Here is a 115,343-nt window from a genome sequence, read left to right on the forward strand (position 1 = left end):
TCCGGGTCCGCCGTGTTACCCAGCGACATCTTCCATACCGCCACTTTCGCAGGGTCGACATTGACCTGTTTACGCGGACGTGAAATGTGGGACTTTGCCAGATTGCACATTTTCTTGAACACGCCATCTCGGCATTGATAGCGAATGTCACCCCCTTCCGAATTCTCGTCGTCGCTGACCTCAGCCTCAGCGTCCTCGATCGCCGGGCTGATCCCCTCCATGAAGTCCTCATAACCGTAGGATTGGTGGAAGGTGACAAAACCGATACGACCATCCTCCTGGAGGCGGCGAAACCGATTCAGCACCTGGTCATGCTCGTCTGGAAGCTGGCCATCGCACAGTCGTACGGCTTCACGGACCGCGTTGTACGTCTTGCCTGTGCCAGGCGGCCCATACAGCACGAGATTGAGGTGGTTGGTCGATGACATAGTAACCCTCTTCGGTTTCCTGCCGATCATGGTCTCTCGAAGCTGTTCCCAGTTGGGGTAGCCACCGGCACCATTTTTGACGATGTAGAACGAAATGTGCACATGCATCAGATCCGTAAACGGCAATGCATGTTTCTCTTTGAGTAGGGCCAAGGCCACTCTGTAAAGGGCGGTTGCATGTTCAATCCGCTCTGCCGGATCGGCTACCACGGCTTCGGGGCCCAGCAATGCCAACGCAGCAGCTCGATAGACCTCGGGCTTGCAGAAAGCGTGCTCCGCTGGATTGCTCATCGCGAGCAGATAACTGACGATGGTGCCATTGAAGCCGATTTTGCGTCCATCGCCCCCTTTCCGAAAACCACCCCAATCAAGGAAATGCCGGATCCGCTCGACGACCGGGTCATCCCCGTGAAGCAAGTCCAAGAGATGTGTGCGCGCTTCGGCCGCATCGACCTGAGCCAGAAATTCGACCGGGTGCAAGTGCTCATATTGTGAGAGCAGATTGGCGCTGGCCTTAATTGCCTCTGTGACATGCCCGACCGCGTCCGCCTCCAAGGCTTCGCGCGTAAGGTGGGGCTGGGCCCGCGGGATCACCTGCTGGTGGTGATAGCCCTCGGCCTTCGTGTCGTCCAGCTTGCGTTTATCAATCAGCCATGGCCGAATCGTTTCCTTCGCCGCACGCGCAAGTAGCCCCTCGTCAAGTTTCACGTTCATATCAACTCCATCGCTCGGCCACCAGGTTTGTTGCAGGTGGTTGCGGATCGCCCCCAGCCGCGAGGGTGCCTGCAGTGTCTCCCAGAACGGCTGTCGAATCGAAATCTGTCGGATACGGCTTCGGAAGCCATCAGCGGAGAGCCCTGTTGAAGTGGTGATGATCTCTGCGCCTTGCTGGTATGACAACAACCAGAACGGTTCGCTCGACAAATGAAACGCCACCATCGCCGCTTGGGTGTCGGTGACCGTCTGGCCAAACTCCGCCATGCGCTCGCGAAAACGCCCGGCGAGCCAATCAAAGTCGATGCGATTGTGCGTCACCTCGCCGCTTTCGATGCCGGCCAGCACAACGTCGACCATGGCTGGCTTGTAGAGCTTTGGAGCACCGGTGCTGCGATCAACCCGCAGCGATCCCAAGTAGTCTCGTAGCAGAGATGCGGCATCGTCGGGATTGTTGATTAAGCGGGCCGAGGCACGGTCGGCCGTGAGGCCAGCGCACGGGGCCTGTAGGATCGCCGCCATCACGGCGCGGCTTCGGTTCAGCTGCTCGGCGAGGTCGCCAACGGGCATCGAGCCGCCCGCAGCCTGTAACCGCTTGATCGCTCCGCGGACGACCTTGGCGGTACAGACATCCTCGGTTGGTTCTGCTGTGCTCAGCCGGCGTATGGTGCACTTATCGTCACCGACATTCACCACTTCGTAGACCGCTCCACGCGGACTCGTGAAAAGATTTCGTTCGGCCTGGTACTCCCGCATCAAGGCGAAAAAATCTTTGCTCGCCTGTGCGGGCGGAATGGGATCCGCCTTTTGATGATGGTCCACCCAACGCCGGTACCATGTCAGCACCTGCGTCAGATCATCAGTCAGCTCGTCCGCACGCGCTTCAACCTCGTCTGCTGGTACGAAACGCTCCAATACCAAGCCGTCGGCACAAGCCCGGGCGAAGCCAGCAGCCGGTTGAACCGTAGGGCGAGGTTGGGGGCCGGTGGCCAGCCAGAATCGACCGAAATCCTCCCCCGTATCCAGTTGATTCTCCATTTCGGCAACCAGCTGCCCGACCAGCTCCGACCGATCTTGTTTCTGACTGCCCGTAGCCGAAATGCCGAAGCCGAGGCGAATCCCCGGTTTGCCGGTCGGCGAGCCGGTGGTCTGATCCTGCATCAGATGGATCACGACGTAGGCGCCCTTGCTGGCTTGGGTCGTCTCCCGTTCATCGAAGATCGCCACCCAGGGCAGGCTCGCCCACTGCCCCTTGCCGCAGGATGCGTCCGCCTTCCAATACGGACTCGGCACCAAGGCGTCAGCAAGAGATGCCGCGTCCTCAGCCAAGCGTCGTGCGAGGCGCACCTGCTCCGTATCGCCCGACAGAACTTCCGGCCGACTTGGGATAATGTCCAAGAGCCGTTTGGCTGTGGACCAGAAATGCTTTTCGTTTGAACCCTCGGTCACCTCGTCCCCCCTGTACGCAGTCATTCAGATGGGTTTCCGTTGGGAGTCTCCCAAGGCGCGATGCATTTACCAGTATGCCTACGATCGCTCGTGCTGTCCATCGCTGCGCGCGCCAAGCCAACATTGGAACGTTTGATACATGTCATGGACGCAATATCCAATGTGGTCGTAACTCGCAGGAATCGTAGTCGGTAAAGGTGCGGCGGCAAGAGTCCGCGTCCGCCTCAGCTGTTCAGGAGTAGTTGGGCACGGCCACCCTCAATCACCGTTGATCACCTTTGCTGCGTTACCGGCGTATGTACAGCAGGCATTCTGACACGTAAATCGGCATGAGACTATTCGGCGGTGCTTTTTTAAAAGCCTTGATACAGGGTCATCGCTGACGCTGAATCAGCGCGTGGAGCTCACCTAAAGCCATCTCAAGTTGGCCACAGAGGTCGCTGGAGATCTGTTTGACGGTCGCCGCTAAGGCGGCGCTGCCCGTTGGCTCAATACAGTGGGTACCCCACAACGTTTTATGGTGATTGAATGGTACGGGCGGATTTGCATCAATTCGAGCGATCCCCGGTGTTGAACTTTCGCGGTTCGTTAGTCGTCCTGTCGATAAGTAGAGGGTTAGGCATATCTCAGTGGTTGAGTCAGCAAACGCAACGGCATGAATCTGCACAGCCAGTGCCTCGAACAATCCGCCTGCTCCCTGGCAGTAACATCCATATGTCATATTCACGGTCGAGAGGCGATCCTCGCGGCGTGTGACAATTGTCTGCGACTGTCCTGGTGCGGTTGGGAGCTTTCTAAGCGACCAGTCCTTGGCTCGCTTCCCATGAGCTACTGATGCGGCTTGCTTGAGGAACCATTCCACACCAGGCTGGAGCCGGTCAAATGCAGTGTTGGCTGCTTTCTTCGACTCTTCGTGTTCAGTAACCTTTGCCCGCGACGCCGCAGAAAATGCAGCAAATCGTTTTTTCATATCCTCAAGATGTGCCGGCTTCTTGTCATCAGGCATCGACACTAGCTCCATCCATTTCGTCAACTCTTTATGCATCTCAACAATAGTTGGCCGATTCTCTGGCGCAGTACGTGTTGCCACGTCAAGCAGATACTCGATGAGTCGCACTTCTGCGTGCGAGCAGTACGTTCCCAGCCGCAAACGGCTATCGCCGATGTCGAGGCGACCAGGAAGCGGCCATTTCTTGTCAGCAGCCAACACCCACAACGTCTTTGCAAAGGAGTACACATCACCAGGCCGGGCATCAACGTCTGCGGCGTCGCCCAATAACTCAGGTGCGACAAAAAGTGCTGGCCCCATTCGTTCATCAGGTGTCGTCACGTCGAGCTTGCCGGGAAAATCGACGAGCCCAAAATCGCTGAGAACAGGTCTGCCATCAAGAGAAAGTATGTTGTCAGGTTTAATATCACGATGCGCTGCTCCATCGCCGTGTAGCCGAACCAATGTCTGGGCCACCGGTATCAGAATGCCGACTACAACCTCTAAGCGAGATCGTGATGGATCCATGAGAGTCGAGATTGAGGTAGCGAGTGGCATAACGTACCAAGGTCGATCCTCTTCGCTCGGACTTTCTGGAAGATGTTGATCGAGGATTGGCATGATTCCATCATTCCCGTTTGATAAGACGAATGTCACCTCGTCCCGAAAGCGCTGATAGCGTTCAAAGCCAAACCGATGTGGGTTTAACAGTTTTATTGCACGAGTAACGTCGTTTTCGTCAATGTGCTGAACCTTCCAAACCCTCGAGTTCCCACCCCGGCTTACCTCGTTAGAAATGATTTCCCACGGCCCGAACCGATTTCCCTGTTTTACCTTGGCCATTGCTATTCTCCAATGAGGATAAGATGGACTTCTTGCCCGAATCGAATTTTAACCATGAAAGCAGACTGTTTAACCGTGTAAACGTTAATCACACCCCAGCTGGACATTAAAAGGTGATCCCACCCTTTCAACTTCGACGAGGCGGGATTGCGTGGTAGTTGATTGGGTGGGGATGGTTGCCTCAGCCTTGCACTGACTTGCCGCGGTGTTGAGTCGATAGGCAAGACACGTGTCGGCGACTGTTGTACGTCGCGATGCAGGATCGGTTGCAGAACCGGGGTTCGCCGTCGACTGTTCCCATTGGGCGCACGTCCAGATTGTCTGGCCTTTCTTGCTCATGCTTTGGCGGTCTCCAATCAGGTCATGGCCTTCGTGGAGCGGCACGCGGGGAAGGTTGTGCAGCCCCAGAAGGATTTGCCGGCGTGCTTGCCCTGCCGGGCCGTTCGTTGCACCATCGCGGCACCACACGCGGGGCATGGTGCCGTGGCATCGGTCCCCGGGTCCGGCGGCTGGGCCGACGGGGCCGGCGTCGCTGCTGGCGCAGCCGGTTTGTCTGGCATGTGTTGAACGCTGGCAATCAGCTCGGCCAGCTGGGGGCCGTCGATTACGCGGATGCCGTTGGCCTCGGCAAAGGCGGTGGCCTCGCGCGTCAGCTGGCCGCTGGTGGCCAGGACCACTTCATCCGCCTGTTGAGCCACCTGCACGCCGAGTAGCTCGCGCACGATCTTGACGCCGACTTTCCACGACTTCCACTGCTTGGCCTGCACCAGCGTCCGTCGGCCGGCCTTCTCCAGAACCAGGTCAACGCCGCCATCGGCGCCGGCCGCGGTGATGTACACGCGGTAGCCCTGCCAACGGAACGCCTCGGCCAGCAGCTGCTCGAAATCCTGCCATGAGAGGGCGCGGATGCTGTCGATGCCGGTCTGGCGGTCGAGGCGGCGGGCGTCGACGGCCTTCCGGACCAGCGCGGCGAGCCACAGCACGGCCACGAAGCCGGCGGCGAACGGCGCGAGCATGGCGGAGACGTCGCTCACGATGCCGAAGAACTGCTGGAGGAACGGCTCGGTATCCTCACCGCTGAGCAGGTTGAGCACGCCCGGCACCACCCACGCGAAGAGGATCCACGCGATCAGGATGCACGGCGGCCCCACCCACCACGGCATCGCGCGGAGGAAAGCGAACAATCCATCCAGAAAACGATCAGCGTCCGATTTACGTCGCGGCATCAGGATCCCCCAGTTACTTGCGATCATCAACAGGTCGCGCGGGATAGCGAGTTGCGTGAACCGGCCATTTCATATACTTCCCATTGAACATCTGCGTTATTACTCCCATCTTTCCGCGCATCGTTGCAAGGCTCCGGCACCGTCCCCCGCAACGACATCTCTGATGCCGGAGTGTGAGGTTAGATTCCCATGGCATTCCTGCGGTGTTTACGTGGGCTGGCATTGCTTACACATACGCCGCTTATGCTCTGAATCCATCCCTTCAATTAACTGAAGCAGCGCGTCGGCAGCATCCTTTGTCTCTTCTACAGTCATGCTGGACGTGGAGACCAGATCCTCGATATTGTCACCGTGCGATTCAACGTGCGCAAGCCGCTCCAGCGCACGAATCCGCATCTCATCCATCATGATTGCGGAGGCATCCCGCGCGACCTGGTCGACCTTACTACTTAATCCGTCTGGCCCCGGCAGTTTGAAAGCCAGAAATACCTCTAACACCTTTCGTAGCACGTTTGGCATTACGAAGAAATAATTCGCGCGTTCTTCTTCGGACGATAGGAACCTCAGAATCATATGAAACAAGAAATGATATTCGGACTCATAGTCACGCAGATGCTTGGGCAGCTCCACAATCCTCGATCGACGTGACTTGCTGCCGTTCGGCTGTACGGTATCAATGAAAAACATTGCCGCAGTTGCGTCGTTAACATCCTTGCCTCGTCTTGCCATCTCATTCTCGGTGTTTCTCCGCATCCATTTTTTAACCTCATTCATTACCTGAACACTATGTGTCATGACAATCAATTGCGCGACATTGTTCAGGGATCGAATCATTCCGCACGCGTAGTTCATCGACCGCGTGTCGAGACTTGAGATAGGATCATCTAAAACAACAACGAGGTTATTCCGTCTTCGCCCTTCGCCTTCAAGCATCACAAAGAAATAGCAGAGGGTGATCGCATTCTTTTCACCTTCACTTGGTGGTCCCACGATGACTTTGCCATGTCGCCGTATCTCGTACCCGTTCTCATTAGCGGCGATTTCAAGCTCTTTGTGTCCCAGATATCTGTAGATCATTACGTTGATGTGTACTGCTGCCGGACCATGCTGACGCATCTGCTGTGCAAGCTCGTCAATCTCCTCTTCAAGCACACGGCTACGAGCACGAAGTCTTTTGCCAAGCTGCTCCGCTCTGGCGGCCGCTTGCTTCAGATCGAAATACTTGGAGTACTCTTCTGCCAAGTAATGCTTTTTTATTGCAGCATGAGCTTGTTCAACATTCTCTGCAAACCTGTCATGCTCGTGATTGTGGGATTCGACAATCACGTTGAACGCATCGACCGAGGAGCTGAATTCTTCCCACCATTGTTCAGCCAACGACTGGCTCGGCAGTTCGGCGCCATCAAGACGGACATGTGGTGATTGAATCTTTGTGTCGGCCAATTCAATGGCCCGTTTCACGTATCCTCGGCCGGCACCTATTTGTGATTTTAGGTCGCTACGGATGGCAGTGAAATGCACCCGCTGACTCTCCACAAGATCATTTGGCGACGGAAGTGTCGACGTCAATTTGTCGAGTTCGTCGAGCAGTGACTCGGCTCGCTGTTTAAATGCCCGAATGTTATTGGTCATATCGTCATAGCGATCATCAATGGCTGCTTCGAGTGTCTGGAGCCGATCAGGAGGCAACTCGGAGCCGCAGAACAGGCATGACGTGAGCTGTTGATGGCTGTGGTACTCTAATCCGTGTTTCACCCACGGCACCATCGCTTCGTGATGCTGAAGTGCTTCGAGTGAGATCGTCCCAAGCGTCATGTGTGCGATGGCATGCAGATCCTTTACCAGCGCATGTAGGCTAATGGAGGGGTGAGGTAACGGTACGAGCTTTGGCAATGGGGCGTCTTGTTTTATTACCCCACGCACAGATGCGAGCTCATCATCGGCGATCAGGTTGTTCACAGCCGGCTTGTATTCCTTGTAGTCGAAGGTAAGGTTGGTGGCGATGTAACGTCGCCCCAAACCTAACTCGTTCGCTATTAGCCGGGCACGTTCGGTTTTATGTTCGGAGAACTCCTTGTCTACATGACGGAATATCGACATGACACGTTGTTGGCGACGATTTATTAAAACCTTCCTGGCTTGTTTTGTTTCGATTGCCTCAGAGAGGTGCTTCTGTTCTTTGCTCAGGTACAGAATGGGGGCGGCTTCGCCCTCGATCCAGCGAAAATTCTGTGCGACAAAATCCGTGTTGAAGACCAAAACGCGTTCGGCGAACTCTGGATTAAGTGAATCTGGGCGTAGAGTGGTGCCGTCGGTCAACTTTACTGTGAAGTCGCTCGTTTTTGACCACGTTTCATGACGTTGTCCCGTACCGAGACATCCAAGCACCCGTGATAGAGTTGTCTTACCGCATCCATTAAAGCCGTATATAAGATTATGCTTGCGCAACACTGGCACCTGCGACGAGGCGGTGTACCCGGGGAACACAGGGAGCTCGGTTAGTGCTTCAATCCTCTGAATGCTCGAACGCTGCATAACGATCGACCTTTCCATGAATGCGATGCTGGTCATGACTCTGTGACTTGAAGCAGGCAATGCAACCAGTAGGTTTCCAGCGAGTTGTTGATGTCAGCTGAAATGCAGTAGAGATGCACGCTTGTTGACGCCGGGTGACAGCTGTGGGTCTGTCGACAGATCGCCTTCATTGGTTGTAGGTCGACCACCGGGGCCGTTTTTCGACAACCACCTGTATAAGCGAAGTAATCCGCCTCCTGCCGCAACTTCCATGGGGTTGGGGATGATCGCCGAAGGTTGGATTCTGCGAAACTATGACGGCTCGTATGGTTTGAGAGCACATCGCCAATTGCCACGCAGCGAACAGGGGTATCTACGGACTGCCAGCAATGGTTAGCCGGGGTCGTGGCCCACATAGATAAGAACGCACGCCCCCCTGATGTCCCCCTGCGGAAGTTCATGTTGCCGATTCTAAGCCAAGTTGGCTTTTCTTGCCGCAATCGACCTTAGACGAATGTCGTCAGTGGCCGCTTGGGCCACGGTTCGAACCAAATAGTGTGATGGCTTTAGTCCAGCAAGAACGGGGGCGTTAAGTTTTATTGTGTCGACAACTGACTTTTCGCACAACAGTTGCGGTTATTGACGTGGCTGAGAAGGTCGGGTTGACCTTGACACCTCGATAGTATTGTACTACCTAACTTATACCGTACATGCGTGCCGTTCCTCACGATCTTGTGCAGTTGACCGAGCGGGTTCGAGCGATCGAACAGGCCGGCGGTGGCGGTGGCGCTTCAGCTTCGCAGGTCGTGACCGGCTGGACGGCGGTGGATGCGGCGCTGGGCGGCGGGCTGGTGGCCGGGGTGGTGCACGAGTGGTTTGGCGGGGAGCCGGCGGGGCCGGGGCAGGCGGCGGACGAAGCCCCACCGCTGACGGTGCTGATGCACTTGGCTCGGCAGGCGATGGGCGGTGGGCCGCGCGGGGGTTGGTGTGTGTGGGTGGGCCGGGGGTGCTGGCCACATCCGCATGGGCTGGTGGATGAGCAGGCGGCCGTGCTGGAGCGATGCCTGTGGGTGGATCCGCCGACGGCGGCGTTTCGGGTGTGGGCGATCGACCTGGCGGCGCGGTGTGCGGGGGTGGCGGTGGTGGTGGCCGATGGCAGTGGGCTGGACATGGCGGCGACGCGGCGGCTGCAGCTGGCGGCGGAGGCGGGCGGGACGTTGGTGTTGCTGGCGCGGCCGGCGAAGGAGCGGGTGAAGCGGTCGGCGGCGAGCACGCGGTGGGCGGTCACGCCGGCGGTCAGCGACACGAACACGCCGCGGTGGGAGTTGGCATTGTGGCGCTGCAAGGGTGTGCAGCAGCGGGTCGGCCAGGAGGGCCAGCAGACAGTGTGGTGGCTGGAAGGAAAACACACCCGTGGGAAAGGTCTTGTCGTTATACCTACCGCACCTGACGATCGACCGCCCCCGGAAGTTGCACCCTCGGAAGCTGCCGAACCAGGCCCGGCATCGCCTTCCGTCGAGGCAAGGCAGCGGCGGGCGTAGCGACGCGTCGCCGATGTTGCTGACGCGGGCAGAACGCGGGCGCGAGGTGGTGGTGCAGGCGTGTCGGCGGTCACAGCGCTGTGGCGTGACCGTGGGCATGAGCGTGGCGCATGCGCGGGCGCTGCTGCCGGTGGAGGTGGTGGTGCAGCCGCACCAGCCGGCGCGGGATGCGGCAATGCTGGCGGCGCTGGCGCGGTGGGCGCAGCGGTTTACGCCGGTGAGCCAGGCGGATCCGCCGAATGGGCTGCTGCTGGAGATCAACGGCTGCGAGCACCTGTTCGGCGGGACGCGGGCGATGCTGCGGCAGGTGGTCACGCAGATGAGTCGGCTGGGCGTGCAGGGGCACGGGGCGACCGGGCCGACGGTCGGGTGTGCGTGGGCGCTGGCGCGGTTTGGTCGAGCGGGCGCAATAGTCGAATCGCCGGCGGAGGTGGCCAAGGCGCTGGCGACGTTGCCGGTGCGGGCGCTGCGGGTGGAGCCGGCGGTGGTCAAGGCGCTGCACGCGGTGGCGGTGGAGACGGTCGGGCAGGTGATGGCACTGCCGCGGGCATCGTTGGGCGAGCGGTTCGGGTCGGCGTTGCTGTTGCGGCTGGACCAGGCATTGGGCGAAGCGTTTGAGCCGGTCGAGCCGAGTCGGCCGCATGAGCCGGTGCAGGTGACGCGCGACATCGCCGGACCGGTGAAGCAGTTGGAGGCGATTCTGCAGTGCGGGCGGGAGCTGGTGGAGGCGTTGTGCGAACAGTTGGCCCAGCGTGAAGCGGGGGTGCGGCATCTGCGGCTGCACCTGGCGCGGATAGATGCGCAGGATCTATATGAGGAGTTGACGCTCAGCCGGGCGTCGCGCGAGGTCCGTCATCTGTGGTCGCTGTTGAGGCCGCGGCTGGAGCGCGTGCACCTGGGCTTCGGCATCGAAAGCATGACGCTGTATGCGGTCGCGACGGTTCGCCTGCCGCACCAGCAGAGCGCATCCGCGCATGGCCAGGGAAACGTCGACGAAGGTGCGGCGACGCAGGCGATCGGGGAGCTGGTCGATCAATTGACGTCCCGCTTCAGCGCGGAACGGGTGTCGATGGTGCAGCCGACGGCGACGCATGTGCCCGAGCGGGCGTTCGGGCATGGGCCGGTCACGCTGGCGGCGCGGCAGTCGGCCGGGGAAGTGCCGATCGTGGATGCCGATCGGCCGACGCGGCTGCATTCCGTGCCGCAGCCGGCGCAGGTGGTGCTGCTGTCGCCCGAGGGGCCGGTGATGACGATGGGCTGGAGCAATACGCGAGTGCGCATCGTGACCAGCCTGGGGCCGGAGCGGATCACACCGCGCTGGTGGCTCGTCGGTGAGGCGGGGCGCCAGCCGGCACCGCGCGACTACTACAAGGTGCAGGATGAACGTGGCCGATGGTGGTGGCTTTACCGCCAGGTCGGCACGTCGAACTGGTTCGTGCACGGGAGGTGGTGCTGATCATGCCCGAGCCGGCCGAGCCGAAGCTGCGCCCCACGTTGCATGGCCACCACGCCCACGCCGGTGAGGTGCCCTATGCCGAGCTGGTGGTCACAAGCAACTTCACGTTCCTGCAGGGGGCGAGCCATCCCGAGGAACTCATCGAGCAGGCGGCTCAGCTGGGCTATCGCGCCCTCGCGATCACCGACACGAATTCGCTCGCCGGCGTGGTGCGGGCGCATGTCGCGGCGAAGCAGGTGAGCCTGCCGCTGGTGGTGGGCTGTCGATTGGTATTGAGCAGCGAGGGCCTCGACGTCGTCAACACGAGCGGGTTGCACGTGCTGGTCTACCTCACCGACCTGGCCAGCTACGGCCGACTGTGCCGGTTGCTCACGCTCGGCAAGCGCCGCGCCCCCAAAGGCGAATGCCACCTGAGCCTGCACGATCTGCTCGACCATCACGCCGGCCTGCTTGCGGTGCTCGTGCCGCCGAAGGTGATTGACGAGCACATGGTGGCGGTGACCCGCGGGCTCAAGCAGACCTTTGATCGTGACCGCCTCTCCATCGCCGCCGCGATCGGCTACCACCAGCATGACGCCGATCGACTGCGACAGATCGCAACGCTGTGCGAACACGTCGGCGTGCCGATGGTGACGAGCAACGACGTGCTCTACCACACGCCGCAGCGCCAGCCGCTGCAGGATGTGCTCACCTGCATTCGTGAAGGCTGCACGATCGAGCAGGCTGGGCTGCGCCTTGAGCCCAACGCCGAGCGCCACCTCAAGCCACCGCAAGAGCTGGCTCGCCTGTTCGCCGAGCACCCGCATGCGATCCGGCGCACGGCGGCGATCGCCGAGCGCTGCGCCGGCTTCAGCCTCGATCAACTCCGCTACCAGTACCCGCACGAGGTCGTGCCGGCCGACCGCACGTCCATGCAGCATTTGAGTGAGCTGGTGCAGGCAGGCGCATCGCAGCGCTACCCGCAGGGTGTGCCGGCCAAGGTGCAGGCCCAGCTCGCTCACGAGCTGAAACTCATCGCCGAGCTGAACTACCCGCACTACTTCCTGACCGTGCACGACCTGATCGGCTTCGCGCAGCAGCGCGGCATCCTCTGCCAGGGGCGGGGCGCCGCGGCCAACTCGGCGGTGTGCTACTGCCTGGGCATCACGGCCGTGGACCCCGAGCGCATCGACGTGCTGTTCGAGCGGTTCGTGAGCAAGGAACGCGATGAGCCGCCGGACATCGACGTCGACTTTGAGCACGAGCGCCGCGAAGAGGTGATCCAGTATCTCTACGGCAAGTACGGCCGTGACCGGGCGGCGCTGACCGCCGAGGTCATCACCTACCGTGGCCGCAGTGCCGTGGGCGAGGTGGGCAAGGCGCTGGGCTTCTCGCTGGACGCGGTGGATCGCCTGAGCAAACACATGGGCGGCTATGGCCACGAAGCGCTCACCGCGAAGCAGCTCAAGCCGCTGGGCTTCAATCCAGGTGACCCGACCGTGCAGCGCCTCATTCAGCTCACCGGCGAACTGATGGGCTTTCCCCGCCACCTCTCCCAGCACGTCGGCGGCTTCGTGCTCACCGACGCGCCACTGTGCGAACTGGTGCCGATTGAGAATGCGGCGATGGCCGACCGTACCGTCATCGAGTGGGACAAAGATGACATCGACGCGCTGGGCATGCTCAAGGTCGACGTGCTCGGCCTCGGCATGCTCACCGCGATCCGCAAATGCTTCGATCTGGTCGAGCAGCACCATGGCCGCCGGCTCACACTCGCCAGCGTGTTCCAGCAAGAGCCGCGCGAAGACTCGGCCGTGTACGCCATGATCAGCCGGGCCGACACGGTGGGCGTGTTTCAGATCGAGAGCCGGGCGCAGATGTCGATGCTGCCGCGCTTGCGGCCGCAGTGCTTTTACGACTTGGTCATTCAGGTCGCGATTGTCCGGCCCGGCCCGATTCAGGGCGACATGGTGCACCCGTACCTCCGACGACGTGATGGGCTGGAGGACGTGACCTATCCCGACGACACCGCCCGCGCGGTGCTGGGCAAGACGCTGGGCGTGCCGCTGTTCCAGGAACAGGTGATGGCGCTGGCCGTGCGCTGCGCCGGGTTCACGCCCGGCGAGGCCGACGCGCTTCGCCGTGCCATGGCCGCGTGGAAACGCAAGGGCCACCTCATCCACCGCTTCCGCGACAAGTTCATCCAGGGCCTGCTCGATCGCGGCTACACCCGCGACTTCGCCGACCGCTGCTTCCAGCAGATCCAGGGCTTCGGCGAGTACGGCTTTCCCGAATCCCACGCCGCCAGCTTTGCGCTGCTCGTCTACGTCAGTGCCTGGCTGAAACACCACAACCCCGCCGCGTTCACGTGCGCCTTGCTCAACAGTCAGCCCATGGGTTTCTACGGCCCCTCGCAACTGGTGCGCGATGCCAGGCAGCACGACGTCGATGTCCTGCCCATCGACATCCACCACAGCCAGTGGGACTGCACCCTCGAAGCCGCTCGCGCCCCAGCGCAGCCCGCCCTCCGCCTCGGCCTGCGCCTGGTCAAAGGTCTGCGCGAAGACGAAGCCCACCGCCTGACCACTGCGGTCACGCACCACGGCCAATTCCACAACCTCGATACGCTCTGGCGCACCGCCAACGTGACCACCCGCACGCTCCGCGCTCTCGCCGAGGCCGACGCCTTCCGCTCCATGGGCCTCGACCGCCAGCAGGCTCTCTGGCAGGTGTTGAAGCTGCGCGACACACCGGCGCCGCTGTTTGAGCGCGACACGACGCATACCGAACCCGCCGACCGTGCCGACGCGCTGCCCGCCGTCCCGCCGCTGCGCCAAGTCACCCACGACTACGCCAGCACCGGCCTCTCACTCAAGCAGCACCCGATGCACTTCCTCCGCCACGCGTTTGACCGCATGCACGTCACCACCGCCGACGAACTCGCCGACGAACAACGTTGGCCGCACCACACCCCCATCACCGTCGCCGGCCTGGTCACCATCCGCCAGCGCCCCAGCACCGCCCGCGGCGTCATCTTCCTCACCCTCGAAGACGAGACCGGCTCGTGCAACCTGGTCGTTCGCCCCAAGGTCTACGAACGCTGCCGCGTCGCCGTCCGCACCGCCATGCTCATCTTCGTCCGCGGCCGGGTCGAACGCCGCGGCCAGGTCGTGCACATCAACGTCCGCTCCGTGCAGGACCTCACCGCCAGTGTCCACAACCTGCAGGCCCGGTCACGGGATTTTCATTGATCTGGGGCTGTGGTATGCGAGACTTCAGGTTGCTTACGCGTTTCCGTCGGTCGCGAGAAGCCGATCCAACTTTTCTTCGATTCGCGTCAATTGTGATGTGAGGGTATCCACCTCCCGCTGCAACTCATCGAGCTTTGGCAGCACCAAGTCGCGCAAGGCTCGGCGCGTGTTGAGCCGGCCGGCGATGCCTGTATTCTGAATGATCCAGTCGCGGTCCGGAAGATTGGCCGGCAGGTCGCGGGTGTGATCGTACATGTGAAACCGGTAGACGCCGTCTGGGTCGATGTTTTCACCCTTTCGAAGGGACTTCTTCAGGGGCTTGCGGGTCTGAAGGGCGCCGAAAACGGTGCCGTCCTTCAGTCCAAATGCGACGTAGTGGGCAGGGCGCGTTCTCATGATCGTTGCTCCTGTTGATGTTTTCGGCCTGCCGAGCCGATGGTAATACTGTTGAGAATTCGTTCGCTCTTGCGTACGATCCTCGTCGACAATTTGATGCCAACTCGCTTGGCAGCGAATCGCCCGGTGGTCACGAACTACCACTCCAGCTTTGGCTGGGACCATCGAACCTGGGCGGTCCGTTGAGGGGCTGGCTCCGCGCATGTTGTTTCGTGCGGGGTCCAGCGCCCGGCGGACGTACTCGGTTCGATGCGCTGTGGTAGGCGCGTGACCTCGGGTCGTCCGTCGGACACTGGATCCCGTTTTTTCATGCGCCTTCCGGAGCACCCATCATGAGCGAATCGTCCCCTCCCACCGGCCCCTCCTTACCTGCTGATCGACATGAGCTGGCCACGCTGCGCGTGCTGCTGAGCCTGCCACCCGAGGTGTTGCAGGGCTTTGCCCCGCAGCAACCGCCCGAACACGTCGACCGCTACCTGCGCCAGGCTTCGAAAGCCGAGCTCGACTGGCTGCTGGTTGATGTGCTGCACCAGTTGCGCCTGCGCAACGTGAATCGGCATCAGCACAACGGGAGGGCCGGGCGATGAACAAGCCGCAACTGATCTGTCTCTGGATCGGCATTGCCCTGATCGTCCTCGCCGGGCTGCTGCCACCGTGGGTGGAGGTGTACGACGATGGGCAGGTCCAAGCGGGCAAGGCCATCGGTCACGCCTGGCTGTTCGCGCCGCCCGAGCCTGGCTACAGGGACGCGGGGATGCACCTGGACTACGGCCGATTGCTCCTGATCTGGCTGATCGTCGCCGGCGTGACCGGCGGCGCTATCGCCAGCTTCCGCCACTGGCAGCCGCACAACGAAGCCGATCGCTAACCATAGCCGTGCATCGCCCGCCGCCTCCACGACCAATACCTGCTCAACGGCCTGTTGCCAATTTGCTTCGGCTTTCACTATCTGACCCTGCAGGCCCTCGCAACTTGGTTGCGGCCGAGGAGAGTACGCGACACGCCTAGCTGGCCGTAAAGATCATCGGGCAAGGCGGCTTTCAGCTTGACCTGACTTTAGTTCACCTGTAGTTGACCGCGACCTCCGCGTCAGCAGTCACGCCTACCTCGGCCTGGCCGCCTGGGCGGCGGTAAGCGGCGCATCCCAGAGACCTTTGACAGGTGACTCAACCTGGTGCAGAATGATGCCCGGTGATGAGAGGGCGCAGATGATGCATAGCGAGCACGATCATAAAACTTCCGGTCGACTGACTGTCTCTTTGGGGCCGGGGCACCGTAAGGCGCTAGAGCGAATCGCTCGCCATAACGGAGCAACGCTGGCATTCGTTGTCCGGTACGCGCTCAACGAGTTCGTAGAGAGCCATCAGAATCCACAGTTGCGGCTGGAGTTCCCGGGGAACGAGTCAGAGCGACGACTTAACAGTAACGAGACTTAAAGATGACACAGGTTTCCCCTCCACCGACGCGGGTCATCTCGAAGCCATTTGTTGCAAACCAAACTTCTTTCGTTAGTCGTCTAGAAGCGATCTCAAGGCTTGAGCTAGATCGTGAAGCGAAGAAGTTACGGAGCGCATTCGCAGCAGACTACGCTAAGGAGTTTCTGAATCAATACGATCCTGGTGTCGCGAGCATACAGGTGGCGCAGTCTATCTTTGGCCCGCACGCCCAAGACTATCCCTCTGATGATCCGATCCGAACGCTGGCGTTCAATCTGTCTGTGACCGAACTCTTAGTGAGACAGTTATGGGCCGATTACCGTGGCGATGATCGAACACCATTTCTAACTGCTCGCTTGATCGAGTTGTGTGGGTACTCTCTGTTTGAGCCTTTTAACACGGAAAGAGGCCCCAAGACCTTTCTTGCGGCTTCCAAACGCCGTGGCTACTTTTTCACACCTCCGCTTGTCGCGGGGTTAATAGTACAACGCGCGCTCGGTGGTCGTGAAGCAGTGAGCCACCTCCTAGACCCTGCTGCCGGAGCAGGCTCACTCCTTGCGGCAGTTTGCTTCGCTGCCGCCGAGGAGAGAGTAGCAATCAAGCACATCACCGCTATCGAAATTGACCATTTTACCGGCCGGCTGCTGCAGACCGCACTCGAACGACTAGTCACCGTTCATAACCTGAATGCTGAACTATCAGTTCTGCGACGCGACGCGATTGCCCACTTGCACCAAGAATACAAGTCCGGGCAACGTAATTACGACTGCATTGTGATGAATCCGCCATATGGGCGAATAAAGTTTCTCAAGAACTCTCTAATCAATGGCGAAACACGCACAAGCGAACGGGAGAGGACACGCGACCAACAGGCCGAGCATTGGCAACATTTGGTGAAGTCACAAGCCGCCGAATGTAAACGAATATCCGGAAACTTGGGCTTAGGGGAAGGAGCCCAAGATTACCAGCGCCTATTCGCCGGGTTGGCAATGAACGTTTTACGTGCAGATGGCCGCTTGAGTTGGATTGCGCCTAGCTCATGGCTTGGTGACCGCGAGTCAGTGTTGTTGCGACGGCAGATTCTTGATTCCAAGTCTCTTGAGTCAGTCTTGGTGGTTCCTGAAGATGCCGGCCTGTTCGCAACCGTAAACCAGCCGACAGCGATAGCGACGGTTGCCCCCAGCCCAAGCCGTAGTAGCTTTCTCGTACAGATTGCAACCTCCAACAATTTGAACGATACAGATGAGCACGAGACCGAGTACAAGACCATGGCAGAGCTTGATGCTCGACAGATGCGGATCCCAAGAGTTCCCCACAAGATGCATGAGATTTACGAAAAGCTTCAAGAATTTCCTCGGATCCAAGACATCGCTGATTTACGGAATGCCCGCGGCGAACTGGACCAGACGCTTGGCAAGCACGTCGCCAGTGACATGCCTACGGCAATGCGCCTGGTTCGCGGCGATCACATTGAACGATATGTTCTACGGCCGCCTGAGTCATCAGGACGGTCTAGTTACGTTTCGGTGCCTCGACTTCGGGAGTATATCGGGAATGGACCGAAGTCCTCTGATATTCGAAAGCCTCGCATCGCGAGCCGACAGTGTTCATACATGAAGAAGGCGCGCAGACTTAGCTTTGCACTTGTGCCACCACAAACTGTGTTGGGCAACTCGTGCAACTATATATGCAGCAAGTCCGGCAACATAATCAACGAGGAGTATCTTTACGCGCTATGCGTTGTGCTGAACAGTGCGGTCATGGAATGGTATTTTCGTATATTTAACAGCAATAATCACGTCGCAAATTATGAAATAGACGACTTCCCTTGCCCCCTGCAAGATGCTGACACGATAACGAGCCTTGCTGTAGTAGGTAGGCATTTCCATGATTTATATCAGCATAACAACAATGCAGGTAAAACACCGGCGGCATCCGAGGACGTGGCAGAGGCGCTCGTAGCAGAGGCATTTGGTTTATCTGAATCTCAAACACGGCTGATTCTGGAGCGCATTTGTCCCGAGCGGGCTGACTATATTTCATATCTAGTCACGCTGCTGAGGCAGAACAACCGCGTAAAATGCTCAATCGGTGGGGTGGGTCGACAGCAACATGTGGCATCCAGGCTGTCGGCGCTTGATCATCGAGTAATCGAACACATTCCGCAGGGAGGCAACTGGCAAGATATTCCAGAGGACGTCCCTTCGAAACGATTAGAGCAGATTCGTGCAATGTCGAAAGAGCGAGGGGTCGTGCGAACAACATATTATGGACGCTTACGCCCTGACCAGCCTGCATATACAATCGCTACGTACTACAACCGGCCGGGCAACGGAACGAATATTCATCCTTGGGAAAACCGGACGTTAAGCAATCGTGAAGCGGCTCGCTTGCAATCCTTTCCTGACAGCTATTGGTTTATTGGGACCGATGGGAGTGTAAGAAAGCAAATCGGGAACGCCGTCCCGCCGCTTCTCGCATATGCGATTGGCACTGAAGTCGGCCGAGGTGAGGCTGGTTTGCAATGCGTCGACCTGTTCGCCGGTGCGGGTGGAATGAGCCTGGGCCTGGAGATGGCTGGCTGGACCGTTGCCGCGGCAGTCGAGTACGACAAGGGAATTGGTGCCACCTACAAATTTAACCGTCCCTGTGAAACGGTATCGAAACCCGGCAGCACTCGAACACTATTTCTCGATGAGGATCTGTCAACCGAGAGTGCGCGGTCCCGTACAATCAACGCCATTAAGTCAAAGCTAGGGGCAAAGCCGCTATTCGCACTAGTAGGTGGCCCACCATGCCAAGGATTTTCTCACGCTGGTTGGCGGCTAGATGATGATGCTCGCAATGATCTTGCAGTCGGCTTCATGGAGTTTGCACAAGCCCTACAGCCAGAAATTGTCATTCTAGAGAATGTGGAAGGTCTCCTTAGCTATAAGCAAGGGCAGGTGGTGCGCGATCTACTGGCAGCGATCCAGGATCTCGGCTATGACATTGATGGTAGTCCGTGGCTGCTTCGGGCTGAACAGTATGGCGTGCCGCAAATGCGCAGACGCGTATTCTTGATAGGGTGCCGAAGCTGTCGGAAGATTGTGCCCCCGATACCGTTTCTTAGCCAGTGTCGTGGTCGACGCGAAGTGGCGGACACAGAAAATCTTTTCGGGTCGCAGCCGTATCCGGTTACGGTTGCTGAAGCGCTCGTCGACTTGCCTGCCTTGGTAGAGAAGAAGAGCAATGCTTGTGGATCGCGAATTGTGCGATCTTACTATTCAGCATGGGCCCGCGGGCTCATGTCCGTTCAGGATCTTCGGGCTCATCTCAGCAGCGGTTAAGGTAATTCAACTGCTATCGCAATCTGCGCCAGTATTTCATCAATCCTTTCCCTTAGCTTTCGATCTTCAGACCGATCTCTTCGACGGTTGAGCAACGACCTAATCTGGAGCTCTTGTTGCCCAACGTCGCCGATAGAAATCGCTTTGCACCACTCCTCATCAAGTCCGTTTCGCGGCAGATTCGACGCGTCTGAAAGAATGCCCTCCATTAAGTCCCACGCTGTTGCGGGGAGTGGCCGCAATCTTCTGCCATCTATTTTTTTCTTGGCGTAATCCGGCAACGACTCAAATGCAATACGTACTGAGCGTGCCGCTAGGCTTTGACGATTAGGCGTTACAGTCGTACTGGCCGCTACATTCGTAAACGTGAGCTTCGCGGGGTCGAATCCGCTGAACGTGTGGGTCAAATAGGCATGTTCCGGATGAAGCATTGCGCTCAGAAATCGGACATGTCCCGCCTCCATTAGACGGTGGAGTAGCCGCAACGAGTAATCTTGCAATGCTCGAAGCCACGCGCTGAGCTCTTCCGCCTCGCCGTCGGTCGCCACCTTCAGCTTGTACCGATCCCAGAGGGGACGCACCTGCCAGCTAGCCACGGTAGTGCCGGTTTGCTGCTCGTGGGCCACTAAGAGTTTCACGTCCTGTCGTCGCATCCGGCGATTCTTCGAGCTATTGCAGCCGCGACAGGTCGGCACAAACAGTGATAGTTGCCGAAAGCCACAAGCAAGTGGCCCCACGTGATCAGGGCTCACCTTGGCCACTTTCTTCAGGCAGATGGCACAGGTTCCCCGCCCTGCTTTATTGTATACCGCGTCAGCTAGTGCCCAGTTACCTTCCGCCCACCACTGAAATGCCCGACGATCATGCGCGTAAGTTCGCATGTTAGCGTCCGAGCGACCGGGGTCATTTTTCTTGCGACACGTCACCGAACAGTAATCATGAATCCCGTCAAGCCGATAGGGAGGATTTCCCATAAACCCGGGGCTTAACCTGCCGGTGCGAATGTGAGCCGATGCTTCGAAGGCATCGGCAGTCACTCCATGTTCGTCAAAATAGGATTTTCGAGAGCCAAACCATCCCTGCATGCGCTTTTCAATCTCTTCCGCCGGCCACACTTTCGCTAGTTTCACGAGTGCGGCCGAAATGGACTCACCTTTACTAAATAATTCTCTCCCTACGGCACTGTTTAGATCCGTCGTGAAGCGATAATTCAAATAGAAATAGCCGATGTTCCGTTCTTCGCCACAGATGAGGCAGTGGCGGTATTTCGTCGGGTGGATTTGCCGGGCCGCATTCGTTAGCCGATCGTTGCTATCACCTTCGCCTGTAAGCCCGAGTTCATCCGCTTTCTTGATCCACCATTCTTTACGGGCTGTGAAATATTTATAAAAGCTCGTATTCTTCCCTGAGCTCACCTGCCATACTGGCTTTCCATTCTCCGATACCGCACCGGGCATACCCGCGTACGCCGGGTGTGCTACGATCATCTTCTGATACTTGACGTATCCTTCGTGGTGATCAAACTTGCCCCGTCCATATTTTGGCTGTGTCATGACTGGCCCTTGTCGGCGATAAGTTAAACATCTTCCAAAAGTTCGCTCAGTGACAACTCGAACGCGTCTGCCAATTGAGCAACCACATGTAGAGTGGGGTTACGTTTCCCGCGTTCAAGATCGCCCACGTAGTTCCGATGGAGATCCGCCGCGTTCGCCAAGCCCTCTTGCGTCCAACCTCGTTCGGAGCGAAGCCTGCGAATGGCCGTGCCGAACCTGTCTAGAAGTGCGTCTTCCATGTGTGACCACTAGTATGGTCACATAAAGAAGACGGTCTACACTCTATGAGTGGCATTCGAGTCCTGACGATAATGGCGGCCCGAGATGCTCCGTGGGGTTGCCCGGGCGCAAGCCCTGGCCGCTGTGCGACAACGGAGCGCGGTCAAAGGCTGGATGGGCTCAGACTTGTTCGAGACCAGTATGGAACGGGGGTAACCGACACGATCCTTCGGCGATGCACTGGTTCGCATGCGAGGGGAATCGACAGCCCTCCAACACCCTGCGAGCTTGGTGCATAACAACCGCTGGCCGGGACACCTCGTCCGTTTCCTGAACCGCGTGACTGTCCAGACCTCGGTGACCTGGATCCGATTCAAAACTGACGAAAGCATTGAGCTCGCCAACCCTGACCCAATCGCCGGGATCTGAATCTGAGTCGATCGGCCCTTACGAATACCTGAAACACCGCAGGATGCAGCCGATTGCTCTGCGCGAGCTCTACGTCCGGCCGCCACTTGGCACCAACCTTGGGCGAAAACGTTACATTGCGTAAGTTGCCAGCTGCCGAAGCTCCGGAGGCGTGCCCCGCAATGCCCTGCCGAAGGCAAGGAGAGCGTCGCGGGACCTCAGCAGCCGCGTGATGTCTGCGACGGCCACGGGCGGGAAGTGAATCTTTCGGTCACACCGGCTGGTGGGCACGTGGCCGGGGATATATTCGAACCGCCGGCCGTGGGGTGATTCCCCACGCCTCGCCTTGGTTGGAGGTGATCGCCACCGTCGTTTCCATATCCCGCCGTGACCGGCAACCAGTCATAAGGAATGTAGCATGTCTACTGATTCAACCACGGCGGCCGAAGAGCTATCCAAGCTGATTCAAGCTTTGGCCAACGACGTTGATCGGTTGCGTCGGCATAAGGCAGTGGCCGAGGAAAGCCGCCGGATGCGACTCCAGCGGGATAGACCCTCAGGTGTCGAGCATTCGGACGATGCTTACGACTCGGCCTACCGCACGCACCTCAACGGGCACGTACAGTTAACACCGGACGAGCAAAATGCGTGCTCCATCGCCCCTGATTCTGGGAAGCAACCTTCGTCCGAAGATGGTGCCTCAACGCCCCGGGCGGTATGGGATGAGAAGCGGCAATTGTGGGTTCATCACGGGAAACCTCACGCGCCACATCCACCGAAGCAGGATGGCCCCCCGCCGATCGACTGGAGTAGCGAGGATCTGATGGGGGACTTGGGGGCGTCGCTGCTGCGCGAGGACGATGCCTGCGCACCTCCGCCGCGCGAGCATGACGAGGCACGCCCGAGTGCGGCCGAACGGTGGTTTCCTCATCGGGCTTATGTACTCGGAAAGCGGTGCATCCACCTTCTTCACCGGCTCCATAGCACGGCTGGATCCGATCAACTCAAACGTGAGTTAGGGACCAATTGGGGCCATGCGGCCGCCCTGCTTGGAACGCTACGTAGACAGTGTCGCGAGACACAGGCCGCACTCAACAGGCTGACCACTGTCCCGTATGACTGGACTGACACGAGGCCGTGGGTCAGCTTTGACGAAAACTACGCCAACCTGTGGGATACGTGGGGTTCGATAGTTGATCTGGATTCGCTGCGCTCGGATGCACCGCCCTCGCCGCCAAATGAAATTGAGAGGCCGACACGACCAGTTTCTATGAAATACGCTTCCGTGAACTGGTTTGGGTGGGGGCCAGATACACGACAACTCAAAAGCGCCATCGAAGCCGGGACCATTCGGGTTAAGCGCTGCACTCCCAATGGACGTAAATGGTTTTTCGACTTGGATGATGTCGTGCGAATCAACCCGGAAGCAGACGGGGATGCCGACCCTACCAGAGCCGATAGCGCGCAGTAGCGAGCAGCAACGTGCAATAGGAAACACAAATCACGCCGCAACGCTCATAACGCCCCCCAACCCGGCGTAAAAGGGGGATATGAGCGAAAAACACATCCAATCCAGCGGCAAATACATCACCCTTGCCGAAGCCGCCAAGCTGGCTCCCGGCCGTCCAAGTGCCAATGCGGTTTGGCGATGGGCCCGGAAAGGCGTGAAGAGCCGGTGCGGCCATCGCGTCCACCTTCAGCATGTTCGTGCCGGAGGACGCGTTCTCACCACTGCTGAGTGGGTTGAGCAGTTTGCGCGTGACCTGGCCGAAGCCGACGCCGAGCATTTCAGCGCCGCTGAGTTTGGGGGCCATCGGCGCCAGCAAGTTTCGCGTACGCACCGCAATGAGCACGATCAGGCCCGCCAGCGACTCGCTGCGAAAGGACTTATCTGAACCTGTGCCACGCCAATCGCGCCCGGCTGGCAGGCCGTGTGGGCGTGGTCGGCGTATAGGGACTTCTGCAGATGATACAACAACGACCGCGCCGGTCCCAATTCCGGCGAAATCCCGGGCCGCCTTGGCCAACGTGGCGGCGGCCACGCCTGCACAAGCGCCGGCGTGGATGGTGTCGCGTGTGCAAGGCCGAACACTTGCGACAGATGTTGAGCCGGCGAAAGCAGGTGCGAGATGGGTAATGCGAGTTTCGCCGCCCAGAATCGGCATCTTAAGAACGGCGGCCGGTATTTCCCCAGGTGGTTTAAGGAGACCCCGTTCTGGCAAAAGCTCGGAGCCGCCCATCGCGAAATCCTGCGGCAACTGTACGACAGCGTCGCTCACAGCGATACAGTACACCAGGCAAGCGGAATCACAGTGAGGAGAGGCGAGTGGTTAACGAGTTACAAGGCATTGGCGGATAACTCGGGTGCCACCTTCAGCCAGGCGCGTTGTGCCCTGAAGCATGCAGAGCGAGCTGGTGTCATTTCGATCCGAAAGCGATCGTATCGCGTCGGCCCCCACACACAACACTTGTCGCACATAACATGGTACGACTTCGATGCTTACGAGTGGCCGGACAGGGGGCGCGCGCAGAACACTCGCCACAACACCACTCACGACACCCGCCACGACACTCGTCAAAACACTGCGCAACAGAAGGAACCCCCAGTAATAACACCCATTGAGGAACACTCCGGAGAAACCTCCGGAAGTAACGCTCAGCAGCAACCGGCTGCTGCTGTTGGCGATTTCGACTCGCCGCGTCAAACGTCCAGAATTCCCGCGGAGCACCTTCTCAAAGCCTTCGGTGAGTACGGGCTTGAAACTGCCGCGCGCCAGTACTTGGCAGAGAAGCTCCCTCATGTGACAGCCGATGCGATCCACGAGGCAATGAAGGACGTATCCGATCGCGCAGGTATCGGGGCTCGCGTGGACCACTTCCGCCAGAACATAGCGCAGGCTATCGAGTTGGTGGAGCAGAGGCGCGAGGAAGCTGCAACGCTGGAAGCCGAGCGCCGGCGGGTGCTCGCCAGAATCGAAGAATTGAATGGCCAGGCGCAGCGTGCGTGTGATTCGAACCCCGAGTTGGCCCAACCGCCGAATAATCCCGACCTGTTCAAAAAGGCGCTGCACGAACTGGCGCCAGCGGATAAGGCCGTGCTCGCCTCCTATTGGCCGTGGAACGATCAGCATCGCAAAGATGAAGTGATCACGCCGGCGATCAGAAATTCCCTCTTCGCGCGGACCAAAGCCTCCATCGTCTGGGGCAGGCGTGGCGAAGCAGAACGTTGGTTCGACAGCCTGACGGATGAAGAAATAAACAACTACCTCGACCGTTTTGTGGACGAACAGTGCGGTGGTCAGCTTCCGGAACGATTCAGACAGAATCTACGAGGCAAGATTGTTCGCACAATCATCATCGACCACTTTGCTCCGGCCCTGGCTGGAGCGAAACGTAGTGCTCCCGAATGCGTCGCAGCGTCGACTGAGGGGTAACTCAAGGAGGGGGATGAGCGGATACGGAAGGTAGCAAACTCATAAACCGGCCCCGACGGCACCTCATCAGGGCCGTAGGGTGAGCTTGCCGAGAAAGTGCTCGTCCAACATGCGGTGGGCGTCGGCGGCCTGCTCCAGCGAGAAAGTGCGGGCAACATGAACCTCAAACGGACCGGCCTCGATCAGGCGGTTGAGCTTCCCGATTGCCTCCGGGTCCGGCATGCCGTCGTAGCTCTGGGCGCTGACCCCGGCCGGGATCTTGGGCATCCATACTCAGGGGCCGGCGGGGTTGGACAAGCCGTTCAACGAGATGAGCGACTTCGACATCGCTGAGATGCTGGCCGCCGGCAGCATTGAGGTGCCGCCGATGCTCAAGGCCACTGCCCGACAGGTGTACGAAGCGAAGGGCCTGCCGCCGCCTGCGGCGTTTGTCGACGCTCGCCAACCGACCGAGGAGACCACCAAGAGCTAACAGATTCGCCCGCGGCATCGGGCCGACGGGCACGGATGGATCGGTGTTGTTTGTTGATCGCGACTTGCATTAGGAGAACATGACATGACCTTGAAAGCGTTTCTGGATGAAGTTGACCGCGTGTGCCCCATCCTTGAGCTGACGGGTCTCTACGACGAGAAAGGTGAGCGTAACGACACGCCAGGCACGGACCTCGGCGACGCTGCTTACGTGGTACTCAGGAGCTATTACGACGACTACGGCAGCACGCACAGCCAGACCGACCTCCTGCGGGAGGCGGGCAACGGGCTGGAGACACTCGGCGAGTTTCTCCGGTGCGGCGGGGAGGCTCTCATCCAACACGCGAATGGCGAAACCCCGTCGGCACACATCACTCTCTGAATGCTGTCTGTTCCACCTCAACCCGGTGGGTCGGCATGGACCCGCCACCTTCTGCTTGTGTGGATTGCCGGGGCCACCGCGGCTTGGCGACTCTACGCACTTTAGGGGTGCCACGACCTCTCGGGAAATGGGCCTTTGCAGATCATCTGCTCTACACGCCAGCGCAGCCGATCCGATCGCTCCACCACGTCGGCCGAGCGTGAGTTCAATGAGGGCATACCCATGGGTACGGAATCCGTCGAAAACATACCCAATTCCACCTAACATTTGCAAAAGTGCAGTGCGGCGTTTAACCTGATATATATCGGGTTTACGGTACGAAATGGGAGTGGGCATACCCCTAACAGAATCCTCTGATAAGGGTGAGGTCGCAAGTTCGAATCTTGCCGGGCCCATCACTAAACCCCGCAAACCATAAGGTTTGCGGGGTTTTTCTTTGACCTAATTTCGGGGTTTCGGTCAACTGACCTAATCCTTGACCTAATCGCAAACCCGCCTACTCTGAGCCGTATGGCTGAGACGCGACACAAAAAGACCCGGAAGGCTGTTCCCTACCACAAACCAACCCGCCGATACCGGAAGATGATCGAGGGCGAGTACGTGCACTTCTCGCACGCCGGCGAATCCGCAGCGAGCGACCGGAATGGCTACCAAAATTGTTTTGGAACGTTACGAGCAACACATGGATGCCCTGCGAGCCCGACGACGCGTCGCGGAATTGCGAGGCCTCCGCGACGCACTCGGCCAAGTCGGCGAGAACATGAAGAACAGCCAAGCGGCGGCAGACTATGCCGTACTGACCACCGCAGGGCTCGGGGACCAATATCTGGCTGGCCGCATCTCTGAAGCTGCCGGAGGGCTCAGCCCTGAACAGGACAAGATCCTCACCGGCTGGATGGAATCCACCGCTCACGCTAAACCAGACCCCAAAGGGCAGGTCGCCAAAATCGTCGCCGGCTTTCAGGAACACCAGCGACAGCGTCGAAGTGAACACCGGATCGGTGAAAACCGCCTCGGTCAGTTGACCGCCTCCACCGACGCGTTTGCCGATTGGTGCGGCGACCGCCGTTTTACGGACGAAGAGGACGGGAGCAATGAAAGGCTGCTGTCAGACTACCGGGCTCACCTCCTGAGCCGGTCGTTTGCCCCAGCTACTTTCAATACCCATGCCCGGGCGATGAAACAATTTGTGAAGTGGGCCTATAGCGAATACCAGATCCGTCATCTCCCACGCAACATTGACAACGTTTTTCGACTGATCCCCGAGGAAGCGAAACCAAACCCGCTTTCGGTGACGGAGGTTCGTAAACTTTGGCGGTTGGCTAAACCCCAAATGCGGGCATGGATGGCAGTAGCCTTGAATGGGGGCTATTACGGCATCGATATCTCAGTGCTAGAAGAAAGTCATATCAAGGGGGATTTCGCCATAAAACCCCGGGCCAAGACGGCTGTAGCTGTAAAGCACAAGCTTTGGGGCGTGACGAAGCGGTTGATTAAAGAGACGGCGAATAACCACCAGAAGTTGACGTTCAAACGACACCGCCGAGACAAGCCACCAGTGGATTACACTCCCCTATTCATCACCAGGCGGCGGCGTCCGCTGATCCATGAGAATCGTAGCGACGCCATCGGTCAACAGTTTTATAACCTCCGCAAAAAGGTCGGCATCAAGGGCAAGTCATTCAGCAGCCTGCGTGATACCAGCACCACCCTGATTGAGGGAATGATCAAAAAGGGCGAGGCAACCATCGACGACAAAAACAACTTTCTCGCTCACAAGGACGGCTCGATGGCCGCCAGGTACACAGGCGATATTGACCTCGTACACCCCGACTCCATTGACTCCACTCGGCTTGACCAAATCATCGACAAACTGGAAGCCATCTACGAACTGAAACATGGTGAAAACGAGGACTCCAATTCCACGGCGGGAGCAGCATGATGTCGAGTTGATGGGAGGCCGTTCCGAAAAACATGTTTTTGCCTTTCCCCGCAGCAGCACATCCCAAGAGGGGCCTCGAGAATCGCCTGCCATGACCTTGGTAGCTGCCAGGCGGTCACATATTGCCATTCCCCGACCACAATGCGGGGCAGCAACGCGGCAGAACCAAAACAAAAATACGCGACAAATGGGCAACGTCTTTGACGGGCGGAACTTAAACGGAAAGCCCAATATCTAGAGTCTCTTCGCCCTTGACCCCATAGATCTTGGGGGTAGCCTTAAAGTGAGATCAGGGCATTCCTGATAGCCGCAGGCACCCTTCAAGGACTATGGCATGAGTTGGAACGAACAAGATGTACGGGAACGAGTAGCACGCAACGATTTCAGTGACTTCGAGGTGAATGTTGCCGATCTCACGCGAACCATCGAATTTGAAAACCTCGGCACAAAAGACGTCCGACGAGCCGCGGGGGCCCACCTCTATAGCGACGTTCCCAACTTTCACTTGGCGGTGCAGGAGGCGGGTGACGACAAGGCGAAGCTCAAGAAAGTGATCAGAGCTGCGAGCGTTCTGCGGAAGGTACAGGGTGAACTTGCCGAGGCCTATGAGATCGGCCAGATGCAGCGGCAAGCCGCCCGGTTCCATGCACTTTGTTTCAAGCCATACGACGATGAAGCCGAACGAGCGAAGCAAGCTGTGTGCTTCGGCATCACCCTGAACTCCTACCTGCATGACGTATTCAACGAGGTGTTCAGCGACGTACGAAACCTCACCGGCAGCGTTGGGATCGCGGCCGGCATGAGCTATATCGCCAACATCGGCCAGAGGGGTGAACGAGAGCGAATCGCTCTCGGAAGTTGTGCTAATCTTGCCGCTAAGGTTCTGGATAAAGGCGACACGATCAACGTTACGAAAGAGGTTTACGACGCCCTGCCAAATTGCCTTCAGGAGCACTTCTCTCGCATGGGAACGGTGGCCGGTGTTCCGAGGTATCAAGCACATGGTCTGCGGTGGAATCGCCAGAAGGAACTCGCCGAAGAGTTGGGCGTCCGTTTCGATGCGGACAGGCTCCGTTCCCAGACCGAAGAACACCGAGATGCACTTCGGCTAGACGACATGCAATTGACTGAAGCTTCCGTACCCATCGACCTCGAGCTCTTAACCGAACGCAACAGCAAGCACACATCGGCAGTAGCCATTTATGCCGATCTCGACGGGTTCACGAAATACGTGCAAGACGCTGAGCAGACGGAAACGGTGGTTTCCTTGGTTCGCATCTTTCACATGATTCGAGCTGAGTTCCATGCCGTACTCAAGTCGGACTTCCCGGGCCTAGTTCTCCAACACCAAGGAGATCGTGTCCTTGCCAGTATCCATATGCCGAACGGTGATCAGATCGATAAGCGATGCCAGACGGCGGTGGATGCAGCGATCGGTCTCCAGTCGTCGATGGAGCAAGTACTCAACGAGCGACTTGGCAACCGTGAATTGCACGTGGCGGTAGGTCTTGATGTTGGTAAGACGTTGATCACACGTCTTGGCAAGAAAGGAAGACGCCAGGCGATCTGCCTCGGCTCCAAGGTGCATCACGCCGAGAAGCTTCAACTTCGCTCGGGACCTCAGCAGATTCGGATTACTGGGAATATATACAACACACTTAATGACGAGGTACTCGCGAAACAATTTCATCAGGTGAATGACGATGAATATGTAGCCACTGGCCTTACCTTCCTCAAACTTGATGAGCTAGCAGAAGAGCATGCGGCACGTGCTGGATCCTTGGGGAGCGTTGTCGTACAGGGGCACGTCCAGTGCGATCCTCACGCAAGCCGCTCACAACGACCTTGGGCGACAATGACTGAGCAAGACCTGATGAAATCTGCCTATGCCCGGCCTTGGTTCGTACAAAACGCAACGCGATGGACCATTGAGCAGGAGCATGCTCACCAGCTCATGGATAATGTCCATGTCAGTACCACTCCCGACCACCGGGGTCAGATTGAGGGCAGCTTCGCTCTCCGCTCCCACCATGGCCACATTTATGACGTCTTCCGCATTCGACTCATTTATCCGCCGCGGTTCCCTTATGACGGTCAAGTACCCAAGGTCTACTTGGATAGCCACCGCAACCGTTGGGTTAGGACCATTGATGGCCACATCCAGGACGATTGGGGATTATGCTTGTTCGTCCCTGGAGATTCAGACATTGACTTTTCACAGGCAGATGCGTTTTGCAAGCTTCTTGGGGCTATTCATGAGTTTCTGATCAAGGAACGCATCTATCAGCGAGACCTTGTTCGTTGGGAGGTACTGGGAATTCCGCCGAAATGGCCTGGCGATGAGAGGCCGCATGGAGTTCAAGGCATCGCCGAAGTTGTTCGCGAGCGAGGCGGCATCGATGGCGGTGAACCCTGCACGTGTGGAAGCGGGCGTAAGTTCAAGCACTGCCACGGCCCCATACTGAAGGGGAATCATGCCAGTTGATGCTGCAGACCAACCCGAATCCAGCCTGAAGCTTGAGACGCTGCTCGCCGTGCACCAAAATGTACAGGAGCAGATACGTTTTGCTGATACGAAGGCCGGTTTTATCGCCGGCATAAACGTCTTACTGGTCGGGTTTCTGGCCCCCCATCTTGATCGCCTTGTTGGAATCGACAGTACGAGCGTTGTTGCCATTTGCGTCTCTTCCATGTTGCTGACCGCATATGGCATGGCGAGCGTTGTCTCGTTCGGCTGCGTCATTGCTTGCGTCGTGTCCCGGTTTGGGCAAGATGCCCCCCATTGTCGAATTTTTTGTGGCCATATCACAGCCACGTATGGCAAGGATCACGGAAAATACTTTGAGGATGTCCGCACGATGTCAGGCGACGACTGGCTCAGAGATGTCAGCGACCAGATCGTAGAGAATTCTTCCATCGCATCCGCCAAACATGGCCTTGTTCGATGGGCGGCGTTTTCCACAGCCGTCGCCCTTGCATGCTGGAGCGGAACCGTGATTGCACTGGCGGCCGTAGCATCGTAATTAAGCGGGCCAACTCTCACCACGGCCAGTTCACCCGTTGCTTGAACTCGTTGGTGATGGCGTCGAAATCGAACCGTTGCGGATGCCAGTCACCAAGCCACTGCTTGGTCATCTCCAGCTCCGACCGTTCTGCCGGATCGTCCAATTCCGCAATCTCGGTCTCGGACATCACGAAGGCCTGCAGGCACCGCTCATAACCGGTGATGCTGCCACAGTCCTCTGGTGGAAAAGCCCGCTCTCCACCGATCAGGTGGCGGCGACTGGTGCCCGGGAGCTGCTGCACACCCTTCAACTCGATCAGGTGCAGCCAGCTGTCGCCAAAATCATACTCGTACGCCAGCTTGAATTGGCCGCCAAAAGGCAGGTGGTCCGCCAGCTGAACCTGACATCCATTGGGGATAACCTCGTCCACATCCCACGACTCGTCGTAAGGTGAACTGGCGATTCCATCGCCTCTCTCGAACGGCTCCTTGCCCGTCCACTGGCGGAATTCGTAGAGGTTATAGTCCAGCCACCCACAGGCTCGCTGGATCGTGTCGTGCAGCTCGTGGAAGCTGCAATTCTTCCGGATCAGAAACCGCCGCCAGATGCGTGGCTCCACGCCCACAAGGGAACCTCAAGGCCGTAGTAGTAGGTCTTGGTCGGCATGGATCAGTTCCCCTCCACAGCATGCATGATCGTATCGCAGACCAACTCTTTCACAACCAACCTCCGATGATCGGCGTTCTCCGTAAGCATACGGACAGGATGCACAGGCCGGCCCGATGTAAGCTGTCCCGTCCATGAATGCCGTGGCCCCCTGGCAATTGGTGAGCGTCAGGCCGAGTGCGTGCAGGCACCCACAAGGGTGGCTGTGTGCCACCATTCTTGCTGCGGTGATGCTGATCGGTTGTGATCGGCAAGGCGACTCACCAGCCGAACATGCAACGACGGCCGATCAATCTATACAACAAACAGATCCATCCTCCACAAAACAGGGCGTTATCTCTCGCCTTCACATCGCCGGCATTGAAGATCCGCAGTAGGTCAAGGTCGCGCTGCATCAACTGCAGCAGGCCATCGCCGGCGATGATGAGCAGGCGATCGTGCGGTTCATATTCGAATAGCTGGACGGGGCGATCACTCAACATCCGACTGAGTGGGAAGTAAACCGAACATTCGAGGTCGCCTTATCCGCCTCACTTCGCCGTTCGCGAAGCCAGGATTCGAATTGCTCGCCAGGCATGGGCTTGCAAAGCAAGTATCCTTGTACATAATCGCAGTCGAGTGTCTGGATCTGCGCAAGCTGTCCTGTCGTTTCAATACCTTCAGCAACCACTGCCATGTTCAGGTTCTGCGCGAGCGTGGCAATAGCGGCCACGATGGCCGAGTAGGTCCGACAACGGTCGATATTCTGCACGAAAGAGCGGTCGATTTTCAGGATGTCGATGGGAAACCGGCGCAAGGAGGCGAGCGATGAATAGCCCGTCCCGAAGTCGTCCATCGCCACTTGGATGCCGAGTGCTCGCAGTTCTTCAAGCATGGGAATGATGCGGTTCATGTCGTGCATGATGGCGCTTTCTGTAATTTCCAGCTTCAGCACATGCGACTGGAGATGATGACGAGCAAGCGCATCGACGATGGCCGAAAGCAAACCCGGTTGTTCGCATTGGATCTTGGAGATGTTAATGCTGCACCAGAGATCCGGGTACTCCGGAAACTGCTTTCGCCATGCGGCAAGCTGCTGACAAACATGGTCAAGCATCCAGTTCCCGATTTCCACAATGATGCCCGTCTCCTCGGCAACAGGGATGAATTCATCAGGGGGGATGAGGGCGTCGCCGGTCCCGGAACGCCACCGCACCAACGCTTCCATACCCGCCAATTCACCGCTCTCGGTCACGATCACGGGTTGATAGACGACGTGAAACTCGCGATTCACCACGGCGCGGGCAAGCGCAGACTCCATTTCCAGTCGTCCGACCGCCTGTTCGTGCATTTTTCGGTCAAACACCACATGTCGGCCACGACCGGAAGACTTGGCGTGGTACATCGCCGTATCGCTGTCGCGCAATACCGTGTCGGCGCTGTCCAGTTCACCATCTGCAATCCGGATACCAATGCTCAGGCCCACCCGCACGTGATAGCCTTGCATCTCGTACGTCTCATCCAGCGAGTTGCGCAGCGATGTCGCCAAATGCTCCGCTTCACTGTCGCTCTTGATGTTGTCAAGCAGAATGGTGAATTCGTCCCCCCCCATTCGAGCCACAAGGTCTCTCGCCGATCTCGACAGCGATGACGACCTGCGATTGGCCACACATCCGCGAATGCGCTCGGCGACATTGATCAGCAACTCGTCACCGATGGCGTGGCCGAGGCTGTCGTTGATGACTTTGAAGCGGTCGAGGTCAATGAACAGAACAGCGAAGCGGTAGCTGGCCTGACACTTGGCACGTTCGACACACTGTGTCAGCACGCGGCGAAACGCACTGCGGTTCGGCAAGCCGGTGAGACTGTCCGTACGGGCCTGGGCTTCAAGTGCTTCGAGCAGCGCTTGTGTACGCAGCGCATTGCGCACGCGAGCGACAAGTTCACCAGCATCGAAGGGCTTAGTGAGGTAATCTGTCGCGCCCAGATCAAATGCCCGCACCTTCTCTGCTGCGGCCTCCGAGCCCGTGAGAAAGATAATGGGAATTTCATTGGTGATCGAATTGTTCCGCAGTAAGCGACAGACTTCGAACCCATCCATCATCGGCATGTTAACATCCAGCAGGATCAGGTCCGGTGGCTGCTCACGGGCCTGCGCAATACCTTGCTCGCCGGTGCTGGTAACGTTTACATCCACGTCCAAAGGTTTGAGGCGAACGGCCACCAGCTTGTGGATCATCGGGTCGTCGTCAATCACCAGAACTTGCTGACGCTTCATCATATTTCACTCCGGTGGTATGCGAGCCAGCCATCGCTCGTTCACATAGTTGTTTGAGCATCTGTATGGTTTCGGTGATCTGCTCCAGTTCGTCGCCTTGTCGTGCCTGTTGTTCGATTTCACGGGCGACATCACCAATCGGTCCAAAGCCGTAGCCGCCAGCCGCACCTTTCAGTTGGTGAGCCAGCGTGATCAACTGCGAGAGATTGTGCTCGTGTTGTGCCTTCTGGATGTGGTAGATGCGATCCGGAAGTTCGCCGACAAACTGTTCCAGCAGTTCGCCCATGTCTGGATCACTAGTGAAGCTGCTGAGCAACGGCACGACCGCGTCCGGCGAAGCGGGCGCATTGCCTGCGGGCGCGGAACCGGCAACCCGTGTCTCGTTCTGATTGGCAGGTTCATCCTTCGAGCCCGCGGCGCAGTAGCGTCCGACGATCTCCAACAGCTTCTCACGATCGATCGGCTTAGTCGCATAGTCGTCGCAGCCGGCGCTGATGCACCGTTCTCGGTCGCCGGGCATCGCGTGCGCGGTAAGGGCCACGATGGGCTCGGCATAGCCCGTTGCGCGCAATCGGCGCGTGGCGGAATAACCGTCCATCTCCGGCATCTGCATATCCATCAGGACCAGGTGAAATGGCTTCTGTTGCTGTTGCGCTGACTCGACGGCAGCGATCGCAACCTTGCCATTTTCAGCGAGCGTGACGGTGTAGCCCGCCTTGCGGAGAATGTGCCTGATCAGTCGTTGGTTGTCCGGCCCGTCCTCAGCCAATAGAACACGTCCGCCGACGGCGTCGGACACCATGTTCAATACCGCCACGTGATCACTCGTAGGGCCCGCGTCTTCTCCGATTTCCGTCATCCCGGTGAGCAGGCGCACCTTGTCCAGCGGTCCCGTATCGACGGTGATGGTAAACGTACTGCCCTCGTGAAGAGCGCTGCGGACGGTGATGTCGCCGCCGAGCATCTGCGCCAGGTGGCGCGAAATCGCCAGGCCCAATCCCGTACCGCCGAACCGCCGGGTCATGGTTTCGTCGGCTTGAAAAAAGGCGTCGAAGAGGTGGGCCTGCTGTTGCTCGGTCATGCCGATGCCCGTATCACTGATTTCGCACACGAGTTTCTGGTCATTCTGATGAAGGCGAAGCGTCATCCGGATTGTGCCGCGCGTTGTAAACTTGATTGCGTTGCCCAGCAGGTTCACGAAAATCTGTCGCAGGCGGGTTGGATCGGTGTGAATGGTTTCAGGAATCGCACCCTCATAGTTGATATGAAACGTATGCCCGGCTTCACCGGCACGCCTGCGCATCAGCGATGCCACATCGGCGACCAGTTGCACCAGAGACGTGGGGATGCACTCCGTCGTCATCTTTCCCGCTTCGATCTTGGAAATATCCAGAATATCGTTAATGATTGAGAGCAGGTGTTGCCCGTTTCGGCGGATAACCTGGATACTGTCCAGGCGTTCGCTCGCCGACTGGTCCGGGTCCATCAACATGTCGCCGTAACCGAGGATCGCCGTCATCGGCGTGCGGATCTCGTGACTCATGTTGGCGAGAAATGCGGTTTTGGCTTCGTTGGAAGCCTCAGCTCGAGCTTTCGCCTTCTCCAGTTCAGCGGTCCGCTCCAAAACGCGTTGCTCCAACTCGTTCTTGCTCTGCTCCAACTGTCGATCCCGCATTTCAATCTGCCCCAGCATGCCATTGAATGCATCAGTGAGCGCGCCGAGTTCGTCGTCCGTCTGCTTTCGAGCGCGGAGCGTGTAGTCACGTTCAGTTGAAATTCGATGCGCCGTGTGCACCAGGCTACGCAACGGCGCGGACAGCAGCCGACGAAGCTTCATCGCCAGTACCAGTGACACCGCCATCGCCACCAGACCCACGCCGATCGCCAGAACGATCTGCCACCGCAGACGTGCGTATGTGGGTTGCAGGTCATACCAAAGCACCAGCGTTCCGAGCGTTTCTCCGTCCTGCACAATCAAATGACGCAGCACGAGCAACGAGTCCGCTCGTCCGAGGTCCGTATCGGCGCTCGGCAGCGCGCCGGTGCTCGCCTGTTCCGATCGGTACTGGGCGAAGGTCTGGCCCTCGCTGTCAATGATGTCGGCTGCAACCATGTCCGGCACTGCGGTCAGTGCAGCCAGCGTTTCTTCGCCTGCGCTCGGATCGTCAAACCGCAGCGCCGCAACGCAGTAGCTGCTGATCATCTGCCCGTGTGTCGCCAGCGCCTGTTCCGCCGTCTGCCGGACAGCCATCAACTGTAGCACGATCATCGTCCCACACACCAGCAGTACTGCGGTCGCGCTGGTCGCGGCCGCAAGCAACAGTAGTTTGTTGCCAAAAGAACGTGTCAATCGCGAAAACATGTGACCCTCTTTCATCATCATGGCTCGTGAACCCGGGCAAGTGACAACAACCGTGAACTGACACGAACCGGCGATTCACGGATGCGCTCCGCGTTGGCGTGAAAGACAATGCGGTGACGTTCCAGTTCGAAACCCAGCATGACCCCGGCGGACATGAACACGGGTCCGTCGCCCACGGTCAGCACCGGTGCGTCACCGATCGCCGACAACAGTTCCGCGGCACGGTCCAACTGCTCGGACGGCAGCAGCAAAAGGTGGGCCTGCCTCATCGCCGCACGCGCTTCGTGACGTGCCCGCGCAAACTGATCGTGGCTGTTATAGTCACGTCGTTCAGGCCAACTCACACGATGCACAACCACCGATCGGTCGGCCACTTTCAATCGTCGAACCATTTGATCTAGCACGCGGGCAAGCGGATCAGGCTCGACAATGACGATCACCAAAGGTGATTCGTCGTCGGCGAATGCCTGCTCAGGCCAACGGGCAAAGCGCAAAAAGTTCACCAGGTAGCCGGCCTTAACCTGGGCCGCCTTGTTTTCATCGATCGACTGCCCCATTACAGAGCTCGGTCGGGCAATGAACACCATCACCAGGATCATCGCCATCGCGATCGTGTTTTGGGTAAATCGAGCCATGACAGCGGAATCCCTGGAAAGCATACGGGTACTCAAAAACGCATCGTTGCCTGCATATAGAAGCTGCGTGGCACTTGCGCCTCGCCGCCCTGAAGGAAGGGCTCGACAAATTCCGTGTGCCGCGACTGCAACAGGTTCTGTCCCCAGACGGAGAACTCGAAGTTCTGCGTGACATGCCACGTCACGCCCAGATCCCATCGCAGGTAGGACGCGATATCCAGGTCATCGATACGGTCAGTCCAATACAAGGCCGTGTTCAACTCAACATCGTCGGTAACATCGAGAAAAGACCGCAAATGCCCCTGGTGGCGCGGCGATGGCGAGATGGCGAAGGGATCTTCGCTGCGAGCGCGCAAATAGGTGTAGCCGAAGTCGAGCCGCCAGTTGGCCGCCGGCCGCCAGGTTGTCGTGGTTTCGACACCGTAGGTCGTCGCCGTCCCACCATTGGCCCACTGGAAAGACTCCCAGTCAACGGTGATCATATTCCGATAGCGGTTAAGGAAGACGGCCGTGTCGATGGCAACTTGGTCTGTCAGTTTGACTCGGTAGCCCGCTTCATAGGCCACCATGGACACCGATTCAAGATCAGGATTACTGCGAAACAGCATGCGATCATTCGGCGGCGGGAAAGGAAAGTAGCCGACGACTGTTGTCGTATCAGTGTTGTATCGCGAGGGCACCTGCACAGCCCGGGAAACAGAGGCCCATACCGTCTGGCGTTCCGTCGGGGTGAGGGCAATGCGGAGACTCGGTTGATACTCGAACCCGGTATAGCTGTTGTGTTCGAATTTGGAGCCAACCATCACGGACAACCAGTCCGGCACAAGTGTCACCGTATCCTGAATGAATGCACTGGCCGTATGTATGTCCCGGCGAGTCGGGTCCACGATCATGGTGTCGGTACTGCGGATATTGTCTGTCACGTACCGGTACCCGAGGCCCCAGACCACTTCGTGCCTGTCAAGCGGTCTGAAGTGGTGGCGAAAATCCAGATCCGTAGTGTGATGCTGGTTGCGGAAGCCGGTGTTGGCGACATCGTCGTTGTAGTTGTAATACGCCTGCAAGCTCCAGCCGTGGTGCGGGTCGATATCCTGACTGATCCTGCCGAGCAGCGAGCTTCCCGTCGTGCGACCGGGGCCGGTGATGGTCGCCAGGGCGAAAGGCAGTCCGTCGGGGTCGGCGACTTGCGTTCTCTGGTTGATGCGATTAGAGCCGTGGGCGTCGGCTTGAAGTGTGAATAATACCCCTTCGTCGCCCTGACGATCGAGGCGGAAGCCGCCATGCGTCATGTCCCACGCGTCGGGGAAGTCGCCACCCTCGGCCTCGCGGAACGGTTCGACATTGCGATAACTGCTCCATACGCGGTAGTGGGTATCGTCGTCGATTTCGCCACCGTACCGACTGGAAACGATGCTGTTGTACCGGGAACCAGTCACACCGCTGAGGTAAAGCCCCTGCGTTTCGCTGGCTGGCCGCGTGGTCACGTTGATCACGCCGTTAACGGCGTTCGCACCCCAGAGTGTGGCGCCGGGCCCGCGAACAATCTCAATCCGATCGATATCCTCCAGCAACACATGCTGCTTGTGCCAGAGCACGCCGGAAAAGTACGGGTCGTAGACCGTTCGGCCATCAATCATGACCAGCAGGTGATTGGCATAGCGACTGTGAAATCCGCGGGCGCTGACAGCCCAACTGTTGGAACTGGTCTGCGACACGGTCAGCCCCGGAACCATCCGCAATGCTTCAGGCAGCGACTGGTGGCCTGACCTGCGGATCTCCTCCGCCGTGAGCACGTACATCGCCGACGGCGTGGTGAACCAGTCCATTTCCTTGCCCGCGACGGACGTGACACGAATGGACATCAATTCTTCCAGACTCAGCCCGGCGAACGTTATATCGTCGTCGAAGTCATCAAACTCATCAGCCGTGTCAGCAACCACGTGGGCGGCGAATACGACAAACAGCAAAACGGCCGAAACTGCTGACCGTCCAACATACGTTCGCATCAAGGGTTTTAAATGCCACACAGCCGGCCCCTATCAGGTGGTGATCGACCGCGGGAACAACTCAAACTGATGAGCGACCCTGCGTTTTGTATCGACTAGGAAAAGTATCGGCGGACCATGCGGTCCTATTAACCTGATTCAGGGCCAGGTGGGGAAATACCCTAGTCTTCGCCGATGGCAAAAAAGGAACCATGAAATCATATTGAACAATGAAGGGCCGTAGCCTTCACCCATCTGCGATAGGCTGCTCGGAAAGAGCTCATGGCGTGACACGTTCCGGTCGGCGATTCTGACCCGATTTCAGGTCAGCCATGTCGTCCGGCTGGGTGGCAAAAACATCTACCTCTTAGAACATGGCAGCGAAATCAGTCAGGCAGAATACCGCCGCCTGATCGCCCCGAGTGGTTGGCCGGACACCGTCAGCCTCCAGACGATGCCGTCATTGGTCACTAGCCGTCGGCCAGTCGGACGATAACCGAACAGCTGGTCGCATACTGGAAGTTCGCCACCACCTAATGATTGCTCTACTCATGTGCGTTTGCGTCCTGCACCACTTCCACCGGGCCGTGATCGTGACAGCATGCTCGTGCGGATGAACGGTTCTCCCTCACTCTGCGTTAAAACAAAGACGGCAGGTCGAAATTCACTCGCCCATACATCTGACGTCGGCTGGTGTGCGCCAACCGGTTTCGGTTTCAGGTTTCCTCATCCTGCTCGGCCGACCCCTCGCCTCGCAACCGCGCCTCCACGCCACCACCCTGCGGTGCGAGTTCGTAAACCCGATCGGCGTAGTGCTCGAATGAGTCGGCATCGTGGTGCGAGATCATCAACACCTGGAAGCCCAATGCCTCGCCGGCGTCGTGCACGATCTTCACCAGCCGGGGCACGAGATCCGGTCGCAGCCAGCAGTCCTGCCCACCCAGCACCAGGAAGCGGCGGTGTCGAATTGCATCCAGCGTGGTGAGGGCGACCATCCGCAGGCCGGCCTCACCCGCCGGCGGCTTGAGCTGATCAACCCGCGCGAAAGACCGGCTTCCGCCACGGGCTGCTGTGACACACTGGATTATCCGCGCCGTCGCACGAGCAGCAGCAGCCCGCCGAGGCTGGCCAGTCCCAAGCTGCCCGGCTCGGGCACGACATTGACATTCGTCAGCCAGACTTCGCCATCCTCGACGAGCAGGTCGCCGTAGCTGGCCACGCCGCTGACCTCGCCGAGAGCGGGGGTTCCGGAGACGACACCGTTGTAGGTCATCAGCAAGAGGTCCGAGCCTTCCTGCCACGAGCCACCGCCGAGCGTTACCTCCGGATTCAAGACCAGATCAAACGTGTTCAACGTCAGGCCATCTTCGCCGAGCACGGTAATGAAGGGGAGTTGCTCGCCGTCGAACATGTCATCCACCAGGGTCAATTGCAGTGTTGGACGACCATCTTCCGAAACGTTGACGGTGAACGAGCTCGCGGTGAGCCGACTTTGTCCCAGGTTCAGAAGACCACGACCTGAAAGCCGAAGATCCGAGCCGACCGTAATGGAGTCGCTCAGATTAATCACACCATCTGCTTCCGCGGAAAGGAGACTGTTGAATTCACCGCCGGAAATATTGATGACACCTTCATCGCGGGCCCAGATGCTCATGTCGAAACTGCCACCGGAGATATTGGCTGTGCCGGTGTTATCCACGAACAAGCCGGAACCGGCACTGGTAAACGTGCCACCGACGATGTGCATGGTCGCGTCATGCATTACCCGCAGATCGTCGACAATCACATCGTCGGAAAGCGTGGCCTGGGCCGGCCCGTCACGGGCTTCGAGGCGGTTGATCGTTCCGCCTGAGAATGTGGCTTCGGCATTGTGCTGGACACGGACCGTGCCGTTCAGCGTACCGCCGGTGACGTTCCCGATCGAGTTGTCTTGCATGGACACCCGCTGCTGAAAGATTCCGCCTGAGATATTGAGGTTGCTCGAGTCCTGACTGCGAACCTGATCTGTGAAAGTTCCGCCTGAGATGTTGAATGTGGAACTATCGTGTAATGCGTAGATGCCGTCACCCCCATAGGTGCCCGCCTCGATGTTCACCGTGCCGCCGAATTCGGCGCGAACGCCTTGCGCGACGATGTCCTGACCGCTTGCAGTAAGGACACCGCCACTGGCGAAGCCTCGGATGCGGTCTTCAAATGTTCCGGCATGAACATGGATGTGGGTCCGGTTCGCGGTAACGCGGCCCTCGAATGTGCCGCCGAGGATGGTGATTTGAGAGTCGTCACGCGCTGAGACCGACCCTTCGTAGGTTCCGCCATCAAGCGTGGCTGAACTGCTGTCGTTCGTGTCGAGCGTATTGGTCGTGGCGCCGCTTTGGAACTCCAGAAGGCTGGTACCCCACACATTCAGCGCGTCGATCCACGCGCCGTCCAGCACGTTCAGGGTGGTCGGGTCATCACTGTCGCTGTCTCTCACATCCACATTCCAGCGATCATTCTCCGCGCCGTCGCTGAAGTCGTGTTCGCCACCATCCTCAAACGTAACATCATTTGCATGAAGGGGCATCGGCATCGCGGCCAGAAGCAGGCCCATCGCTGCCATGCTTGTGACAATCCCTTTCGATCCATTTCCCAAGGTACTTATCATGTGGTCCTCCGTTCCAGAACATGAACGAACGTATAAATATGGACTTCTTCGTAGATGCAAAGAACTTGCAACAATCGCGCCAACCGCCGGGAAGACGCGCCGACTTTCCGTCAGTCGCGCGGGTGCAGCAGCGTTTCGCGTGACGGCGCCAGCACAGGTGGCACGCCTCGGATGTCGATGTGCACATCGCCGAAGTGCAGCGATGACGTGGACGGCCGCTCTAGCCGAAGCACCCACGCTTCTCCTCGGCTCGGCGCGGGGCCGGGGTATTCCACCGCAAATTGCTGCACGGCCACCGCGTCGTCCGCGTGGTAGATCTCCTTGCCCTCGGGGTTGATCAACGTGGCCTTCACCGCTTCTCGTGAACCCTCGCCTGACACTTCAACGGTGAACTCGGCCGTGCCGCGCGGGATCCACAGGTAGAACTCGCCCTCAGGCCGTTTCAGATTGAGACGATCGTCGCCCAACGCCAGGTTGGCCAGGTGGCTGCTGTGCGTCAGCGCGAGCGTGTGCCGAACCCGGTCGGGCTGCACGCGGTAGATGCCTGTCGTATTGGCGACAAATTCGAGTTGGATCTGCGTGTCGATGGGTACCTCTGCTTCGGACACCACGTCGTCCGTGGGGTCAAGGACTTGCAGTTGCAGAGGCGGGGCTTGCCCTCCGCCAAGCCGAGCATGATCCAGGCCCAGGACCACGGTCTCACCTTCACGGGCATACACCACGAACTGCGACTGACGACCGCGAATGCGTGCTCCATCAAGGGCTTCCGCTTCCGTCCAGCCTTCGCTTTCCTCCACTGGATGCAGGTCCAGATCATCGAGGCTCAGGCGCGGCACATCCACCCACTCGCCCGTGCCGGTCCATTCGTCGATCAGTTCCTGCGTGAGTTCCACGGTCTGCTTACGTTCATCCGCCGTCAAGTGCAGCGTGCCGGTGATATCTTCCAACGGTAGCCCGCCCGCAAAATCCGTGTAGCCGATCGGCGTGCGGTTCAACGGATCGTTAAGCAGCAGGTTTTCAAACGTGACGCCTCCGACCGGATCGGTCGCGCCGGCGCTGCTGTGGAACATGATCGGTCGGCGGTCTTCGTGATCCAGCGCCGGGTTGATCACTTGCGTGTTCACGAGGTGAACGGTCGGTTGCGAGGCGGATTTTTCAATGGCAATCCCGCGAGCCCGGCTGTTTTCAAAAACGCAGTCCACCACCTCGATCACGCCCGCGAGGTGGCGCTGGGCGGCGGAGTCGGTCCGCACACGCAGCCCCTCTCGGTCGCCTTCCGAGCGGCAGTTTTCCAGCCGGATCGACACCGGCTCGGTCATGTAGGGCAGCCAGATCATGTAACCGCCGCCCGCGTTGTTCCGCGTGAGACAGTTACGCATCACGACGTCCTGGAGGACCTGGTCGTCGCGGAACGGTTCGAAATCGATGCCGGCCTGCGGCGGCGTGCCGCGTGTGTTTTCCAGAATCGTGTCTTCAATCAACAGACCCCGCACGCTGATCACGCTGATGCCCTGGCGGTGGTTGTCACGGCAGGTGACTTCCCGGATCACGATGTTCTGGCTATACAGCGGCCTGTCTTCGGTGCTCGGCGTGCCGTGCCAGCCCGATATGCCAAGATAGATGCCGTCGCCGCCGCTGGATTCTACCGTCACGCCTTCGATGACGATGTCCCGTGTGCTGTACAGCCCGATGCCATGACGCCAACTGCTGCGTTCGTATGCATCGCTTTGATAGTCCTGCTTGCGCATGCGGAATGTAGCGCCGTGGCCGATCAGCTTGAGGTTTTCGGTTTCCACAGCGGCAAACAGAAAGTCGTATCGGCCGTGAAATTTCCCCGCCATCGCTTCCACCACCACGCCGTCTTCGAACGTCACCGTCTGGTTGCTCGCCAGATGAATCGTCTCGCGCACAATCCATGGGGCCCCCATATCCGGCACGATGACATGACGGGCGCCGGAATGGATCGCGGCCTGCAACGCATCGGTCGCGTCGTTCTCATCAAACCCCCACCACGCCGCGTCGGCGGTATCAATTTCGCCCGTTTCCAGTTGCTGAATCTTCTCTTGATTCTCGCCAGTCTCCGCCTGTGCCATAAAGGGCGTCAGACCCGATGCAAGTAAGCTGAGAATCATGACACGTTGCCAGAATCGGTAGTTCATGCGTTTCCTCATTGCGTTCGTTTCCACATTACGTTCCACGGCGAATTAACTCACAAGTTGATAGATGGATTTATTACCGTCAGTTCCACTCCAAAGGATGGTCATTCTGCCCATACCACAACGCCGGATCCTCCCATACATCGGGCACCCGACCCGGGTGCGTCCCCGCATGCCCGTCAAGAAAGACCATGTTGACGCGAGATCGGCCGCCGTGCCGGTAGCCGACATATCCTTCGATCAGGTCGGGCCGAATACGATGCTCAGCACTGGTTGCTTGCGGGCCGCCACCGTCCATAAACCAGGCGGTATCGCTGGCACGCGGGTAGTCAGACACGCGGCGAATGGTTCCATTCGTGCCACGGGGAACAGCCCAGCGCCCGCCGGTTGCCGCGTTCCCCGCATAACTGAGAAACCCGTTGCGCTCAAAGCGAAGCGTATCGTCGTCCTCCGGACATACAACGACCTGAAAGCTCGGAGCCTCGTATTGGTCAGGAGCAGGCGTCGTGCCGATCCTCGGCGTTCCGAGGGCGCGAGTGAAATCGCGATTGATGTACCAGTGGTGCGTATCCCCCGGTGTGCCCGGACCTCTTTCGATCGTCGGCAGATAATCATTGGAATCGAGGTGATACTGCGTCCCCGCGAGGCCGAACTGCCGCAGGTTATTGACGCAGGCGATGCTGCGCGCCGCCTCCCTTGCCGATTGCAGCGCCGGCAGCAGAATCGCGACAAGCAATGCAATAATAGATATTACCACCAGTAACTCGATGAGCGTGAAAGCTTTACGATCTGACATCGAAGACTCTCTTTCAAATGAATGAACGGTGACCATGGCACATGACTCCTTCATTGCGTTTACGAGGCAGCATCAACCATACTGTCACGAACAATTAAACGAGTCGGGACGTGTGACACCCGATCTCCCACGCCGGGATCTTCCAGCATCTCGATAAGCATCTCGGCGATCCGTCGACCACGCAGTTGGCGCTCCGGATCAATCGTCGTCAGAAACGGTGCGTCGGTCGGGAAGTTCGGGTTTTCTTCCAGATTGCCGAACCCCGCCAAAGCAATGTCGCGCCCCGGCTCCACGCCCGCACGTCGCAAGGCATCAGCCACGCCGAACGCCACCTGATCGGTCGCCGCCACAATGGCGGTGCACTCGGTCAGCCGATCAAGTTCCTGCTCGGCCGCCCAGCGAGCTTCCGAGGTTTCCGACATCGCGCCCGCCATGCGCGGGCGGTAAAACAGCGCGCGCTCTTCCGGCAATTCGATTGATACTTCCGCTAGGGACGCCTTGAGCGCAAGAAAACGTCGCCGCATGACCAGCGAGTCCTCCTGCAAGGCCGGGCCGACGTAGGCGATGCGCTGGTGCCCCCTGTTGTATAGCTCCGCCGCCAGAGCCGTGTAACCGGGTCGATCATCACGGCGGACGACACAGACACGGCCCGCCCGCTTCTGGATGCCTTCCGTTTCGGTGGTGACCACCGGCACGTTGCGGTCACGAATCTCCTTGAGCGTGCGGTCCCCCAGCATGCCCGAGCTGATAAAGAACCCGTCGATCCGCCGGCTTTGCAAAACCTTCAACACCGGATCTTCACCGCGCTCATCCCATTCAATCGGGAGCAGTGTCGACTGGTAGCCGCGCTTCATGCTGACGCGCAACATCTCCGTCAGCACCGGCGCGAAGAACGGCGTGCCCAAGTCTGTCTCCGGCCGGCCCAACAGCACACCAATACAGAAGCTTTTCCCACTGGCAAACGAACGGGCGAGATGGTTCGGAACATACCCAAGCTGCCGAGCTGCATCCAGCACCTGCTGGCGCACCGAATCACGCACTTTGTATTGCGGATCATTCCGCAACGCGCGAGCAACCGTCGTCGGGCTCTTACCCGTCAACTGACTGATCTGTTCCAATTTCGAACTCATCTGTGACTCCGATCCGGGCCGATTCGCAAGAATCCATGGACTCGAACTACAGGTAATTTCCGTTGTATAAAGTCATGCCGCGCCTTGCCTGATCTCGCCCCACACAAAATGACAGCACTGTCATTCTTCGCGAGCTTACACCAATTCCCCTCACCCCGTCAATCATTTTCACGGCCAGATCCAATAATTTGTCATACAACTAGGGTCGTGATATGCCCTCCGCCCGCACGACCGGTACCGCCCCGACGAAACACCGAGCCTCCCCGTAAAGGTTACGAGCCATCGTGTCGCCCAAGTCATTCGCCGGCAGATTCTCCACGGCGAATGTGGCGTCGGACAGCAGTTTCAATGCGACAGATGAGCAGATCGCGCAGATTGTGGTCAACGCCTACCACCATGCGGCGAATTCCCAACGCCCTGCTGAAGAAACCGATCACGGCAGAGGAAGTGGTTGATTCGCGGATGATCTGCGATCCGCTTCGCCTGTTTGAAATCGTCATAGCCCACCCCGCAGCGCACGGTGAGCTTGCAGCAGTTCAGCCGTTCAATGGTTCGCCGGGAGAGCCCCAGGTTGTGATAGAGCATGATCGCGTCAGCGTCTTCGATGCGGTCGACCAACTGCGCTTCGCTGGTCGCATTGAAGGCTTCGACCTCAGCAAGATCCGCCAGCACCTCGCGCTCGGGCGCAAGCTGGTCATGGATGAAGTCGATGCACCACGCGGGCTGGACGTTGGTTCATCGAAACATTCCTTATCCGGTCAGGAGGCGAAGCGACGGATTGTCAGTTTGGCATCCATTTGGCCGCATGTTTCAGACGACGCTTCATTGAATCCGTGCAGACTGCGATTGAAGTGGGCGATTTGATAAGCGGTAGGAAGGGCCGGCAGTGTTCATCCGCAAGCTCGACCTCGCGGACCTGGCGGCAATCTACGACGACTAGGTGGCCTCCCGCCTCGGCCAGCTGGAACACCACCGCCTCCATCGACTGGGCGGCAATCATTCTGGTGTAGACGTCGACTTTGGGGTTCCCTGTGCTGCCCGGCTCAAAGTTTCACCTGAGCGTCGCGTATAGAACGGGGAGTAGCACCAGTACGCCTGGTGCTCCGGCCAGACGTCGCCGACCCGCCGATCGAACAGTCGCCCATCCGCGTCGCGGCCGGCGGTGAGGGTGGGCCCCAACCCTTGCAGGCGGGCCGCGTTTGCCACGTTCGGCAATGTGATCTGGTCCAGGTTGATCTGGCTGACCTGCTCGGCGAATTGGATCATCGTTTTGCATCCACTTCGGCCGACCATAATCAGCGCCAGCATCGCGGTCGGGCGAACGGGGATCGCGACCACGAGATCACCCTGCATCGCGGCGATGTGCAGGTTCAGCCCCGCCTCGGGCACGATCGCCAGGTAGCAACTCGGAAAGCCAACCAGCACGGGGCCCGACACGGCAAGGCCCGGCGGCGGACGTGTCGCCGGGTCAGCGTATGTCAGGTTCGCCGCTTTGTTGTTGAAGTGTGGGCTCGCCGGCCGATCGGGATTGGTACTCGGTGGTGCCGGCATCATTGGACACGCAGGCGCGGCCAGCGGCTGACCTTCACCGTCCGCGAGGTCCGGCGTCAACTCGTCGAGCGTGGCCAGGTTGAACAGCAGATCGTTGCCGCCAGCGGTTTGGCCGTACGAAAGGATCGCGCGATGTTCGTGTTGATGTGCCCATCGCTCGAAGCCCGCAGCGTAATCGCTCGCGGCGTGCACGTCTGAAGTCCAGTAAGGCGTACGCACCAGCGCCGTCTGCCGACCACCGTCCGGCGCGACATAGGTCAACCGTACCGGCGTGTCCTGCTGCTTCCAGATAAACGAGCCGGACTGCGTGGCCAACGAATACTCCGGCGTCTGGTAGGTCGTTCGTTCCACCTCCGCCAGATTACGCCGCCAGACGGAGTAGGCCTGTTCAGTCATCGCAACCTCGCGCACCGCGGGCGGACATTGATAATCTTCCAGCCCCAGCGCTTCGAGGAACGACGGTTGACGCCTCTCGAACGCCGCGTCTAAAAACGGGGCGACTTGCCCCCGGCCAGCAACGTCCCATTCGTAATGTCGGGACCACGTGCCGGCCAGCGTCCCCGACGTCGGGTGGTAGTGCTCTGCCATGTCCAGATACAGTTCGTCCAGCAGCAGCGTGGCGTCCTGCCGAGCATCCGCGTCGGGAGCGTAATGCCATGCCCAGTGCAGAGCTTCCAGTTGGGGCACGAGGTAGGTCGGGCTGTTGTACTCGGCAACGCCGTAAAGCTGCACATACTGACGGGCCAGTGCCAGGTGCTCGCGAGCGGTGGCCAGATGCTCCGCGTGCTCCAGGGCGCGTGCGATCATCAATCGCCCTGCCATGTTGAGAAACCAGATGTTGCACTGCCACCACCTCGGCTTCGGCGCTCCGGGACCGCCCCCGCTTTTGTGCCGGTAATGATTGTCGTAGCCGACCAGACACTCCGGAAGCACCTGATCCCACAAGGCTCGGCGATTGTCGTCCGTCAAATGCCGGTCATGCTCCATCGCGACGTAGCCCAGCGACGGCCCGCAGAAGCTCAGCGCATTGAGATCGGTCGGCTCGCTGTGCTCGGGGTAGAACGCAAAGTTCCCGCGATTGCCAGCCGTTTGTGGAGAGCGGCGGTCCTGCATCGCCATGATTCGAGCGAGCAACGCATTGCCGTGCACGGCGTCCCCCGATGCGAATGCATGGGTCAATTCCGCGGCCATTTGGTTGATCGTCGGCATCGTCCGTCACCATACCAGATCAAGTTCTAACCTGACGGGCAGAGTTCACGATCACAGGCAGCGAATCAGGAGCGCAGCCCCTGTAAGAGGTTTGTTGGATGTCTAGCTTAGCTGTGAATATATTCATACCTCGGTCATCCCTTGCTGCATCGCCGTCGGGCGCAGGCGCGTCGCCACCGCACGCTCGTTGGCGGCTTCCGCGATGACCTGTGCGTTCAGCCCCGCTTCGCCAAGCGGCAGGTCCGGCGGACAGGTTCCACTTTCCAAATAACTTGCAAGATCATCCACCAGTCGGCCGATCGCGATGCTGTGGTTTGGATATTCCGCCGCCACCTGCTCGTCACCTGCGTCATCGTAGAGCGTTGCTTTGTAAGTACTGTCGGCATAAGCTTGCATCGACGGCGAGTCCATCGTCAGGCTGATCACGCCTTCAGTGCCCACCACTGTCAACAGATCCTGGCGCGGCCGCGGCTTGATGCCCGCGGCATAGCCCAGGCTCGCGTTGATGGTCACCAATGTGCCGATGTCCAGCCGACCGAGAATCGCAATGTGCGGCGCGAGCAGTCGCTCTTCTTCGCCCAGCCAGGCGCCCATCGCCTCCATGCTCGCCCATTGCCCGCTGCCGCAAAGATGATGAACGAGATCGATCTTGTGAATGCCGCAATCCAGGCCGCCCGCACGATCCATCAGTCGGGCCCGCCGCTCGGCCATGCAACCGGTCCGCTTGTGACCGTCCCAGAAGTCCTGCACATGAATCGCTTCGACGCGGCCGATTCGGCCATCGCCGATCCACTGGCGAATCCGCTGGTGGTGACGGTGGTAGCGCGTTTCAAAATTCACCACCAGGTGGCGGCCCGCCCGCTCCGCGGCCTCGATCATCGTTCGACATTCGTCGGCCGTGGGCGCCATCGGCTTTTCGCAAACCACATGCAGACCCGCCGCCAGCGCTGCCAGCACCTGCTCGAGGTGCGCTTCCTGCAAGGTCGCGATATAGACCGCATCGACCCGCTGCTCGACGAGCATTTGCTTGTAGTCCGTATAGACGGCACATCCCAGCGCCTTCGCGGACTCAAGATTCTCCGCATGCAGGTCTGCCACCGCACAGAGCTTCACATGCCCGGCATGCTTAAGCAGGCCGGGCATGACGGCGTTGCGTCCATGCTGGCCGCAACCGATCAGGGCAAATCGCAACATTGATTCATACTCCTCATGATGCTGCTGATAGTAGCGGCCAACCGCGTTCTTCTGCGAGGTGACGGGTCGCCGCACCGCCCCCCATGCCGGCGAAGCCCGGCGCACTGGGGTATGTCAGCGATGCATCATTGCCGCTATAGAACGCATCGCCGAGCAAGTGCACCTGCTGAGGATAGCCTACCACATGCGTAGGCGGATCATACTCACAGTACCGTGAAACTCCTCGCGGGAGAGGGCGACCATCCGATGCAGGCGGAACCTGGTCCGAAGCTCCAGTAACTCAGCCCTCGTCTCATACGCCTGCGGGTGTGAAGGCGCGCTTCGCGAAAGTTCCCGATGCCGTGATCGTCTTGGCTCGTGCTTCGGGGCGGGGCTGATCCATGCGGCTGAATGCTTCGCATGCGGCCAGGTGTGGTTCCAGCGCAGAGACCTGTCCAGTTATTCGAGCGTTCCACCCAGCGATCACCAAATGACGACGTCCTACAAAATTTTGACCAGTCATTGACAGGGCGGAATATCCGGATATTCTGGGGTTGACGATTTTGGTCAATCGCGGATGTTTTGGGATCTGGCCCATAACGGCCCCATGAGACTAAGCTGTGAAAACAACGGCAGTTATTCAGGATCTCGCTGAGCGGCTTAAGTCGCGTGAGTGGCCACAAGGCTCGATGCTGCCGCCGAGAGCGGTCTTATCGGCGCATTATGATGTTTCGCCTGCGACTATCAGTAATGCCATCGCCACGCTGAAGGGGCGACGGCTGTTAAAGTCCGTGCCGGGCAAAGGCGTGTTTGTTACCGTGCCCTCCGCCGACGGTAAGGGAGCGGCAGCGAAGATGCCCGTGATCGCCCTGGCAGGTGTTTACCTCCCCGAGGGGGAGCAGTTAAGAACGCTCAACCACGCCAGCATCGATCGCATTCCGATCATCAGCGAGCTTTATGCTGCCTCCCGCGTCATGGGCTCCCCCTTGGTGATGCTGCCAAATTCTGATGACCACGTTGATGTCGATCTTCTGAGCAGCTTGGGAGTCGATGGATTGATTCTCCTCGGGGGCTACCCGAGAGAAGAACTGTTGAAGCTTGTTCAGACCGATATTCCAGCGGTGCTTGGCAACGACCCGCGCGAACCGTTGCCCCTGAGCTTTGTGGACTATGACAACGAAGGTTCCATGCGCGAAACGGTGGAGCGATTCGTTTCATTGGGTCATGAACGCATTGGCTACATTGGCCTGGAAACGAGCGTTAAAGGCTACATCGACCACCTCAGGACGTGCTTCGTTCAGAACCTGTTGGAAAAGGGTATTTGCTTCAACTTCCATGATTACTGGTGTGTCGGGTCATATGCACGTGCCTTCAGGTGCGGTCCGGATCAACTGGCGGCGATCGGCGAAGAGCTTGTGGGGAAACTGTTTGATCGAGAAGAGCCGCCCACCGCGGTTTACTGCGCGCAGCAGCAATTACTGGCCGGTGTGAAGACAGGCTTGGCGAAGCGGGGTTTGCGTGTGCCAGACGATGTCTCGCTGATGACCTGCTACGACTTTTGTGATGAAAGCGATGTTAGCGGTCTGGTCCACCCTCGGCAGGAGTTGAGCCAAGGACTGTTGGAAACGCTTCTCAAGAAGATTGACGATCCGTCATATTTCTCCCAGCGAAAACTGCAACTGCCATTCCTTGATCGGGGAACGATCAAAAAGCTGGGTTGATGCGACATGATCTAGAGTGTCGCCCTTTTACATGCATTTCAAAATATCAGCAAAGGAAGGAATAATCATGACATACGTATCACAGAGAAATTCCCCGAGGGCCCGGCCGGGGCACCTCGGCTGGTATGGTGTCGGGTTTACATTAATTGAACTTCTTGTGGTCATATCGATTATCGCGATTCTTATAGCAATATTGCTCCCGGCCCTGCAGGGGGCGCGGGCGCAGGCGCGCACCATCGCGTGCCTCTCGGGGGAGAGGCAAATGGGGCTGGCGCTTCACATGTACCTGGGTGACAACAATGACTACTTCCCGCTGAAGAATTTTTCCGGCAGCTCCCAGTGGTTCCGTGTGTTGCATCGTCACTACATGGACGTCCCGCTCAATGTGATCTTCAATTGCCCGTCCGGGGAACTACAGTGGCCCTCAATCGGAGTGCACACCATCGGCTACGGCTACAACCAGGTGAACAACGTGGGGCCGCCCGGACTGCCCGGCTCACGACTGCCGGACCTGCATGAGCCTTCACGAACGGTGACGATCGGCGACAGTTGGGGCCTGACAACGTCGCAAGTTTTTGTTGCGTCCGGCCCCCAAGAGCGATTCGAGATTCGCCACTCTCTCTCCGGTGCCCGTCGCCTCAACGGTCGGCATCCAGCGGAGACCGCCAATGTGCTCTTCGCCGATGGCCATGCCCAGACGAGAAACGCACATGAGACCACCATTGACGAAACCTTATGGGATCTCTACGGCAAGGGCTGGTGGGGCGACGCTCAATAACATCAACAACCAGCGCCGGCTTCCAACGGCTTCCAGTTCACATAACGAGGATTGATGAGAATGACTTCATTGCCCCTAATTCACCGATCGCGACACCATTTGCTCGCCACCATGACTTCCGCCGCGATCGCGATGATGTCACTCGGTATACCCCATGTTGCGTCAGCGTCCGACGCCCCCAGCGCCATACCGCCGTTGCAATTCAAGGGTGAGCCCATCTTTGTGCTGGGCACTTATGACGCACCGCGCGACGAGGATGCCCATGAGTGGGCGGCCGCTGGCGGAAACGCGTTCATCATTGGCAGCACGCATCCGCCGACCGAGACTGAAGCGTTCAAGGAGCAGCTGAAGGAGCGTATTGCCCGGGTGGACGCCTGGGAGCTGGATGCCGCCTACATCTATTTCCCCGGCCATGTACTGAACGACGCGGCCAGAGACCCCGCGTTGCTGCCGAAGATGCAAGCGCATTTGAAAACGCTTCTTGACGTCACTGCCGATCACCCCCAAACACTCGGCTACTGGACCTACGACGAGCCTGAAAATCAGTTGCATCGTTTTCATAAGGAACAAAGGGAAAAAGGGAACATCAACATCGGCCTCGGTCCCTGGCTGGCTGAGGAGCTGGCTTGGTCGTATGAAATGATCAAGGAGCTGGCGCCGGAGGCCTACGTCATGCCCACCATCGCTTGGTGGAATATGTATGAAGACACAGAGCCTTTATACGATGTCAACGTGCCCAATGAGTATCCGACATATTTTAAGGACGAACCGCTAACTGGCCCGCTATATAACGTCGTTTATGATGCCTCCAAGGCGGCCGAAGCAGTTCGCGGGACTGGCAAGTCCTTCGTCTACATGCCAGGGATCTGCGATAACTGGCCGGGCGACGATCGTTGGCGTGCGCCGACACGGCTGGAAATGCGTTACCTGTATTTTGCGCCCGTGACACAGGGGGCCCAAGGCATACTGGGCTGGCGACTTGGCCGGGCTTCATTGGAATATCGTCGCGCGGTCATCTATCCCACGATGCGAGAAGTAGACGCGTTGGCCCCCTGGTTTCTTGGCGAAGTGCGCGATGAACTGGTGACCAGTAATCGCAGTGCTTCAACTGCCGAGTATCTTCGGGAGTTTCCGGAGCGGATCCAGACCGTCGTCAACGAAGGCCGGCTGGAGCACGTTCCCGTTGAGGGCATTCCGGATGTCTCGTACATCGTCCGGCAGAAGGACGAAACCAGCTACCTGCTGCTTGCCGTTAATAACCGGAAAGAGCCGGTCGAGGTGACCTTCACCCTCAGTGGGTTCGAAGTGCTGCCCGACGCGGTGTATGACCGGATTTCGTGGCGTCGGTATGAAGTCCATCAGCAGAAAATACACGATGAAATGGAACCGTTCGCGGTACGGGCCTACGTGCTGAATGCCCGTGCCAGATAGACCGTTCGACAGTTTTGACTCACTTGCGTTTGCGTCCTCATTTTATGTAAATCGTTGAAAGGAAGAGAACATGTTGCATCAAATTCGACCGTCAATTGCCCGTCCAGAAACACTTGGAAGCTCGATCCGTAACCTGCTTGCCGTCCCCTTTGCCGCACTGGCTCTTGGCTTCGCTTCGTCGGCATCCGCTTCGTTTCTCGTTCAGGACGATTTCAATCGTCCTAATAGCCAGACGCTCGGCGTCATGTCGGACGGCGTTCACAGTTGGTCGGAATCCGGCGGAGAGGGCGGCGCCAATGCCAGGATCAACAGCAATCTGCTACGCCTCTACGATGCGGGGAACCACGGTGTCGCGGTGGCCGGATTCACTGTCGCCGACGCAATCATTTCGGTCGACCTCGCCGAGCTGACGCGTAACCGCGCCGGTGTCACCTATCGGGCACCGAGTGAGGGCGACGCATACAACTTGTTCTCAGCCACGAATACCTACCAAGTAGTTATTCGCCAAAATTGGGCAGGAACGGAAGATATCGAACTCCGTTACGCAAACACTCAACTCGCCACCTATGATTTCGGGCCAGGCGTAGATTTTGAGACCGGGACCCTCCGGATTGAGTTTGAAGGCGATCGTCATCAGGTCTTCTACAACGACACCAGCGTCATCGACATGATTCATGCTGGCAATATGAGCGCTGGCTACATCGGGATCGCCGCGGCGACGTCGCAGAGTCGCTGGGACAATTTTACCGTCATTCCCGAGCCGGCCTCGGCTGCGCTGGTGGGACTCGGTGCGCTGCTGGCTCTGAGGCGCCGCCGAAACTGAACTGACTGACCAACTGTGTGCCAGCGCTTCACAGCGCTGGCATGCTTTGCACTTCGACGAGATCACGGTGACAGTATGAATCGTCTTGTTTGTTCAGGACGAGTGGTATGCCTTCCTTGATGACGCCGAGTCGCAGCGATGGTGCACACAAAACTCCATGAGTTGAAACCCTGCATCGCCGTGCTTGATCGGTGGGGACAACGCTATGATCCGGAGCATGGCCTTCCTGGCGAAACGATCGCCAGCCCGGGTTATCACACGACGCTGCCGGATGGCATGCGGGTGCATTCGACTCGCACTGCGCTTGACTATGTGCTGCTGCTGTTGACAGCGGGCGAGGCCAAGCATGTTAAGCGGGCTGGTGATGTGCTTCGCAAGGTGCTGCTGTTGCAGGATACCGATCCCTGTTCGGCGACATACGGCATCTGGCCGTGGTTCCTCGAAGAGCCGCTTTCGCAGATGGCTCCGCCGGACTGGAACTGGGCTGATTTCTGTGGTGCTCGCCTGGCGGTGGTGCTGGCCGACCATGCAGACCGGTTGCCCGGCAACGTGATGGAGGCAACGCGTACTGCCCTGGGGCATGCTGCGTGGTCGATCTTTCGGCGGAACGTGCAGCCGAGCTACACGAACATCGCTGTGATGGGTGGGGTTGTCGCGGCTGCGGCGGGTGAGCTGCTTGATGAGCCGAGCCTGGTGAGTTACGGCAGACGACGACTGCAACAGGTTGTTGCCCATGCCGAGCACCACGGCGGCTTCGCCGAGTACAACAGCCCGACTTACACCATGGTTGTATTGGCCGAGGTCGAGCGATGTCTGCAACTGGTGCAGGACGCTGCGACGCGCGACGCCGCCGAAACGTTACGTCAGCGTGTCTGGTCGACGATCGCCGAGCACTATCACCCCGTTACCGGCCAATGGGCCGGGCCGCATGCGCGCACTTATCACGACACGCTTCTGACTAGCACGGTGGCTCGCTTGCGTCGCCGGGTGGGCTCATCGTTTAGCACTCCTTTAGCAACGAATGCTGAGAATATCGATGGTGAAGAGGTCGGCGTACAGCCATTGCCTTGTCCGCCGCAATACTTGCCTTACTTCGAAAGACTCAGCAAGTCAGACGTACAACGTCGTCACCGTTTCCGCCAGGGATCGGAAGGTCACGAGCGACAGGCACTGATCGGCACGACCTGGCTGCACGATCAGGTCACCCTTGCCAGTATCAACCGCGACACCCTATGGACGCAATGCCGACCGCTGATCGGCTACATCGCGAGTTCCGACGATTTCGCTGTGACGCTGCGCGTGCGTTTGCTCAAGGATGGCCGCGACTGGGCATCAGGGCTGTTGCACACCGAGCAGAATCGCTCGCATACGCTTTCGGTGATGACGCTGCTTCAGGACGGCGGCGACTACCACCTGCACCTGGACCGCCCCGCGGACGGTACGTTTCACTTCAGCGATCTGCGTCTACGAATCGAACTGCACGGCAAAGGGGTAATGGTCACACAACTGGACAACAGCCGATTCACGCTTCAAACGAATGATTGGAAGGTCGTGGTGCATGCTCCCGAAGGCGTGGGCCAGTTTCCATGTGGTACAACACCCGACTGGCAAAGTCATCAGCAGGTCGATTCCGCCGTCGTGGACGCAGTTTTGCACAATGGGCTGGAAACGGCGTTGACGCTAAACGCGCTAACGGAGCCTCATTGGCTGGCGTTTGCATTGGAACTGTTGCCCGCCGATGCCAAGCCCGCTACAACCCCAATCCGATGCGAGGTCGAGAGCGGCATATTAAATGCCCGCTGGCCACGAACTGAGTCGCTGGCCGTCAAGTGTCCTGTTCAACCTGAGCGTCGCTTGCCATAAACCCGTGGCGATCGTGATCGACGACTGCAGCATGTAGGCTCGACGCATTTCGATCCGATTTTGAATTCGGAGGCCTGACAGCGATTCGACCTTATGAAAGTGACCATCGCCGAACAAGACGCGCAGACTGTACTTCTGAAGTTGGATGAAGCCGTGCCGGCCGGCTCCTTGCTTCGCATCCGGGGAAGTAACAGCACGATGTTTCGAAACTTCAGGGTGGCGAAGGCCTGGCTTGAGGATTCAGAGCAGCCGCTATCAATCGAACACCGGTTTTCGTATGAGGAGATGCAGGCCGATTGGAAACTGCACGCCAGGCTCAAGTCGCTGGCTGTGCTCAAGACAGAGACGCATCTTTCCGCGGGCGCCGGGATCTGTGTGAACATGGAACCGACGACGGCGCCGCTTGCAGCGCCGGGCATCAAAGGCCAGTGGGTGCTCGAAAGAATCACTAACCTTCAGGATACGCAAGGTCGTGTGATTAGCCATGACGTGGAAGTGACGTTCACGGAGGGGCCCCGAGATTCCACGGCAGTCCACCAGAATGCAAGAGGTGATCTGTGGGTGCGTGAGTATGATGCCTTCGGGTATCCGCGTACCGCCTCGGCCAATTGCTCCATCCTCAAACGTACGCCGTTAGAGGGCTCGCGACGTTACAAGGCGATCTTGCCTGAGGGAGATGAGGTCGTAAGCGACGCGATGCCCCGAGCGATGGATGGCACGCCGATCTATTTCGGTGATTTCCACTGGCATACCGAGTTCAGCGACGGTCAGCAAAGTCTTGAAAAGACGCTGGCTCACGCCCGTGATTGCGTCGGTCTGGATTTCGCCGGACCAGGCGACCACATGGGCATTACAGGCAGATTCGGTGATCGAGCCTATGCGGAACAGGCGTCCATTTGTCGTCAATTCGATGATCCAGAGCGATTCTGCACGCTGCCCGCAGTGGAATTATCGTTTCGTCAAGGCCATGTGCATCTTGTCGCAAAAAACTTTGATGTGATGGGTTACCTGCTTAAGGGTTTTCCGGACGCAGTTCGGCCCGATTTCCAATCGCAACCCCATCGGCTCCCATGGCGGGCCATTCTCAAACACTGTCCAAAGGGGCAGTCAATGTTAAGCCCTTGCCATCCAATCACGGATTCAGGTGGCGTCGTCAATCCGGAAGACGGCCGCGTTGTGTGGTATTCATTCAACTGGCCCCGGGCGGTGGAGTATGACCTGACGCGCATCGTCGAGATCATAAGAGAAGGCCGGTCACAAGAGACCGAGCAGGTAGATGAGAACTGGCGTTCGAGCGGTAGCGGTCTAGGCGGAAGTGTGCGAACGGCCTTAACACGGGGGTACCGGGTCGGTTTCTCGGGGCGGTCGGACAGTCATGTAGGCTGGCCGGGTCGAGGCGGCATCACGGCGGTTCAGACATCTGTTCTGAACACGACGTCTATCTTTCAAGCGCTTCACAGCCGACGGTGTTATGCGACATCAGGAGCGCGGATTGTTGCCGATGCCACGCTCAATGATCACCCGATGGGATCGGAATTGCAGTTGGATCCGGACGCGCAAAGGCTGATACGTATCAGGATTCAAGGCACCGCGCCAATCGTACAGGTGCAAATTATCAGTGCCGGCGTTGTCGTTGCTGACTTGCCTGCGCAAGGTGGAAGCCTGGATTACGAGGGAGAATGGGTTGACCAGAGACCGGGACGGCACCTTGAAAACGTCTATTACTATGTGCGTGTGCGTCAGAGCGACGGGCACTGCGCATGGCTTAGCCCCTTTTGGATCGATTTACCGTCAGCGTAAAACGAGACCGGGTGAGGCCACGCCCCCATGAGCCGCGACTGTGGCGATCTCAACGCGGCCGTCCCAAACGAGCAGCGTCGACCGATACCCGCTTCGTCACGACCAAACTATGCACCGTGTATCCAGCACCCTGGGGACAGTCCATGAACCAACGTCCAGCCCGCATTGTGATCACCGACTTCATCCATGATCAGCTTGCGCCCGAGCGCGATGTTCGGCGGCGACTGGCCGGTGTGTACACTGGCGTCGCCTTTGGGTCGCTGAGTTGAAACGCTCGACGGCGCCACCCGCTCGTGAAAGGCAGCGGCTGTTTCACGACAACGCCATCGCCTGCTACCGGCTTCAACCACCCTCCACAGCGAACGCCGACTGAGGTTCCCTTGTCACCCGATCTTTTGAGGAGTAGTTTTCACGTATGACAACGCTCACTGGGAAGGTCGTAATCGTCACCGGGGCCGGCTCTGGGATCGGGGTCGGCATCGCGGAAGTCATTGCCGAGCGAGGCGGCGCGGTGGCGGTGCTTGATCGAGATGCCGCTTCGGCCGAGCGTGTGGCAGAGAAACTGCAAACCGGCGGTGGCGAGGCGATCAGCGTCGCGTGCGACGTCAGCGATGAGGGCCAGGTGGCCGAGGCGGTGGCGCAGGTGCACGAGCGGTTCGGCCGCATTGATGGGCTGGTCAACAACGCAGGTGTCAACTTCGTCAAGCCATTTGACGAGATGAGCATCGCCGAGTGGGACCGCGTCATCAGCATCGACCTTCGCGGCACGTTTTTGTGTACCCACGCCTGCATGCCGCATTTTTTTGCCAATGGTTCGGGCAGCGTGGTGAACATTGCAAGCGTCCACACCCAGGCTTGCCTGCCCGGGGCAGCCTCATATGACGCCGCCAAATGGGGCGTGCTTGGCATGACCAAGGCGCTGGCAGTGGAATACGCCAGCCGAGGCATCCGGTTCAACTGCCTGAGCCCGGGGCTGATCGACACGAAGATCTGGCAGGACATCCAGGCAGCGGCAGTCGACCAGGAAGCGTGCCTGGCCCATTGGCGAGCGAACATCCCCGCCGGCCGAGTGGGCACGCCGCGTGAGATGGGACAAGTGGCCGCGTTCCTGCTCAGCGATGACGCCAGCTATGTGACCGGCGCGAACCTCCTCGCCGATGGCGGCATGACCAGCCAGCTCATCAGCCGGGAGCACGCATGATTCCTGCGACAGGTACGCCGGTGTTTCGTGCTCCGCATGAGGGCAACTTCGGTCTGGATACACGCTGGCGATTGTTTTACCTTATGTTGATGGTTCGGTTCTGCGAGGCTCCGATCAGCTCAGGCTTTGCTTCGTCCGACAGGCGGCCTTCGTCGACACGTAGATCGACCACATCGGAGTCTGATCGGGTTCCGCGCATCGCAATTCGTCTGCATGCACTCGCCGTCTGATGACGCGCAGCGAGGTTGAGTGTGAAAATGCCAGTAAGTTTGGCGTTCAAGGCTGCGTCTCCTTCAGCCAGTCAAGATACAGACCGGTGTCGACAGTCACGTTGCCGGAGCGGAATTGCACACCGGTGGCCGAGGGTTCGACGGCATCCACCCGCGCGAAGTCAGCAGGAATCGCACAGACGCCGAAAATATAGTTCACCGTCATCGGCGTGGCCGGGTCAAGCTTCGCGATGGAGCCTTTCACCGCCACATGGATCCACGCTTTCGAAAAAGTCCAGCAACAAAGGGGGCGTCGCTTCAATGAACGCCGAGAGTTTCTCGGCCTTTCCTCGCTCGAAACCAGAGACTTGGGCCGACTGATGCCAGTGATACAAGTTGCCATCAAGGCGATGTTCGCTACAGGGGATCAACACAATGATCAGGCGATCCTTCGGCGACGATGCAGGGCAATCAGGCCCAGGCCCAGCAGGGCCAGAGTGCCCGGCTCAGGCACGGTCTGCAAGGCGGTCAGCGTCAGATGGTTGCCATCTTGCACGAATGCGAAGATGGACTGGCCCCATTCGTCGGTGGGCAGAATCACGCTGTCGAACGAGCCGGCGATGGACGTAGCGGTGAGAATTTCGAAGGTGTCGCCCTGCATGAAGTATGCGCCTTCGAGCAGTATTACCTCGAGCTCCCCCCCCAGGATGGCATCGCCGCTGACCAGCAGTTGATCGAAACTGCCCGACATCAGGCTGGCGATCTCGATCACCAGTTGGCCCAGCGCGTTCTGTGTGAAATCACCCTCGATCGTCAGCGTTCCCGGCGACTGCCCGGGTTGGATTGAACCTTCGTTGATGAGGTTCCCTTCGATCGTACCTTCGCCGGCGAGCAGGCCGTACATGGTGATGCCGTAGGCCGCTTTCACGGTTCCGCCGGTCAGGTGCAGTCGGCCGGTATCGTGGACTGTGAATGATTGCGTCTCCACCACGCCACCCTCGCCGACGGTCAGTCGGCCGGTGACCGTCGGGTCGAGACTGTTGATACCAATGCTCACTGATGGAGCTTGGAAGATAGAGCCGGCACCTTCGATCAGCACCTCCGCGGGAACGCCCGAATCCGAGTGCAATGTGACAGCCGAGCCTCTGAACTGAAAATCTACGCCATCCAGAATGGACAGGCGTAAGCGATCAAGTGACGCGTCAGTGCTGAACTGCAATCCATCGGTCCAGAACTGGGTCGGGCCGACCATCTCGACATCGCCACCGACCCAGACCTGGCCCGCACTCCATTCATGGGCACTGATCGTGCCCTGACGCCAATCAAGCTGGCCGAGCGCCAAGGTGCCGGCCCCCGTGATGGCTCCCCCCAGCATCTGGAAGTTGTTCCCGCCGGTCACGGTTCCCCGGATCTCCAGCGTACCGTCACTGAGAACGTATTGGCCTCGCGCACCATCGAGTTCCACCCCTTCGAGCACATGATGCCCGCCGGCGAACTCGACCCGGGCTGCACCGGGGTCGTCCCAGCCGTTCGCATAGAGATTGAATCGGCCGGTGCTGTGCCCACCGCCGCTGAGCACCAGCGTGTTGTTGCGATACACATACACCTCGCCGGCGTTGTCGAACGCCGCGTCCACGTGGAACGCATGAGTGCTGCCCGTGGCTTCGTGGTAATGCAGGTTGGTGTGTTCCAGCACTTGGACCCGCGCGTCTTTAGCGGCGTTGCCGAAGGAACCGGAGCCGCGAAGGTCAACGATGGACACCCACGCATCCGGATTACCCAGTCGAAGGGTTGCCCCTTCCGACGCCAGAATGCTGCTGCCCGATTGCCACTCCAGTCGCTGAGAGACTTCCAGCGTTCGGCCGATCAATGTCGTGTTGCCCTGCATTTCCAACTGATTGACCGCCGTAGATCCATCACCGCTCATCGAGCCGCCCTGCCAGGTCAGATACGCGGCCGACAGTGCAGCCGAGCCTGTCAGCAATCCGCCGGTGATCTGTAGCGATGTAGAATCAGACGTCCAGGGGTTGGAATCGCTTTGAATTTCCAGCGTGCCGTCGCTGAGGATGTACTGGCCAGCTTCCAGTGCCGTACCCTCAATCAGGTGATGGCCGCCGGCGAACTCGATCTGGCCGTGTGACTGGGTCGTAAACGTGCCGGTGCTGTGCCCGCCACCGCTGAGCACCAGCGTATTCCTACCGCCCACACTCACATAGCCGGCGTTGTCGAATGCCGCGTCCACGCGGAACTCGTGCGTTGTCGACCCGGTGTAGAACAAGCTTGCCTGCTCCAGCACTTGAACGCGCGCATCCTTGGCGGCGTTCCCGAAGGAGCCGGACCCCTGAAGGTTGACGGACGTCCACCAATCTGGGATGCCTACCCGTAGTGTTGCCCCTTCCGACGCCACGATATTTCCGGAATGCCAGTACATTCCCTCGCGAACCTCCAGCGTTCGGCCGACGAGTGTCATGTCACCGTACACGTCCAGCCACCCGGTCGACGTCGTGCCTTCGCCGCTCATGGTGCCGTTCTGCCAACCCAGATAATTCAGCGACAGCGAGCCTGAACCGGTCAGCGTCGCATCGGCCGCATCGAACCAGAGATCGCTAATGGCCAGATTCTGATTGAGTGTAATCGTGTAAAGGCCGGGCCGATCAACCGTTGCCCGATCATCGGGGTTTACCGGAGCAAGCGGATCGCTTGACCAGTTGGACGGCGACAGCCAGTCACCGTCAGAATTATCCGTCCAGAACGCGTCAATCGACTGCCCGAACACGCTGGATGCAGTCAACAGTGAAACGCCCACAGCCAAGACAGCAGTGCCTCCCCGAGCAGCGTGATTGCGCATCTTCCTCGTCTCCCAAAAATGGATTATTCAATTGTTAAGCCGATTCCCCGGTTCACAGATTACAGAGGGGCCATTGAGATTAGCATGTTGATATGGCTTTGGCTACTACCTATCCATCGCCCGTTTCCAGGCCATCACCTGACCCAGGTGTACCGACTCGTGAAAGATCATCAGGTAGCTCAGCGCTTTGGCGGTAGTGCCGAAGCCCTCCGCCCACCGCTCGAGCCCCGGCGGCTGAGTGAGTCGCTTCGGCGGAGCATCCTGCAAAAGCTGCTCGACTTCCTGATGGACCTGCTCGTACGCCGCCAGCAGCTCAGCCTTGCTCGGGTACCGGGCTGGATCGTCCACGGGCGTGGAGCCGGCGTCGTAGTGCTCGGCATTGGGCTGCTCACCCGGATCGGCCACCGGCTCGCCCCGCACCAGGCTCAAGATCGCAGTGTGGTAGTGGTTCAGGTGCGCCAGCGTCCAAGCCGGATGGTTGACCACCCCGCCCGGCTGATCGGTCATCGCCTCGTCGGGAATATCGGCCAGCAGCTGCCGGGCGAGTTGGCCGTTCTCGCGCCAGCCCAGCAGCAACGTCTCGATCGTCGTGTCCATGGCACGGCTCCTCTCGATCTCCATGGTAATGGCAGTGGCCGAGGAAGCTCGAGCAAGCGAAACCGCTCGCTTTTCTCCGCCTCTGTTGCGTCCTTTTCGCCCGGCGTGCGTCTTCGAGGGTGAAGGCACCGGATGGGCCGATGCCAACTCGATCCTGCTGTTTCCAAGGAGCATCACCATGCTGAATAGCCAGACGATCCGCATGAACAACGCCAGCGAAAACCCGAAATGCGAGTGCAAGTGCGAGGGCGGCACCTGCACCTGCACGTGCACCTGCGATTGCGGATAAGTCGCAGGACATGATGTTGCGTTGCCGATCGGCTCACCAGTCGTGGGCCGATCGGCAGTTTATGCCTATGATTGAACCTGTATGACCACCGAGACGCTCTGGCAGCAATTTCGTGGAGAGTTGGATGCATTCCTCCGCCGGCAGGTGAACAACCCGGCCGATGCGGAGGATCTGCGCCAGCAAGTGTACCTGCAGATGCACCGCCACCTGCAGCAAGGCGAGCCGCCCGAGCACCTGCGCGGCTGGGTCTACCGCATCGCCCGCAACGCGATCGTCGACCACCGTCGGCGACGAGCGGCCCGGCCCGAAGCGCGTGCAGCCGACCTGACGGAAGTGGAACCCAAAGCGAACGAGCCGGAGGCCAACCCGGAGACGGTGCAGAGCCTGGCGAGGTGCCTGCTGCAAATCGTGGAGCAGTTGGAGGAACCGTATCGCTCGGCCCTGCGCTGGAGCGAGTTGGAAGGGCTGACCCAGCAGGCGGCCGCTGAACGGGCCGGCGTCTCGCTCTCGGGCATGAAATCGCGCGTGCAGCGCGGGCGGACAAAGCTGCGTGAGGCGCTGCTGGCCTGCTGTGAGATCGAATTGGACGGGCGCAATCAGCCGATCGACCATCGCTGTCGGCAGCCGGAGTGTGCGTGTTCGTCGACGTGACTGCCTTATTCATGTGCTGAGGTGCAGCGACTGCAACCGCCTTTCGATGAAGCGACGCTCGGGCGTTTGTCGCGTGAGCGTGAGAGCGCGTTCGTAGGAAATGCGGGCTTCGGCCGTTCGGCCCAGCCGGCGGCACAGGTCGGCTCGGGCGGCATGGGCCGGTTGATATTCCTCCAACGCGCCATGGGCCAGGAGGGCGTCGATCAGCGTCAAACCCGCCGCCGGACCATCGCGCATCGCGATTGCCACAGCGCGGTTCAGTTCGATCACGGGCGAAGGGTTTACACGCAACAGCACGGCATATAAATCAACGACCCGGGACCAGTCGGTCGCGGCGGCGGTGGGTGCCTCGGCATGCACGGCCACAATCGCAGCTTGGAGCGTGTACGGGCCAATACGGCCTGAGCTAAACGCCCGCTCCACCAGCGCCGTGCCCTCGGCGATCAGCTTCCGGTCCCACAGCGAGCGATCCTGCTCCTCGAGCAGCACGAGTTCGCCCGCCGGCGAAGTGCGCGCGGCACGGCGTGATTCGTGCAACAGCATCAGCGCCAGCAACCCCATCGCGTCGGGCTCCGGGGGCTCGGGCAGCAGGTCGATCAGCAGACGAGCCAGTCGAATCGCTTCGTTGGAGAGGTCGGGTCGCGTCAGCGTATCACCGGATGACGCGGAATAGCCTTCGTTGAACACCAAATAGATCACACGGAGCACGGCATCCAGCCGGCTGGGTAACTCGTCACGCGCCGGTGTGTCGTAGGGAATGCGCGCATCGCGAATCTTGCGTTTGGCGCGCACGATGCGCTGGGCGATGGTCGGCGCTGTGGTGAGAAACGCGCGGGCGATCTGCTCGGTCGTGAGCCCACACACTTCGCGCAGCGTCAGCGCTATCTGAGCATCGGGCGGCAGCGCGGGGTGGCAGCAGGTGAAGATCAGTCTCAGGCGATCATCGACAACGCCTTCGTCCTCCACGATAGGGGGAGCCTCGGCGGCAGTGCCCAGCCGCTCCGCGAGCTGCGCCAGCGACGCATCAAAGCGAGCACGGCGGCGCAGTGTGTCGATCGCCTTAAAGCGGCCGGTCGAGACGAGCCAGGCCCGCGGATTCGCAGGCACGCCCGCCCACGGCCACTGCTCGACCGCCGCGGCGAAGGCGTCGTGCATCGCCTCCTCGGCGAGGTCGAAGTCGCCCAGCAGACGCACCAGCGTGGCGTACACCCGCCGCGACTGGGCGCGGTAGATGGCGTCCACCTTTTCATGCATTGGTTCTGCGGCATCCCGGTTCATGGCGTCGAGCCCTCGGCTTCACCTGGCCGAACACCATGATGTTACCGCGAGTACTTTGAGCAGGACACCGCGAATATGTTCGGGGGCTACCGCTTCTCAAGCTTCGCGCGCAAACGCTCCTCCTGTTCACGCAGCTCAGGCGTAAACACCTCGTCAAAATCGTCCGCCTCGAAGATCGGCCGAATCTCGATCTCGGAATCGTCAGGCATCGGATTGGGACAACGCTTAACCCAGTCGATCGCCTCCTGCATCGAGTTCACCTGCCAGAGCCAGAAGCCGGCGACGAGTTCCTTCGTCTCGACGAACGGGCCGTCGATGACGGCGCGGTCCTTTCCGGAGAAGCGAACGCGAATACCTTCAGAGCTCGGCTTCAGGCCTTCCCCAGCGGCGAGCAGGATGCCGGCATTGGCCAGCTCTTCATTGAACTTGCCCATCTCGGCAAAAAGTTGTTCGCTCGGCATCTCGCCCGCTTCGGACCTCGGCGTCGCTTTAACCAGAACCATGACTTTCATGCTTTGCTCCTGCCTGTTGAGGTATGTTGGCAAAAATCGGCAAGCCCGGTGCTATCCCGCATACGCTCGCTCCAGCTTGTCAATGTCGAGCTTCTTCATTTGCAGCATGGCCTGCATAGCCCGCTGAGATTTTTCAGGATCGGGGTCCGCCAGCATCTTGAACAGCACCATGGGAATGACCTGCCATGACACATCGAACCTGTCCTTGAGCCAGCCACAGCGTTCCGCTTCCGGAACGGCGGAAAGCTTCTCCCAGTAATAGTCGACTTCGTTCTGCGTCTGGCAGTTGATCTGAAACGAGATGGCCTCGTTGAACTTGAACATTGGGCCTCCGTTGATCGCGCTGAACGGCCGCCCATCGAGTTGAAAGTCGATGGCCAGCACCGATCCCACCACTTGCCCGGAAACTTTGGCCGAGGCTTCGCCCACGCGAGTGACGTGGCCGATGCTGGAATTCTTGAAGACGGAGGTATAGAACGTCGCCGCCTCTTCAGCCTGGCCATCAAACCATAAACAGGGGGTGATCGTTTGAATGTTTTCCATGTTGCTTCTACTTCAGTTGAGTTGAGGAAACATCGCCTGACATAGAAGGGGCAGCCGCTGCCGCGACGGTGGCCCTTGCCATACCGATCATTTACTTGAACAAATCGTCACGGCTGAAGATCGAACATCGCCTTGTTGCTTTCCGGATCGAACGGCGCCGACCAATGCTCATGCACGATGGTCCACTTGCCGTCCGTCTTGCGAAAGCCAATGGTCCCGCGCATCCAGGCTGCCTGTTCCTTGCCGGACTCATCCGGCCCCGGCCCGCATCGGCAAAGCCAGTGGCCGAAGGCGACGTCGCCATTCACCGCGATGCTCGGCTCATGCAGCTCAAAGGTCATCCCTTCCGATGAGCACATGGCGATGCACGCTTCCCAATGCTTCCTGTACGCTTCCACCCCCTTGAATTGAAGGTGCGCGATGGCGTCGAACGCGAGGATGTCCGGCGCGTAGTGCGAGGCGATTCGCTCGGCGTCCACGCTGCGGATGGCTTCCACGTAGCGATCCACCAGTTCGAGAATCTCGGCCTCGGCGGCGGAGGGAGTTGTTGTCGTGCCCATGGGTTGTTTCCTTTCAGCAAGGGTTGTTGATTGTTGCGCCGCGGCCGTGATTCACGAGCCGCAGCAGGATTTCAAGTCATCCCCGTACTCATCGTGACGACGGGGCCAGTTCGGATAGGCGGCGTCGTTCCGGCCTTCGGGCGTGAGGTCGAGATAATGATTCGCATCCAGAAGCATGTCCAGACCACGGGCATAAGTCGAATAGGTGTGGCAGACCTGCCCCGCCGTGTCTTTGAAGAACACACTGACGCCGGGCAGATCCTCGCTTTGATAGCGCGGATCGGTGTCGATCGTCCCGAAGTTGTAGTTCACCGTGCCCCTGGCCAGTTGCTCATGGGTGAAGGAGACATGGAAGTCGTAGTTGAAGTCGCTGCCGAGGGAGGAGGCCCACTCAAAACGCCAGCCCATGCGCCTGCGGTAGGTGAGGAGCTTGTCGATCGGTGCGCGGGAGACAGCCACGATCCGGACATTGTGATGCTGAAGGTGTCTGGCGGGGCCGTCAATGTGCTCCGCCTGGAACGAGCAGCCGGGGCAGGCAGCGTCCCAGTCGGGCGCGTACATGAGATGGTGGACGATGAGCTGGCTGCAACCATCAAACAGTTCGGCGAGTGTCCGCTCACCTTGCTCCGTCTGGAAGAGATAGCGTTTCTCGATTTTCACCCACGGAAGGGCCCGCCGCTCGACAGCGAGCGCATCGCCTTGACGCATGTGCACCTTCTCCTTCACAAGCAGCGCCTTCCGCGCCTCAATCCACGCATCGCGAGAGACAGCCGGGTGTTGTGGCGTGGTGGTTTTGCTCATGGCGCACTCCTGTTCGATTCGGTGTTCGTGTCAGGCTCAGCCTGTTCCTTCACCCCTGTTCTCGCATCGTTTCCGACGCGACGCTTGCTGATGAGCAGCACCGTCGCGCCGCCGGCCGACGCGACGCCGGCGACGACGATCGCGGTGGTGAGGCACATGGGACACATCACGGTGCCTCCGCGGCAGCACCGGCGCTGCGTGGCTGCTGCGTCATAAGCTCCCGCACCGGCCGGACCTCGATGCTCCCGATGCGGGCCGGGGGGATGCGCGAGGCGAGTCGGATGGCTTCGTTGAGATCGCGGGCTTCGATCAGGTAGAAGCCGGCGAGCTGCTCCTTCGTCTCGGCAAAGGGGCCGTCGGTGGTGGAAACGCTGCCGCCGCGAACGCGGATGGTCGTCGCCGTCTCCACCGGTTGGAGTGCCTCCCCGCCGAGGCGATGGCCGCTGGCGCCGATCTCCTCGCTGTAGGCCACACACTCCTCGTCCGGAAATTCATGCATCGCCTTCTCGTCGCCGTAAACCAGGCACACGTATTTCATGGGTTGCTCCTTGAATCGGGGGTGCAATCACCGTGTCCATAAAATGGTCGTTCGGGGGCGACCGGGATCGACAGCGGTTGGCAAAGATTTTTTGGTTTACTGAGGGCGGTCCAGGCATTCGACTGCCGGAAGGCCGTGCCCGGGGAAGGCTTCCTCTGGTCGAAGCCGCCACCCCCGCCACCGCATCAAGTGTCTCGGCCGCCAGGCAATAGCACCGGCGGCTAGACCGTCGGCATCCGCGTGCGGGACCACCGCCACCACCTGGCCCAACATTTGCTTCGCCTGCTCCAGCAGCCTTTTTGTCGCGGTGTCCATCACGAGCTTGAACCGCCGCCTTTGGTGCCGGAAGCGCCCTGTTCGCTGGCGCCGACGAAGACGCTGGAGTCGTAGTAGGTGGCAAAGCGGCGGATGTGTCCGCCGTCGTGCTCGATCACACTCACGCCGTCGTACTCCAGCGGCTGGCCGTTCTGCCGCGTGCCCGAGCCGTGCCATTCGAGCACCGCAAAGCCGTCGCCTTCCTTCACGGAGGTGAACTCGGAGTAAATGGTGTCAAAGGCGCTGCGGTACTGCTGCCAGAACTGTCGGGCGCCCTCCTGGCCCTGCGGCTTGAAGTTGCGGGCGGCGTTGATCAGTTCCGCATCTTCGCTGAACAGGCTCGTCATCGTCTCCATGTCCTGCTGCTGTTCCACACTGTGCAGCGCGTCGATGAAGCGCTGGGTCAGTTCGTCAGCCATGGGAGCATCTCCTGTGTTTATGAGGTATGACAAGAAGCTTTCTCTTGCTTTGCTCTTTACACTTTAGGCAGGGCGTTCCTGTGGCTCTGCTCATTCATGCCCCCAACTTCGCTGCCAGTACCTCCACTGGGAAGACGTGGTGAATGTAACGCGTACTTCTTCCGGCAGGTCAGTAGGCCTTCAAAAATATCCACCGCGGTCATGAATTTCCGCAGCACTCAGACCGGCGTCAACCCATTCCTTGATCTCGCCTTCGTTGCGTTCGATCTGCTCTGCACGCTCGAGCACGCCAACCGCCATTTGACGTGGGATGACCAACGCGCCATCAATATCCGCGAGGATGATGTCGCCTGGCTTGATGATGACATCGCCTACAAACACCGGCGTTTGATACGACACCACTTTGGTATGCGCCAACGCGCCTGTACTGGTCCGATAGCGATACCAGATGGGGAACTTTTGACTGAGAATGTCTTTGGTATCGCGAATGCCGCCGTCTATGATCGCGCCGCGGCAACCAGCCTTGAGACTGGCCTGCGTCATCACACCACCCCAGTGACTGGCACGCATTTGGCCATGGGCGTTCCATACGACAATATGCCCCGGTTTAAGATCGTCAAGCATCTTTACACGCATCTCCAACTCCCCGCCCATGGTCGGGTCCTTCACAGATTTCACGGTGAAAGCCGGCCCGCAAACCACCATCTCATCACGCAACGGCATGATCTCCGGCGGGAGTGCCTGAGAAGGCATGCACATTTCCCGCAACACATCATTCACCGCACCCGAATACAGCTTCTCGAAACGCGCACACAGTTCGCTTTCGGGTATGGATAGCTCGACGCTTTCGATGGTATCACGGCTTTGCTGTAACTTGTCAGTGTTCATTTTCTGGTGCATATTGTCCTTCACTTTCGCGGTCGCACGGTTTAGTGGGATGATCGACCTATGGAAGTTGAGCGCCGCCTGCGACATGCAGGTCAACACCTGTGATATACGCACCGGCATGACTGCATAACAACAGTGCCGCCCCAACGCAGTCATGCGTGCGACCAATGCGACGCATTGGAATCCATTTCTCAATGCGATCATGTGCGTCAGGGTCGGCCAATATCTTCGCGTTACGATCTGTCTCAATGACACCTGGTGCAAGATTGTTTATCGTGACACCGTGTGGCGCGAGTTGCTTTGCGAAGTTTCGCGCAACATGTTCAAGAGCTGCTTTACTCGCTCCATAGGGGAGCATTTCCGAATGCGGCCGCTGTTGCTGTACACTCCCGACAGTGAGGATACGCCCCCATTTTCGCTCGATCATGGCGGGCGAGATCAACTGAATCAACTCAAAAGATGATCGAAAGTTTACGTTGATCTGTTCGTCGAATTCGCCACGGTTCACCTCATAGCAGCTTCTTCGGAATTGCACGGACGCATTGAGCACGAGGATGTCAACTGGCCCAAGTCGACCGGTGACGCTTTCCACAATGCCCTGTGCGGCTTGGGCCTCTTTCAAGTCCGCCCGGACAATCACGCTTCCATGGCCGATCCGGTCAGCAACTTCTTGTGCCTGCTCCGTAGCGCCCACATAGTGAACGGCAACCGTTGCACCACAGTCTCCCAACGCTATGGCTATTGCCCTGCCTATCCCTCGGCTGGCTCCTGTGACCAGCGCAACACGACCACTTAGGTCGTATGCGCGGCGAAGGTCAAACTTATCAGTCATGGCATCTCTCATACGACGTAAATCGTATTTGTTGTCTCAGGCACAGGGGTAACGGATGCCCCTCCAGCATCGGACAGCTAACGTGGCGAGGGCCACGTCCTCTATACATGCTTGGTCTCATGTACTGCATGACTTCCATATGGATTCATTGTCCGCCGACGGTTGGATACCAGTCGGGTCGGCGTGGGCCCTGGTGAAAGCGCGCATATAACCCCCCTGCTCTTCACAATATTTTTTATAGACGGCATAGACTTCCTGCGGCTGTGGCTCAGTCACTATGCGTTCTTTCCAGACGGATCTCTTCTTCAATCCAGTGGTTCATTTCTGTTTACTTGTAGGCCGGCTCATCGCCGAGGCTTGTTCGCGCGATTGATATTGCTCATCTGTAAGAATCTCAATCGTGGGCCCTGGCTCAATCTCTTGCGAGGATGAACGCGATTGTCGACGCAGCGCATCGACTGATTGCTGGAGGCATGGGCTGAAATCCAGCGCCGCTTCGCTCGCCCCAAGGTTGCGGCGATCCAACCAGACAAACGCCACATCCTGCTCCGCTTCGCTCAGCCGGTGGATCTGGATCATCTGGTGTTATGGGAAGACCTTCGGGAGGGACAGCACATCGACGGCTTCGAACTGCTGGATGAGCAAGGCCAGACCCTTGCGGCCGGCCGAACCATCGGCCACAAACGCATCCTGCCGTTCCCGCGCCGGCAGGTGGAGTTGCTGACGCTGCGACTTGAACGCCCCGGCGGCCGGTTGTCACGAGTTGAAGCACATCGCACAGGCCACGAGTCGCTGCCAGTGCGAGGCGTGAAGCTGGATTACCAGAAATGGGCGAAGAAGGCGGACCGGAAAGCCGAAGCCTGATCCGCGGGGCTCGCCCCTCGGCAATCGTTCACGACAGCCGACACCCTATGAGGCGGTGTCCTCGACAGCGATAGACCGCACAGGCGTTAGCACGCTGTGTCAGTGAATCACCGCATCGACGTCGGCTATCACGCCCCGTTTCATTTCACCCGCCTCTTCCGTGTCCACATCGGGATGGCGCCGAAAGGCGCAGGCGAGGTGCCTCGGCTCGACGATCACCGCCGATTGTCCCGCGCGACCCGCGCCAACGCGCCCGGCGTATTCGCTTGCGCAACACTCGGCCAATCACTCGGCAACGCCAACCCCGTCCCCACCGCATCCAGCAACCCCTGCATCCGCAACGCCTCGCCCGCCAACCGACGCTCCACCTCTTCCAACAGCGACCGGTGATACAGTCCCGGAAAGGGATGCCACCGCTCCGCGCGAAACGCCACCGCCTGCCCCCCCTCACCACGCGCCCCCAGCAACGCCGCCAACCACGTCGGCCGCATCATCACCATGTCACACGAACACAACAACAACCAATCGCCACCCCCCTCGCCCACATCACGCAACGCCGCATGCAGCCCCGCCATCGGGCCGCAGCCGGGGTGCACATCCGCAATCGTCCGCAACCCCAGGTCCGCATACGCGTCCGCCTGCCCAGCGATCACCGTTACCGACCGCGACATCGGCTTCAGCTGTCGAGTAAGCCGCACGACCAACGGCTCGCCATCGAGCAAGGCCCGCGCCTTGTCCGAACCGAATCGCCGCGACTGCCCCCCCGCCAACACGTAGGCCGACAACTGCTCATGCCTGCATGCCTCATCGCTCATGACGAACCACCTCGCCTCGGCCGTCGTCCTGCACATCGCCGCGCAACGTTTCGATCGCGTGCGGCAAAATATCGAGCAACGCTTCAAGCATCTCCGTCGCGCCGCGCTGCGAGCCGGGCAGGTTGATAATCAACGTCCGTGCCAGCGTGCCCGCCTCGCCGCGCGACAGGTAGGTACGCGGCGTCTTCTTGTAGCAGCGTCGCCGGGCCAGTTCCAGCAACCCCTCATGCCGACGCTCCAGCACCGCCGCCGTCGCCTCCGGCGTCACGTCGCGCGGCGCGAGCCCCGTTCCCCCCGTCGTCAACACCAGGTCGGGCGCGGGCGCCTCACACGCCCACATGCGCAACTGCGCGCCGATGGCCTCGACCTCATCCGCCACACACGCCGTCGCCACCACGTCCGCCCCAAGCCGCTCGCGCGCCATCGCCACCAGTGCCGGGCCCGACGTGTCCGCGGCCTCGCCACGCGAGCAACGGTCGCTCACCGTCAGCACTGCCACCCGCGCGGGCAGCATTTTCGCGGCATCATGCATCGTCATTCACCTCGCCCTTGCCGCCCTTGTTCGCTTCCGCGTGATACGGCCCGCCGCGTCCGCCGGTCTTCTCCAGCAGGCGGATCGCTTCGATCACCATGCCCTTGTCGATCGCCTTGCCCATGTCGATCACCGTCAGCGCCGCGACGCTCACTGCCGTGAGCGCTTCCATCTCCACACCGGTTTTCCAGTTCGTGATCGCCTCGGCCCGCAGGTGCACGAAACCATCATCCACCCACGCTTCGACATGCACCGCGTCCAACGGCAAGCCATGACACAGCGGAATCAATTCATCCGTCCGCTTCGCAGCCTGAATGCCCGCCAGCCGTGCGACCTCGAGCAGATTGCCCTTCGCCAGCGCGTTGCGTTGGATCGCCTCCGCCAGCTTCGGCGAGATACGCACGCGTCCCTCGGCCACCGCCCGTCGACGCGTCACCGCCTTCTCGCCCACGTCGACCATCCGCGCACGGCCGGCCTCATCCATATGCGTCAACTTCTCATCCATCACACACTCCAAGGCCAATACGCCCAAGGCCCCTCGCCCGCCGCCTCGGCAGGCAGTCGCACGAACCCATCGCTCCGCGCCGCACTGGCCACATCACCCGAGCCCATCCCCGCCACCAGTTCCGCCTCGCCGGGCCCCACCAACCGCACCGGCCGATGCCACCACAACCTAAGCGACTTCTCGTCCGCATTCACCAACCGCACCATCGCCGTCGGCGCATCCGCTCGCGAAAAGCCCGCCCGCCGACGCAGCGCCGTCGCGCCGAATAGTCTGGCCGTCACCATCACCGACACCGGATTGCCCGGCAGCCCGAGGATCGCCTGTCCGCTCGGCCCCACCGCCGCGAGCATCGGCTTGCCCGGCCGAATCGCCAGCTTGTGAAACAACACTTCCCCCCCCACCTCGCGCACCGCCGCCGGCACATGATCGTAATCGCCCATCGACACCCCGCCCGTCAGCAGCACCGCGTCGCACCCGGCCAACTGCTCGCTCAACGCTTCCGTCAGAGCCTCCATCGAATCATGCACCCGCACCACGCCTTGCCAGTCCACCCAGGGCAGCGCGCCAAACATCGCCTCCACCACCGGCCCATTGCTGTCGCGCAACTGCCAAGGCTCAGGCCTCGCCGCCACATCCAGCAACTCATCCCCCGTCACCACCACCCCCACGCGCACCCGTCGATACACCGTCGGCTCGACGCAACCAAAACTCGCCATCGCCGACATCACGCTCGGCCCCACCACCTCACCCGCTTCCACCACCACCGCGCCCGCCGCCAGATTCTCCCCCCGTCGACGGATGTTCTGCCCCGCACGAATCGTCTCCGCCGGCACGGTCAATCGAATCTGTGCAGGCGCTTCCTCCACGTCTTCCCGACGAATCACCGCTTCTGCCCCGCTCGGCACGCAGCCGCCGGTAAAAATCCGCAGCGCCTTGCCGCTTGGCATCTCAGGCGGCTCGTGCCCCGTCGCCACCTCGCCCGCGACCGCCAACGTTTCATTCGACAGATCGCCCAGCCGTACCGCATACCCATCCATCGCCGACACATCATGGGCCGGGCTGTCCCGATCCGCCAGCACCGCCTCCGCCAGCACCCGCCCCGCCGCCGCATGCAACGCGACACGCTCGGCGTCCACCGGCCTTAGCCGTGCGACCAGTCGCTCCATTGCATCCAAAGGCGTCAGCATCTCAACCTTTCCGACCCAAGCGTTCAACATTCCAACGCCCGCTCACTTCCAAGAAGGGCACCGACTTGCCATCAACTCGAAACCCGAAACTACGAACTCGAAACTTCCCCTTCCCACACCGCCACCTTCCACAACGGCACTTCGCGCTTCAGGCGGTCGATAAACACATCCATCGCCTTGATCCCCTCCGCGCGATGCGCTGATGCGATCTCCAATCGAAACGACACCGCCCCGACCGGAACCTTGCCATAGCTGTGCGTCACCCGAATTGCCAGCAGTCCATGCGCTTCGCCAACCTCGCTCGCCAGCCGATGCAACTCCCGCTCCGTCATCGGCGGATACTGTTCATACGCCAACGCCGACAACCGCTGCCCCGCCTCCATCCGCCGCACCACGCCCTCAAACCGAATCACCGCGCCGACATCGCTGGGCAGTTCACCCCCCCAGCGCCCCTCTCCAGACAACGGGCCTTCAATCAACTCAACGGTCACCTGCATCATCACTCGCCTCTCGATCCGTCCGCTCCGATCGGTCGCGTTCGAACTGCACCTGCGCCCAACTCCACGCCGCCACCGTTCGCGGAAAGCCCACCGTGTTCATCCCCAGCAGGATCGCCTGTTCGACTTCCTGCTCCGTCGCGCCCGCCTGCATCGCCCGACGCACATGCGAACGCAACGCCGACTCCAGCCCCGCTCCCAGGCTGATGCCGATCTTCACCAGCGAGCACGCCTTTGCGTCCATCGGTCCGAGCCGTTCCACCGCCTGCCCCACACGCTGATGCGCCTCGCCCAGTTCGGGGAACTTTCGCACAAACTCTTTGAACGTCTTCGGCAGCTTGCCCGGGAGTTCGCCCGCCGCGTCCGGCAACGCATCTCGATTCATCTCGCTCATCGCTCAATCTCCAATAAGCATCATCATCACACAGCCGCCTTGGTGTCGCCCATCATCTTACGATACCTGCCGGCCCGCGACTTGAAGATGCACGTAGCATCAGCCATATGCTGCATACAACGGGCCAGCCAGCCAAATGCCACACGACGCTTCCCTGCTGCGTTTGGAACCGTTATCTTAAAGCACGTCAAGACCACACAATACGCCGCCGCCGTGATACCGCGCGTAACACGCTGTTCTTTTCGTAATCGAGCGCAGCGGCGGCTTCAACAACTACAGCACTTCAGGAGACGCCGTCATGAAACCCCTTCTACCACTGTTTCTGGTGCTGGGGATGATGGTAAGTCATATGAATTTTACCACAGCACAAATTCGCCCCGTGGACGTTCGCCAACCGGTGCAGGATTCCGCTGACCGTTACCCAATGATCGCGACCACACCGGATCGGCTGGAGCGAATGCGGTCGGCGTATCAGAATTCCGAACAGGCACGCACGATACTGGACGCCACCTTTATCGAGCCTGCCCGAAACGTAAAAGGCGAGCCGATTCATTTTCCACCTCGCGGCGGCCATCACAATATGTGGTACCGCTGCCGGGACTGCGAAGTGCCGCTGAACACACTCAGCGATACGAAGCACCAATGCCCGGATTGCGAACACATTTATACCGGCGAGCCTTACGATGATGTCATTTTCGCCCGTCAGCATGCTGCGAATCTGCGTAACGCGTGGCGGTCCGCTTGGGCGTATGCGATCACGGAAGATGAAGTATTTGCCCGTTATACCGCCAAGGTTTTGCTTGGCTATTCTGAACGCTATGCAGGATATGAGTACCGCCACGCCAGCCGAAATATGGATAGCGAGTGGGCGCAACGCGCGGGAGGACGCCTGGACGACCAGACGCTTGATGAAGCGAATTTCATGGCTCGGCAGATTGCGCCCGCGTTCGACTTGATTCGACCTTCCGAAGCGCTGGACAGCGATAGCAGTGACACCATTCGCGAAAACCTGATTCGCCCGATGCTTGAAACCATCCGCCGAAATCAGCGTGGCAAAAACAACTGGCAGAGTTTTCATAATGCCGCGTACATCTCCGGCGGCGCCTTACTGGACGATGCGGAGCAATGGGTCGCGCTGGCCATCAATGATCCAGCCCATGGCTTCCTGAATCAGTTGGAAATTTCCATCACCGACGACGGCATGTGGTACGAAGGCAGCTGGAGCTATCACCATTACTCGCTTCAGGCGCTCGTACTGCTTGCCATGTCCGCGGAACATCTCGGGATCAATCTCTGGGATCACCCGCGATTCAAGCGCATGTACACCTTGCCGTTGCGGTACGTCATGCCTGACGGGTCGCTGCCGCGTTTTGGCAACGCAAGTGATCCAAAGCTAAGCGACATGAGCAGTGGCGGCGGCCTGCTTTCCGAGCCGGCGTACGCCGCGCTGCAGGACGAGCAGTTTCGAGCCATGCTTCCCAGAACGCCGACCTGGTTGTCGGTCATGTATGGCAGCGAGGCGGTTGAAGGGCGCGGCGAACTTTCAACGACGACAGGTAGCGATGTGATGCCTGCCGCGGGCCACGTCGTGCTCCGCACGAATGGTGACGCGGGCCTGGCCGGCGCTGCGGTGTGGGGGCCGCACGGGGGATATCACTCGCACTTGGATCGCTTGAGTTTCATGTGGTTCGCCCATGGGCAGGAACTCGGCCTGGATCGCGGACGTATGCGTGCCCAAGCGTATCAACTGCCAATCCACACGCAGTGGTACCGCCATACGTTAAGCCACAACACCGTGATGGTCGACGAACAGGCGCAGCGTCCCGCCGACGGCGAGCTTTTGTATTTCGCTGCCAACGATGCCTATGCCGCAGCGGTGATGCAAAGCGACCAGGTTTACGAAGGTGTCAAGCACCGTCGCCTGTGGGTGATGACACCGACTTACATCGTTGTGTTCGATGCACTGGACGCAGATAGCCCGCGTCGCTTCGACTGGCTTTACCACCACGCGGCCGACGATGTGTCCAGCGATGTCGCGACAGACGCCCTCGACCTGACCGGCCGAGATGATGGGTTTCGATACTTACGCAACACCCGTGAGGGTCGCACGGACGAACCGATTGAGTTCGTTTTTCGCGGGGATGATGTTGCAACTCACCTTCGCATGACCGCCGACGACGACACCTGGGTGATGACTGGTGACGGGCCTTCGGGAACGATGGACCATCGCGATCCGATGGTGCTGGTACGTCACGATGAAAAGCAGTCCACGCGTTTCGCCGCCGTCATCGAGCCGGTCAAGGCCGACGCCGAACCGACGGTGACGCAGATTCGCTGGCAGGAGGAGCAAGGCTACATCGTCATTCAAGTTGACGGTGTTGATTGGCGTGACGAAATTCAGCTTGCTGACAACCACCACGTCGTCATCACACACCAGGACGAACGCGTGCTCACGCCGACTGACCAGCGCGAGTGATGCGTCGGCCATGCGAGATGCTTTCCCCCTTCGACAGTTTTACGCCTCGTCCGACAACACGGCGGGCAAAACTGCTACCTTAGCCTGCTCATGGACGCATGGCTTACAATGATCTCGGCGGTGCTGGCGATCTTCGGCATCGCCGCCCTGGGCCTCATGACCAGGCGGTTGAACTGGCTGACGGAGAAAGCCGACAACACGCTCCTGCGGCTGGTGGTCAACCTGCTGATGCCTTGCCTGATCCTTGATGTGATCCTCGGCAACGAACGGCTGCTTTCGCCGTCGGATTTCGCCCTGCCGCCGATTGTCGGTTTTTTGTCGATCGTGCTCGGCTTCGCGGTCGCTGCGGGTGCCGCGCATTTTCTTCGCTGGCTGCCGGGCATGCAGACCCGTGCCCAACGCCGAACGTTCGTGCTATGCGTCGGTATCTACAACTACGGCTACATTCCCATCCCGCTGGCGACCGCGCTATTTGACGACGGTCTGGCGGTGGTCGGCGTGCTGTTTGTCCATAACATGGGCGTCGAAATCGCCCTGTGGACTGTCGGCATTCTTGTCATCAGCGGCAACCTCGGCCGAGACTGGTGGAAGCGCCTGTTCAACCCGCCGCTGCTGGCGATCCTCGCGGCGATCGTGTTGAACCTGCTCGGCCTCTACGTCTACGTGCCCGCATTCATCCATCAGGTTCTGCACATGCTCGGCGCTGCCGCGATCCCGCTGGCGGTGCTGCTGACCGGCGCGATTATCGCGGACCATCTCGGCCAGGCCAGCTTTCGCCACGGCGTCGGCATGATGACCAGCGCGTGCTTGCTTCGACTCGGCCTGTTGCCAATCATGTTCATCGCCGCCGCCGCGATGTTTTCCGGCTCAAGCGAGCTGCAACGTGTGATCGTGCTCGAAGCCGCCATGCCCGCCGCCGTCTTTCCCATCATCATGGCGCGACACTACGGCGGCGACCCGGCGACCGCCATTCGCGTCGTCATCGCCACATCCTTCGCGAGCCTGCTGACCATGCCGCTCTGGCTGCAAGGCGGGCTGCATTGGCTGGGTGTGGGATAGGCGATGCACGGCTTGCTGTTATAGCTGTTCGCGGATGCCTGACGGCTGATCATGGCCTTGCTCGCTATGCGGTTGCACGTTTTCTCTGAGGTGAAGCGACTGGAGGCGTGGGTTTTCTTCGCTGAAGTCGTCTTGCGGTTCGTAGCCGAGCATCTCGCGGGTTTCGGAGATATCCATTTGGTTGAAGACGTTTTTCGATAGGCCGTGCGCAATCGCAAAGCGCAGCGATTCGTTGTCAATGCAGCATTGGATAAGCTGGTTGAGATCGCGTCGAGAGACGAAGGCGTTCATCATGCCGATCTTGTCGGGATCGCGAGCGGATTCCAAGGGCTGAAACCCGCCGATGCGGATCGCGATCGCGGAGAGGCCATGCTGTGTCGCCATGAAGCGAGCCATGGCTTCGCCGAAGCATTTGGATACGCCGTAGAGGTCGCCGGGATTCACCGGGTCGTCCGGCTTAACCTGCACATCCACCGGGTAGGCGGAGACCGCGTGGATGGATGACGCAAAGACCACGCGTCGACAGTCGGCGGCCTTGGCAGCGACGAAGACGTTATACGTGCCGACGATGTTCGTCTTCAGCACGGTCTCCCACACTTCGGAAGGACTCGGGCCGGCGGCGAGATGAACAACCGTGTCAATGCCCTGGAAGTGTTGCTTGAGTTGTTCGAGGTTGCCGATGTCCGCTTCCGCCGTTCGTCCATACGACGCGAGGGTGGCAAGGTCCGTACCAGGCTGATCGATCAAGGTCAGGTCGTAGCGGGCGTGCGAGTGCTCGGCGAAGTAGGACCCGATACGCCCTGCGGCACCGGTCACGAGCACCCGCCGACGTTTGTCAGCTGGCTGAACACGCGGCTCGGTCTCAGTCACGAAGGCGTGGGCCATGCAATTATTCACACCGGGCAATACACGCAACCACTGGCTCGGCCAGCACGCTTGCTAAACAAGCATGGCTACCCTACCCCGCCACGGAGGGAACCAACTTCGATTGATGAGGCGCCACCCCTGCAATGGGCTGCGACGCACAGCGATCGATCATTTCATCGCGAAAACGTGCCAACCCCAAATGGACTCGCGTCTTGACAATCGAGACAGGCAGATCCAGTCGCGCGGCAATCTCGTGATGGCTTAGCCCGTCAAAGAAAGCGTACTGCACGGCAACTCGCTGCCCAGGCGGAAGCATAGCCATCGCCCGCCGAGCCTGTCTGCGACGTTCGACAATCCAACTCGCCTCTGGCGATTTCAATGAGTTGCCATCAGCCACATCGCCATCGCGGGGCTCGTCCACAGCCGCCTCGGGTTCACATGTCGAAGGGTCGCGCATCTGCTCGGTCGCTCGCTCTCGTGCCAGCTTCAGAAGATAACTCGACACGGTCTTGGACTTGACACCGACGCGTTCCGGCCGACGCCACAACTCCGTGAAAACATCCACCAAAACGTTTTCGGCCTCAGCCTCGTTTCCCAAAACGCGCAAGCAGATCGCGTAAACCACTTTTCGATAGCGATTGAATACCTCATCAAGCGCGTCCGCGTCACCTTGGCGAATCGCTTCAAGCAGATCCGTATCTGTGACATGCTGTTTGCCACGACCTTGATCGGTCGACAAACATGAAGGACGCTCTTCCAGACCGGGGAAATTCATCGCCCACGCTCCTCAAAATCAAGCTCAACGGTGCGAAACCGGCGACGGTGCGTTTGCACCGCCTGATCGACGCAAACTCATGCTCGACCGATTTCGCTCACGAGATCTCAACCCGCGAGCTGACAGGCAGCATACTCGATGCAGGAGCCACTTATGAACGGTGCAACCCCCCTGTATTGGGTGGGGGATGCCCCGAACTGCCGTTAAAGGCGAACCGGCAGTCAGACAAGGTTATGATCTATCTGCTCTTATGGCCGTGCCCGAGCCGCTCGCCGAAAATAGCGGAGATCAGTTCGTCGGTGGGGCTGCCTTTGGGCAGGTACGCGTCGACGCCGGCGGCGTACATAGCCTGCTCCACATAGGGGGCGTCATACATCGACAAGCCGATCAGCCGCGCGTCGGGCCACTCACTGCAGATTGAACGCACGGCGTCGATCCCGTCCATCCCGGGCATGGAAACGTCCATCACAACGACATCGGGCCGTAGTTCGCGAACCAGCCGGACGGCCTCCATGCCATCGCCCGCTTCACCCACAATCTGAATCGTGGGGTACTGCGCAAGCAGGCCCGCGAGGCCTTCACGGACGCTCGGGTGATCGTCGGCGAGCAACAGGCGAAGCGGCCGTGAACTCGCGTCCGCCGCCTTGCGAGGAGGACTGTCGGCAAGGTTAGTCGACGCTTCCGCATCGTCGGCCTGGGAGGCGACCGCATGCGCTCGCAGCGGCGCGCGGATGATGGTTCGCGTGCCATTGCCCGGCTGACTGTCGACCTCAAACGAGCCGCCCCAGTATTCGAGTCGCTGCCGAATGTTGAACAGGCCGAAGCTGCCCTCGTCCGGCCGACGTTGCGACCGCGTTACGTCCATGCCCTGGCCCCGATCGGCGACAACGATCTGAATCTCATTCTTGTCAGACGTGATCGTCACGCTCGCCTCGTCGACGTTGGCGTGCTTGACGACATTCAACAACAGCTCGCGCACCGACTGGAACAGAAAGGTGCGCAGCTCCTCCGTCGGCTGCTGAGTCAATTCCTCAGCGTCAAGCGTGACCGCCAGGTTGTGCCGCTGCTGCATTGTTCGGCCGAGCCACTGAATCGCGGAAATCAGCCCCAACTCATAAAGCATCGTCGGGCTCAACTCCACCGTCAACGACCGCGACACGGCGATCGCCTGATCCAGCAACTCCAGCCCTCGGCCAGCCGACTCGGCCACCGTCGTTCCGTTCGTGCCCTTGCTGATCATGTCCAACTGAATGCGGACAGCCACCAGCCACTGCTGAAGATCGTCATGCAGCAACTGCGCCAGCCGACGCCGTTCACTTTGCTCGACACGCGAAAGCTCCGCCGAGAGCGCCTGCATCTGCTGGCGATAGCTTCGCAGTTCCGCCTCAATCGCCTTGCGAACACTGATGTCGCGCAAGGTCGCCAGCACCGCCGGCTCGCCCGCCCACCGTAGCTGGGACACGCGCATTTCAGCGATGCCGCCGCTGCCGTCGCGCCTGTAAATGGCGATTTCCGTCGCCTCACCGTTCACAACCGGAACACCAAAATGCGTTCCCAACAGCTTCGCGATCGGCTGATTCAGCAACTGTTCCGCCATCGGGTTCGCGAACTGGATGACCCCTTCCTGATCAATCACCAACATGCCATCCGCGTTCGCGTTGATCACGGCTTGAAAACGCTCAGACTCCGCGATCGCATGTTGGCGCAGACGATCACGCTCGATCGCGTAACTGATCGACCGCACGAGCACATCCGGCGACAGGCTCGTGCGCAGCAGATAATCCTGCACGCCGCCATGCACCGCATGAACTCCCGACAGCGGAACATTCGTGTGATTGATCACGATCACCGGGGGAAAACCGCCCTGCCGAGTCAGACGCAGCGTTTCTTCAAGCGAAGCGTGGTCGCCCGAAGGCAGGTCGATCAACACCGCGTCAAACCGGTCGCGCGCGTGAGCGATCAACTCCTCGTCCAGCGAATCCACATGCTCGGCAACAAACATGCCCGCTTCAGCGTTGGCAAGCATCGGCTCCAGCCAGCGTGCATCAGAGCCAGGCTCCGCCACGATCAGGACGCGAACCGTCTGTTCGGGACTGCCATCATCCTTTGGTGCAAACAGCGCTGCCATACAAACCGCCAGCCTCTGCCCCCAGTGATGAACCGACCCCAAGGCGTTTCACCGAGAAACACCACTACCCCTGATCGCCAAGAATCGACAGATGGCCTGCCAGGATGCCCGCCATATCAGCGAACGGCTCACCAATGTCCATGCCTTCGCTCGTAATTCGGAACTGACGAATACTCTTATCGTGCGCCGAACCACGCATCTTGAGCACCGTCACACCACGATGCATTTCGCCTTTGAATTCAACGTAACGCAACAGCAGTATCGCATCGGTCAGCGTCGAAATATGCTGCTCCGTTACCGATCGGCTGCCGAAGAGGCTATCGCTGGTGGACGTGTATAGCCCAGCCACTTGCGCTTCCTTGAGCATGGAGGTCAGGCCGAGCGCAAATTCGCGAAACGCCGACACACTGCCGATCCGTTGCAGCGCGGTGATGCTGTCCACGACAACCCGCTGTGCCTTGAAACGCTTGATGACACTGCGGACGCGGGCGAGGTGATCTTCCAGACTGCCAGATTCGGGGAACTGGCAATGAATTTCGACCAGCCCGTCTTTTTCCATGCCTTCCAGGTCGATGCCCCAGCTTTCCGCATTGCGCATCAACTGCGGTCGGCTTTCTTCGTAGCCGAAAACCACGGCCCGCTCCGACTGCTCCGCCGCGCCACGGAGAAACTGCATCGCGGTGAGCGTCTTGCCCGTGCCGGTGGCTCCGGAAACGATCGTCACGGAATCGCGGAAAAAGCCGCCGCCGCACATCGCGTCCAGCGCTTTGCAGCCGGAGCTGATCCGCTTGTCCGTCGAAGGCTGCTCGAGCTTCAGTGTGCCCAGTGGGATCGTCTGAATACCGTCTGAAGAAATGCTGAACGGAAACGCGCCGCTGGCATGGTCGCTGCCACGCATTTTGAGCACTTCCAGCGTTCGCCGACGGCGAGAAATCTCCGGCACGTTGCGAATCAGCATCACCGAGTCGGCGACGAACTCTTCCACCCCGAAACGCGATAACCGGTCCGACTCGCCGGGCAACTGCTCCGTGGTCATCAGCGTGGTGACGCCCGCTTCGTTCAAAGCCGACGTAAGGCGAAACAACTCCCGCCGTACGATGCCCACGTCTGGAAACCGCATGAACAGCGCAGCAAGCGAATCCACCGCCACACGCGTCGCCTGCACCTGCTCGATGGCATACAGCACGCGGGCACGCAAAGCAGCAAGGTCGTAATCCCCCTTGACCACCACTTCGTTTTCGTCGGCCCGCGGCGAAGCATCCACGAACAGCAGTTTTTTCGCCGACTCCATGCCCGCAACATCCCAGCCGAACCGGCTGAGGTTTTCGCGCAGGTCGGCCACCGATTCTTCGAATGTAACGTAGACCCCCGCCTCGCCGAACTGTTCGACCCCCGCAGCCAGATACTGCCCGCACATGACCGTCTTGCCCGTGCCGGACGCCCCGCAAAGCACGGCAGCACGCCCCCGGACCAAGCCCCCGCGCGTCAATGCATCCAACCCCGGAATGCCGGTCTTCAGCCGATGATCAGTATTACTTTGTGAGTCCGGCCCCTTCGCCCCGGTTCCCTTCAGGTCTGATGATTTCGATTCAGCCATGATTAATCCCTGTCACCGCCCTCATCAGTCTGTGGGCCCTGCGTTGCCATCCTTAGCCGTCAGCCGGGTCTTTCGCACCTTTCGGTTCGCCATTCATTTCCGCCATATGGAAATCCAACCCTTCCAGCACCTTATCGCGACTGGTCAGGTCACCGATCACACGCCGTAGCGGCGGCGGCAATTCCTTGATCAACGTCGGTGTTGCAAGAATGCGATTGCGCTCGGCCAGCTCCGGATGCTCCAGCACGTCAACCACTTCCAGGTCGCATTCGCCCTGCAGATCGTCCTGACAGATACGGCGGATCGCCTCCACGGCGCGCTCAACCCGCAAGGTGCGACCTGACACGAATAGCTTGAGACGAAACTGTTCACCCATAAACGCTGCACGAAAGCTTGGCGCTCTCATGCCCAACGGTTCCGATTCCGCATGGCGAACCCACCTTGGTCGAAAGCCAACGCCCACTGCGCCACGCCTCGACTCAGGTTTTTCTACCCTACACCTCAAAGTATACGGGAAAGCAATTAGGTGAGTTTCATCGCCTCGCCAACTTGCGATATTTTTCTTCATGGCCGTGTTATCGCAGAAACAGCCCTGAAATCGCCGTTCTGGCGGCGGGCGCAACGATATTACCGCCGACGCCGGAAGCTACGACAGGCTCGCCAATAACAATTTCAGCATGCTCTAGGCTGAATGGCGATCGGGCTACTTGGCCATCGCCCGCTCGGCCAACCCTGACAGAAAATCGTCGAACGCGTCCCGATCCGTGGGCAGATCCACCGGCTGCTGCTTCAGGCCCGACAGCAACATCGCGTTGCCCAACTCAAGACCGGAGACACCCTCGGCGGCGGGCGCGATCAGCTCGTCCTCATGGAGGATCGCGTTGATGAAGTTCTCCATGATCGCACGATGGCTGTTGCCTTCTTTTTCCGGATCAATGCTCACGTGCGTCTTGCCCTGCCGGTCGCGGAGCCGATCGTCGCCCATGAGAAACGCGCGAACGGGCACATTGTTACGCATCAACGTGATGGGCTTACCCGGCTCGGCAATGAGCGTGCCGTTGTCGCCTACGATCTCCAGCCGATTGATGTCCGAGTACTCGGACGTGGAAGTACTGAACGTGCCGGTCGCGCCGTTTTCAAACTCCAGCAGCGCATTAACCTCGTCTTCCACCTCGATGTGGTGGTACTTGCCCAGGCCGACCTGGGCCGCGGCGACGCGCGTCGGTTGGCCGACGAACCAGCAAAGCAGATCCAGGTTGTGCGGGCATTGGTTGATCAGCACACCGCCGCCCTCGCCTTTCCATGTCGCGCGCCACCCGCCCGAGTCGTAGTACGCCTGCGTGCGACACCAGCTCTGGATCGTCCAGCTGACACGCATCAGCTCGCCCACCTCGCCGGTGGCGACAAGCCGTTTGACCTCGCGCCAGAGTGGTGTCGCGCGTTGATTGAACATGGCGGCGAAGACGAGTTCGGGGCGTTTGGCCGCCGCGTCGACCATCTCCTGCGCAGCTTTGGCGGTGACGGCTAACGGTTTTTCGGTCAGTACGTGGATGCCCTTTTCAAACGCGGCGAGCGTATAGGGCGGGTGGAAATAATGCGGCGTGGCGATGAACACCGCATCGACTTCGCCGGAGTTGATCAGCTCGTAGCCATCGGTGAACGTTCGCACCTCATACTGCTGCTTGAGTTTTTCGAGCGACTGCTCGTCCACATCCGCCGCCGCGGTAAATTTGAGCCCGGCAATGCTATCGAAATACCGCATGTGAACTTGAGCCATCCCGCCACATCCGATGACACCCAGCCTTACCTCGTCCATGCTAATTTGCTCCCGCAATTTGATTATGTGAGCTTTACGTCGTGTCGAGCGATGCGAATCACAGCACCTGCCGCGCGTTCATGCCCGGCCGTGCTCGCAATCACCAACACGCCGTTGGCAAGATACGCTCGCCACGATACCCCCACACGCCCGCCGAGGCCATTTGCCGCGACCGGGGTCGATGCCATCGCAATACATGCTGATTGATGAAAGCAGCCCGGCCAGGCTCATGCCGCGCCGCTGAGCACGGGCAGCCGAATCGAGCCGTCGTGATTGCGCGGCGCCGGCAGGTCGGCAGGGTCGAACGTCTCAGGGTCCATCGCGAGCAATTGCTCGGCCCGTCGCTTGGCCGCCTCCATCTTCGGGTAGCGCACCTCGCGATAGCCGGTCGCGCTTGCAGGCGTGCTCATCACCGCCACCCAGCGATGGTAATCACGCTGGCCGTCCCACGCGAGGCGGTCGACCAGATCGATATACCAGTCGCGGAACGCGCGCTCGCGAGCGTGCCATTGCGGCAGCACCTTGCGCAGGAACGAGCAGCCGGACATCAACCGGAGTTGCCAGTCACGGCTCTTCCACTCGAAGCGGACCGTACGGCCGAAGATTTCAAACTCCGGCCGATTGTGATGCTTGTACAAAATCCGATCGCCACGCTCGGGGTTCACATTGAACCGCCGACGATCCTTCCGGTATTTCTCCGGCGAGGTCAGCATCGCCGCGACATAAACCTCGTCCTTGATCAACATCACCTTCGCGAGATTCCACACCACCGCCCGCGTCACGGCATAGTCATGCTCGTGTGAATCCTTGTGAAAGACTTCAACGAGACGATGACAATACTGCCTCGCGTAGTCGATGCCGCCCCAGATCACGCAGTCGTAGGCGCGGATGATCACGTCGCGCATCATCTCGTCGTCAACGCGCATGCCGCGCGTCGCGCGGAAGGTGCGACGCATGAGCACGCGATACTGCCGGGCAATGCGCTCGCCGCGCTTCCCGCCATACCACGCACGCAGCGTGTTGACCTTGCGGCGGAGACACTTGCGGGCCGACTCCACCTCGTGCTGATGCTCCACCACGAACAGGTCGGGTCGCACGGCGATCTTGCGGCCGATGTTAAAGGCACGGATATTCCGGTCGGCCTGGTCGCGCGTGATCGTGCGGATCGCCTTCTCGATCGCTTCCTGCTTCAACGGCAGGTAGCCCTTCTGGAACGCAATGCCAAGCATCATGATGTTGGCATATAGCTTGGTATCCAGCACACGCTCGCAAAGGTCGCCGACGTTGAACGACACGTACTGCTGCGCCTTGGTGTGCTTGCGGATGGCCTTCTCAAGGTCGGCGATCTTGAAGTCATCTCGCCCCATGAGCGTGAGAATGGTCGGCGTCTTGGCGGTGTTGACCACGGCTGTCGTGTGATCGACCGACGCGACGCGGTACGGCTGGCGCGGGTCCAGCGCGCGAGCGGCTTCGAGCAGATCAACGCCGATGAGCAGGTCCGCCTTGCCGTAGGGAATCAACGCGGTGGTGAGTTTCGGATTTCGCGATTCATGTTTCGCGTTGGCAGCGCCGTTGCCGTTGGCGTTTTGACCGTTGGCATCGGTCGACTGCTGTCTGCTGTAGACGAGTTGGCTGAACACGCCGCCGTTGCGGATGGCCAAGCCCTTCTTGTCGACGAACTGGACTTCATAGCCCATCTCGTGGCCGGCGAGGACGAGGATGCTCGTGGCCGTGCCGATGCCCATGCCGCCGACGCCGGTGAGGTAGCATCGCCACGTGTCCTGGTCCGCGTGAATCGGGCGGGCCGGCTCGGGCAAGTCGCTGAGGCGAACGTGCTCGTCGCCCATGCGCTCCGGCTGTTTGCGGAGGATCGTCACCTCCTCAAAACTCGGGCACGCGTGAATCCGTTGGCACGCGCCGTCGTTCACACACCACGAAAAGTCGGTCTGAATCTTCGGCCCATAGTCCGTGTCAACCACCTTCAAGCCCGGACAGCCCGTCTGGTTCGTGCACTCAAGGCAGAACTCGCAGACCTCCGTCGACACGTTCATGTGCGTCTTCTTCGGCACGTAGCCCTTCTGACGCACGACCTCACGCTCGGCACGCTTCGCCCGGCGGTTGTACGTGATGCCGCATTCCTTGTCGGCGATCACGATCTTCACCCCGTCGGCGAGCAGCGTCTGCTCCATCATCTTGCGATAACGGTCGCGATCCTCCGGGCTGATGCGGACAATGCGAACATCCCGCTTCAGATGACTGGGCACCATGCCCTTGACGATTCGCTCGATGTCCAGCGGGTTCATCACCTTGCCGGTGAGGTCGAGTTCGACGCCGGCGTGGCCCTGATGGCCGGTCATCGCGGTCGTCTTGTTGTCCAGGATGATGTAGGTGATGTCCTGGCCGTTGTAGATCGACTGGCTGATGGCGACCTGGCCCGAGTGATAGAACGTGCCGTCCCCCATGAACACAAGCTGCTTGTTGTCGATAAACGGGTCGACGCCCATGCCGGTCGCCCCGCCGAGGCCCATGCCGCTGTAGTTGTGCATCAGCGGCTTGGTCGGCTCGAACATCAGCATCGTGTAACAACCCGTGTCGCCATGCGCCACCAGATCGACCGGCTTGCGCTTGTGCACGCGCAGCATGTATTCCGGGTCGAGCAGGTCCTGCCGCAGTTCCAGCAACACGCTCGACGAGTCGCGGTGAGGGCAGCCGGGGCAGAACGTCGGCGTGCGCAGCGGCAGGTTGATGTCCACCTTGCCGGTCGCTTCGATGCGCTCGACCTGTCGGCTGAGGTTGCCGTTGGTCATCTCGCTGGGCAGGCCGGTGTGATCACGCAGCAGCGGAACGAGGCGTTCAATCAGCAGCGACGGGTTCAGCCCGCGCGTGCTCGGAATGCCCGGCAAGCCGTTGGGGAATTTCTTGCCATAGACCTCAACGTCCATCGTTCCCGACTGGCGAAGGCTGTGCAGCGCTTCGACCACCTGGCGTTCAACGAAGCCGCGACGCTCTTCGACGACAACAATCTGCTTGCATTGCTGGGCGAACTCGGCGACGAGTTGCTCGTCCACCGGGTACGCCATGCCGAGTTTGAGGATCGGCAGCCGACCGGCGAGGCCCATCTCCTCCAGCGCATGCGCGAGGTAGGCGTAGCCCACGCCATAGGCGATGAAGCCCATCGGTGCGGTTTCGCCCTTGTGCGGCTTGTTGACGATGCGGTTGATGCCCAGCTTGCGGGCCGCTTCCTTCACCGCATTGTGACGCTCGTCCATGCCGATTTCGCGCTGCCACGAACGCGGCGGCAACAGCACGGTCTGGTCGAGGTTCGGCTCGATGTCCTTCGTGTAAGAGAGCGTCTTTTTCTGCTGTTCGTTAACGACCGGGTACTGGTTCGGCCGACAGTGCACGGTCCCGCCGCCGTCGGCGGTGGTGACGGTCATCGAGTAGCCGATGTAGATCTTGCCCGCCTGCCCGAGTTTGAAGGCGAGGTCGATCCAGTCTTTGACTTCCTGCGGGCAGCAGGGCTCGATGATCGGCATCCGCACGGTCTCGGCCATGTAGCGCGAGTCGGCGGGCACTTGTGTCGAGTCGGACCACGGGTCGTCGCCGCAGATGATCAGCCCTCCGGAGTCGCCGCGCGTGCCCGCGAGCACGCCCAGCGCCAGCGCATCGGAAGCCACATGCAGGCCGACGGACTTGAAGCAGGTGATTGCGCGGGCCTCGATCATTTGCGCGCCGTTGACCATGGCAACGGAGAGGGCTTCGTTCGACGCCATCTTGCCGACGATGCCATGCGCGGACAGGAGCGGTGCGATCTTCTGCGTGGTGTCGAAGAAGCCTGCGACAGGCGAGCCGGGATAACCGGTGAGCAGGTGGACGCCGCCGATGGTTTCGAGCGCACCTTTCACCAGCAACTCGGTGCCGGTGAAGATGGCCGGCCCCACGTCCTGAATAAAGCGTGGATCAACTTTCATTTTGGCCAAGGTATCTATCCGTTCGAATCGGCGACGACGCGGGAATGGGCACCGTCGGCCGCGGTTGGCGAAGCGTCGGCGTGGCCGAGGGGTCGGCCGGCGTGCACGACGCTCGGTTGTTGTTTCGCATGAACGCTTGCCCGCCTGGGCGTCAATCCGTCAGGGGCGGGCAGATCAACCGGCGTACGACGCCGGGTGGAATGTTCAGTCGAGGTTCGCAAAAGCATCATGCTCGGCATGGGCGCCCACTCCTGCGTCACAGCCGGAGGGAACCCCGGCATTCCGGCATTTCTCCGCCCCCTTGACGCCGGTGCAACCTCGGCTGACTCACGTCATATGAGGCAGATTCACCCTGCCGCCGTGGCGGGCTTTTCCCCTACCTGAGCAATGGGGCCATTATAGGTCCAAAACCACCTTGTCAGCAAAGTTTTTTCCCAGGTTGCCACCTCGCCCCACTTACACCACCGGCCTGACAGCCCCCAACCATCGATCCGCCACCAGTCGACGCAGTGTGATCACTCCCTCGAACCGCCCCATCCGCACCGTCAGCACCCGCCGATCCGCCGTCCAGACGCCCGGCCGAACCGCCCCGGCATCCACCCGCCGTACCACGCCACGCCCCTCACCAATCGGCCCCTGCCGATGCAGATACACCCGCCGATGGGCCGGCAGTTCCGTAAGCAGCAGCCGACCCGCCGCCGACCAATGCCCGCTCGTCAGCCCGACGCGGGCCGTCCACAACGGCGCATCCTCGCCCGGCAAGGTCGGATCGCCCATCAGCCAGTCAAAATGCCTGCCGCAACGCGTGACATGCTCCAGTAAAACCGTGGGCTGCGTCTGCATCGTGCTCACACCTTCTGCTTCATCGCCGCCTTGAGCACCCGCCGAACCTTCGGCGACAGTGTCGTCCACCGCCCCGCGTCCGACTTATTCACCGTGCAGAAATCGCCCAGCAACATCACCCCGACCACATGCTCGATCGCAAACAGTTGCAACGCCAGTTCGTCCCCCGCCGCCTGGTCGACATGTGTATAGCTTCGCCGTTCGCCATTCGTCACCGCGCAGTTCAGGTTGAACTTTCGCGCGTTGGGGTTCGGCGTCTCCTCCACCGTGATCTTCAGCCGGCCGAACATGCCCGCATCATAAACAAATCAATGCCCGCGGATCTGATTCACCGACCACCAATCAGCGTTTAGCAATTAACAATCAGCGATACCTACGGCCGATGCCACTCCCGACAACGCGAGCACGGGTCCAACACCTCAAACCGCCCCGCCGCATGTTGCTCGGCAGGCTCGGCCAACCGCCGCCAGAGCTCGAGCAACGGCGTCGTCTGTGCCTCACCCACCGCGGCCTGGCCCTGCCAGTCCTGATCACACAAGGCCACCCGGCCATCGCTTAAAATCGTCATCCGCCCGCCCAGCTGTCGGCAGGCCTCGCGACGCGGCGGCGTCATCACCACCGGGCTCTGCTCCGGCATCAACCCACAGCCCGACTGCGCCGGCTCGATGATCGCGTGTCCTTCCACCATCATCCAACGATCGAAAAAGCTTTCCATGTCCGGCAGCGTCTCGGCTGTCTTCACCATGCGCGGCACGATCCACCGCACCGCCGACTTGCCTTCGTCAAGCCGTTGCCGACGTGCGTCAAAGAGATATTGCAGGTTGTCCGTCACCTGCTTGAAGCGGGCCTCACCCATGACCGCCTCATACGTCGCAGCGCGGTCGGCGTTCAGCCGAACGGTCAACAGGTCGATGGGCAACTCGTGCAGCCGATCAAGCGTTGCCTCATCGCAAAGCAGGTCGGTGTCCACGCCAATGCTCATCACGCCCGCCTCGTGCGCCGCGATGATGATCTCGTCCCACTGCGGATGCAACAGCGCATCGCCGATCCCGCCCAGCCGCAGCGCCACGTCGCCGGCCGTCTGCTCGTCGCCGAGTTGGGAAACGATCCGCTGCGCCAGGCCCGCGTCCAGGTTCGGCCGATCGAAGGTCACATAATGCCGCGGCGTGATCGGCCCGGCGACCGCTCGGCTCGGCGTCAGCTCCAACGCCACCTGCTGCGGCAGGCGACGCCAACGCCAGTCGCGCTGCTCCGCCTCGATCGCCCGCGCCGCGTCCGTCACCGTCACCGCGCTGGCCGACGCGAAGTCATCGCCCAGCTGGTCGGCGATCGCGCGGATCAGATCCACACTCCGCGGCGTGTCATACACAAACCGCCGATTCATATCGCGCACCGTGTGCGGGATCGCATGATTCAAGTCCCGCCCGATCGGATCGCCCTGCGGCCGCCTGGGCTGATACGTCAACCCCGTGCCGAAACTCCCCTGCGAGCTGACCAACCGCTCCAACGCCTCGCGATGCGCCACCACACAGGACAGGCCCGGCGGTGCCTGCGAAAACGTGAGCTTGTACGCTGCCGGGTCTTCACAATGCCGAGCCAGTTGCCCCTCGGCGTACGCCGGCTCAAACAGACACCACTCCGCCCGCAGCAGCACTGCCGACTCGGCGTTGTGCTCATCCATCGCCGCCACCAGCGGCGCCGCGGGCAATACTTCATCGAACGCCGTCGCCCCGCCGAGGCCGCCGCGCCATGCCGTCGGCGCCCACCGCCGCGCCGCGACCCAACGCGCGTCGCTCGTCGGCATCATTTCGCTCGGCGTCTCGAACAGTTGCACCGGCTTGTCGAAGCGTTCCGCCGCGATCAGCCCCGCCACCGCCGCTGCCTGCCCCGCCGGGTGCACGAGCACCAACCGACTGACGCCCGACAGCGTCGCCGCCCGCCGCAGCGTGTGCGTCAACACGTTCGCATCGCCCAGCACATCACCCAGCCGGGCCCGGTGCCCAAGTCGGCTTCGCTTCGTATCAGTCACAATCAAAGCAATCGGCGGCATAAAAATGGTTCAGTCAATAACCCGAAGTCCATCCCAAATAAAGCCCACGGATGTAGCGCAGCGAATCCGTGGGCACACGCCCAACCCACCCCACCAACTACCCCCCACTACCCAACCCGCGCCGCCCGATGCGCCGCCAACTGCGACTGCACCCGCTCTGCCGACTCGTGCAAAATGCGCAACACTTCATCGCATGCATCCTGCATCCACTCGACGTTGTCCATGTCGCGTTCCAGTTGCCGAACCTGCCGCTCGTAGCCATCATCACCCGCCGCCGCGATCGCGCGATCCGCCCGCGCCCGCCGGTAGGCCCCCACCGTGTTCAGCGTGTTGACCAGTTGAAACGCGTCTTTCAGTTCCGTGTCCAGCCGACGCTTCTGCTTGTTCAGCCGAGCGAACAGGTTGTCGACGCGCGCTCGATCGCGCTGATGTTCGATGATCTGTTTCAGCAGCGGGACCGTCCGCCGACACGTCTGCCGGACCTCGTGCACCTCGCGGACGCGACGCTGCAGCAGCGCCAGCAGCGACTGTAGCCGATCGATATCCAACTGCGCCGCCGGCTCGGGCAGCGTCGGCACGGGCTGAGTCGCATACGTCTGCAACACCTCCGCCAACGGCATTCGCTGCGTGTGCCGTTTCGCCACGCCGCCCTCGGTCGCATCAATCACGGTCTGCTCGGCGTTGGCGAAGTCACGCTCGAACTGCTTGAGGTATGTCAGCATCTGCTCGTTGGCGAAGATCGGCTGGCCGTTGACGTCCACCATCCGCCGAATCGTCGCCTTGCCCTGCACGACGCGCTGCCACTCCATCATCTCCAGCGTGTTGATCGGCGAAAGCTCCGACGACCAGACCTGATGCACCGCCGTGCCGGGGCAGTAGTAAAGCCCATCGGAGAAACCAAGGTCCTGCCCGATGAACGCGATCGGATCGCAGCCGAGGTATTGCGCCAAATAAAACGACAGATGCGCCACCGTCGCCCCACTGGGCAAACCCTTGCGCGAGCGGGCCAGCGGGCCAAGCAGATTGTCATTGAAACTGCTGCCGATCACGCGCACCGGCCCCGGAAAGCTGTCGAGAATGTTTGCGTGCGCCTTCGGCTCCGCCACCAGCGTCACGTCTGGCAAGTCCGGCAAGCCGTCATAAAAACGCTTGCTCACCGCGGCGTAATCCAGCGCCGTGACGAAGTCCGGCCGAATACCGCGATCCAGCAACGGCTTGAGCGCCGTCTGCACCGCGATCACCACCACCTTCCGCCGCACGTCCGGATCAAGCAGCAGATGCACGTTGCGCACCAGGCTCGGCCCCGCCGCGACGCAGATCGCCGGGCAACCTTTCGCCGCATTTTCCAAGTCGTCAATCGTCTCGCCCGCGTGGTACAGCCCAAGGTTCCAAGCCAGGTTCTGGCACGTTCGCGCCGAGTTCACCAGCGCCGTCGCGACGTTCGTGCGGAAGTACGCCAACGATTCGGTCACGGTGTGGCTGAAGACCTTGATCGCTTCCGGGTCGCGCTGCCGCGTCGGCGGATGAACCACCAGCTTCGTGCCCTGCGTCATCACCGCCGCGTATGGCTCGGTCTTTTTCATGAACGCCGACGGCTCAACCTCGCCCGCTACCAGCAAGACATTCTTCGCCCCCAGCCAACTCGTGTGATCAACCTTTTCCAGCACCGCCCGCAGCAGCGGCACGCTCGGCTCGAACACGATCAACAACGTCCGGTCGCGCGTCGCCTCCGCGAGCGCCAGCACATGATGCCCCACGCCCATGCCAAGCGCGACGACCGCCGCCGTCTCGCTGTAATCCAGCGAGCCGACCAGCTTCATCGCCTCTTTCTCAGGGTCGAACCGGCTGGCCAGCCACATCGCCCGGCCGTCGTGCTCCAGCGTCGCCGTCCAGGGGCCGGCCTTGCTCGCCTGCCACGCCAACGACGTCGGCTCGGCTGCCGCCAACCGCTCCGCCAGTTCCGCGTCCGACCGCCGAAGCGCCGCCAGATTCGCCGACAACATGTCACGCGCTTCAGCCATGCATCCTGCAATCAATATCGCACCAGCCCCCGCCGCCGGGCGAGCCTGTTCGAGGGCCCGGCCGTGGGGTTACGGCGTCTCCAATGCGTCACAAAGCCCCAAACGTTATCGGAAGATGCCCGGCCGCCGCTTGAACATCCCCGCTCCAGAGGCGATGATCCTATTTGTGGACATCGCACCCCCGCCGCTGTGGGAACATCTGCTGCTCGAACGGCCGTGGCCGCTCGTCGTCGCCCTGCTCGTCGGCGCGATCCTCATCCGCTACGTCGCCCGGCAGCGCCGACAGCCCGTCATGGGCCACGTCGCCCTGGGCCTGGCCATCGCCGCCGGCGGTGTGCTCGCCCTCGCGTGGACCGTCACCACCGACCGCCAACTGCTCGAACGCCACACCCGCCAGCTCGTCGCCGCCACCGAATCGCCCGGCGACTTCAGCGTCATCGACCGCCTGCTCGCCCCCGACGCGGTGCTCACCGGGCCCGACGGCGACGTGTGGATGAACCTGTCCGCCATCCGCAATCAACTCGAACAGGCCATCGACCGTTACACCATCGACGACCAGATCATCCGCGACATCGGCGCGGAAGTCACCGGCGACAACCGCGCCCGCTCCGCCTTCGATCTGCGCACCTACAGCGGCGCCCAGGCCGGCCTGCCCACACGCAGCACATGGACGCTGCACTGGCGTCGCGGCGACGACGGCGAATGGCGCATTACCCGCGTCCAGTGGGACTCATTCATGGACCGCCCGCCCAGCCGCAGCCTGTGGTAGTCCACCGACGCCGCATTGATCCACCGCCACCCACAATAAAGGCCCCGCTCATGACGTTTCGCATCCACCCGCTTCGCCGTTCGCCCGCGTGGCTCGCATTGCTCGCCATGCCCGCCCTGCTGCTAATGGCCATGCCCGCCATCGCGCCGGCGCAGGACGCCCCCGCCGCCATCGACCTCCGCCCCGACTGGCAGGTCGGCCAGACCGCCCGCTATGAAATCTGGTCCCATCGCCAACGACGAACCACCATGTCCATGGGCGGCGAGTCGCACGAGGTCAACGTCACCATGGTCACCGAAGGCGAAGTCACGTGGACTGTCGACCGCGTCAACGACGACGGCTCAGCCACGTGCACCATGGTCCTCGACTGGCTGAGCATGACCGTCACCGACAACGAAGGCGGCCAGCAGATCATCGACTCGCGACGCGGCAGCGGCGACGTCCCCGCGATGCACCAGGCGCTGCAAGCCATGGCCGGCCAACCCGTCCGCTTCGAGATCGCCTCCGATGGCAGCGTCGATTCCGTCGCCGGCGTTAACACCATCCGCCAGCGCACGGAGGCCGAGCCGATGGCCCCCGAAGATCGCGATTTCGTCCGCTCCGCAACCGAACTCGCCCTGCTCATCGCCGCGCCCGACAACGCCAACCCCGGCCAGACCTGGCAGACCCGCCACGCCTGGAGCCACGAAGCCGGCACGATGCACTACAACATCCGCCACACGCTCAACGACGTCGGCGAAGTCGAAGGCATCCCCGTCGCCACCGTCTACAGCGAAGCGCAGCTTGAGCTTGAAGTTGACGACGCGGACATGCCCCCCGACGCCCCGCCGATCGACATCCGCATGACGCAAGGCTCACGGCAGGGCCAGGTCATCTTCGACCTGCAACGCCGTGAAGCCGTGGGTCGAAACAGTCTCGAACAGACGACCATCGAGGTCACGGTGCGCATGCCCGAGCAGACACTGCGACAGCGCATCGACGAGACGATCCAAGGCCAGGCCCTTCGCATCTCGGAAGAGTAAGGCAGAAGCCCACGGCGTGACGCCGTGGGTTTCGAACGTCATTGCAAAAACGGATTGGTCCGCCGCTCCTCGCCGATCGTGGTCGTTGGGCCATGGCCGGGCAGGACGCGTGTCTCGTCGGGTAAGGTGAGCAGTTGTTCGCGAATGCTGGTCATCAGCGCGTTGCCGTCCGAGGTGGGGAAGTCATGTCGGCCGACGGAGCCGGCGAACAGCGTATCGCCCACGATCGCCACGCCGTGCTCGCGCTGATAGAGGCAGACCCCGCCGGGGCTGTGGCCGGGCGTGTGGCGGACTTCGAATTTCACATCGTCCAGTTCCAGCACATCGCCATGCTTGAACGTCCCCGTCGGCTCGGGGGCGACCACCGGGTCGGCCAGTGCAATCGAGAGGTTGAGCACCGTGTCGCCGGGGAACTCGCGCTCCGCTTCATGAATGAACATCGGCAGGTCGGGCCAGTGCAATCGCAGCTCCGGCAGGCCGGCGATGTGATCCACATGCGCGTGCGTCAACACGACCCGCTGAGGCGTCAGGTCCTGTCGATTGATAAAACTGAACATCGCCTCCGGCCCGAACCCCACGTCCACCAACCAGCACGCGCCGCTGTCCGTGTACAGTACGTAGCAGTTGGTCATCCAGTCGCCGAGCGTGAACGTTTCAATGTGCAGCTTGTTACTCATGATGCATGAAGTGTAGCGAGTTGATCGGTGTCAGGATTCCATCAGGACAATCGATCGAGAGGGAGCGAACGTGAGCAACTTTGATTACTTCGGCGGCGTGGACTTCAGCGGCGGCCGCGAACCGCTGGCGAACCTGTGGTCGGCCGTCGGCGTCGAGCGGGACGACCGCCTGCACATCGTCGACCTCCGCCCGCACGCGTTTCGCGAAGATCTGCGCCATTTCCTCTGCCATCCGCCGATCGACGCCGAGCGCGGGCTGTGGGGTATGGACTTTCCGTTCAGCCTGCCTTGCGCGGTGAGCGATGCGCTGATGAACCACGAAGGGCCAGCCACCTGGCAGGCGCAGGTGGAGTGGTTGGCGTTTCAAACGCCCGGCGATGTTGAAACAATGGCCAAACCTCACCGACAGACGTTGCGGGCGATCGACCCGCCCGGCGCGATGGCGGCACTGAACCTCCGCCTGCTCAAGCAGACGGTCGCGGGCGCTCGACTTTTAAATGAATTGTTGCATCAGGAAGGCGCAGCCGTCGCGCCGCAGATGCCGATCGGCACGGCGAAGTGCGTGTTCATCGAGGTGTACCCCTCGGCGACGGCGAAGGACTTGAGCTTGAAAGGCCGTAAGCCCAACCGCCCCGGCCAGGCGCGGGCTCGGCCGGAGATGCTCGAACCCTGGCTGCGGTTTGAACACCCGAGCCTCGCGGCCACCGCGGTGACGCTGGAAGACGCGTGGGATGCGGTGATCGCCTGCCTCACCGCCTGGCTGGTGCGCGACGACCTAAACCAGCCGACGCGCGTGGGCAAACATGAGCCCGCGGCGGTTGAACGCGAAGGGTGGATGTATCGGCATCCGGAGGCGGTGTGAAGGATGTCCGGAGCGTTAGTGAATAAAGCTCTTTTTCTTCTTACCCGCGAAGTAGCTTTCGATGACGGTCGAACTCAGATCGTCGCTGGTGCAGTAGTAGGCCATCCCGCGCGTGAGGCGGGTGAGGCGGTCGACGAAGCCGACCCAGTCCATGCCCCAGTAATCTTCGATTAATGCGAACGTGGCGATGCGGATGCCTTGCTGCTGGCACTTGAGCGCCTCTTTGAGCGTCGCGGTCGCGGTGCGTTCGTTGGGCGGATAAAGCAGGTAGAGCATCTCGCTGCCGGGTGTCGCTTCGTTGGGCTCGACATGCGCCGTCGGCTGGCCGTCGGTGATGACGAAGATCTGCTTGTTCATCGCGCCGCGTCGGCTGAGGATCTGCCTGGCCTGGCGTAAGCCGAGTTGCAGGTTGGTGAAGTGCAGCGGGATCTGGTCTTCGTTTTCGCGTGCCTGGTCGAGTGGCAGGCGAAGGCGGACCTGGTAGTCGCGGACGCTGATGGGCTTAGGCATGACCAGCGGCAAGTCGCGTTCGCGGATGGCATCTGCCATCGAGTAGAAGCCGACGAAGTCGAGCGTATCCTGCGGGAAGCGCTGCTGGATGAGGCCTGCCATGCCCAACGCGACGCGCTTGGCCTGATAGAACCGGCCCCACCGCATCATCGAGCCGGACTGGTCGATGAGGATGACGGTGGCGCAGTCGGCTGTGCCTTCGGTGACATGCAGATCGAAGTCGCCCGCGTTGATGTTGATCGGCAACGACGGGCCGGTCGCTTCGCCATGGCGGGCCTTGTCGGCAAGCTGGCGGGCCATGGCGTTGCGCATCGTCGCGCCGAAGTCGACTTCGCTCAGCGGGTCGCCGAACTCGTACGTCTTCGTGCCGTCGGTTCGTTCGCTCGTTCGGCCGGGGTTGCGCGTCTCATGCCCCTCCTTCGTGCCACGCTTGATGTTCTCAAAGATCTCCAGCAGCGCCTTGTGCTGAATGCCCTTGACCATCTTCGGCGTAAGCTGGTACTTGCCCTTGCCATCTTCGTCTTCGGACTTTTCAATCAACCCCGCTTCAATGAGCGACTCGATGTAGTCCTCGCCGTCTTCGTTCTCGACCTGTTCCATGGCGTCGAGCGCCTGCTCGCCGTACTGGAGGATGAACTGAACAAGCTTGGGCTCGGGGAACAGGGCGTCGGGCCCCTGAAAGGGTTGGCCGTCGAACTCGCTGTACTCGAATTTCATGCGCGGACCTTCCGGTGACGGGCGATGGACAGCCCAATCATAGGCGGCACATCGAGCCGTTTCGCATCCGACCATGGCAGGGCAAGCCCTGCCCTACTTCAGATCAACCGCGCCGAGGTTTTCCAGCGCCTTGGCCATCGCCTGTGTGCCCAGCTTGCCGCCGCCTGCTGCCGCGACGGCGCGGAAGTAGCCCTCGGCGGTGCTCGTACCGGCCAGCGGCAACCGCTGTTGGCGGGCCGTGTCGTCGACGATGCCCAGGTCCTTGAGCACGAGGTCGATCATGAAGCCGGGGTCGAAGTCACCCTTGGCGATGCGCGGGCCGAGGTTGGCCAGTTGCCAAGAGCCCGCCGCGCCGCCTGCGATGGCTTCGAGCATCTTGCTCACATCCAAGCCGGTCTTCTTCGCCATCGCCATGGCCTCGCACACGCCCATGAGGTTGCACACGACCGCGATCTGGTTACACGCCTTGCACGCCTGCCCGGTCCCGCTCTCACCGAGGTGCGAGATCGTCTTGCCCACCGCCTCGAACATCGGCTGAAGGCGTTGCACCGCGTCATCCGGACCGCCGACCATGATGCTCAGCGTGCCCTCGCGTGCGCCCACGTCGCCGCCGGAGACAGGCGCGTCGACGAGCGTGATGTCATGGCCCGCCAGCTTGCAGGCGAACTCGCGCGTCGCCATCGGACTGATCGTCGAATGATCCACCACGATCAGCCCCGGCTTCGCGCCCGCGACAACGCCATCGTCACCAAAGAGCACCTGCTCCACGTCGGCGGTATCGGTGACATTGAGGCAGATGACGTCAGGCCCCTTCGCCGCGAGGTCGGCGGGCGAGTCGGCGACCGTCGCGCCCTGCTTTGCGAACGGCTTGCACTTGCTTCTCGTGCGGTTCCACACCGTCAACGCAAAGCCCGCTTTCGCGAGATTGCTCGCCATGGCCGCGCCCATGATGCCCAGCCCGATGTAGCCGACCTGTCGGATTGACTCGTTCATGACGGCAGCCTTCCTGCAACTGGATCAAGGTGTTTTCGTCTTCGCCAGCTCAACCAGCACATCAAGCCCGCGGTCGAGCATCGCGTTGTCGCAGGCGTAGCTCAGGCGGAAGTGCGTATCGCGTTCGCTGAACACGTTGCCGGGGATGATGAGCAGCCCGCGCTTGACCGCCTGCTCGACAAACTGCGTAGCAGACATGCCCAGGTGTTCCGGCACTTTCAGAAACGCGTAAAACGCTCCGCCCGGCACGGTCAGCTCATAATGCGGCGACAACCGTTCCACCACGCGATCGCGCTTCACACGATACTGCTCCACCGGCTCGCTCATGTCCACATCCATCGCCAGCACACCCGCCACCTGCGTCATCGACGGCGCACACACGAACGAATACTGCTGCAGCTTGGTCATCTGTTCCACGATCGCTCGCGGGCCGACCGCGTAGCCCAACCGCCAACCTGTCATGCCATACGTCTTTGAAAAGCCGCGCAGCAGCAGCGTGTCGCGGCTGTACGCCATCGGCGACGGACACCGGCCGTCAACCTTCTCATAGCAGAACTCGTCGTAAATCTCGTCGCTCATCAGCAGCAGGTTGTGACGCCGCGCCAGCTCGACCACCATCTCGCAAACGCTCGGCGGCGCGACCACGCCCGTCGGATTGCTCGGCGAGTTGAACAGCAGCAACTTACTGCGCGGCGTGATCTTCGCCTTAAGCCGATCGGCGGTGAGTTGAAAGTCCGGGTATGTATCAACATAAACCGGCGTCGCGCCGCTGAGCGTGACCAGATGGCGGTACATCACGAAGTAAGGGTCGGGGATGAGCACTTCGTCGCCGGGCCCGACGCAGGTCATCAGCGCCAGCAGCAGGCCGCCGGACACGCCAGAGGTGATGAGCACGCCGGTGTCGTCTGGCAGCTTTCCGTCTGCCGCAGCGAACGTGTCGGGGAATTCGACAGCGAGCCTGCTCGCGACCTTGTCGCGCAGGTCGGCAATGCCTTGCGTCTGCGTGTAACGATTCTGCCCGGCGCGGATGGCGTCGCACGCGGCGTCTTTCACCACGTCGGGCACATCGAAGTCGGGTTGGCCGATGGAAAGGTTGATCGGGTCTTTCAGGTCCGCGGCGAGGTCGAAGACCCGCCGAATGCCCGAAGCGTCAATCGCCCGCAAGCGGTCGGTGATGAAGCGATCTGCGTCCATGTTGGTTTCGAGTTCCGAGTTTCGAGTTTCGAGTTGTGATCAGCGGCCAGTCTAACGCCCGCCGAATCGCCGTGCGACGTCCTTCTCCCAACTCGAAACTCGAAACCATAAAACTCGAAACTCTTCTCCCCCCGCCGCCCCTCGCGCACGAAAAACAGGCACGGCACGTCCGTGCCATGCCTGCCTTCATGTTCAATGCCATGATCGATCGACGAAGCGGCTTACTTCTTCGCCTCTTCCTCGGCCGGGCCCTTCTTCTTGGCCTTGCCACCGGCGACAACCTTGCGGTTGCCCACCTTCGGCAGGCCAAGCGGGTCGCCGCTGTCCATGTCGAACTTGCCACGGCCCTTAAGCTTGGCGACACGCTCCGCCCGGCTGAGCACGTTGCGGTGCTTGTCCAGGCTGCCACCGGTCTTCAGACTTCGATCAAGACTCATCGCTGACGCTCCAATTAATAGACGTAGACAGGCCTCAAGGCCCGTTATATCGCTTCGGGTACATCGACTCCAGGGCGTCGCCCCGGCCACGGTTGTGGCGTTGCCACGCTCGACCGATCGCCCGCAGCTCACGCTCGTATTCCCGCCGCTCCTCAGACGAAAGATCCTCCCGGTGGAAACCACGGTCCACCGCGATCACTTCCAACTCCCGCCTATTCTGCACCGATTCGAGCACCGTTGCAACTCCGTGCTCCGCCGCCAGCCAATCCGCCAGCACCCGGGCCGCGTCCGGCGGGTAAAACGCGAGCACAAAATAGTTCCGCCCCGGCTCACGCGGATCGCCCGAAACCGCCGCCGCCTGACCGCCGCCGCCGGCCGACGGTTCGCCCGACGCACCCGAACTCACTTCAGCAGCACCACTTACCCCTGCCGTCGCCCCACCCGCTCCGCCGTTGCCGCCACGACGGACCGGCGCGGCACGAATACCGGAATCCTCCACCGGCCAGGCCTCCTCCGCCGCCGTCACCCCTGCCGACGTGCCGCGCGAATGGCCCACCCAGTACGACAGCATCAAAAGCCCCACCAGCGCCACCACCAGCACCACCGCCAACCCCCGCGGCACGCGCAGCACCACCGGCGACCCCGCCCCCAGACTCGCCCACCAGTCGGACGCAAACGCAAAACGGTCACCCAGCCCCCGCAGACCGCCACCAATGCCTCCCTCGGACGACCACGCCGGCGCACGCGACACCGGCTCACGCGCTGGCTCCACGCCACGCGTCGCCTGGCCCATCACCTCAAACGGCGTTGATCGATTTCGTCGCATCACCATTCACCTCACCCCACCCCAGTCTTAAACATACCCCGAACCCCACACCCCACCCCCCAACCAAAAACCAGAAACCAGAAACCAGAAACCAGAAACGATCCTACCCCCCCACAGCGATCGCGCTGGCCATGGCCTGCCCCTTCACGTGCGTGATGCTCAGCCACCAGGTTTCGATGCCCATTTCCGCCGCGACCACGGCGCAGCGCCCATGCAGTCGTACGGTGGGCCGACCCGACGGTTCGCGCACCACTTCGGCGTCGGTCCAGCCGATGCCGCCTGTCCAGCCCGTGCCGAGGGCTTTGAGGATAGCCTCTTTCGCCGCGAATCGGCCGGCCAGGTGCTCGACCTGCCGTTTGTGGTTCGCTGCCGCGTACGCCTGTTCGCCCTCGGTAAAACATCGGCTCAGGAACCGCTGGCCGTGCACTTCGAGCATGTGCGCCACGCGTGGCGTATCCACCAGGTCGATCCCATGCCCGAGAATCCGCATCCCCCCAGTCTCCCACGCCGCCCGCTCCCCGGCAAGCTGAGGGGCCGTGGGAATTGCTAAACGCTGATTGCTGATTGCTGATTTGGGGGAAGCCACGCCGATACGATCAACGATTAGAAATCAGCAATTAGAAATTCCGACTGATTCGGCCCTTCCCTAAACCAGAAACGAGAAACCACAAACCACCTCCTCATCCTCATCCCAGTCAAGCCGGGCCTTGGATTGGCCGAGAATAGTCTCAACGGTGGGTCAGCCATTACGGAAAAATTGGCAACGGTGAGAACCTGGTAAAAAAAGAACAAGGTTGTGTCGTCGGCCGGACCCGGATACAGTTTGTGCATACGTTCATTCGGTTATCCGGCTTCACGACAACTTGATTGGAGGGACATCCCCCCCTGTAACTGCGCCAAGCGGAGCAGGTGGCGGTGCGTGTTCGCCCATGGCGGAATTTCACGAAATCGCGGGCTACCAGGTCTTGTCTACGCTTGGCCATGGTGCAAGAAGCACGATCTATGCTGTTCGCAGCAAGCGTGGCGATAATTACGCGCTCAAACGCGTCGTCAAACAGTCACCTTCCGATCAGCGGTTCGTCGACCAGGCGATCCTCGAACACAACATCGCCAAGCAATTCGACCACCCTGCCCTTAGGCAGAGCTACAAGCTCATTCGCCAGCGGCAATTCATCCGCGTCAGCGAAGTGCTGGTGCTGATGGAACTCGTGCAGGGCGTCACCCTCGAACAGCATTCGGTGGACGATCTGGCCGGGTTGCTGGAGATCTGCCAGCAGGCCGGCCACGGGCTCGCCGCGATGCACGCGGGCCGCTATGTCCACGCGGACATCAAGCCCAACAACATCATGATCAACCAGGAAGGCCGAGCCAAGATCATCGACTTCGGCCAGAGCTGTCCGATCGGCACGATCAAAGAGCGGATTCAGGGCACTCCGGACTACATCGCCCCCGAGCAGGTCCGCCGTGAGCGGATCACCATCCAGACCGATGTGTTCAACTTCGGCGCGACGCTCTACTGGCTGCTCACCCGCCGCCACGTACCCACGCTGATCCCCAGGGGGCAGGCGGGCATCAGCATTCGCACGCACAACACCTGCCCCCCGCCAATCGAGGTCAACGAGCAGGTTCCCCCCGCGTTGTCATCATTGGTGATGGACTGCATCGAAACCGAGCCGGCCGACCGTCCCGTTTCGATGGGCGCGGTGCTGGATCGTCTTGCCATCGCCACCACGCAGGTCGAGCGTCAGGAGGCGAATAAGAGCACGCGTCGGGCCGTGCCCCGTCGCAGCGCATCGTAGTCGCATCCAGGCAACATCAAAACACATACCACGCACGACGCCCACGGCGTCACGCCGTGGGCGTCCATCCAAGCTCCAATCTGCCCCAACACCGACTGCCGTCACATCGCCAGCAGAATCAGCGCCAACAGTAGAAATGCCGCCACCACCCAGCCGCAGGTCGCGATCCAGAACATCGGCTGGCCGGTCAGCGGTTCGCCCGAGCCGAACTGCAACACCTGCGTCTGGCCCGATGGCCCGTCGTCAGGCTTGCTGAGCGCGGTGATCGACCCAAGATCGAACATGTGTCGGGCCTGCATCGGCGGCTCGCCGCTCTGCACCGCTTCAAGGTCCTGCAGCAGGTCGGCGGTGTTCGCGTAGCGCTGCTCGGGGTCCTTGGCCATGCACACCTCGATGATCTCGGCGATGCCGGTGCTCAACTCCGTGTTCAAATGGTCCGGCGGGGTCAGCTCTTCCTTCAAGTGCTTGTGCATCACCGCCGACGGCGAAGGACCCTCGAAAGGCACTTGCCCGGTGACCATGTGGTACAGCGTCGCCCCCAGCGAGTAAATGTCCGCCCGGAAATCGACGTTCCGTGCCCCGCGAATCTGCTCCGGCGAAATGTAATAAGGCGTGCCAAACGCTTTGCCCGCCTCCGCCTCCGCAGCCTCGCGGTCGCTCACCGCGCGAGCCAGGCCCATGTCGGCCAACTTGGCCCGGCCCTCTTCGGTGATCATGATGTTCTTCGGCTTCACGTCGCGGTGAATGAAGCCCGCTTCGTGAGCGTGATGCAACGCCCGCGACACCTGAATCGCCAACGACAGCGCATCTTTCTCGTCGTAGCGCCCTCTTCGCGTGATGTCGTCGAAGACGGTTCGGCCCTCCACGTACTCCATCACGAAGTAGTGGTACTCACCCGCCTTGCCCACGTCGATCGCCTGCACGATGTTGGGGTGGTTCAGCTTCGCGGCCGCCTTGCCCTCAGCGTAAAAACGGTCGACGAACTGCGGGTTGTTCGTGTGCTTGCGCGGCAGCACTTTGATCGCCACCGCCCGGTCGAGACTGATCTGCCGGGCTTTGTAGACGGTCGCCATCGCACCCGCACCCAGGCGTTCGAGAATCACGTAGCCGGGGATCTGCTGCCCGCGCCGCTGCTCCTCGGCCTCGGGGCGGATGCGCTCGATCTGCTTCTGCGTGGCGACGCCTTCACCGATGAGCACCTCGGCGAGCGAATGACCGCTGGCCGAGTCGTCGGCACTGCCCGCACGACTGCGCTGCAGTTCAACGCAACGCTGCACCTCTTCAGGCGTGGCGAGTCCCTTCTCAACGACCATGCGGCCGATGAGGGAATCCAGACTGCTTTGGGTTACTTGCTCGGCCATAAATTCACCACAAAGGCTCTCTACGACGCAGGCGGACAGGAACAGGCGAAATGAGTATAACTACCTCTGCCCGGGGACGGTAGAAACCCTTACCAAGAATGTCAATCGGCAGCTTTCGCACGTCAGTGCAGTTATCAACATTCACTACTTCATTTTATGCTGCTTGCACCGGGCAGGTCAGCGGACATACCATCCACGCCATGCCCGCAAGCCCATTGGTCGAGTCCCCCCGCCGACAACGCCAGCTCGTCGCCGTGCTGATGTTCCTCGTGTTCATGGGCTCGATCGGCGCGGCTTACCTGTTCAGTGAAGCCCGCATTGGCCAGCAGCAGGTCCGCTTCCGCACCGAGCAGATCGACCGCCTCCGCTTCCAAGTGCCCGAGCACTGGCAAACCGACGAGCAGGCGCAGCAAGCCCTCGGCATCGCCGGGGCACGCGTGTTGCGAAACCCCGACCGCCCCCACCAGATGCTGCGCATCCTGCCGATCGAGCTCGAAACGCCCCAGGCGCCCGAGAACATGCTCAACTACGCGACGGTCGCCCTCCTCGGCGAGCAGGAGATTCAGACGTTCCAGTCGCTCTACGTTCAAGTGCCCTCGCCCGGCAGCGCGTTACAGGTCGCCGACCGCACGGGCATCAGTCGGCCGGACCCCAGCCGACCGGAGGTCCGCGTCCACCTCATCGCCGCGATGACTGTCGATCAGCGGACCCATTGGATCATGCACCTCGTCGACGAGCCGCAGGCCGGCGAGCCGCCCGGCCGAGTGCTGCAACAAAACGCCATCCTCTTCCGACACATCGAACGTTTCGTCGAAGTGCCCAACGGCCATGAAAACGACGAAAACGACGCCGATGACGACGAAATCGCCCCCTCCGCCGAACCCGACGAGCCCGCCGACGGTACAGAACCCACGGCCGAGTCGCCCGAGCCGTCGGACTGACTGCCCACGTTTTTCACCCAAGCGACGCGCGTTTCGTTGCATCCACCAGGAGCCCCGCATGACCTGGCGCCACTGCCTTGGCTGTCTGACCGCCCTCGCCCTGCTGCTCGCTCTCACCCCCGCCCATAGCCGCGCGGACGACAGCCTGCTCGCCGACGAGCGATGGAGCGAGTCCGCCTTCGGCCTGTCGCTGCGCCCGCCTGCGGGCTCGACGCTGTACGAGCAGACCGCCGACCGCGCGATCGCCACATTCCTCGTCGACGACGACATGAGCATCCGCGTCCACTTCCGCCAGGCGGAGGAGCGCGTCACCCTCGACCTCGTCCGTCAACGGGCTGCTGAGCAGTTCACCTTTTACTACCCGGCCGCCGTGGTGGTGGAAGACGACGTGGAGGAGATCCGCATCGCCGACCGTCGCGGGGCCCGCTGGTACTTCCTCGTGCCCGGCGACGAAGGGCAATGGGTGGCGGGCCAGGCGTTCGTGATGATCGACCCATTCACCGTGGCGATGTTCCAATACGAGTCGGACGCGCACTCGTATGAGCGGTCGCGCCGGATCTTCGAAGCAGTGCTCGACAGTGTCGAGCTGATGCCGCCGGACGAGTTGGATCGGCAGCGGACGGCGTTGATCGAGGCGGGCGACGCGTGGCTGGCGGAGGTGGACTTCGCGGCTGTGGAAGGCGTGCTGCCCGAGCGGCAGTTCATGCGCGTGATCGAAGGCGACACCGACGTCGGCTACCAGCGCATCGTCACCGAACACGTCGAAAACCTCGGCGAGGCGGGCGTGGAAGTGCGCATTCAGGCCCGCGATCTGGTCGGCGACGGCCATGCCTACGACAGCCAAAGCGAGCTGTTCCTCGGCGAAGGTGAGCAGACTGAGTTGTGGTCCAGCGTTACGACGCTCCGCCCCAAGGAGCAACCGCAGCAGCCCGCGGGCCTGCAATCGCGGGAGCAGCTCCAGCCGCAGCACGGCACGGAGCAGACGTGGACCGACACGGGCTTGCGGTCGCATAATCGCATCAGCGTCAGCCAGGAGGGGCCCACGCAGATCGAAAGCCGTAACTGGGAAGTGCCGCCGAAGGCGTACGCGTCGCAGGTGGTGGCGCAGGCGACGCCCGCCCTGATGGCAAAACAGGCGGCGGCCGGTCGGCCACCGGCGGCGATGGCGTTTTACGCCTACCACCCCAGTGCCGGGCGGCTGATGCTCCGGGCGGTGCGCATCGAGCCCAGCGACGACGGCGGCTGGCGGGTGTACGACCGCCCCGCACCCGACCGGGCGGAGCAAGTGTTTCACTTTGACGCGGAAGGCCAACTGATCGAGCATCACACCGGCGACGGACGAGTGTCCCGCCCTGCCACCGAAGACGAAATCCGGGCCGTCTGGGGTCGGTGACGCCTCCCGCTTTGCAGTGTTTACCGTGAACACACATTCTTAAACCCGGCCGATGCACCCACGGCCGAGTTATCGACGTAAAATAGATGTGGTACGAACGAAATCTGTAATCAGGAGTAGGCCCCCTTTGGAGTTGACCATCCAGCTTCCGCACGGCGAAGAGCGCCTCGGCGTGACCGGCGCGGCGGAACGGAACCTGAAAATCATCCGTGAGTCGCTTGGCGTGACCGTCAGTGCTCGCAACGGCTCATTGCGCCTAAGCGGCGACAGCGACGCCGTGGGCCGGGCGGCGCACGTGATCGAACAGCTCGGCGACGCGGCCCAGCGGCAAAAGCCCTTGAGCCGACAGCAGTTGCTCGACGCGATCGCAAACGTCGAGCGGGTCGAAACCTCGAAACTCGTCCGCCGCGACACGGGAGGCCCCAAGGCCCCGTTGGGCGACCAGCTCGACGTCTACCTGCGTGGCCGATCGGTCAAGCCGATGACCGAGGGCCAGCGGACCTACCTCAACGCTTTGCTCAACCATGACCTGACGTTCTGCTGCGGGCCGGCGGGCACGGGTAAGACGTATGTGGCGGTGGCGGCGGCGGTGGCGATGCTCAAGCGAGGCGATGTACGCAAGCTGGTGCTCGCCCGGCCGGCGGTGGAGGCGGGCGAGAAGCTCGGCTTCCTGCCGGGCACGATGCAGGAAAAGGTAAACCCCTACCTGCGTCCCTTACTCGATGCGCTGCACGACATGATGGAGTTCGACCAGATCAGCCGGTACATGGCGGCGGACCTGATCGAGATCGTACCGCTGGCGTTCATGCGCGGCCGAACGCTGAACGACGCGACGATCATCCTCGACGAGGCCCAGAACACCACAAAAAGCCAGATGCTGATGTTCCTCACCCGCCTCGGGCACGGGAGCAAGATGATCGTCACGGGCGACACCTCGCAGATCGACTTGGAAGACCCGCGTGAATCAGGACTTGTGGACGCGATCCATCGGCTGGGCAAGACGCGCGGCGTTGCGAGCGTCGCTCTGGACAGCGCCGATATCGTCCGCCATCACCTGGTGCAGCGGATCGTCGCGGCGTATGGCGAGCAAAAAACGGATAGCCGCCCGCCTGCGACGTAGTGCAGGCGACGGCCTTGCCAAGCCCTCGCGACGGATGGCAGTAGGGAAATCAGGTAGTTTGTCTGGCTCGCACTGGTCAGCCGGGCAAAGGCGAGTAGAATCCTCGTTCGTGCAGTCGGCCGGTGAACTGGCCGATGTTGAGTAACTGACCGTTCGCCAGTGGCGGGCGTGATCGTGACCGCGGGAGAAGACGGGCCGCAACGCCCCAGCTAACGCTCATGGCCAACGGCAAGAGCCATACCGCCCGTCGACGCGAGGTCAGGCGAAACCTGCCCCGCACGGACCCGAAGTGGATGCGTCCCATCCAGCGCCGCGAGGCGATCTGGACCACGCTCTACCTGGTCCTGTTCGTGCTGGTGACGAGCCTTGTCGCCATCCCCGACAACGTTCGCTTCCGCTATGAAGCAGGCCAGGTGGTCGATCAGCCCATCGTCAGCCGAGTGCAGTTTGACGCGATCGACCTCCAGGCCACGGAAGAGCGCCGCACGGAAGCGATGAACCGCGAGCCGCGCGTCTTCGTGCCCAACCAGGCTTACCTCGAATCGGTGCGCGAACGCTTCGCGGGGTTGATGGCCCTGGCGGACCAGGACTCGCTGGAGCAGATCGCCAGCGAAACGCGCGAGCAACTGCAACTGACCCGTCGCGGTCTGGACGAGCTTCGCCGATTTGCCGACCCGACCTCCGAGCCCACCATTGAAAACTGGCACGAGCGGATCGACGCGTTCCTCCAGGGTATGTTCGACCTGGCGGTGCTCGAACCCGAACAGTATCGCGCCCGCACCGACCCCCGCACCGCTGTGGGGCGAATCATCATCTTCCACCCCAATCCACGTGAGGGCCACTCCCGCGAGCAGGCCCGCTATGGCAATGTGCTCATCAGTGTCGACGACCGGACGACGTTCCAGAAGAACATCGAGCCGTTGACCGTCCGCTTTCCGCCGGCGTTGCGGGACACGGTGGTCGCGGTGGTGATGCAGAGCCCCGAGCCGACGTACGTCTTCAACAGCGAAGCACGTGAGTTGAGCCAGCAGCGTCGACAGGACCGTTACGACCGCGAGCCGGCGGTGGTGGTGACGCACGAGCCGAACGACATGCTCGTCGCGGCCGGCACGGAATTGACGACCGCTCACCTGGACTTGTTCGAGGCGGAGCGGGCCGCGTATCGCGAGCAGCTTTCGCAGGTGCAGCGGATGCTTCAGCCCATGGCGATCGTCGGGCTGATGCTCGTGCTGGGCCTGGCCGTGTGGGGCTACATCATTCACTACAACGACCGGGTGGTCCGCAACCCGATGCGCGGGTTCGCGCTGATGGCGTTGCTGCTGCTGTGTCATGCGTTGGCGGTTTGGTTGACGCAGGTACAGCCCGGGCTCTTGTATGTGACCGCATTGTTCCCGACGCTGCTGGTCGCGATCGTGCTGACCATTGCGTACGACCAGCGGTTCGCACTGGCGATAGGCGGACTGCACGCGCTGCTGGTGGTGATGAGCCTGGCACTGACGCCGGGGTTTGCGTTGGTGATGCTCACGGGCGTCGCGGCGGCGGCGGCGCTGCTCAACGACGTGCGTAGCCGATCGACCGTCGTGCTGGTGGGCGTGTGGAGCGGGCTTGCGATGGGCGGCGCGGCCATGCTGACGGGCCTGTTCGAACGGCCGCTGCATCTGGGCGGCGCTTATCAACAACTGCTTTACGATGCAGCCATGGCGGTCGCGACCGGCGGCGCCACAGGCCTGGTCGTCCAAGGCATGCTGCCGAGCATCGAGAAGGCGTTCCGCGTCACCACTGCGATGACGCTTCGCGAGCTCAACGACGCCAGCCATCCGCTGCTGCAACGCCTCGCTCAGGAAGCGCCGGGCACGTATCAGCACTCGCTGCGCATCGCAGACATCGGCGAAGCCGCCGCCGACGCCATCAACGCCAACTCACTGCTGTGTCGCGTCGGTGCGATGTATCACGACATCGGCAAGGTCAACAAACCGCAGTACTTCATCGAAAACCAGAGCGGCGGACCCAACCGCCACAACAAGCTCAGCCCCGCGATGTCGCTTCTGATCATCGTCGGCCACGTCAAAGACGGTATTGAAATGGCCCGCGAGTATCACCTGCCCGCCGACATCCGCCACTTCATCGAATCGCACCACGGCACGACACTCGTCGAATACTTCTACCACGCCGCCCGCAAACAGAAAGAAGCCGAGGAAGCGCCCGGCCCGAGCGAGTTCGAGTTCCGCTACCCCGGCCCCAAACCGCAGACCAAGGAAGCGGCCATCATGCTGCTGTGCGACTCGATCGAAGCCGCCGCCCGCAGTCTGCCCGAGCCCACGCCGGTCCGCCTGGAACAGATCGTCCACCGCATGGCGACCAAGCGCCTCATGGACGGTCAGTTCGATGAGTGCAACCTCACCCTCGCCGAGTTGCACCGCATCGAGCAGGCGATCACCAAGATGCTCTGCGCCATCTACCACGGCCGCATCAAGTACCCCACCGCCAACCGCGACGACGATCAGCAAGAGCGCGGCGACACACGCGAGGCCGCCCTCGCCGTCACGCCGCAAGCCGACCAGCCACCGCAGCCGCAGACCGCGGCGTCGTAAACCAATCGACAGCGGTCAAATCCATCCGCGTCGGCGGAACCACGACAACATCCCGCCCGCCGTGCCGAGGAAAATCGCCCACACCACGGCGTACGACCACCGCCATTCCAGCTCCGGCATGTGCTCGAAGTTCATGCCGTACACGCCGGCGAGAAACGTCAGCGGAATGAAAATCGTCGCGATGATCGTGAGCACCTTCATCACCTGCGACATGCGATTGCTCACCGCGTTCACCCACATGTCCGAGAGGCTCATCGCGATCTCGCGATACGTCTCCACCAGGTCGAGCAGTTGCACCGTGTGGTCGTACACGTCGCGCAGATATAGCCGAGTGATGCTCGAAAGTTCAACGTGCTCCATGCGCTGCAGGCTGCTGATCAGCTCACGCATGGGCCATATCTCGCGGCGCATGAGCATCAGCTCGTGTTTAAGGTGATGCAGCTCGCGCACCGTGTTCGCATCGCCCGCGAGTACGATGAGGTCCAGATCCTCCAGTTCGCTCGAATAATGCTCGAGCACGGGGAAGCAGTGGTCCACCACCGCGTCGAGCAGCGCATAAAGCAGGAAGCTTGCATCGTTCGTGCGCAGGCGTGATCCTTTGGTGTTGATGCGTTCGCGGATCGCGCCCCAGACGTCACCATGTTTCTGCTGGAAGGTGAGCACGGTGTCCGTGCCGAGGAACATGGTGATCTGTTCCGAATCGAGTCGGCCTTCGATCAGTTGCAGCATGCGCGCAACAACGAACAAGCGTGGCCGAGGTGTTGCCGGGTCATCCACATGGTTGAACATCTCGACCTTCGGCCGCTGATGCACATGCAGAATGTCTTCAATCGCCAACGGGTGAAAGTGATACGACCGCGCGAGCAACTCAATCACCGGCATGTCCGTCAAGCCGTCGACATTGATCCATCGCACAGCCGTGCTCTCCTCGCGCGGCCGCTGCAGAAACGCCGCCAGCTTCCCGACGTCGGTGATGTCATGCGTCGTCGCGCCATCCGGCCCGTAGTCGATGCACGTCACGCGCGCCGACGCCTGCTCGGCGATCGGCAGCTTCGCAAGCTGGTGCACCTCAATGCCGGGCGTCGCGCCAGGCTGCGGCTTGATCCGCCGGGGGATCGGAATACGCGGTAATGTGCGACGCACCTGCCGCATCGTCGCCCGCGCCCGCCGCGATGCGGCCGAGAATGGATCAGACCTTGAAGACGACTTGCCATTGTCGTTGCTTGCCATGCCATCAGTGTAACGAGCGAGCGTCAAACTCAATCATTGCCCTCGGCAGCGATCGCCTCGAACTCGCTCTTGAGCGCACCATAGAGCCGTTGATATTGCTTATGCCAGGCACCGTAACGCTTGCTTCGCTCGGCGTCGGGCGTGAGCGACTCGGTTTCGCGAATGATGGCGTTGCACGCCTCGGGCACGCTCTGCCAGACCCCCGTTCCCACGCCTGCGAGGATGGCGACGCCATAGGCTGGCCCTTCGTCACTGTTGATGGTCGCAACGCGTCGGCCGTACACGTCGGCCTGAAGCTGCCGCCAGAAGGCGCTCTTCGCACCGCCGCCGGACAGCCGTACGGTGTCGACAGCGATGTCCATCTCGCGCATGATCGTCAGCGCGTCCGCCATGCCATATGTGACGCCTTCGATCAGCGAGCGGATCATGGCTGACCGATCATGCCGCGCGGTCAATCCGATCCATCCGCCACGCGCGTTCGGGTCCGGGTGCGGGCAACGCTCGCCCGTGAGGTAAGGCAGGAAGTAAAGCCCTTCGCAGCCGGCCGGCGCTTTCTCCGCCTCGGCGATGAGCAGTTCGTACGGATCAACGCCCTGCTGCTTTGCCGCCGCGACCTCCGCTTGCCCCAACTGATTGCGGAACCACTGAAACGAGCCGCCCGCCGACAGCATGCAGCCGAACACGCACCACTTGCCTTGCACCGCCGAGCACATGGTGTGCACTCGGCCTTGTGGGTCGTACGTCGGCTCGTCGGCATGCGCGAACACCACGCCCGACGTGCCCAGCGTCGCGCTGACAATCCCCGTTGTGACGATGCCATTACCCACCGCCCCGGCGGGCTGATCGCCGCTGCCGCCGACCACCGGCGTGCCCTGCTTCAAGCCAAGCTTCGCCGCCGCCTTCGCGTGCAGTTTGCCGCTGACGACATGCGACTCGTAGCACGTCGGCAGCAGCGCCTTATCGATCCCCAGCAGGCCGATGAGCTTGTCGTTCCACTTGCGCTGTTTTACATCAAGCAGCAGCGTACCCGACGCGTCGCCCACCTCCGTCGCATACTCGCCGGTCATGCAATAGCGGATGTAGTCCTTCGGCAGCAGGATGTGTTTCGTCTTCTCGTAAACCTCGGGCTCATGCTGTCGCACCCAGAGAATCTTCGGCGCGGTAAAGCCCGTCAGTGCCGGGTTGCCGACCATCTCGATCAGCGCCTTTCGGCCGCCGGCCTTTCGCTCGATCTCGGCACACTGTTCGCCGGTGCGCTGGTCGTTCCACAACAGCGCCGGCCGCAGCGGTGTTTCATCATCCGCCACAAACACACTGCCATGCATCTGCCCCGACAGCCCGACAGCGGTCACGCTCTGTCCATCAATGCCTGCCTTGTCGATCACCGCCAACGTCGCGTCACATGTCGCCTGCCACCACTGGCTCGGGTCCTGCTCCGACCAGCCGGGCCTGGGCGAACTGATGTCATGCTCCGCCATCGCGGTCGCGATGACGTTGCCGTCGTGATCGCAGACAAGCGTTTTCGTGCCGGACGTGCCGATGTCAATGCCGAGCAGATAAGCCATGGACGGGATCTCCTTCGCGTGGATCGTGGCCGTCCATGATAATGGCATGTTGTCAGGGCGTGGAAGATGCCGATTCGAGAACGAGCCGTTCGCCGGTGTCGTCCACGTTCACGACCAGTTCGCCCCATTGCCATTGCCCGGCGGAACGTTCCAGAACAGCGTAAACCGTGCCTCGCCCCTGGGGGCCGCGGATGCTGAAGCTCAGGTCCGCCTCACCGCCGCCACCGGCGTAGTTGATGTTGCCCGAAACCAGCCAACCGGACTCAATTGGTTGGCCAAGCGCTGCGAGCACTTCCGGGTCGCGCTCGACGCGCTCCATCGTCAGTTGGTAAGGCTCGGTCTGACGAATCATGCCGAACACAAACACAAACATCCCGCCGCAGCACACCGCCGGCGAAAGCACGAGCACGATCACCATGGTCGGCACGAACCATTTCCAGTTACGTCCCCACCAGTTCGGACGATCGGCCGAAGGCGGCGCTACGGTGTCCATGCAATCCCCTTTCGAGCTGCA

General features: G+C 60.7%; 99 protein-coding genes (1 of these 99 running past the window's edge). 35 read left to right on the top strand and 64 right to left on the bottom strand.

What is annotated here, in order from left to right; all coding sequences use genetic code 11:
* The 4 genes from ACERK3_01430 to ACERK3_01445 form a co-directional block, all read right to left on the bottom strand.
* On the bottom strand, window positions 1–2,591 hold the 5' portion of the coding sequence (locus ACERK3_01430) for an MrcB family domain-containing protein (GenBank protein MFA9476944.1). Its footprint begins 1,207 nt before the window's first position; the window shows 2,591 of its 3,798 coding nt (coding positions 1–2,591); its start codon is at window positions 2,589–2,591; its stop codon lies beyond the left edge, outside the window.
* Between the two features lie 373 nt (window positions 2,592–2,964).
* Window positions 2,965–4,422, bottom strand: coding sequence for a protein kinase (locus ACERK3_01435; protein MFA9476945.1), 1,458 nt, complete (start codon window positions 4,420–4,422; stop codon window positions 2,965–2,967).
* Between the two features lie 356 nt (window positions 4,423–4,778).
* On the bottom strand, window positions 4,779–5,675 hold the full coding sequence (locus tag ACERK3_01440; GenBank protein ID MFA9476946.1) for a restriction endonuclease: 897 nt from the start codon (window positions 5,673–5,675) through the stop codon (window positions 4,779–4,781).
* Between the two features lie 180 nt (window positions 5,676–5,855).
* On the bottom strand, window positions 5,856–8,219 hold the full coding sequence (locus tag ACERK3_01445; GenBank protein MFA9476947.1) for an AAA family ATPase: 2,364 nt from the start codon (window positions 8,217–8,219) through the stop codon (window positions 5,856–5,858).
* A gap of 653 nt (window positions 8,220–8,872) precedes the next feature.
* Between ACERK3_01445 and ACERK3_01450 the strand changes: the two genes are divergently transcribed.
* The 3 genes from ACERK3_01450 to ACERK3_01460 are packed head-to-tail and all read left to right on the top strand — an operon-like array spanning window position 8,873 to window position 14,389.
* Window positions 8,873–9,703 (top strand): ImuA family protein, encoded by an 831-nt coding sequence (locus tag ACERK3_01450; protein MFA9476948.1) that lies wholly within the window; start codon window positions 8,873–8,875, stop codon window positions 9,701–9,703.
* A 13-nt stretch (window positions 9,704–9,716) separates the two neighbouring features.
* Window positions 9,717–11,159: a DNA polymerase Y family protein gene (locus tag ACERK3_01455; GenBank protein MFA9476949.1), complete on the top strand. Its 1,443-nt coding sequence runs from the start codon at window positions 9,717–9,719 to the stop codon at window positions 11,157–11,159.
* Entirely contained in the window at window positions 11,096–14,389 is a 3,294-nt protein-coding gene (locus tag ACERK3_01460) for an error-prone DNA polymerase (GenBank protein ID MFA9476950.1), read from the top strand. Before ACERK3_01455 ends, ACERK3_01460 begins: the two co-directional genes overlap by 64 nt.
* 33 nt (window positions 14,390–14,422) lie before the next feature.
* On the opposite strand, the gene ACERK3_01465 is transcribed toward ACERK3_01460, so the two are convergent.
* Window positions 14,423–14,785 carry a hypothetical protein gene (locus ACERK3_01465; protein ID MFA9476951.1) on the bottom strand — a complete coding sequence of 121 codons (363 nt, stop codon included), beginning with the start codon at window positions 14,783–14,785 and terminating at the stop codon, window positions 14,423–14,425.
* Between the two features lie 332 nt (window positions 14,786–15,117).
* Here ACERK3_01465 and ACERK3_01470 point away from each other — a divergent pair, with 332 nt between their 5' ends.
* From ACERK3_01470 to dcm, 3 genes are all read left to right on the top strand, one after another.
* Window positions 15,118–15,372 (top strand): hypothetical protein, encoded by a 255-nt coding sequence (locus ACERK3_01470; protein MFA9476952.1) that lies wholly within the window; start codon window positions 15,118–15,120, stop codon window positions 15,370–15,372.
* Window positions 15,369–15,653 carry a hypothetical protein gene (locus tag ACERK3_01475; protein MFA9476953.1) on the top strand — a complete coding sequence of 95 codons (285 nt, stop codon included), beginning with the start codon at window positions 15,369–15,371 and terminating at the stop codon, window positions 15,651–15,653. The genes ACERK3_01470 and ACERK3_01475 overlap by 4 nt, the downstream gene beginning before the upstream one ends.
* A 570-nt stretch (window positions 15,654–16,223) precedes the next feature.
* Entirely contained in the window at window positions 16,224–19,550 is a 3,327-nt protein-coding gene (gene dcm / locus ACERK3_01480) for a DNA (cytosine-5-)-methyltransferase (protein ID MFA9476954.1), read from the top strand.
* On the opposite strand, the gene ACERK3_01485 is transcribed toward dcm, so the two are convergent.
* Entirely contained in the window at window positions 19,547–21,103 is a 1,557-nt protein-coding gene (locus tag ACERK3_01485) for a hypothetical protein (protein ID MFA9476955.1), read from the bottom strand. The two genes, dcm and ACERK3_01485, sit on opposite strands and share 4 nt — an antisense overlap.
* Before the next feature lie 23 nt (window positions 21,104–21,126).
* Window positions 21,127–21,342 carry a helix-turn-helix domain-containing protein gene (locus ACERK3_01490; protein ID MFA9476956.1) on the bottom strand — a complete coding sequence of 72 codons (216 nt, stop codon included), beginning with the start codon at window positions 21,340–21,342 and terminating at the stop codon, window positions 21,127–21,129.
* An 806-nt stretch (window positions 21,343–22,148) separates the two neighbouring features.
* Between ACERK3_01490 and ACERK3_01495 the strand changes: the two genes are divergently transcribed.
* The 3 genes from ACERK3_01495 to ACERK3_01505 all read left to right on the top strand — a co-directional run bounded on the left by ACERK3_01495 (window position 22,149) and on the right by ACERK3_01505 (window position 25,164).
* Entirely contained in the window at window positions 22,149–23,201 is a 1,053-nt protein-coding gene (locus ACERK3_01495) for a hypothetical protein (protein ID MFA9476957.1), read from the top strand.
* A 79-nt stretch (window positions 23,202–23,280) separates the two neighbouring features.
* Complete coding sequence (locus tag ACERK3_01500) at window positions 23,281–23,625, top strand: DUF1580 domain-containing protein (protein MFA9476958.1); 345 nt, start codon at window positions 23,281–23,283, stop codon at window positions 23,623–23,625.
* A gap of 234 nt (window positions 23,626–23,859) precedes the next feature.
* Window positions 23,860–25,164, top strand: coding sequence for a hypothetical protein (locus ACERK3_01505; GenBank protein MFA9476959.1), 1,305 nt, complete (start codon window positions 23,860–23,862; stop codon window positions 25,162–25,164).
* Between the two features lie 66 nt (window positions 25,165–25,230).
* On the opposite strand, the gene ACERK3_01510 is transcribed toward ACERK3_01505, so the two are convergent.
* On the bottom strand, window positions 25,231–25,431 hold the full coding sequence (locus ACERK3_01510; GenBank protein ID MFA9476960.1) for a zinc-binding dehydrogenase: 201 nt from the start codon (window positions 25,429–25,431) through the stop codon (window positions 25,231–25,233).
* On the opposite strand from ACERK3_01510, the gene ACERK3_01515 reads away from it, so the two are divergent.
* From ACERK3_01515 to ACERK3_01535, 5 genes are all read left to right on the top strand, one after another.
* Window positions 25,424–25,636, top strand: a complete 213-nt coding sequence (locus tag ACERK3_01515; GenBank protein MFA9476961.1) for a hypothetical protein — start codon at window positions 25,424–25,426, stop codon at window positions 25,634–25,636. The genes ACERK3_01510 and ACERK3_01515 overlap by 8 nt on opposite strands.
* 84 nt (window positions 25,637–25,720) lie before the next feature.
* Window positions 25,721–26,017, top strand: coding sequence for a hypothetical protein (locus tag ACERK3_01520; GenBank protein ID MFA9476962.1), 297 nt, complete (start codon window positions 25,721–25,723; stop codon window positions 26,015–26,017).
* 643 nt (window positions 26,018–26,660) lie between these two features.
* The gene (locus tag ACERK3_01525) at window positions 26,661–27,959 is read left to right on the top strand and encodes a hypothetical protein (protein ID MFA9476963.1); all 1,299 of its coding nucleotides are present in this window, start codon (window positions 26,661–26,663) and stop codon (window positions 27,957–27,959) included.
* A gap of 334 nt (window positions 27,960–28,293) precedes the next feature.
* On the top strand, window positions 28,294–30,444 hold the full coding sequence (locus ACERK3_01530) for an adenylate/guanylate cyclase domain-containing protein (protein MFA9476964.1): 2,151 nt from the start codon (window positions 28,294–28,296) through the stop codon (window positions 30,442–30,444).
* A complete protein-coding gene (locus ACERK3_01535; protein MFA9476965.1) occupies window positions 30,434–30,982 on the top strand; it encodes a Pycsar system effector family protein in 549 nt (182 codons plus the stop codon). The genes ACERK3_01530 and ACERK3_01535 overlap by 11 nt, the downstream gene beginning before the upstream one ends.
* Before the next feature lie 16 nt (window positions 30,983–30,998).
* On the opposite strand, the gene ACERK3_01540 is transcribed toward ACERK3_01535, so the two are convergent.
* The 14 genes from ACERK3_01540 to ACERK3_01605 form a co-directional block, all read right to left on the bottom strand.
* Window positions 30,999–31,583, bottom strand: coding sequence for a plasmid pRiA4b ORF-3 family protein (locus tag ACERK3_01540; protein MFA9476966.1), 585 nt, complete (start codon window positions 31,581–31,583; stop codon window positions 30,999–31,001).
* Between the two features lie 307 nt (window positions 31,584–31,890).
* Window positions 31,891–32,112, bottom strand: a complete 222-nt coding sequence (locus tag ACERK3_01545; GenBank protein ID MFA9476967.1) for a hypothetical protein — start codon at window positions 32,110–32,112, stop codon at window positions 31,891–31,893.
* The gene (locus ACERK3_01550; GenBank protein ID MFA9476968.1) at window positions 32,106–33,890 is read right to left on the bottom strand and encodes a putative bifunctional diguanylate cyclase/phosphodiesterase; all 1,785 of its coding nucleotides are present in this window, start codon (window positions 33,888–33,890) and stop codon (window positions 32,106–32,108) included. The genes ACERK3_01545 and ACERK3_01550 overlap by 7 nt, the downstream gene beginning before the upstream one ends.
* Window positions 33,859–36,237 (bottom strand): ATP-binding protein, encoded by a 2,379-nt coding sequence (locus ACERK3_01555; GenBank protein MFA9476969.1) that lies wholly within the window; start codon window positions 36,235–36,237, stop codon window positions 33,859–33,861. The genes ACERK3_01550 and ACERK3_01555 overlap by 32 nt, the downstream gene beginning before the upstream one ends.
* Window positions 36,238–36,266: 29 nt before the next feature.
* On the bottom strand, window positions 36,267–36,884 hold the full coding sequence (locus ACERK3_01560) for a YfiR family protein (protein ID MFA9476970.1): 618 nt from the start codon (window positions 36,882–36,884) through the stop codon (window positions 36,267–36,269).
* Window positions 36,885–36,916: 32 nt separating this feature from the next.
* Entirely contained in the window at window positions 36,917–38,851 is a 1,935-nt protein-coding gene (locus ACERK3_01565) for a TonB-dependent receptor plug domain-containing protein (protein MFA9476971.1), read from the bottom strand.
* A 734-nt stretch (window positions 38,852–39,585) separates the two neighbouring features.
* Window positions 39,586–39,864 (bottom strand): hypothetical protein, encoded by a 279-nt coding sequence (locus tag ACERK3_01570; protein ID MFA9476972.1) that lies wholly within the window; start codon window positions 39,862–39,864, stop codon window positions 39,586–39,588.
* A gap of 89 nt (window positions 39,865–39,953) precedes the next feature.
* Window positions 39,954–41,468 (bottom strand): hypothetical protein, encoded by a 1,515-nt coding sequence (locus ACERK3_01575; protein ID MFA9476973.1) that lies wholly within the window; start codon window positions 41,466–41,468, stop codon window positions 39,954–39,956.
* A gap of 155 nt (window positions 41,469–41,623) precedes the next feature.
* Complete coding sequence (locus ACERK3_01580) at window positions 41,624–43,672, bottom strand: right-handed parallel beta-helix repeat-containing protein (GenBank protein ID MFA9476974.1); 2,049 nt, start codon at window positions 43,670–43,672, stop codon at window positions 41,624–41,626.
* A 79-nt stretch (window positions 43,673–43,751) separates the two neighbouring features.
* Window positions 43,752–44,501 carry a type II secretion system protein gene (locus ACERK3_01585; GenBank protein ID MFA9476975.1) on the bottom strand — a complete coding sequence of 250 codons (750 nt, stop codon included), beginning with the start codon at window positions 44,499–44,501 and terminating at the stop codon, window positions 43,752–43,754.
* Between the two features lie 23 nt (window positions 44,502–44,524).
* Window positions 44,525–45,595, bottom strand: coding sequence for a LacI family DNA-binding transcriptional regulator (locus ACERK3_01590; GenBank protein ID MFA9476976.1), 1,071 nt, complete (start codon window positions 45,593–45,595; stop codon window positions 44,525–44,527).
* A 381-nt stretch (window positions 45,596–45,976) separates the two neighbouring features.
* Window positions 45,977–46,267: a hypothetical protein gene (locus tag ACERK3_01595; protein MFA9476977.1), complete on the bottom strand. Its 291-nt coding sequence runs from the start codon at window positions 46,265–46,267 to the stop codon at window positions 45,977–45,979.
* Window positions 46,268–46,591: 324 nt separating this feature from the next.
* Window positions 46,592–48,355: a hypothetical protein gene (locus ACERK3_01600; GenBank protein ID MFA9476978.1), complete on the bottom strand. Its 1,764-nt coding sequence runs from the start codon at window positions 48,353–48,355 to the stop codon at window positions 46,592–46,594.
* A gap of 123 nt (window positions 48,356–48,478) precedes the next feature.
* Window positions 48,479–49,549, bottom strand: coding sequence for a Gfo/Idh/MocA family protein (locus ACERK3_01605; protein ID MFA9476979.1), 1,071 nt, complete (start codon window positions 49,547–49,549; stop codon window positions 48,479–48,481).
* Window positions 49,550–50,148: 599 nt separating this feature from the next.
* On the opposite strand from ACERK3_01605, the gene ACERK3_01610 reads away from it, so the two are divergent.
* The 8 genes from ACERK3_01610 (at window position 50,149) to ACERK3_01645 (ending at window position 59,145) form a co-directional block, all read left to right on the top strand.
* Window positions 50,149–51,249 (top strand): substrate-binding domain-containing protein, encoded by a 1,101-nt coding sequence (locus tag ACERK3_01610; protein MFA9476980.1) that lies wholly within the window; start codon window positions 50,149–50,151, stop codon window positions 51,247–51,249.
* Between the two features lie 67 nt (window positions 51,250–51,316).
* Window positions 51,317–52,027, top strand: a complete 711-nt coding sequence (locus tag ACERK3_01615; protein ID MFA9476981.1) for a type II secretion system protein — start codon at window positions 51,317–51,319, stop codon at window positions 52,025–52,027.
* A 99-nt stretch (window positions 52,028–52,126) separates the two neighbouring features.
* Complete coding sequence (locus ACERK3_01620) at window positions 52,127–53,458, top strand: hypothetical protein (GenBank protein ID MFA9476982.1); 1,332 nt, start codon at window positions 52,127–52,129, stop codon at window positions 53,456–53,458.
* A gap of 70 nt (window positions 53,459–53,528) precedes the next feature.
* Window positions 53,529–54,281, top strand: a complete 753-nt coding sequence (locus tag ACERK3_01625) for a PEP-CTERM sorting domain-containing protein (protein ID MFA9476983.1) — start codon at window positions 53,529–53,531, stop codon at window positions 54,279–54,281.
* A gap of 138 nt (window positions 54,282–54,419) precedes the next feature.
* The gene (locus tag ACERK3_01630; GenBank protein MFA9476984.1) at window positions 54,420–56,144 is read left to right on the top strand and encodes a hypothetical protein; all 1,725 of its coding nucleotides are present in this window, start codon (window positions 54,420–54,422) and stop codon (window positions 56,142–56,144) included.
* Window positions 56,145–56,237: 93 nt separating this feature from the next.
* A complete protein-coding gene (locus ACERK3_01635) occupies window positions 56,238–57,944 on the top strand; it encodes a hypothetical protein (protein ID MFA9476985.1) in 1,707 nt (568 codons plus the stop codon).
* 143 nt (window positions 57,945–58,087) lie between these two features.
* Window positions 58,088–58,213 carry a hypothetical protein gene (locus tag ACERK3_01640; GenBank protein ID MFA9476986.1) on the top strand — a complete coding sequence of 42 codons (126 nt, stop codon included), beginning with the start codon at window positions 58,088–58,090 and terminating at the stop codon, window positions 58,211–58,213.
* Between the two features lie 146 nt (window positions 58,214–58,359).
* A complete protein-coding gene (locus ACERK3_01645) occupies window positions 58,360–59,145 on the top strand; it encodes an SDR family NAD(P)-dependent oxidoreductase (protein ID MFA9476987.1) in 786 nt (261 codons plus the stop codon).
* Window positions 59,146–59,221: 76 nt separating this feature from the next.
* Here the strand turns inward: ACERK3_01645 and ACERK3_01650 are convergent, their stop codons facing one another.
* The 4 genes from ACERK3_01650 to ACERK3_01665 form a co-directional block, all read right to left on the bottom strand.
* Window positions 59,222–59,425, bottom strand: coding sequence for a hypothetical protein (locus tag ACERK3_01650; protein MFA9476988.1), 204 nt, complete (start codon window positions 59,423–59,425; stop codon window positions 59,222–59,224).
* A complete protein-coding gene (locus ACERK3_01655) occupies window positions 59,422–59,619 on the bottom strand; it encodes a hypothetical protein (protein ID MFA9476989.1) in 198 nt (65 codons plus the stop codon). Before ACERK3_01655 ends, ACERK3_01650 begins: the two co-directional genes overlap by 4 nt.
* A gap of 174 nt (window positions 59,620–59,793) precedes the next feature.
* On the bottom strand, window positions 59,794–62,145 hold the full coding sequence (locus tag ACERK3_01660) for a PEP-CTERM sorting domain-containing protein (protein MFA9476990.1): 2,352 nt from the start codon (window positions 62,143–62,145) through the stop codon (window positions 59,794–59,796).
* Window positions 62,146–62,307: 162 nt separating this feature from the next.
* Window positions 62,308–62,799, bottom strand: coding sequence for a DinB family protein (locus ACERK3_01665; GenBank protein ID MFA9476991.1), 492 nt, complete (start codon window positions 62,797–62,799; stop codon window positions 62,308–62,310).
* Here ACERK3_01665 and ACERK3_01670 point away from each other — a divergent pair.
* Complete coding sequence (locus ACERK3_01670; protein MFA9476992.1) at window positions 62,798–63,088, top strand: hypothetical protein; 291 nt, start codon at window positions 62,798–62,800, stop codon at window positions 63,086–63,088. The two genes, ACERK3_01665 and ACERK3_01670, sit on opposite strands and share 2 nt — an antisense overlap.
* Before the next feature lie 81 nt (window positions 63,089–63,169).
* Window positions 63,170–63,739 (top strand): sigma-70 family RNA polymerase sigma factor, encoded by a 570-nt coding sequence (locus tag ACERK3_01675; GenBank protein ID MFA9476993.1) that lies wholly within the window; start codon window positions 63,170–63,172, stop codon window positions 63,737–63,739.
* A 9-nt stretch (window positions 63,740–63,748) separates the two neighbouring features.
* On the opposite strand, the gene ACERK3_01680 is transcribed toward ACERK3_01675, so the two are convergent.
* The 10 genes from ACERK3_01680 to ACERK3_01725 all read right to left on the bottom strand — a co-directional run bounded on the left by ACERK3_01680 (window position 63,749) and on the right by ACERK3_01725 (window position 70,425).
* Entirely contained in the window at window positions 63,749–64,993 is a 1,245-nt protein-coding gene (locus ACERK3_01680; protein ID MFA9476994.1) for an RNA polymerase sigma factor, read from the bottom strand.
* A gap of 110 nt (window positions 64,994–65,103) precedes the next feature.
* Window positions 65,104–65,529 (bottom strand): YciI family protein, encoded by a 426-nt coding sequence (locus tag ACERK3_01685; protein ID MFA9476995.1) that lies wholly within the window; start codon window positions 65,527–65,529, stop codon window positions 65,104–65,106.
* A 51-nt stretch (window positions 65,530–65,580) separates the two neighbouring features.
* Complete coding sequence (locus tag ACERK3_01690) at window positions 65,581–66,072, bottom strand: VOC family protein (GenBank protein MFA9476996.1); 492 nt, start codon at window positions 66,070–66,072, stop codon at window positions 65,581–65,583.
* A 107-nt stretch (window positions 66,073–66,179) separates the two neighbouring features.
* Window positions 66,180–66,632, bottom strand: a complete 453-nt coding sequence (locus ACERK3_01695) for a nuclear transport factor 2 family protein (protein MFA9476997.1) — start codon at window positions 66,630–66,632, stop codon at window positions 66,180–66,182.
* Window positions 66,633–66,683: 51 nt separating this feature from the next.
* The gene (locus tag ACERK3_01700; protein ID MFA9476998.1) at window positions 66,684–67,433 is read right to left on the bottom strand and encodes a DUF899 domain-containing protein; all 750 of its coding nucleotides are present in this window, start codon (window positions 67,431–67,433) and stop codon (window positions 66,684–66,686) included.
* Window positions 67,430–67,591: a hypothetical protein gene (locus ACERK3_01705; protein ID MFA9476999.1), complete on the bottom strand. Its 162-nt coding sequence runs from the start codon at window positions 67,589–67,591 to the stop codon at window positions 67,430–67,432. The genes ACERK3_01700 and ACERK3_01705 overlap by 4 nt, the downstream gene beginning before the upstream one ends.
* Window positions 67,592–67,599: 8 nt before the next feature.
* The gene (locus ACERK3_01710; GenBank protein ID MFA9477000.1) at window positions 67,600–67,971 is read right to left on the bottom strand and encodes a YciI family protein; all 372 of its coding nucleotides are present in this window, start codon (window positions 67,969–67,971) and stop codon (window positions 67,600–67,602) included.
* Between the two features lie 314 nt (window positions 67,972–68,285).
* The gene (locus ACERK3_01715; protein ID MFA9477001.1) at window positions 68,286–68,705 is read right to left on the bottom strand and encodes a nuclear transport factor 2 family protein; all 420 of its coding nucleotides are present in this window, start codon (window positions 68,703–68,705) and stop codon (window positions 68,286–68,288) included.
* A 180-nt stretch (window positions 68,706–68,885) separates the two neighbouring features.
* A complete protein-coding gene (locus tag ACERK3_01720; protein ID MFA9477002.1) occupies window positions 68,886–69,680 on the bottom strand; it encodes an RraA family protein in 795 nt (264 codons plus the stop codon).
* Window positions 69,652–70,425: an SDR family NAD(P)-dependent oxidoreductase gene (locus tag ACERK3_01725; GenBank protein ID MFA9477003.1), complete on the bottom strand. Its 774-nt coding sequence runs from the start codon at window positions 70,423–70,425 to the stop codon at window positions 69,652–69,654. The genes ACERK3_01720 and ACERK3_01725 overlap by 29 nt, the downstream gene beginning before the upstream one ends.
* Before the next feature lie 462 nt (window positions 70,426–70,887).
* On the opposite strand from ACERK3_01725, the gene ACERK3_01730 reads away from it, so the two are divergent.
* Window positions 70,888–71,289 (top strand): hypothetical protein, encoded by a 402-nt coding sequence (locus ACERK3_01730; protein MFA9477004.1) that lies wholly within the window; start codon window positions 70,888–70,890, stop codon window positions 71,287–71,289.
* Window positions 71,290–71,504: 215 nt separating this feature from the next.
* On the opposite strand, the gene ACERK3_01735 is transcribed toward ACERK3_01730, so the two are convergent.
* The 6 genes from ACERK3_01735 to ACERK3_01760 form a co-directional block, all read right to left on the bottom strand.
* On the bottom strand, window positions 71,505–72,104 hold the full coding sequence (locus ACERK3_01735; GenBank protein MFA9477005.1) for a molybdenum cofactor guanylyltransferase: 600 nt from the start codon (window positions 72,102–72,104) through the stop codon (window positions 71,505–71,507).
* Entirely contained in the window at window positions 72,094–72,642 is a 549-nt protein-coding gene (locus ACERK3_01740) for a molybdenum cofactor biosynthesis protein B (protein ID MFA9477006.1), read from the bottom strand. The genes ACERK3_01735 and ACERK3_01740 overlap by 11 nt, the downstream gene beginning before the upstream one ends.
* Window positions 72,629–73,141 (bottom strand): cyclic pyranopterin monophosphate synthase MoaC, encoded by a 513-nt coding sequence (gene moaC, locus ACERK3_01745; GenBank protein MFA9477007.1) that lies wholly within the window; start codon window positions 73,139–73,141, stop codon window positions 72,629–72,631. Before moaC ends, ACERK3_01740 begins: the two co-directional genes overlap by 14 nt.
* Window positions 73,141–74,328: a molybdopterin molybdotransferase MoeA gene (locus ACERK3_01750; protein MFA9477008.1), complete on the bottom strand. Its 1,188-nt coding sequence runs from the start codon at window positions 74,326–74,328 to the stop codon at window positions 73,141–73,143. Before ACERK3_01750 ends, moaC begins: the two co-directional genes overlap by 1 nt.
* 89 nt (window positions 74,329–74,417) lie before the next feature.
* Window positions 74,418–74,828, bottom strand: coding sequence for a molybdenum cofactor biosynthesis protein MoaE (locus tag ACERK3_01755; GenBank protein MFA9477009.1), 411 nt, complete (start codon window positions 74,826–74,828; stop codon window positions 74,418–74,420).
* Window positions 74,809–75,219 (bottom strand): carboxymuconolactone decarboxylase family protein, encoded by a 411-nt coding sequence (locus tag ACERK3_01760; GenBank protein MFA9477010.1) that lies wholly within the window; start codon window positions 75,217–75,219, stop codon window positions 74,809–74,811. The genes ACERK3_01755 and ACERK3_01760 overlap by 20 nt, the downstream gene beginning before the upstream one ends.
* Before the next feature lie 349 nt (window positions 75,220–75,568).
* Between ACERK3_01760 and ACERK3_01765 the strand changes: the two genes are divergently transcribed.
* Entirely contained in the window at window positions 75,569–77,695 is a 2,127-nt protein-coding gene (locus tag ACERK3_01765) for a heparinase II/III family protein (protein ID MFA9477011.1), read from the top strand.
* 90 nt (window positions 77,696–77,785) lie between these two features.
* The gene (locus ACERK3_01770; protein ID MFA9477012.1) at window positions 77,786–78,754 is read left to right on the top strand and encodes an AEC family transporter; all 969 of its coding nucleotides are present in this window, start codon (window positions 77,786–77,788) and stop codon (window positions 78,752–78,754) included.
* A gap of 18 nt (window positions 78,755–78,772) precedes the next feature.
* On the opposite strand, the gene ACERK3_01775 is transcribed toward ACERK3_01770, so the two are convergent.
* The 11 genes from ACERK3_01775 to ACERK3_01825 form a co-directional block, all read right to left on the bottom strand.
* Window positions 78,773–79,639 carry an NAD-dependent epimerase/dehydratase family protein gene (locus tag ACERK3_01775; GenBank protein MFA9477013.1) on the bottom strand — a complete coding sequence of 289 codons (867 nt, stop codon included), beginning with the start codon at window positions 79,637–79,639 and terminating at the stop codon, window positions 78,773–78,775.
* A 73-nt stretch (window positions 79,640–79,712) separates the two neighbouring features.
* Window positions 79,713–80,396: an RNA polymerase sigma factor gene (locus ACERK3_01780; GenBank protein MFA9477014.1), complete on the bottom strand. Its 684-nt coding sequence runs from the start codon at window positions 80,394–80,396 to the stop codon at window positions 79,713–79,715.
* Window positions 80,397–80,634: 238 nt separating this feature from the next.
* Window positions 80,635–82,524 carry a response regulator gene (locus ACERK3_01785; protein MFA9477015.1) on the bottom strand — a complete coding sequence of 630 codons (1,890 nt, stop codon included), beginning with the start codon at window positions 82,522–82,524 and terminating at the stop codon, window positions 80,635–80,637.
* A gap of 64 nt (window positions 82,525–82,588) precedes the next feature.
* Entirely contained in the window at window positions 82,589–84,121 is a 1,533-nt protein-coding gene (kaiC, locus tag ACERK3_01790) for a circadian clock protein KaiC (protein ID MFA9477016.1), read from the bottom strand.
* 52 nt (window positions 84,122–84,173) lie between these two features.
* The gene (locus tag ACERK3_01795) at window positions 84,174–84,497 is read right to left on the bottom strand and encodes a circadian clock KaiB family protein (GenBank protein MFA9477017.1); all 324 of its coding nucleotides are present in this window, start codon (window positions 84,495–84,497) and stop codon (window positions 84,174–84,176) included.
* A gap of 327 nt (window positions 84,498–84,824) precedes the next feature.
* On the bottom strand, window positions 84,825–85,937 hold the full coding sequence (locus ACERK3_01800; GenBank protein MFA9477018.1) for a Gfo/Idh/MocA family protein: 1,113 nt from the start codon (window positions 85,935–85,937) through the stop codon (window positions 84,825–84,827).
* Window positions 85,938–86,164: 227 nt separating this feature from the next.
* Window positions 86,165–89,908, bottom strand: coding sequence for a DUF6537 domain-containing protein (locus ACERK3_01805; GenBank protein ID MFA9477019.1), 3,744 nt, complete (start codon window positions 89,906–89,908; stop codon window positions 86,165–86,167).
* Window positions 89,909–90,364: 456 nt separating this feature from the next.
* Complete coding sequence (locus ACERK3_01810) at window positions 90,365–90,760, bottom strand: hypothetical protein (protein MFA9477020.1); 396 nt, start codon at window positions 90,758–90,760, stop codon at window positions 90,365–90,367.
* The gene (locus tag ACERK3_01815) at window positions 90,757–91,041 is read right to left on the bottom strand and encodes a NifU N-terminal domain-containing protein (protein MFA9477021.1); all 285 of its coding nucleotides are present in this window, start codon (window positions 91,039–91,041) and stop codon (window positions 90,757–90,759) included. Before ACERK3_01815 ends, ACERK3_01810 begins: the two co-directional genes overlap by 4 nt.
* 83 nt (window positions 91,042–91,124) lie before the next feature.
* Window positions 91,125–92,801 (bottom strand): SPASM domain-containing protein, encoded by a 1,677-nt coding sequence (locus ACERK3_01820; protein MFA9477022.1) that lies wholly within the window; start codon window positions 92,799–92,801, stop codon window positions 91,125–91,127.
* Between the two features lie 107 nt (window positions 92,802–92,908).
* On the bottom strand, window positions 92,909–94,822 hold the full coding sequence (locus tag ACERK3_01825) for a motility associated factor glycosyltransferase family protein (GenBank protein MFA9477023.1): 1,914 nt from the start codon (window positions 94,820–94,822) through the stop codon (window positions 92,909–92,911).
* A 115-nt stretch (window positions 94,823–94,937) separates the two neighbouring features.
* Between ACERK3_01825 and ACERK3_01830 the strand changes: the two genes are divergently transcribed.
* Window positions 94,938–95,591, top strand: a complete 654-nt coding sequence (locus ACERK3_01830; GenBank protein MFA9477024.1) for a DUF4440 domain-containing protein — start codon at window positions 94,938–94,940, stop codon at window positions 95,589–95,591.
* A gap of 50 nt (window positions 95,592–95,641) precedes the next feature.
* Window positions 95,642–96,613, top strand: coding sequence for a DUF6263 family protein (locus tag ACERK3_01835; protein MFA9477025.1), 972 nt, complete (start codon window positions 95,642–95,644; stop codon window positions 96,611–96,613).
* Between the two features lie 38 nt (window positions 96,614–96,651).
* On the opposite strand, the gene ACERK3_01840 is transcribed toward ACERK3_01835, so the two are convergent.
* Window positions 96,652–97,290 (bottom strand): MBL fold metallo-hydrolase, encoded by a 639-nt coding sequence (locus ACERK3_01840; GenBank protein MFA9477026.1) that lies wholly within the window; start codon window positions 97,288–97,290, stop codon window positions 96,652–96,654.
* Between the two features lie 70 nt (window positions 97,291–97,360).
* On the opposite strand from ACERK3_01840, the gene ACERK3_01845 reads away from it, so the two are divergent.
* Window positions 97,361–98,152, top strand: a complete 792-nt coding sequence (locus tag ACERK3_01845; GenBank protein MFA9477027.1) for a DUF429 domain-containing protein — start codon at window positions 97,361–97,363, stop codon at window positions 98,150–98,152.
* Window positions 98,153–98,167: 15 nt separating this feature from the next.
* Here ACERK3_01845 and ACERK3_01850 read toward each other — a convergent pair whose 3' ends face one another.
* The 6 genes from ACERK3_01850 to acpS form a co-directional block, all read right to left on the bottom strand.
* Window positions 98,168–99,379 carry a VWA domain-containing protein gene (locus ACERK3_01850; GenBank protein MFA9477028.1) on the bottom strand — a complete coding sequence of 404 codons (1,212 nt, stop codon included), beginning with the start codon at window positions 99,377–99,379 and terminating at the stop codon, window positions 98,168–98,170.
* A 93-nt stretch (window positions 99,380–99,472) separates the two neighbouring features.
* Window positions 99,473–100,372: an NAD(P)-dependent oxidoreductase gene (locus tag ACERK3_01855; GenBank protein ID MFA9477029.1), complete on the bottom strand. Its 900-nt coding sequence runs from the start codon at window positions 100,370–100,372 to the stop codon at window positions 99,473–99,475.
* Between the two features lie 24 nt (window positions 100,373–100,396).
* The gene (locus tag ACERK3_01860) at window positions 100,397–101,566 is read right to left on the bottom strand and encodes a pyridoxal phosphate-dependent aminotransferase (GenBank protein ID MFA9477030.1); all 1,170 of its coding nucleotides are present in this window, start codon (window positions 101,564–101,566) and stop codon (window positions 100,397–100,399) included.
* 221 nt (window positions 101,567–101,787) lie between these two features.
* Window positions 101,788–102,003 (bottom strand): small basic protein, encoded by a 216-nt coding sequence (locus tag ACERK3_01865; protein ID MFA9477031.1) that lies wholly within the window; start codon window positions 102,001–102,003, stop codon window positions 101,788–101,790.
* A 34-nt stretch (window positions 102,004–102,037) separates the two neighbouring features.
* Window positions 102,038–102,829 carry a hypothetical protein gene (locus ACERK3_01870; protein ID MFA9477032.1) on the bottom strand — a complete coding sequence of 264 codons (792 nt, stop codon included), beginning with the start codon at window positions 102,827–102,829 and terminating at the stop codon, window positions 102,038–102,040.
* A 103-nt stretch (window positions 102,830–102,932) separates the two neighbouring features.
* Window positions 102,933–103,319: a holo-ACP synthase gene (gene acpS, locus ACERK3_01875; protein ID MFA9477033.1), complete on the bottom strand. Its 387-nt coding sequence runs from the start codon at window positions 103,317–103,319 to the stop codon at window positions 102,933–102,935.
* A 439-nt stretch (window positions 103,320–103,758) separates the two neighbouring features.
* On the opposite strand from acpS, the gene ACERK3_01880 reads away from it, so the two are divergent.
* On the top strand, window positions 103,759–104,628 hold the full coding sequence (locus ACERK3_01880) for a serine/threonine protein kinase (GenBank protein MFA9477034.1): 870 nt from the start codon (window positions 103,759–103,761) through the stop codon (window positions 104,626–104,628).
* 101 nt (window positions 104,629–104,729) lie between these two features.
* Here ACERK3_01880 and ACERK3_01885 read toward each other — a convergent pair whose 3' ends face one another.
* Window positions 104,730–105,989: a serine/threonine-protein kinase gene (locus tag ACERK3_01885; protein MFA9477035.1), complete on the bottom strand. Its 1,260-nt coding sequence runs from the start codon at window positions 105,987–105,989 to the stop codon at window positions 104,730–104,732.
* A 200-nt stretch (window positions 105,990–106,189) separates the two neighbouring features.
* On the opposite strand from ACERK3_01885, the gene ACERK3_01890 reads away from it, so the two are divergent.
* The 4 genes from ACERK3_01890 (at window position 106,190) to ACERK3_01905 (ending at window position 112,034) form a co-directional block, all read left to right on the top strand.
* Window positions 106,190–106,930, top strand: coding sequence for a hypothetical protein (locus ACERK3_01890; protein ID MFA9477036.1), 741 nt, complete (start codon window positions 106,190–106,192; stop codon window positions 106,928–106,930).
* Between the two features lie 58 nt (window positions 106,931–106,988).
* Window positions 106,989–108,323, top strand: coding sequence for a hypothetical protein (locus ACERK3_01895; GenBank protein ID MFA9477037.1), 1,335 nt, complete (start codon window positions 106,989–106,991; stop codon window positions 108,321–108,323).
* A gap of 127 nt (window positions 108,324–108,450) precedes the next feature.
* A complete protein-coding gene (locus ACERK3_01900; GenBank protein MFA9477038.1) occupies window positions 108,451–109,443 on the top strand; it encodes a PhoH family protein in 993 nt (330 codons plus the stop codon).
* 218 nt (window positions 109,444–109,661) lie between these two features.
* On the top strand, window positions 109,662–112,034 hold the full coding sequence (locus ACERK3_01905) for an HD family phosphohydrolase (GenBank protein MFA9477039.1): 2,373 nt from the start codon (window positions 109,662–109,664) through the stop codon (window positions 112,032–112,034).
* 15 nt (window positions 112,035–112,049) lie between these two features.
* Here ACERK3_01905 and corA read toward each other — a convergent pair whose 3' ends face one another.
* Genes corA through ACERK3_01920 form a run of 3 tightly spaced genes read right to left on the bottom strand, consistent with a single transcriptional unit; the run spans window position 112,050 to window position 115,322 of the window.
* The gene (gene corA / locus ACERK3_01910) at window positions 112,050–113,264 is read right to left on the bottom strand and encodes a magnesium/cobalt transporter CorA (GenBank protein MFA9477040.1); all 1,215 of its coding nucleotides are present in this window, start codon (window positions 113,262–113,264) and stop codon (window positions 112,050–112,052) included.
* Window positions 113,265–113,293: 29 nt separating this feature from the next.
* Window positions 113,294–114,829 (bottom strand): xylulokinase, encoded by a 1,536-nt coding sequence (xylB, locus tag ACERK3_01915; GenBank protein MFA9477041.1) that lies wholly within the window; start codon window positions 114,827–114,829, stop codon window positions 113,294–113,296.
* A gap of 52 nt (window positions 114,830–114,881) precedes the next feature.
* Complete coding sequence (locus tag ACERK3_01920; protein MFA9477042.1) at window positions 114,882–115,322, bottom strand: cytochrome c oxidase assembly factor Coa1 family protein; 441 nt, start codon at window positions 115,320–115,322, stop codon at window positions 114,882–114,884.
* Window positions 115,323–115,343: the final 21 nt, after the last annotated feature.

The sequence above is a fragment of the Phycisphaerales bacterium AB-hyl4 genome, from assembly GCA_041821185.1.
In the GTDB taxonomy this organism is placed as follows: Bacteria; Planctomycetota; Phycisphaerae; order Phycisphaerales; family Phycisphaeraceae; genus Natronomicrosphaera; species Natronomicrosphaera hydrolytica.

Coding starts and splice junctions, on each gene's coding strand:
- ACERK3_01435 (MFA9476945.1), bottom strand. CDS start 4,422: ATGGCCAAGGTAAAACAGGGAAATCGGTTCGGGCCGTGGGAAATCATT.
- ACERK3_01440 (MFA9476946.1), bottom strand. CDS start 5,675: ATGATCGCAAGTAACTGGGGGATCCTGATGCCGCGACGTAAATCGGAC.
- ACERK3_01445 (MFA9476947.1), bottom strand. CDS start 8,219: ATGACCAGCATCGCATTCATGGAAAGGTCGATCGTTATGCAGCGTTCG.
- ACERK3_01450 (MFA9476948.1), top strand. CDS start 8,873: ATGCGTGCCGTTCCTCACGATCTTGTGCAGTTGACCGAGCGGGTTCGA.
- ACERK3_01455 (MFA9476949.1), top strand. CDS start 9,717: ATGTTGCTGACGCGGGCAGAACGCGGGCGCGAGGTGGTGGTGCAGGCG.
- ACERK3_01460 (MFA9476950.1), top strand. CDS start 11,096: ATGGTGGTGGCTTTACCGCCAGGTCGGCACGTCGAACTGGTTCGTGCA.
- ACERK3_01465 (MFA9476951.1), bottom strand. CDS start 14,785: ATGAGAACGCGCCCTGCCCACTACGTCGCATTTGGACTGAAGGACGGC.
- ACERK3_01470 (MFA9476952.1), top strand. CDS start 15,118: ATGAGCGAATCGTCCCCTCCCACCGGCCCCTCCTTACCTGCTGATCGA.
- ACERK3_01475 (MFA9476953.1), top strand. CDS start 15,369: ATGAACAAGCCGCAACTGATCTGTCTCTGGATCGGCATTGCCCTGATC.
- dcm (MFA9476954.1), top strand. CDS start 16,224: ATGACACAGGTTTCCCCTCCACCGACGCGGGTCATCTCGAAGCCATTT.
- ACERK3_01485 (MFA9476955.1), bottom strand. CDS start 21,103: ATGACACAGCCAAAATATGGACGGGGCAAGTTTGATCACCACGAAGGA.
- ACERK3_01490 (MFA9476956.1), bottom strand. CDS start 21,342: ATGGAAGACGCACTTCTAGACAGGTTCGGCACGGCCATTCGCAGGCTT.
- ACERK3_01495 (MFA9476957.1), top strand. CDS start 22,149: ATGTCTACTGATTCAACCACGGCGGCCGAAGAGCTATCCAAGCTGATT.
- ACERK3_01500 (MFA9476958.1), top strand. CDS start 23,281: ATGAGCGAAAAACACATCCAATCCAGCGGCAAATACATCACCCTTGCC.
- ACERK3_01505 (MFA9476959.1), top strand. CDS start 23,860: ATGGGTAATGCGAGTTTCGCCGCCCAGAATCGGCATCTTAAGAACGGC.
- ACERK3_01510 (MFA9476960.1), bottom strand. CDS start 25,431: ATGCCCAAGATCCCGGCCGGGGTCAGCGCCCAGAGCTACGACGGCATG.
- ACERK3_01520 (MFA9476962.1), top strand. CDS start 25,721: ATGACCTTGAAAGCGTTTCTGGATGAAGTTGACCGCGTGTGCCCCATC.
- ACERK3_01525 (MFA9476963.1), top strand. CDS start 26,661: ATGGCTACCAAAATTGTTTTGGAACGTTACGAGCAACACATGGATGCC.
- ACERK3_01530 (MFA9476964.1), top strand. CDS start 28,294: ATGAGTTGGAACGAACAAGATGTACGGGAACGAGTAGCACGCAACGAT.
- ACERK3_01535 (MFA9476965.1), top strand. CDS start 30,434: ATGCCAGTTGATGCTGCAGACCAACCCGAATCCAGCCTGAAGCTTGAG.
- ACERK3_01545 (MFA9476967.1), bottom strand. CDS start 32,112: ATGTTGAGTGATCGCCCCGTCCAGCTATTCGAATATGAACCGCACGAT.
- ACERK3_01550 (MFA9476968.1), bottom strand. CDS start 33,890: ATGATGAAGCGTCAGCAAGTTCTGGTGATTGACGACGACCCGATGATC.
- ACERK3_01560 (MFA9476970.1), bottom strand. CDS start 36,884: ATGGCTCGATTTACCCAAAACACGATCGCGATGGCGATGATCCTGGTG.
- ACERK3_01570 (MFA9476972.1), bottom strand. CDS start 39,864: ATGGTCGCCCTCACCACGCTGGATGCAATTCGACACCGCCGCTTCCTG.
- ACERK3_01575 (MFA9476973.1), bottom strand. CDS start 41,468: ATGGCAGCGATGGGCCTGCTTCTGGCCGCGATGCCGATGCCCCTTCAT.
- ACERK3_01580 (MFA9476974.1), bottom strand. CDS start 43,672: ATGAACTACCGATTCTGGCAACGTGTCATGATTCTCAGCTTACTTGCA.
- ACERK3_01585 (MFA9476975.1), bottom strand. CDS start 44,501: ATGGTCACCGTTCATTCATTTGAAAGAGAGTCTTCGATGTCAGATCGT.
- ACERK3_01590 (MFA9476976.1), bottom strand. CDS start 45,595: ATGAGTTCGAAATTGGAACAGATCAGTCAGTTGACGGGTAAGAGCCCG.
- ACERK3_01600 (MFA9476978.1), bottom strand. CDS start 48,355: ATGCCGACGATCAACCAAATGGCCGCGGAATTGACCCATGCATTCGCA.
- ACERK3_01605 (MFA9476979.1), bottom strand. CDS start 49,549: ATGTTGCGATTTGCCCTGATCGGTTGCGGCCAGCATGGACGCAACGCC.
- ACERK3_01615 (MFA9476981.1), top strand. CDS start 51,317: ATGACATACGTATCACAGAGAAATTCCCCGAGGGCCCGGCCGGGGCAC.
- ACERK3_01625 (MFA9476983.1), top strand. CDS start 53,529: ATGTTGCATCAAATTCGACCGTCAATTGCCCGTCCAGAAACACTTGGA.
- ACERK3_01630 (MFA9476984.1), top strand. CDS start 54,420: ATGGTGCACACAAAACTCCATGAGTTGAAACCCTGCATCGCCGTGCTT.
- ACERK3_01635 (MFA9476985.1), top strand. CDS start 56,238: ATGAAAGTGACCATCGCCGAACAAGACGCGCAGACTGTACTTCTGAAG.
- ACERK3_01640 (MFA9476986.1), top strand. CDS start 58,088: ATGAACCAACGTCCAGCCCGCATTGTGATCACCGACTTCATCCATGAT.
- ACERK3_01645 (MFA9476987.1), top strand. CDS start 58,360: ATGACAACGCTCACTGGGAAGGTCGTAATCGTCACCGGGGCCGGCTCT.
- ACERK3_01670 (MFA9476992.1), top strand. CDS start 62,798: ATGGCACGGCTCCTCTCGATCTCCATGGTAATGGCAGTGGCCGAGGAA.
- ACERK3_01665 (MFA9476991.1), bottom strand. CDS start 62,799: ATGGACACGACGATCGAGACGTTGCTGCTGGGCTGGCGCGAGAACGGC.
- ACERK3_01675 (MFA9476993.1), top strand. CDS start 63,170: ATGACCACCGAGACGCTCTGGCAGCAATTTCGTGGAGAGTTGGATGCA.
- ACERK3_01680 (MFA9476994.1), bottom strand. CDS start 64,993: ATGCATGAAAAGGTGGACGCCATCTACCGCGCCCAGTCGCGGCGGGTG.
- ACERK3_01685 (MFA9476995.1), bottom strand. CDS start 65,529: ATGAAAGTCATGGTTCTGGTTAAAGCGACGCCGAGGTCCGAAGCGGGC.
- ACERK3_01690 (MFA9476996.1), bottom strand. CDS start 66,072: ATGGAAAACATTCAAACGATCACCCCCTGTTTATGGTTTGATGGCCAG.
- ACERK3_01695 (MFA9476997.1), bottom strand. CDS start 66,632: ATGGGCACGACAACAACTCCCTCCGCCGCCGAGGCCGAGATTCTCGAA.
- ACERK3_01700 (MFA9476998.1), bottom strand. CDS start 67,433: ATGAGCAAAACCACCACGCCACAACACCCGGCTGTCTCTCGCGATGCG.
- ACERK3_01705 (MFA9476999.1), bottom strand. CDS start 67,591: ATGTGCCTCACCACCGCGATCGTCGTCGCCGGCGTCGCGTCGGCCGGC.
- ACERK3_01710 (MFA9477000.1), bottom strand. CDS start 67,971: ATGAAATACGTGTGCCTGGTTTACGGCGACGAGAAGGCGATGCATGAA.
- ACERK3_01715 (MFA9477001.1), bottom strand. CDS start 68,705: ATGGCTGACGAACTGACCCAGCGCTTCATCGACGCGCTGCACAGTGTG.
- ACERK3_01720 (MFA9477002.1), bottom strand. CDS start 69,680: ATGTCGCAGGCGGCGCTCAACTTCCATAGGTCGATCATCCCACTAAAC.
- ACERK3_01725 (MFA9477003.1), bottom strand. CDS start 70,425: ATGACTGATAAGTTTGACCTTCGCCGCGCATACGACCTAAGTGGTCGT.
- ACERK3_01735 (MFA9477005.1), bottom strand. CDS start 72,104: ATGAGCGATGAGGCATGCAGGCATGAGCAGTTGTCGGCCTACGTGTTG.
- ACERK3_01740 (MFA9477006.1), bottom strand. CDS start 72,642: ATGACGATGCATGATGCCGCGAAAATGCTGCCCGCGCGGGTGGCAGTG.
- moaC (MFA9477007.1), bottom strand. CDS start 73,141: ATGGATGAGAAGTTGACGCATATGGATGAGGCCGGCCGTGCGCGGATG.
- ACERK3_01750 (MFA9477008.1), bottom strand. CDS start 74,328: ATGCTGACGCCTTTGGATGCAATGGAGCGACTGGTCGCACGGCTAAGG.
- ACERK3_01755 (MFA9477009.1), bottom strand. CDS start 74,828: ATGATGCAGGTGACCGTTGAGTTGATTGAAGGCCCGTTGTCTGGAGAG.
- ACERK3_01760 (MFA9477010.1), bottom strand. CDS start 75,219: ATGAGCGAGATGAATCGAGATGCGTTGCCGGACGCGGCGGGCGAACTC.
- ACERK3_01765 (MFA9477011.1), top strand. CDS start 75,569: ATGAATTTTACCACAGCACAAATTCGCCCCGTGGACGTTCGCCAACCG.
- ACERK3_01770 (MFA9477012.1), top strand. CDS start 77,786: ATGGACGCATGGCTTACAATGATCTCGGCGGTGCTGGCGATCTTCGGC.
- ACERK3_01775 (MFA9477013.1), bottom strand. CDS start 79,639: ATGGCCCACGCCTTCGTGACTGAGACCGAGCCGCGTGTTCAGCCAGCT.
- ACERK3_01780 (MFA9477014.1), bottom strand. CDS start 80,396: ATGAATTTCCCCGGTCTGGAAGAGCGTCCTTCATGTTTGTCGACCGAT.
- ACERK3_01785 (MFA9477015.1), bottom strand. CDS start 82,524: ATGGCAGCGCTGTTTGCACCAAAGGATGATGGCAGTCCCGAACAGACG.
- kaiC (MFA9477016.1), bottom strand. CDS start 84,121: ATGGCTGAATCGAAATCATCAGACCTGAAGGGAACCGGGGCGAAGGGG.
- ACERK3_01795 (MFA9477017.1), bottom strand. CDS start 84,497: ATGGGTGAACAGTTTCGTCTCAAGCTATTCGTGTCAGGTCGCACCTTG.
- ACERK3_01800 (MFA9477018.1), bottom strand. CDS start 85,937: ATGGACGAGGTAAGGCTGGGTGTCATCGGATGTGGCGGGATGGCTCAA.
- ACERK3_01805 (MFA9477019.1), bottom strand. CDS start 89,908: ATGAAAGTTGATCCACGCTTTATTCAGGACGTGGGGCCGGCCATCTTC.
- ACERK3_01815 (MFA9477021.1), bottom strand. CDS start 91,041: ATGTTCGGCCGGCTGAAGATCACGGTGGAGGAGACGCCGAACCCCAAC.
- ACERK3_01820 (MFA9477022.1), bottom strand. CDS start 92,801: ATGCCGCCGATTGCTTTGATTGTGACTGATACGAAGCGAAGCCGACTT.
- ACERK3_01825 (MFA9477023.1), bottom strand. CDS start 94,822: ATGGCTGAAGCGCGTGACATGTTGTCGGCGAATCTGGCGGCGCTTCGG.
- ACERK3_01830 (MFA9477024.1), top strand. CDS start 94,938: ATGCCCGGCCGCCGCTTGAACATCCCCGCTCCAGAGGCGATGATCCTA.
- ACERK3_01835 (MFA9477025.1), top strand. CDS start 95,642: ATGACGTTTCGCATCCACCCGCTTCGCCGTTCGCCCGCGTGGCTCGCA.
- ACERK3_01840 (MFA9477026.1), bottom strand. CDS start 97,290: ATGAGTAACAAGCTGCACATTGAAACGTTCACGCTCGGCGACTGGATG.
- ACERK3_01850 (MFA9477028.1), bottom strand. CDS start 99,379: ATGAAATTCGAGTACAGCGAGTTCGACGGCCAACCCTTTCAGGGGCCC.
- ACERK3_01855 (MFA9477029.1), bottom strand. CDS start 100,372: ATGAACGAGTCAATCCGACAGGTCGGCTACATCGGGCTGGGCATCATG.
- ACERK3_01860 (MFA9477030.1), bottom strand. CDS start 101,566: ATGGACGCAGATCGCTTCATCACCGACCGCTTGCGGGCGATTGACGCT.
- ACERK3_01865 (MFA9477031.1), bottom strand. CDS start 102,003: ATGAGTCTTGATCGAAGTCTGAAGACCGGTGGCAGCCTGGACAAGCAC.
- ACERK3_01870 (MFA9477032.1), bottom strand. CDS start 102,829: ATGCGACGAAATCGATCAACGCCGTTTGAGGTGATGGGCCAGGCGACG.
- acpS (MFA9477033.1), bottom strand. CDS start 103,319: ATGCGGATTCTCGGGCATGGGATCGACCTGGTGGATACGCCACGCGTG.
- ACERK3_01880 (MFA9477034.1), top strand. CDS start 103,759: ATGGCGGAATTTCACGAAATCGCGGGCTACCAGGTCTTGTCTACGCTT.
- ACERK3_01885 (MFA9477035.1), bottom strand. CDS start 105,989: ATGGCCGAGCAAGTAACCCAAAGCAGTCTGGATTCCCTCATCGGCCGC.
- ACERK3_01890 (MFA9477036.1), top strand. CDS start 106,190: ATGCCCGCAAGCCCATTGGTCGAGTCCCCCCGCCGACAACGCCAGCTC.
- ACERK3_01895 (MFA9477037.1), top strand. CDS start 106,989: ATGACCTGGCGCCACTGCCTTGGCTGTCTGACCGCCCTCGCCCTGCTG.
- ACERK3_01905 (MFA9477039.1), top strand. CDS start 109,662: ATGGCCAACGGCAAGAGCCATACCGCCCGTCGACGCGAGGTCAGGCGA.
- corA (MFA9477040.1), bottom strand. CDS start 113,264: ATGGCAAGCAACGACAATGGCAAGTCGTCTTCAAGGTCTGATCCATTC.
- xylB (MFA9477041.1), bottom strand. CDS start 114,829: ATGGCTTATCTGCTCGGCATTGACATCGGCACGTCCGGCACGAAAACG.
- ACERK3_01920 (MFA9477042.1), bottom strand. CDS start 115,322: ATGGACACCGTAGCGCCGCCTTCGGCCGATCGTCCGAACTGGTGGGGA.